This is a genomic window from Falsirhodobacter sp. 20TX0035 (genome assembly GCF_028307215.1).
Taxonomy (GTDB): domain Bacteria; phylum Pseudomonadota; class Alphaproteobacteria; order Rhodobacterales; family Rhodobacteraceae; genus Falsirhodobacter.
In genome coordinates, this window is sequence record NZ_JAQMHV010000009.1 from 1 (window position 1) to 111,495 (window position 111,495).

At 63.6% G+C, this 111,495-nt stretch carries 116 protein-coding genes and 1 pseudogene (1 of these 117 only partly in view); 64 read left to right on the forward strand and 53 right to left on the reverse strand.

From position 1 onward, the window contains the following. Positions 1–76: 76 nt before the first annotated feature. A pseudogene (locus PIJ50_RS10805) lies at positions 77–222 on the reverse strand (transposase); the annotation flags it as partial. A 138-nt stretch (positions 223–360) separates the two neighbouring features. Here PIJ50_RS10805 and PIJ50_RS10810 point away from each other — a divergent pair. The 6 genes from PIJ50_RS10810 to PIJ50_RS10835 all read left to right on the forward strand — a co-directional run bounded on the left by PIJ50_RS10810 (position 361) and on the right by PIJ50_RS10835 (position 2,544). After that, positions 361–630 carry a BrnT family toxin gene (locus PIJ50_RS10810; protein WP_271975173.1) on the forward strand — a complete coding sequence of 90 codons (270 nt, stop codon included), beginning with the start codon at positions 361–363 and terminating at the stop codon, positions 628–630. Continuing rightward, positions 608–862 (forward strand): BrnA antitoxin family protein, encoded by a 255-nt coding sequence (locus PIJ50_RS10815; protein ID WP_271975174.1) that lies wholly within the window; start codon positions 608–610, stop codon positions 860–862. Before PIJ50_RS10810 ends, PIJ50_RS10815 begins: the two co-directional genes overlap by 23 nt. Positions 863–1,164: 302 nt before the next feature. After that, positions 1,165–1,428: a hypothetical protein gene (locus PIJ50_RS10820; protein ID WP_271975176.1), complete on the forward strand. Its 264-nt coding sequence runs from the start codon at positions 1,165–1,167 to the stop codon at positions 1,426–1,428. Then, positions 1,419–1,580: a hypothetical protein gene (locus tag PIJ50_RS10825; RefSeq protein WP_271975178.1), complete on the forward strand. Its 162-nt coding sequence runs from the start codon at positions 1,419–1,421 to the stop codon at positions 1,578–1,580. Before PIJ50_RS10820 ends, PIJ50_RS10825 begins: the two co-directional genes overlap by 10 nt. Continuing rightward, on the forward strand, positions 1,577–2,101 hold the full coding sequence (locus PIJ50_RS10830; protein ID WP_271975180.1) for a thermonuclease family protein: 525 nt from the start codon (positions 1,577–1,579) through the stop codon (positions 2,099–2,101). The genes PIJ50_RS10825 and PIJ50_RS10830 overlap by 4 nt, the downstream gene beginning before the upstream one ends. Before the next feature lie 14 nt (positions 2,102–2,115). Continuing rightward, on the forward strand, positions 2,116–2,544 hold the full coding sequence (locus PIJ50_RS10835) for a GNAT family N-acetyltransferase (protein ID WP_271975182.1): 429 nt from the start codon (positions 2,116–2,118) through the stop codon (positions 2,542–2,544). Between the two features lie 122 nt (positions 2,545–2,666). Here PIJ50_RS10835 and PIJ50_RS10840 read toward each other — a convergent pair whose 3' ends face one another. Both PIJ50_RS10840 and PIJ50_RS10845 read right to left on the reverse strand, forming a co-directional pair. Continuing rightward, positions 2,667–3,626 (reverse strand): GntR family transcriptional regulator, encoded by a 960-nt coding sequence (locus PIJ50_RS10840; RefSeq protein WP_271975183.1) that lies wholly within the window; start codon positions 3,624–3,626, stop codon positions 2,667–2,669. 13 nt (positions 3,627–3,639) lie between these two features. Beyond that, positions 3,640–5,178, reverse strand: coding sequence for a D-arabinonate dehydratase (locus PIJ50_RS10845; RefSeq protein ID WP_271975185.1), 1,539 nt, complete (start codon positions 5,176–5,178; stop codon positions 3,640–3,642). A gap of 184 nt (positions 5,179–5,362) precedes the next feature. Between PIJ50_RS10845 and PIJ50_RS10850 the strand changes: the two genes are divergently transcribed. The 8 genes from PIJ50_RS10850 to PIJ50_RS10885 all read left to right on the forward strand — a co-directional run bounded on the left by PIJ50_RS10850 (position 5,363) and on the right by PIJ50_RS10885 (position 11,171). Then, positions 5,363–6,046 (forward strand): amino acid ABC transporter permease, encoded by a 684-nt coding sequence (locus PIJ50_RS10850; protein WP_271975187.1) that lies wholly within the window; start codon positions 5,363–5,365, stop codon positions 6,044–6,046. Positions 6,047–6,076: 30 nt separating this feature from the next. Further along, complete coding sequence (locus tag PIJ50_RS10855; RefSeq protein ID WP_271975188.1) at positions 6,077–6,721, forward strand: amino acid ABC transporter permease; 645 nt, start codon at positions 6,077–6,079, stop codon at positions 6,719–6,721. A 70-nt stretch (positions 6,722–6,791) separates the two neighbouring features. Then, entirely contained in the window at positions 6,792–7,511 is a 720-nt protein-coding gene (locus tag PIJ50_RS10860) for an amino acid ABC transporter ATP-binding protein (protein ID WP_271975362.1), read from the forward strand. 52 nt (positions 7,512–7,563) lie between these two features. After that, entirely contained in the window at positions 7,564–8,361 is a 798-nt protein-coding gene (locus tag PIJ50_RS10865; RefSeq protein WP_271975190.1) for a transporter substrate-binding domain-containing protein, read from the forward strand. Positions 8,362–8,419: 58 nt separating this feature from the next. Beyond that, positions 8,420–9,340, forward strand: coding sequence for a dihydrodipicolinate synthase family protein (locus tag PIJ50_RS10870; RefSeq protein ID WP_271975192.1), 921 nt, complete (start codon positions 8,420–8,422; stop codon positions 9,338–9,340). Between the two features lies 1 nt (position 9,341). After that, the gene (locus tag PIJ50_RS10875; protein WP_271975194.1) at positions 9,342–10,181 is read left to right on the forward strand and encodes a fumarylacetoacetate hydrolase family protein; all 840 of its coding nucleotides are present in this window, start codon (positions 9,342–9,344) and stop codon (positions 10,179–10,181) included. Further along, positions 10,174–10,323, forward strand: coding sequence for a hypothetical protein (locus PIJ50_RS10880; RefSeq protein WP_271975196.1), 150 nt, complete (start codon positions 10,174–10,176; stop codon positions 10,321–10,323). Before PIJ50_RS10875 ends, PIJ50_RS10880 begins: the two co-directional genes overlap by 8 nt. A 17-nt stretch (positions 10,324–10,340) precedes the next feature. After that, positions 10,341–11,171, forward strand: coding sequence for a shikimate dehydrogenase family protein (locus PIJ50_RS10885; RefSeq protein WP_271975197.1), 831 nt, complete (start codon positions 10,341–10,343; stop codon positions 11,169–11,171). Between the two features lie 404 nt (positions 11,172–11,575). On the opposite strand, the gene PIJ50_RS10895 is transcribed toward PIJ50_RS10885, so the two are convergent. Continuing rightward, the gene (locus PIJ50_RS10895; protein ID WP_271975363.1) at positions 11,576–12,451 is read right to left on the reverse strand and encodes a formylglycine-generating enzyme family protein; all 876 of its coding nucleotides are present in this window, start codon (positions 12,449–12,451) and stop codon (positions 11,576–11,578) included. A gap of 195 nt (positions 12,452–12,646) precedes the next feature. Between PIJ50_RS10895 and PIJ50_RS10900 the strand changes: the two genes are divergently transcribed. From PIJ50_RS10900 to PIJ50_RS10925, 6 genes are read left to right on the forward strand one after another with little or no spacing between them, the layout of a single operon-like run. Beyond that, on the forward strand, positions 12,647–13,462 hold the full coding sequence (locus PIJ50_RS10900) for a helix-turn-helix domain-containing protein (RefSeq protein WP_271975201.1): 816 nt from the start codon (positions 12,647–12,649) through the stop codon (positions 13,460–13,462). Between the two features lie 55 nt (positions 13,463–13,517). Next, complete coding sequence (locus PIJ50_RS10905; protein WP_271975202.1) at positions 13,518–14,795, forward strand: ABC transporter substrate-binding protein; 1,278 nt, start codon at positions 13,518–13,520, stop codon at positions 14,793–14,795. A 57-nt stretch (positions 14,796–14,852) separates the two neighbouring features. After that, the gene (locus PIJ50_RS10910; RefSeq protein ID WP_271975203.1) at positions 14,853–15,737 is read left to right on the forward strand and encodes a carbohydrate ABC transporter permease; all 885 of its coding nucleotides are present in this window, start codon (positions 14,853–14,855) and stop codon (positions 15,735–15,737) included. Beyond that, positions 15,730–16,560 (forward strand): carbohydrate ABC transporter permease, encoded by an 831-nt coding sequence (locus PIJ50_RS10915; protein ID WP_271975205.1) that lies wholly within the window; start codon positions 15,730–15,732, stop codon positions 16,558–16,560. Before PIJ50_RS10910 ends, PIJ50_RS10915 begins: the two co-directional genes overlap by 8 nt. Positions 16,561–16,563: 3 nt before the next feature. After that, positions 16,564–18,021: a sulfatase family protein gene (locus PIJ50_RS10920; protein ID WP_271975207.1), complete on the forward strand. Its 1,458-nt coding sequence runs from the start codon at positions 16,564–16,566 to the stop codon at positions 18,019–18,021. Then, positions 18,021–19,022 (forward strand): ABC transporter ATP-binding protein, encoded by a 1,002-nt coding sequence (locus tag PIJ50_RS10925; protein WP_271975365.1) that lies wholly within the window; start codon positions 18,021–18,023, stop codon positions 19,020–19,022. Before PIJ50_RS10920 ends, PIJ50_RS10925 begins: the two co-directional genes overlap by 1 nt. A gap of 118 nt (positions 19,023–19,140) precedes the next feature. On the opposite strand, the gene PIJ50_RS10930 is transcribed toward PIJ50_RS10925, so the two are convergent. The 11 genes from PIJ50_RS10930 to PIJ50_RS10980 all read right to left on the reverse strand — a co-directional run bounded on the left by PIJ50_RS10930 (position 19,141) and on the right by PIJ50_RS10980 (position 29,820). After that, on the reverse strand, positions 19,141–19,503 hold the full coding sequence (locus tag PIJ50_RS10930; protein WP_271975209.1) for a 5-carboxymethyl-2-hydroxymuconate Delta-isomerase: 363 nt from the start codon (positions 19,501–19,503) through the stop codon (positions 19,141–19,143). Between the two features lie 16 nt (positions 19,504–19,519). Next, positions 19,520–20,416 (reverse strand): methylisocitrate lyase, encoded by an 897-nt coding sequence (gene prpB, locus PIJ50_RS10935; protein ID WP_271975211.1) that lies wholly within the window; start codon positions 20,414–20,416, stop codon positions 19,520–19,522. 1 nt (position 20,417) lies between these two features. Further along, complete coding sequence (locus tag PIJ50_RS10940; protein WP_271975213.1) at positions 20,418–21,938, reverse strand: tripartite tricarboxylate transporter permease; 1,521 nt, start codon at positions 21,936–21,938, stop codon at positions 20,418–20,420. Further along, complete coding sequence (locus tag PIJ50_RS10945) at positions 21,938–22,378, reverse strand: tripartite tricarboxylate transporter TctB family protein (protein ID WP_271975214.1); 441 nt, start codon at positions 22,376–22,378, stop codon at positions 21,938–21,940. Before PIJ50_RS10945 ends, PIJ50_RS10940 begins: the two co-directional genes overlap by 1 nt. Positions 22,379–22,388: 10 nt before the next feature. After that, positions 22,389–23,378 (reverse strand): tripartite tricarboxylate transporter substrate binding protein, encoded by a 990-nt coding sequence (locus PIJ50_RS10950; protein WP_271975216.1) that lies wholly within the window; start codon positions 23,376–23,378, stop codon positions 22,389–22,391. A gap of 88 nt (positions 23,379–23,466) precedes the next feature. After that, positions 23,467–24,822: a sensor histidine kinase gene (locus PIJ50_RS10955; protein WP_271975218.1), complete on the reverse strand. Its 1,356-nt coding sequence runs from the start codon at positions 24,820–24,822 to the stop codon at positions 23,467–23,469. 65 nt (positions 24,823–24,887) lie between these two features. Beyond that, entirely contained in the window at positions 24,888–25,562 is a 675-nt protein-coding gene (locus PIJ50_RS10960; RefSeq protein ID WP_271975220.1) for a response regulator, read from the reverse strand. 187 nt (positions 25,563–25,749) lie between these two features. Further along, on the reverse strand, positions 25,750–27,045 hold the full coding sequence (locus PIJ50_RS10965) for an SLC13 family permease (RefSeq protein WP_271975222.1): 1,296 nt from the start codon (positions 27,043–27,045) through the stop codon (positions 25,750–25,752). Between the two features lie 21 nt (positions 27,046–27,066). After that, entirely contained in the window at positions 27,067–27,885 is an 819-nt protein-coding gene (locus PIJ50_RS10970; RefSeq protein WP_271975224.1) for an amidohydrolase family protein, read from the reverse strand. 82 nt (positions 27,886–27,967) lie between these two features. After that, positions 27,968–28,708 (reverse strand): GntR family transcriptional regulator, encoded by a 741-nt coding sequence (locus tag PIJ50_RS10975; protein WP_271975225.1) that lies wholly within the window; start codon positions 28,706–28,708, stop codon positions 27,968–27,970. Positions 28,709–28,941: 233 nt separating this feature from the next. After that, a complete protein-coding gene (locus PIJ50_RS10980; RefSeq protein WP_271975226.1) occupies positions 28,942–29,820 on the reverse strand; it encodes a tripartite tricarboxylate transporter permease in 879 nt (292 codons plus the stop codon). Here PIJ50_RS10980 and PIJ50_RS10985 point away from each other — a divergent pair. From PIJ50_RS10985 to PIJ50_RS11010, 6 genes are all read left to right on the forward strand, one after another. After that, positions 29,819–30,226 (forward strand): CpaF/VirB11 family protein, encoded by a 408-nt coding sequence (locus PIJ50_RS10985; RefSeq protein WP_271975227.1) that lies wholly within the window; start codon positions 29,819–29,821, stop codon positions 30,224–30,226. The two genes, PIJ50_RS10980 and PIJ50_RS10985, sit on opposite strands and share 2 nt — an antisense overlap. Positions 30,227–30,473: 247 nt before the next feature. Beyond that, positions 30,474–31,439 carry a Bug family tripartite tricarboxylate transporter substrate binding protein gene (locus PIJ50_RS10990; protein WP_271975229.1) on the forward strand — a complete coding sequence of 322 codons (966 nt, stop codon included), beginning with the start codon at positions 30,474–30,476 and terminating at the stop codon, positions 31,437–31,439. 67 nt (positions 31,440–31,506) lie between these two features. Then, positions 31,507–31,995 carry a tripartite tricarboxylate transporter TctB family protein gene (locus PIJ50_RS10995; RefSeq protein WP_271975231.1) on the forward strand — a complete coding sequence of 163 codons (489 nt, stop codon included), beginning with the start codon at positions 31,507–31,509 and terminating at the stop codon, positions 31,993–31,995. Then, positions 31,992–33,491 carry a tripartite tricarboxylate transporter permease gene (locus PIJ50_RS11000; protein ID WP_271975233.1) on the forward strand — a complete coding sequence of 500 codons (1,500 nt, stop codon included), beginning with the start codon at positions 31,992–31,994 and terminating at the stop codon, positions 33,489–33,491. The genes PIJ50_RS10995 and PIJ50_RS11000 overlap by 4 nt, the downstream gene beginning before the upstream one ends. Before the next feature lie 17 nt (positions 33,492–33,508). Beyond that, positions 33,509–34,444 (forward strand): NAD(P)-dependent oxidoreductase, encoded by a 936-nt coding sequence (locus PIJ50_RS11005; protein WP_271975234.1) that lies wholly within the window; start codon positions 33,509–33,511, stop codon positions 34,442–34,444. Positions 34,445–34,454: 10 nt separating this feature from the next. After that, on the forward strand, positions 34,455–35,489 hold the full coding sequence (locus PIJ50_RS11010; protein ID WP_271975236.1) for an Ldh family oxidoreductase: 1,035 nt from the start codon (positions 34,455–34,457) through the stop codon (positions 35,487–35,489). Positions 35,490–35,574: 85 nt separating this feature from the next. Here the strand turns inward: PIJ50_RS11010 and PIJ50_RS11015 are convergent. Next, positions 35,575–36,362, reverse strand: a protein-coding gene (locus PIJ50_RS11015) for an IS5 family transposase (RefSeq protein WP_271975237.1) whose coding sequence is annotated in 2 segments (ribosomal slippage) — positions 35,575–36,023 and positions 36,023–36,362 — 789 coding nt in all. Because the reading frame shifts where the segments join, the coding sequence is not laid out codon by codon here. Positions 36,363–36,621: 259 nt separating this feature from the next. On the opposite strand from PIJ50_RS11015, the gene PIJ50_RS11020 reads away from it, so the two are divergent. The 9 genes from PIJ50_RS11020 (at position 36,622) to PIJ50_RS11060 (ending at position 45,539) form a co-directional block, all read left to right on the forward strand. Further along, positions 36,622–38,139: an ABC transporter substrate-binding protein gene (locus PIJ50_RS11020; RefSeq protein ID WP_271975238.1), complete on the forward strand. Its 1,518-nt coding sequence runs from the start codon at positions 36,622–36,624 to the stop codon at positions 38,137–38,139. A gap of 3 nt (positions 38,140–38,142) precedes the next feature. Continuing rightward, entirely contained in the window at positions 38,143–39,093 is a 951-nt protein-coding gene (locus PIJ50_RS11025; RefSeq protein ID WP_271975239.1) for an ABC transporter permease, read from the forward strand. Next, positions 39,090–39,953 carry an ABC transporter permease gene (locus PIJ50_RS11030; protein WP_271975240.1) on the forward strand — a complete coding sequence of 288 codons (864 nt, stop codon included), beginning with the start codon at positions 39,090–39,092 and terminating at the stop codon, positions 39,951–39,953. Before PIJ50_RS11025 ends, PIJ50_RS11030 begins: the two co-directional genes overlap by 4 nt. Next, on the forward strand, positions 39,953–41,758 hold the full coding sequence (locus PIJ50_RS11035) for an ABC transporter ATP-binding protein (RefSeq protein ID WP_271975241.1): 1,806 nt from the start codon (positions 39,953–39,955) through the stop codon (positions 41,756–41,758). The genes PIJ50_RS11030 and PIJ50_RS11035 overlap by 1 nt, the downstream gene beginning before the upstream one ends. Further along, positions 41,748–43,151 (forward strand): dihydroorotase, encoded by a 1,404-nt coding sequence (locus tag PIJ50_RS11040; protein ID WP_271975242.1) that lies wholly within the window; start codon positions 41,748–41,750, stop codon positions 43,149–43,151. The genes PIJ50_RS11035 and PIJ50_RS11040 overlap by 11 nt, the downstream gene beginning before the upstream one ends. Before the next feature lie 24 nt (positions 43,152–43,175). Then, a complete protein-coding gene (locus PIJ50_RS11045; protein WP_271975367.1) occupies positions 43,176–44,093 on the forward strand; it encodes an N-carbamoyl-D-amino-acid hydrolase in 918 nt (305 codons plus the stop codon). A gap of 1 nt (position 44,094) precedes the next feature. After that, positions 44,095–44,388, forward strand: coding sequence for a LysR family transcriptional regulator (locus PIJ50_RS11050; protein ID WP_271975243.1), 294 nt, complete (start codon positions 44,095–44,097; stop codon positions 44,386–44,388). Continuing rightward, positions 44,385–45,053, forward strand: coding sequence for a LysR substrate-binding domain-containing protein (locus tag PIJ50_RS11055; protein ID WP_271975244.1), 669 nt, complete (start codon positions 44,385–44,387; stop codon positions 45,051–45,053). The genes PIJ50_RS11050 and PIJ50_RS11055 overlap by 4 nt, the downstream gene beginning before the upstream one ends. 72 nt (positions 45,054–45,125) lie before the next feature. Continuing rightward, positions 45,126–45,539 (forward strand): VOC family protein, encoded by a 414-nt coding sequence (locus tag PIJ50_RS11060; RefSeq protein WP_271975246.1) that lies wholly within the window; start codon positions 45,126–45,128, stop codon positions 45,537–45,539. Positions 45,540–45,683: 144 nt separating this feature from the next. Here PIJ50_RS11060 and PIJ50_RS11065 read toward each other — a convergent pair whose 3' ends face one another. Continuing rightward, positions 45,684–46,520 (reverse strand): hypothetical protein, encoded by an 837-nt coding sequence (locus PIJ50_RS11065; protein WP_271975248.1) that lies wholly within the window; start codon positions 46,518–46,520, stop codon positions 45,684–45,686. A gap of 243 nt (positions 46,521–46,763) precedes the next feature. Here PIJ50_RS11065 and PIJ50_RS11070 point away from each other — a divergent pair, with 243 nt between their 5' ends. The 4 genes from PIJ50_RS11070 to PIJ50_RS11085 all read left to right on the forward strand — a co-directional run bounded on the left by PIJ50_RS11070 (position 46,764) and on the right by PIJ50_RS11085 (position 50,960). Further along, complete coding sequence (locus PIJ50_RS11070; RefSeq protein WP_271975250.1) at positions 46,764–48,485, forward strand: Eco57I restriction-modification methylase domain-containing protein; 1,722 nt, start codon at positions 46,764–46,766, stop codon at positions 48,483–48,485. Further along, complete coding sequence (locus PIJ50_RS11075; protein ID WP_271975251.1) at positions 48,475–49,215, forward strand: PaeR7I family type II restriction endonuclease; 741 nt, start codon at positions 48,475–48,477, stop codon at positions 49,213–49,215. Before PIJ50_RS11070 ends, PIJ50_RS11075 begins: the two co-directional genes overlap by 11 nt. 85 nt (positions 49,216–49,300) lie before the next feature. After that, entirely contained in the window at positions 49,301–50,071 is a 771-nt protein-coding gene (locus PIJ50_RS11080) for a hypothetical protein (RefSeq protein WP_271975252.1), read from the forward strand. Then, positions 50,058–50,960: a ComEC/Rec2 family competence protein gene (locus PIJ50_RS11085; protein ID WP_271975253.1), complete on the forward strand. Its 903-nt coding sequence runs from the start codon at positions 50,058–50,060 to the stop codon at positions 50,958–50,960. The genes PIJ50_RS11080 and PIJ50_RS11085 overlap by 14 nt, the downstream gene beginning before the upstream one ends. 112 nt (positions 50,961–51,072) lie before the next feature. Here PIJ50_RS11085 and PIJ50_RS11090 read toward each other — a convergent pair whose 3' ends face one another. From PIJ50_RS11090 to PIJ50_RS11105, 4 genes are all read right to left on the reverse strand, one after another. Then, on the reverse strand, positions 51,073–51,639 hold the full coding sequence (locus PIJ50_RS11090) for a recombinase family protein (RefSeq protein ID WP_271975255.1): 567 nt from the start codon (positions 51,637–51,639) through the stop codon (positions 51,073–51,075). 131 nt (positions 51,640–51,770) lie between these two features. Beyond that, positions 51,771–52,913 (reverse strand): M24 family metallopeptidase, encoded by a 1,143-nt coding sequence (locus tag PIJ50_RS11095; protein ID WP_271975257.1) that lies wholly within the window; start codon positions 52,911–52,913, stop codon positions 51,771–51,773. Further along, complete coding sequence (locus PIJ50_RS11100; RefSeq protein ID WP_271975259.1) at positions 52,910–53,608, reverse strand: type 1 glutamine amidotransferase; 699 nt, start codon at positions 53,606–53,608, stop codon at positions 52,910–52,912. Before PIJ50_RS11100 ends, PIJ50_RS11095 begins: the two co-directional genes overlap by 4 nt. 15 nt (positions 53,609–53,623) lie before the next feature. Continuing rightward, positions 53,624–54,283: a GntR family transcriptional regulator gene (locus tag PIJ50_RS11105; protein WP_271975261.1), complete on the reverse strand. Its 660-nt coding sequence runs from the start codon at positions 54,281–54,283 to the stop codon at positions 53,624–53,626. 116 nt (positions 54,284–54,399) lie between these two features. Here PIJ50_RS11105 and PIJ50_RS11110 point away from each other — a divergent pair, with 116 nt between their 5' ends. From PIJ50_RS11110 to PIJ50_RS11140, 7 genes are read left to right on the forward strand one after another with little or no spacing between them, the layout of a single operon-like run. Further along, a complete protein-coding gene (locus PIJ50_RS11110; protein WP_271975262.1) occupies positions 54,400–55,578 on the forward strand; it encodes a M24 family metallopeptidase in 1,179 nt (392 codons plus the stop codon). Positions 55,579–55,597: 19 nt separating this feature from the next. After that, positions 55,598–57,136, forward strand: a complete 1,539-nt coding sequence (locus PIJ50_RS11115) for an ABC transporter substrate-binding protein (RefSeq protein WP_271975263.1) — start codon at positions 55,598–55,600, stop codon at positions 57,134–57,136. 4 nt (positions 57,137–57,140) lie between these two features. Beyond that, complete coding sequence (locus tag PIJ50_RS11120; RefSeq protein ID WP_271975265.1) at positions 57,141–58,091, forward strand: ABC transporter permease; 951 nt, start codon at positions 57,141–57,143, stop codon at positions 58,089–58,091. Further along, a complete protein-coding gene (locus PIJ50_RS11125; protein ID WP_271975267.1) occupies positions 58,084–58,902 on the forward strand; it encodes an ABC transporter permease in 819 nt (272 codons plus the stop codon). The genes PIJ50_RS11120 and PIJ50_RS11125 overlap by 8 nt, the downstream gene beginning before the upstream one ends. Further along, positions 58,902–60,521 carry a dipeptide ABC transporter ATP-binding protein gene (locus PIJ50_RS11130; protein WP_271975269.1) on the forward strand — a complete coding sequence of 540 codons (1,620 nt, stop codon included), beginning with the start codon at positions 58,902–58,904 and terminating at the stop codon, positions 60,519–60,521. The genes PIJ50_RS11125 and PIJ50_RS11130 overlap by 1 nt, the downstream gene beginning before the upstream one ends. After that, on the forward strand, positions 60,518–61,720 hold the full coding sequence (locus PIJ50_RS11135) for a M20 family metallopeptidase (protein WP_271975270.1): 1,203 nt from the start codon (positions 60,518–60,520) through the stop codon (positions 61,718–61,720). Before PIJ50_RS11130 ends, PIJ50_RS11135 begins: the two co-directional genes overlap by 4 nt. Next, complete coding sequence (locus PIJ50_RS11140) at positions 61,717–62,913, forward strand: M24 family metallopeptidase (protein WP_271975272.1); 1,197 nt, start codon at positions 61,717–61,719, stop codon at positions 62,911–62,913. Before PIJ50_RS11135 ends, PIJ50_RS11140 begins: the two co-directional genes overlap by 4 nt. 382 nt (positions 62,914–63,295) lie before the next feature. Here PIJ50_RS11140 and PIJ50_RS11145 read toward each other — a convergent pair whose 3' ends face one another. The 9 genes from PIJ50_RS11145 to PIJ50_RS11185 all read right to left on the reverse strand — a co-directional run bounded on the left by PIJ50_RS11145 (position 63,296) and on the right by PIJ50_RS11185 (position 71,332). Beyond that, the gene (locus tag PIJ50_RS11145) at positions 63,296–64,243 is read right to left on the reverse strand and encodes a 5-oxoprolinase subunit C family protein (protein ID WP_271975274.1); all 948 of its coding nucleotides are present in this window, start codon (positions 64,241–64,243) and stop codon (positions 63,296–63,298) included. Then, complete coding sequence (pxpB, locus tag PIJ50_RS11150) at positions 64,243–64,965, reverse strand: 5-oxoprolinase subunit PxpB (RefSeq protein ID WP_271975276.1); 723 nt, start codon at positions 64,963–64,965, stop codon at positions 64,243–64,245. The genes PIJ50_RS11145 and pxpB overlap by 1 nt, the downstream gene beginning before the upstream one ends. Beyond that, on the reverse strand, positions 64,962–66,182 hold the full coding sequence (locus PIJ50_RS11155) for a hydantoinase/carbamoylase family amidase (RefSeq protein ID WP_271975278.1): 1,221 nt from the start codon (positions 66,180–66,182) through the stop codon (positions 64,962–64,964). Before PIJ50_RS11155 ends, pxpB begins: the two co-directional genes overlap by 4 nt. Further along, positions 66,179–67,123 (reverse strand): NAD(P)-dependent oxidoreductase, encoded by a 945-nt coding sequence (locus PIJ50_RS11160; protein ID WP_271975280.1) that lies wholly within the window; start codon positions 67,121–67,123, stop codon positions 66,179–66,181. Before PIJ50_RS11160 ends, PIJ50_RS11155 begins: the two co-directional genes overlap by 4 nt. A 25-nt stretch (positions 67,124–67,148) precedes the next feature. Beyond that, the gene (locus PIJ50_RS11165; protein ID WP_271975282.1) at positions 67,149–67,775 is read right to left on the reverse strand and encodes a GntR family transcriptional regulator; all 627 of its coding nucleotides are present in this window, start codon (positions 67,773–67,775) and stop codon (positions 67,149–67,151) included. After that, entirely contained in the window at positions 67,772–68,422 is a 651-nt protein-coding gene (locus PIJ50_RS11170) for a GntR family transcriptional regulator (protein WP_271975284.1), read from the reverse strand. The genes PIJ50_RS11165 and PIJ50_RS11170 overlap by 4 nt, the downstream gene beginning before the upstream one ends. After that, a complete protein-coding gene (locus PIJ50_RS11175) occupies positions 68,422–69,723 on the reverse strand; it encodes a TRAP transporter large permease (protein ID WP_271975286.1) in 1,302 nt (433 codons plus the stop codon). The genes PIJ50_RS11170 and PIJ50_RS11175 overlap by 1 nt, the downstream gene beginning before the upstream one ends. 3 nt (positions 69,724–69,726) lie before the next feature. Beyond that, positions 69,727–70,281 (reverse strand): TRAP transporter small permease subunit, encoded by a 555-nt coding sequence (locus PIJ50_RS11180; RefSeq protein WP_271975289.1) that lies wholly within the window; start codon positions 70,279–70,281, stop codon positions 69,727–69,729. A 64-nt stretch (positions 70,282–70,345) separates the two neighbouring features. Further along, the gene (locus tag PIJ50_RS11185) at positions 70,346–71,332 is read right to left on the reverse strand and encodes a TRAP transporter substrate-binding protein (protein WP_271975291.1); all 987 of its coding nucleotides are present in this window, start codon (positions 71,330–71,332) and stop codon (positions 70,346–70,348) included. Between the two features lie 184 nt (positions 71,333–71,516). On the opposite strand from PIJ50_RS11185, the gene PIJ50_RS11190 reads away from it, so the two are divergent. The 4 genes from PIJ50_RS11190 (at position 71,517) to PIJ50_RS11205 (ending at position 75,569) form a co-directional block, all read left to right on the forward strand. Next, complete coding sequence (locus PIJ50_RS11190) at positions 71,517–72,293, forward strand: LamB/YcsF family protein (protein WP_271975293.1); 777 nt, start codon at positions 71,517–71,519, stop codon at positions 72,291–72,293. 33 nt (positions 72,294–72,326) lie between these two features. Further along, positions 72,327–73,772 carry a dihydroorotase gene (locus PIJ50_RS11195; RefSeq protein WP_271975295.1) on the forward strand — a complete coding sequence of 482 codons (1,446 nt, stop codon included), beginning with the start codon at positions 72,327–72,329 and terminating at the stop codon, positions 73,770–73,772. 775 nt (positions 73,773–74,547) lie between these two features. Continuing rightward, positions 74,548–75,258, forward strand: coding sequence for a hypothetical protein (locus PIJ50_RS11200; RefSeq protein ID WP_271975297.1), 711 nt, complete (start codon positions 74,548–74,550; stop codon positions 75,256–75,258). Positions 75,259–75,383: 125 nt separating this feature from the next. After that, entirely contained in the window at positions 75,384–75,569 is a 186-nt protein-coding gene (locus PIJ50_RS11205; protein WP_271975299.1) for a hypothetical protein, read from the forward strand. A gap of 42 nt (positions 75,570–75,611) precedes the next feature. Here the strand turns inward: PIJ50_RS11205 and PIJ50_RS11210 are convergent, their stop codons facing one another. Next, positions 75,612–76,508, reverse strand: a complete 897-nt coding sequence (locus PIJ50_RS11210; RefSeq protein WP_271975301.1) for a LysR substrate-binding domain-containing protein — start codon at positions 76,506–76,508, stop codon at positions 75,612–75,614. A 95-nt stretch (positions 76,509–76,603) separates the two neighbouring features. On the opposite strand from PIJ50_RS11210, the gene PIJ50_RS11215 reads away from it, so the two are divergent. The 5 genes from PIJ50_RS11215 to PIJ50_RS11235 are packed head-to-tail and all read left to right on the forward strand — an operon-like array spanning position 76,604 to position 81,674. After that, positions 76,604–77,764, forward strand: a complete 1,161-nt coding sequence (locus tag PIJ50_RS11215; RefSeq protein WP_271975303.1) for a trans-sulfuration enzyme family protein — start codon at positions 76,604–76,606, stop codon at positions 77,762–77,764. A gap of 28 nt (positions 77,765–77,792) precedes the next feature. Beyond that, a complete protein-coding gene (locus PIJ50_RS11220) occupies positions 77,793–78,800 on the forward strand; it encodes an amino acid ABC transporter substrate-binding protein (protein WP_271975305.1) in 1,008 nt (335 codons plus the stop codon). After that, positions 78,800–79,879 carry an amino acid ABC transporter permease gene (locus PIJ50_RS11225; RefSeq protein WP_271975306.1) on the forward strand — a complete coding sequence of 360 codons (1,080 nt, stop codon included), beginning with the start codon at positions 78,800–78,802 and terminating at the stop codon, positions 79,877–79,879. The genes PIJ50_RS11220 and PIJ50_RS11225 overlap by 1 nt, the downstream gene beginning before the upstream one ends. Then, positions 79,879–80,946 (forward strand): amino acid ABC transporter permease, encoded by a 1,068-nt coding sequence (locus PIJ50_RS11230; protein ID WP_271975308.1) that lies wholly within the window; start codon positions 79,879–79,881, stop codon positions 80,944–80,946. Before PIJ50_RS11225 ends, PIJ50_RS11230 begins: the two co-directional genes overlap by 1 nt. Further along, on the forward strand, positions 80,943–81,674 hold the full coding sequence (locus PIJ50_RS11235; protein WP_271975309.1) for an amino acid ABC transporter ATP-binding protein: 732 nt from the start codon (positions 80,943–80,945) through the stop codon (positions 81,672–81,674). Before PIJ50_RS11230 ends, PIJ50_RS11235 begins: the two co-directional genes overlap by 4 nt. Before the next feature lie 50 nt (positions 81,675–81,724). Here the strand turns inward: PIJ50_RS11235 and PIJ50_RS11240 are convergent, their stop codons facing one another. The 13 genes from PIJ50_RS11240 to PIJ50_RS11300 form a co-directional block, all read right to left on the reverse strand. Continuing rightward, the gene (locus tag PIJ50_RS11240) at positions 81,725–82,927 is read right to left on the reverse strand and encodes a CobW family GTP-binding protein (protein ID WP_271975311.1); all 1,203 of its coding nucleotides are present in this window, start codon (positions 82,925–82,927) and stop codon (positions 81,725–81,727) included. Then, positions 82,924–83,142: a hypothetical protein gene (locus PIJ50_RS11245; RefSeq protein ID WP_271975313.1), complete on the reverse strand. Its 219-nt coding sequence runs from the start codon at positions 83,140–83,142 to the stop codon at positions 82,924–82,926. The genes PIJ50_RS11240 and PIJ50_RS11245 overlap by 4 nt, the downstream gene beginning before the upstream one ends. After that, positions 83,139–83,834, reverse strand: coding sequence for a bifunctional diaminohydroxyphosphoribosylaminopyrimidine deaminase/5-amino-6-(5-phosphoribosylamino)uracil reductase RibD (gene ribD, locus PIJ50_RS11250; protein WP_334212725.1), 696 nt, complete (start codon positions 83,832–83,834; stop codon positions 83,139–83,141). Before ribD ends, PIJ50_RS11245 begins: the two co-directional genes overlap by 4 nt. Further along, positions 83,803–84,258, reverse strand: coding sequence for a phosphoribosyl-AMP cyclohydrolase (gene hisI, locus PIJ50_RS11255; protein ID WP_271975315.1), 456 nt, complete (start codon positions 84,256–84,258; stop codon positions 83,803–83,805). Before hisI ends, ribD begins: the two co-directional genes overlap by 32 nt. 129 nt (positions 84,259–84,387) lie before the next feature. Then, positions 84,388–85,113 (reverse strand): ZinT family metal-binding protein, encoded by a 726-nt coding sequence (locus PIJ50_RS11260; RefSeq protein ID WP_271975317.1) that lies wholly within the window; start codon positions 85,111–85,113, stop codon positions 84,388–84,390. A 212-nt stretch (positions 85,114–85,325) separates the two neighbouring features. After that, complete coding sequence (locus tag PIJ50_RS11265; protein ID WP_271975319.1) at positions 85,326–86,510, reverse strand: alpha-hydroxy acid oxidase; 1,185 nt, start codon at positions 86,508–86,510, stop codon at positions 85,326–85,328. A gap of 14 nt (positions 86,511–86,524) precedes the next feature. Next, positions 86,525–87,502 carry an MBL fold metallo-hydrolase gene (locus tag PIJ50_RS11270; protein WP_271975321.1) on the reverse strand — a complete coding sequence of 326 codons (978 nt, stop codon included), beginning with the start codon at positions 87,500–87,502 and terminating at the stop codon, positions 86,525–86,527. Then, positions 87,503–88,453 (reverse strand): amidohydrolase family protein, encoded by a 951-nt coding sequence (locus tag PIJ50_RS11275; protein ID WP_271975323.1) that lies wholly within the window; start codon positions 88,451–88,453, stop codon positions 87,503–87,505. It abuts the gene before it with no gap. Positions 88,454–88,517: 64 nt separating this feature from the next. After that, positions 88,518–90,026, reverse strand: a complete 1,509-nt coding sequence (locus PIJ50_RS11280; RefSeq protein WP_271975325.1) for a tripartite tricarboxylate transporter permease — start codon at positions 90,024–90,026, stop codon at positions 88,518–88,520. Continuing rightward, positions 90,023–90,490, reverse strand: coding sequence for a tripartite tricarboxylate transporter TctB family protein (locus tag PIJ50_RS11285; RefSeq protein ID WP_271975326.1), 468 nt, complete (start codon positions 90,488–90,490; stop codon positions 90,023–90,025). Before PIJ50_RS11285 ends, PIJ50_RS11280 begins: the two co-directional genes overlap by 4 nt. Continuing rightward, a complete protein-coding gene (locus PIJ50_RS11290; protein WP_271975327.1) occupies positions 90,490–91,443 on the reverse strand; it encodes a tripartite tricarboxylate transporter substrate binding protein in 954 nt (317 codons plus the stop codon). Before PIJ50_RS11290 ends, PIJ50_RS11285 begins: the two co-directional genes overlap by 1 nt. Positions 91,444–91,498: 55 nt before the next feature. Then, positions 91,499–92,173 (reverse strand): RraA family protein, encoded by a 675-nt coding sequence (locus PIJ50_RS11295; RefSeq protein ID WP_271975328.1) that lies wholly within the window; start codon positions 92,171–92,173, stop codon positions 91,499–91,501. A gap of 12 nt (positions 92,174–92,185) precedes the next feature. Further along, entirely contained in the window at positions 92,186–93,169 is a 984-nt protein-coding gene (locus tag PIJ50_RS11300; RefSeq protein WP_271975329.1) for a hydroxyacid dehydrogenase, read from the reverse strand. A 116-nt stretch (positions 93,170–93,285) separates the two neighbouring features. Here PIJ50_RS11300 and PIJ50_RS11305 point away from each other — a divergent pair, with 116 nt between their 5' ends. Together PIJ50_RS11305 and PIJ50_RS11310 are read left to right on the forward strand one after the other, a co-directional pair. Beyond that, positions 93,286–94,173 carry a LysR family transcriptional regulator gene (locus PIJ50_RS11305; protein WP_271975330.1) on the forward strand — a complete coding sequence of 296 codons (888 nt, stop codon included), beginning with the start codon at positions 93,286–93,288 and terminating at the stop codon, positions 94,171–94,173. A 337-nt stretch (positions 94,174–94,510) separates the two neighbouring features. After that, positions 94,511–96,121 (forward strand): FAD/NAD(P)-binding protein, encoded by a 1,611-nt coding sequence (locus PIJ50_RS11310; protein WP_271975331.1) that lies wholly within the window; start codon positions 94,511–94,513, stop codon positions 96,119–96,121. An 11-nt stretch (positions 96,122–96,132) separates the two neighbouring features. On the opposite strand, the gene PIJ50_RS11315 is transcribed toward PIJ50_RS11310, so the two are convergent. Next, on the reverse strand, positions 96,133–96,609 hold the full coding sequence (locus PIJ50_RS11315) for an NUDIX hydrolase (RefSeq protein ID WP_271975332.1): 477 nt from the start codon (positions 96,607–96,609) through the stop codon (positions 96,133–96,135). A gap of 294 nt (positions 96,610–96,903) precedes the next feature. On the opposite strand from PIJ50_RS11315, the gene PIJ50_RS11320 reads away from it, so the two are divergent. Continuing rightward, positions 96,904–97,266 (forward strand): DUF1284 domain-containing protein, encoded by a 363-nt coding sequence (locus tag PIJ50_RS11320; RefSeq protein WP_271975333.1) that lies wholly within the window; start codon positions 96,904–96,906, stop codon positions 97,264–97,266. Between the two features lie 283 nt (positions 97,267–97,549). Here PIJ50_RS11320 and PIJ50_RS11325 read toward each other — a convergent pair whose 3' ends face one another. After that, positions 97,550–97,990 carry an RrF2 family transcriptional regulator gene (locus tag PIJ50_RS11325; protein WP_271975334.1) on the reverse strand — a complete coding sequence of 147 codons (441 nt, stop codon included), beginning with the start codon at positions 97,988–97,990 and terminating at the stop codon, positions 97,550–97,552. Between the two features lie 145 nt (positions 97,991–98,135). On the opposite strand from PIJ50_RS11325, the gene PIJ50_RS11330 reads away from it, so the two are divergent. The 6 genes from PIJ50_RS11330 to proX all read left to right on the forward strand — a co-directional run bounded on the left by PIJ50_RS11330 (position 98,136) and on the right by proX (position 104,252). After that, entirely contained in the window at positions 98,136–99,062 is a 927-nt protein-coding gene (locus tag PIJ50_RS11330; RefSeq protein WP_271975335.1) for an NAD(P)/FAD-dependent oxidoreductase, read from the forward strand. Beyond that, complete coding sequence (locus PIJ50_RS11335) at positions 99,059–99,685, forward strand: class I SAM-dependent methyltransferase (protein ID WP_271975336.1); 627 nt, start codon at positions 99,059–99,061, stop codon at positions 99,683–99,685. The genes PIJ50_RS11330 and PIJ50_RS11335 overlap by 4 nt, the downstream gene beginning before the upstream one ends. Continuing rightward, the gene (locus tag PIJ50_RS11340) at positions 99,682–100,758 is read left to right on the forward strand and encodes an NADH:flavin oxidoreductase (protein ID WP_271975338.1); all 1,077 of its coding nucleotides are present in this window, start codon (positions 99,682–99,684) and stop codon (positions 100,756–100,758) included. Before PIJ50_RS11335 ends, PIJ50_RS11340 begins: the two co-directional genes overlap by 4 nt. Positions 100,759–101,029: 271 nt before the next feature. Continuing rightward, on the forward strand, positions 101,030–102,214 hold the full coding sequence (locus PIJ50_RS11345) for a quaternary amine ABC transporter ATP-binding protein (protein ID WP_271975339.1): 1,185 nt from the start codon (positions 101,030–101,032) through the stop codon (positions 102,212–102,214). An 82-nt stretch (positions 102,215–102,296) separates the two neighbouring features. Next, entirely contained in the window at positions 102,297–103,166 is an 870-nt protein-coding gene (locus PIJ50_RS11350) for an ABC transporter permease (protein WP_271975340.1), read from the forward strand. 87 nt (positions 103,167–103,253) lie between these two features. Beyond that, positions 103,254–104,252 carry a glycine betaine/L-proline ABC transporter substrate-binding protein ProX gene (proX, locus tag PIJ50_RS11355; protein WP_271975341.1) on the forward strand — a complete coding sequence of 333 codons (999 nt, stop codon included), beginning with the start codon at positions 103,254–103,256 and terminating at the stop codon, positions 104,250–104,252. Positions 104,253–104,406: 154 nt separating this feature from the next. On the opposite strand, the gene PIJ50_RS11360 is transcribed toward proX, so the two are convergent. The 7 genes from PIJ50_RS11360 to PIJ50_RS11390 form a co-directional block, all read right to left on the reverse strand. Beyond that, positions 104,407–105,333: an ABC transporter substrate-binding protein gene (locus tag PIJ50_RS11360; RefSeq protein WP_271975343.1), complete on the reverse strand. Its 927-nt coding sequence runs from the start codon at positions 105,331–105,333 to the stop codon at positions 104,407–104,409. A gap of 7 nt (positions 105,334–105,340) precedes the next feature. Beyond that, complete coding sequence (locus PIJ50_RS11365) at positions 105,341–106,342, reverse strand: FecCD family ABC transporter permease (RefSeq protein WP_271975345.1); 1,002 nt, start codon at positions 106,340–106,342, stop codon at positions 105,341–105,343. Further along, positions 106,339–107,316, reverse strand: a complete 978-nt coding sequence (locus PIJ50_RS11370) for a FecCD family ABC transporter permease (RefSeq protein ID WP_271975347.1) — start codon at positions 107,314–107,316, stop codon at positions 106,339–106,341. The genes PIJ50_RS11365 and PIJ50_RS11370 overlap by 4 nt, the downstream gene beginning before the upstream one ends. After that, positions 107,313–108,083: an ABC transporter ATP-binding protein gene (locus PIJ50_RS11375; RefSeq protein WP_271975349.1), complete on the reverse strand. Its 771-nt coding sequence runs from the start codon at positions 108,081–108,083 to the stop codon at positions 107,313–107,315. Before PIJ50_RS11375 ends, PIJ50_RS11370 begins: the two co-directional genes overlap by 4 nt. Continuing rightward, positions 108,083–110,368 (reverse strand): TonB-dependent siderophore receptor, encoded by a 2,286-nt coding sequence (locus PIJ50_RS11380; RefSeq protein WP_271975351.1) that lies wholly within the window; start codon positions 110,366–110,368, stop codon positions 108,083–108,085. The genes PIJ50_RS11375 and PIJ50_RS11380 overlap by 1 nt, the downstream gene beginning before the upstream one ends. Positions 110,369–110,450: 82 nt before the next feature. Beyond that, positions 110,451–111,314, reverse strand: a complete 864-nt coding sequence (locus PIJ50_RS11385) for a FecR family protein (protein ID WP_271975353.1) — start codon at positions 111,312–111,314, stop codon at positions 110,451–110,453. Further along, on the reverse strand, positions 111,311–111,495 hold the 3' portion of the coding sequence (locus PIJ50_RS11390) for an RNA polymerase sigma factor (RefSeq protein WP_271975355.1). It continues 280 nt past the right edge of the window; 185 of the gene's 465 nt are visible here — the last part of the coding sequence; its start codon lies off the right edge, out of view; the stop codon is at positions 111,311–111,313. Before PIJ50_RS11390 ends, PIJ50_RS11385 begins: the two co-directional genes overlap by 4 nt.

Genomic DNA, 111,495 nt, shown 5'->3' on the forward strand with positions numbered 1-111,495 from the left:
CCGACAAAACATCAGGGGGGTCAAAATTGGGCGCCGATACCCCCGTCTAAGGGGTCAAGATTGCATGCCGAAGCACATCGCACCAGCACAACCCGTTGCGATGACAAAGATTAGGCCGCTCAGAACCCGCCGATCATCGACGCGGGGCTTGCCATGGCTCTTGGGAAAGAACGGCTTCAGGCGCTCCATCTGGGCGTCGGTCAGCCAGTGAATATTGCTCATTGATCAGGTCGCCTTGCGGAGCCTGAATCACGCCAACAGCCTGGGATCAACGGGTTTGGAGCCTAACTCCCAACGTCGTCTCGTCCATTGTCGCCACGATCAGGTTGACGTCCAAGACAGCTAATCGTATATACAATCATGAAGATCGAGTTTGACCCCGAAAAGGACGCCATCAATCTTGCCAAGCATGGAGTCTCACTGGTTCGGGCGGCCGATCTCGACATCCTCGCTTTCATCGAGGATGACCGAAACGAGTACGGCGAAGTGCGATATCGCGCTTGGGGCCTGATCGAGGGCAGAGCACACTGTCTGGCCTTTACAGACAGGAACGGCACCCTGCGGGCCATCAGCCTCCGCCGTGCTCATAAGAAGGAGATGGATCGTTATGCCCCGCCCGACCGTGACTGACAGCGACAATCCGGAATGGACGTCCAACGACTTCGCAAGGGCAAAGCCCGTGAGTGAGCTACCTGCTCACATCCGCGCTGCGTTTCCGAGAACTCGGGGCTTGCAGAAGGCGACAACCAAAGTGCCTGTGTCCATCCGTCTCAGCGCGGACGTGGTGGAGCATTTTAAGGCCGGCGGGCCCGGCTGGCAGAGCCGGATCGACGAAGCCCTGCGGAAGGTAGCTGGCGTCTGATCGCCTGCGATGCGGCTGCGGAATGCCTCATGAGCGATGGACGGATAAGAATGACATATCCCGCCTGCGTTCCATGATCCGCCGTACCCTGTCAGGAACCGAAGCTGCCGCCGGGGATCAATAGACTTGGGCGAGCTTTCCGCGCCGGATCGCTCACCTTGGATACGAAGCCTTGAGCGAACTTCTGAACCGGGTGCGCCGCTTTTTGACCCGTCTTGGTCCGTCAAAAATTTCTGATCATCGGAAAAAATGACCGACCATACACTACAATCCAATATTTATCAGAGTCTTGTAATCCGGCGATGCCCGCTGAGAACAAGGCAGGGCAGGGCGCGCCGACACCCCCCACCCAGACACCACAATGCGGGATGGAGCATATCAGCCTGCCAATGACCCTGAACGCCGCCCCCGCCAAATGGCATGTGGGGATGGAGCTTTACGGGCGCGTCGACTGGATGACGTTCGTAAACGTGGGCTATAAACGGGCCATGGCCCTCGGGATCAACCCGTCCGCATGGGCACAGGCGCAAGCCGCGATCGGCAAGGTGGGGCCGCCTTGCTGGTGATGATCGCCGATGCCGACAGCAACGAGCGGGGCGGCAAGATCCGCAACGCCGGGGCATGGATGCGCCGCATGAGCGAGCGGGCCGAGCTGGGCAACGCGCAGCTGCATCGTTCCGTGTTCGGCCTTCTGCATGGGGAGGCTGCGGCCTGTTGAAACTGAATGGCCTGTCCCTTGCCGTGCTGGTGGCCGCGGGCGGCGCCTTGGCCGTGGCTTACAGCCAAGGCCGAATGACACCGCCCGAGATCGTTCAGGAATATGCGGGCAAAGCGCGCGTGGTGGACGGCGACACGCTGCACGTCGCCGGCGAACGCATCCGCCTGGTCGGACTGGACGCCTGCGAAATGGGCCAGCCTGCCACCCATGCGAACCGGCAGATCGACTGCGGGGCTTGGGCGACGGAACAGATGGAACTTCTGATCGGGGCGGGGCGGCAGGTGCACTGTGAAAGCGAAGGACGTGACCGCTACGACCGGCCCTTGGCCATCTGCTTCGCCGGCCAGCGGAACCTCAATCTGGCGATGCTTCGCGGGAGCTATGCCTTCCTCTATGGCGGAAGCCGCCAGCCCGACGACTACCGGCAAGCCGAGCAGGAAGCGCAAGATGCCAAGAGGGGGCTTTGGATTTTCACGGACGTGAGCGATCCATACGACTACCGGAAATCTGTTGGATCCTAGGGCGATGAGCGGCCATGATATGCAAATCCTACGAACGCCCCTCCATCATCGTCACGCCCTGCATTTTTGCGGATCATTCCGCCCTCAGAACCTTTGATGAGTTCATGGGAGATCGCCGGATCGACATGCAGCAGGGAACCCTCCTGGTCGCCGCGCGGGAGGATGAAGTGGTGGGATACGTGAAAGTGGCCCCTTCCAAGTTCATGGGATGGCCCCTGCTCTCGATCCTTTGTGTTGCCCCTGCCGTTCGAAGGCAAGGAGTGGGAAGGAAACTGGTGGAAAGCGCCGTGTCGGTTCCGCAATGGCTGCGCCTTTACACCTCCACCGAAGCCTCCAAAAACGTCATGCGCGCCTTGCTGCAAACCTGCGGCGCCCGCGAGGTCGGTTTCGCAGACGACCTAAACATGTCAGGCGAAAGAGAGATCCTGTTTCGGCTCAAATGACGTTCAGAGCCCATAGCCGTTAATCTGACGTCAGCCTGGCAGTGTGACGATGATCCCGCTGCGACGGGAGGTCCGTACTACACGACCGTCGCGGCTGTCCGTACCAAGGTACCCAACCATCATCAAAGCCGGTGGATATATGGCGGCGGTGCAGCTTGGATCTGTGCATGAAAGGCAGTCAGTCGCTCTGTGCTTTTCCGGGCCGAGGAGGTGAGATGACGTACGAGCGCCGCCTTTGCCTTGCGCGTGTCACCGGCTTTCGCTGCCTGAAGAATCTCCAGATGTTCGTCCATGAAGGGATCCGGCGAACGGCCAAGTGCCACTTGAATGTGCTTGCCAGAGACGAGGATGCAATGCGTTCGCTTTAGGGCCGCCGCGACCTCGGGGTTGGCGGTGAATTGAAGACAGTCCACGTGGAGGTCCGTCTCCAGTTGGTCGAAAGCCTGCTCCGCGACGGTGGGATAGCTGCGGGAGACACCGCGCAGCCTGTCCATCATGTGGTCCATCATGTCGGTCGGCATACGCGATATGGCGCTCTCGAGCGCAGCCGGTTCCAGCAGGATGCGCAGCTGATACAGATGCTGGAACCGCGCCTCGTCCAGTGGCACGATCCACCAATGCGCCCGTTCGCCCTTCTGCACGAGGCCCAGCTTCTCGGCCTGGATCAGAAGGTCGCGCGCCACGGTGCGGCCCACGTCCAAATGCCGCGCCAGCGCCAGTTCGTTCACGCGGAACCGTCCGAAGACCGAATGGAGGATGATCTCACGCTCGAAATCGTAATAGAAGGGGTGCCATGTGAAGGCCTTTGCAGGTGCCTCCTCGGTCAGGCCCAGCATGTCGGCGGTCAGCCGCAGGCGCACCGGATCCCCACCGCCCACCAACAGCCCGCGCCCGTCGAAGCGGGACAGCGTGCCCTCCTCCTCCAGCGTCGCGAGGGCCTGCTTCACCGGCGCGCGGCTGGATCCAAATAATGCGGCCAGCCCGCTTTCCAGCAGCACGGTGCCGCGCGGAAGCCGCCCATCCGCGATGGCGTCGCGCAGATGGGCAGTCATGGTGGCATAGACCGGCGTGCGATCGATCAAGGGGGGCCTCGCGTCAGGTTACGGCGCCGATCTGCCACGGGACGAACTCATTGTCACCGTAATCGAACTGCTCACTCAGCGTGCGCTCCCCCGAGGCGATGGCGATCACCTTCTCGAAGATCGCCTCGCCCGCCTGTTCGATCGTCTGGTCGCCGGTGACGATGCCGCCGCAGTTGATGTCCATATCCTCGTCCATGTGGTCATACATCGCGGTGTTGGTCGCGACCTTGATCGTGGGCGCGGGCTTGAAGCCGGAAACCGATCCGCGTCCCGTGGTGAAGACCAGCATGTTGCACCCGCCCGCAAGCTGCCCCGTCACGGCCACGGGGTCATAGCCGGGCGTGTCCATGAACACGAAGCCGGAACGGTCGATGATCTCGGCATATTCATAGACGGCCTCCAGCGGCATGGTGCCGCCCTTGGCCACGGCACCAAGTGATTTCTCCAGGATCGTCGTCAATCCGCCCGCCTTGTTCCCGTGCGAGGGGTTGTTGTTCAGCTCGGCGCCGTTGCGCTCGGTGTAGTCGCGCCACCAGTCGATGCGGTCCACCAGCTTTTGCGCGACGGCAGGGGTTACGGCACGTTCGGTCAAGAGATGTTCGGCCCCGTAGATCTCGGGCGTCTCGGACAGGACAGCGGTGCCACCGTGACGCACAAGCATATCCGCCGCCATGCCAAGCGCGGGATTGGCCGAGATGCCGGAATACCCGTCCGACCCGCCGCATTGCAGCGCAAGTTTCAGATGCGCCAACGGCTGGGTCGTTCGTTCGGCGGCGTTCGCGGCGGGCAACATCTCGCGAATGATCTCCGAGGCGACCTCCACCGTGCGGCGCGTGCCGCCCAGCTGCTGGATCGTCATGGTGCGCAGGAACGGCCCTTCAGACAGGCCAAACTTCTGGGTGATGAAGTCGATCTGGTTGCTCTCGCAGCCCAGACCGATCATCAGAATACCTGCAAAATTTGGGTTTCTTGCATATCCCGACAAGACCCGTGTCAGATACAGATACCCTTCGGTCTTCATGCTGATCGCGCAGCCCGTGCCATGGGTCAGCGCCACCACGCCGTCGACATTCGGGAATCCATCCAGCCCGCCACCGCGGTTGAACTTGTCGGCGATCGCCCGGGCAACGGTGGCCGAGCAGTTCACCGAGGTAATGATCCCGATATAATTGCGCGTGCCCACTTGGCCGTCAGCGCGCAGGTAGCCTTGAAAAGTCCGCCGCTCCGATTCGGGCAACAGGGGGGTGGCGCGTGCGTGTTCGGCGAAGTGATGCTCTACTGTGCTGTCCTGCATGGCAAGGTTATGCAGATGGACGTGATCACCCGGCGCGATGGGGGCGCTGGCGCTGCCGATGACCTGTCCATATTTCAGCACCGGCTGCCCGGAACCCACGGAGGCGATGGCGATCTTGTGCCCGCTGGGGATTTCGGCCGCGGCGGTGATCTTGCGGTTGTCGATGGCAAAGGCGGTGCCCGCAGGGATGGTGCGGCGGGCGACGGCAACGGTGTCGGAAGGGTTGAGCAGCAAGGCTGGAGCGATGTCTGACGTCATGGCGGCCACGTTTCTCCAAAATGGCTATTGCCTGCAATATCCGTTCATGCTAGCTAATCGTCAAGTCAAAACGTATCCGACTGTGGGGAGGCAGAAGCGATGCGAGACGATAGCCAGCCAAGGCCTGCGCTTGCGCATGGCAGACTGCAGCCGACCATCCCATCCCTGCCGCGTGGGGTGACGCATGGGCTATGATTTCGATTTCTCGTTCCTTGCCAGCTATGCCCCTGACCTGTGGCACGGCGTCTGGCTGACGTTAGGGATGACCTTCGTGTCGATCGTGCCGGGCTTCATCCTGGGCACTTCGGTGGCGCTGGCGCGGCTTTACGGCGGGCGGTGGCTGGCCGGTGCCGCGACCTGCTACGTGGAGGCGATCCGCAACACGCCGCTGATCATCCAGGTGTTCTGGCTCTTCTTCGGCCTGTCGGTCCTTCAGATCTATATAGGCTCGTTCCTTGCCGCAGTGATCGCGCTGACGATCAACGTCGGCGCCTATACCGCCGAGATCATGCGCGCCGGTTTCCAGAGCATCCCGAAAGGTCAGATCGAGGCTGCCGATTGCCTCGCCCTTGGTCCTGTGCAGACGGTGGTGTCGATCCAGCTGCCCCAGGCGGTGGAGCGGGTCTATCCCGCGCTGGTCAGCCAGTTCGTGCTGATGATGCTTGCGACCTCCATCATGTCGCAGGTTTCGGCCGAGGAGCTGACGGGCGTCGCCTACATGATCCAGTCGTTCACCTTCCGCGGGTTCGAGGTCTATCTCGTGATCGCGGTCATCTATCTTGCCATGGCCACGCTGCTGCGGCTGGTGCTGATGGGCGTGGCGCAGGTCAGCTTCCCCCGACGCAGGCGCCTTGGCACGCCGCTTTGATCTTCACCCCGGCAACTGGCGGAGGATGCCATGCTCGGACTGACCATCGAACAACTCTCCTACATGCTGCGGGGGACCGGCTGGACGATTGCGCTGTCATTGCTGGGTTTCGTTGGCGGCACGCTTCTGGGTCTGCCCCTGGCGCTGATGCGCAGTTCCGGCAGTCGGACGGCGCGCCTGCTGTCCTCGGCCTTTGTGCAGATCGTGCAGGGCATCCCGCTGCCGGTGATCATGTTCGTGGTCTATTTCGGCATCAGCATCGGCGGCTACAACGTGCCGGCGCTGGCGGCGGCGGGCCTGGCGATGACGCTCTATTCCTCGGCCTACTTGGGCGAGATTTGGAAGGGTTGCATCCAGGCCGTGCCGAAAACTCAGTGGGAGGCGGGCGAATGCCTTGCCCTGACCCCCACGCAGCGGTTCGTGAACATCATCCTGCCGCAGGCCATCCGCATCGCCATCCCGCCGACCGTGGGCTTCATGGTGCAGATCGTGAAGAACACCTCGTATTCGGTGGTGATCGGCTTCTTCGACCTGACCTATTCGGCCAAGGTGCTGAACAATTCCACCTTCATGCCCTTCACCGTCTTCACCATCGCGGCGGTGCTGTATTTCGCCATCTGCTTCCCAATGTCGATGATCGCGCGCCGGTTCGAGCGTCGCCTGCAGCGCACCTGAGGAGTATCCCATGACCTTCACCAGTCCCGTCCTGTCCCCCGCCGCCGCCCCCATTTTCCCGGCGGCGTCCATGGTCGCCTTCCGCGACGTGCGCAAAAGCTTTGGTGCATTCGAAGTGTTGAAAGGCATCGACCTCGATGTCGGGGCGGGGGAGGTGGTCGCGCTGATCGGCCGCTCCGGCTCAGGCAAAAGCACGGCGTTGCGCTGCGTGAACGGGCTGGAAGCGATCAACGGCGGCGAACTGACCGTCTGCGGACGCGCGCTGCATCAGGGCGGCACGGACCTGCGCGAATTGCGCAAGGAGGTCGGCATCGTCTTCCAAAGCTACAACCTGTTCCCGCATCTGACGGTCGAACAGAACGTCACATTGGCCCCGCGCAAGGTTCACCGGATCGGTGCGGCCGAGGCGCGCGAACTGGCCGCTGAGGTCTTGGCGCAGGTGGGCCTGTCAGAAAAGGCGCAGAACTATCCCGAACAGCTCTCGGGCGGGCAGCAGCAGCGCGTGGCGATCGCTCGTTCGCTGGCGATGCGCCCCAAGCTGATGCTGTTCGACGAGGTGACCTCGGCACTGGACCCGGAACTGACGGGCGAGGTCCTCCGCACGATCGAAGGTCTGGCCGCCAGCGGGATGACCATGATGCTGGTCACGCATGAGATGGCCTTCGCCAAATCGGTCGCCGACAAGATCGTGTTCATGCATCAGGGCCGGATTTGGGAAACGGGGGACGGGGGCATGCTCTCCTCACCCCAGACTGCGGAGTTGCAGCAATTCGTGGGCAACGGTCTTTGACCCGCGCCTGAAACACATCCGGCGGGGAAGCCGGAATTACAGGGAGGAACGCATGGAACTTCGTAAACGCTTGGGGGCGATTGCATTCGCCGTCGCCACATTCGCCGCGCTGCCCGCCGTGGCAGATACCTTGGCCGACATCAAGGAGCGCGGCACGATCATCGTCGCTGTCGATGTCAGCCATCCGCCCTACGGAATGCTTGACTCCTCGGCCAAGGAGACGGGATCGGACGTGGAAACGGCGCAGCTTCTGGCCGAGGATTTGGGCGTGCAACTGCAACTTGTGCCGGTGTCGGGTGCCAACCGCGTGCCGTTCCTGCTGGCGAACAAGGTTGATGTAGTCATCGCCTCCTTCTCCATCACGGAAGAACGCAAAAAGGTCATCGACTATTCTCGCCCATATGGCGTGATCCCGGTTGTGGTGTCGGCGCCCGAAGCCGAGGAGATCACGGAGGCGGGCGATCTGGCCGGCAAGGCCATCGCCGTGGCGCGCGGCACCACCGCGGATATCGAACTGACGCGCATCGTCAAGGACTCGGGTGCACGCGCGAACATCGTCCGCTACGAGGACGAGGCAACCGCCAATACCGCTGTCGCCACCGGACAGCAGAAACTGCTTGCAGCGGCACTGTCGACAGCAAACTCGGTGTCCGAGCAGAATCCCGGGCTGGGCCTTGAGGTGAAGATCGACATGGCCGCTTATCCGATGGCCGTAGGCCTGCGCAAGAACGATCCTGAACTGAAGGTCGCGCTGGACGAATGGGTTCTGGCCAACCTGCAGAACGGCAAGCTGAACACGATTTATGAGAAGTACTTCCACCAAGCACTGCCCGCCGACCTCGCCAACTGAAACGCGTTCCGGTCGCGTCCTGCGGCCGGACGTCCACTTGTTCCCATCAGGAGACGTCATGACCGCGACCCGCTACAAGGGCCTGTTTCCCGTCGCGCCAACACCCTTTCATGCCAATGGCGACATCGATCTGGATGGCCAGCGCCGCGTTATGGACTGCATGGTCGATCAGGGCGTCGACGGAATCTGCATACTTGCCAACTATTCCGAGCAGTTCCTGCTGACCGACGACGAACGCCGCACCCTGACCGAGACCTGCATCGAACAGGTGGCGGGACGTGTGCCGGTGATGGTGACCTGCAGCCACTTCGCCACCCATATCGCGGCTGCCCGCGCGGCCCACGCAGCCTCTGTCGGGGCAAGCCTGATCATGATCATGCCACCCTATCACGGGACAGGCATGCGGATCGACGAGGGCACCATCTTCGACCATTTCGCCCGCGTGGCCGAGGAAGGAAACCTGCCGGTCATGATCCAGGACGCACCGCTGTCCGGTACGCATCTATCCGTGCCCTTCCTGACTCGCGTAGCCCGCGAACTGCCGCTCGTACGTTACTTCAAGATCGAGGTGCCAGGCACTGCCGCCAAGCTGCGCGCGCTGATCGAAGCGGGGGGCGATCTCATCGAAGGCCCCTTCGACGGCGAAGAAGCGATCACCCTCATGGCCGATCTGGATGCGGGGGCCACCGGTGTGATGGCCTCGGCGCTGCTGCCCGATCTGATCCGTCCGGTGATCGACGCCCATGCCGCAGGCCACCGCGATCAGGCGGCGGAGCATTACCGTCGCATCCTGCCACTGATAAACTTCGAAAACCGCCAATGCGGGCTACGTGCCGCAAAGACGGTGCTGGCCGAAGGTGGGGTCATCGGCTGCGACACGGTGCGCCACCCGTTGGAGCCGCTGCATCCCGCAACGAAGGCCGGACTTCTGGAATTGGCGCGAGAGGTTCAACCCCTTGCCCTGACATGGGGGACATGAGATGAAACTTCTGCGTTATGGAGAGGCGGGTGCCGAACGGCCCGCGCTTTTGCACACCGACGGCACGATGCGCGATCTGTCGGCCCATGTGCCGGACATCGACGCCGCGACCCTGCCCGATCTGGACCGTCTTCGCGCGGTCGATCCCGACAGCCTGCCGAAGATCGACGGCACACCGCGCATCGGGCCGTGCATCGCGCGCGTCGGCAACTTCATCGCCGTCGGCCTGAACTATGCCGATCACGCGCGGGAATCCGGCATGGCGATCCCCGCCGAGCCGATCCTATTCAACAAGGCTCCATCGTCGCTTTCCGGACCCAACGATCCGATCCGTATCCCTAAGGGCTCCACCAAGCTGGACTGGGAAGTGGAGATTGCCATTGTCATCGGTCAGCCGCTTCATGCTGTGACCGAGGCAGAGGCGCTGAATGGCATCGCGGGCTACTGCATCTGCCATGATGTCTCGGAACGTGGCTGGCAGCAGGAGCGGGGCGGCCAGTGGACCAAGGGTAAGAGCGCACCGGGCTTCGGCCCCCTCGGCCCTTGGCTGGTAACGCCGGACGAGATCGCGGACGTGCAGGCGCTTGGCCTCAGCCTCGATGTGAACGGGGAGCGGATGCAGACCGGCAGCACCGCGACGATGATCTTCCCGGTGGCGCATCTCGTCTCCTACTGCTCCACCTTCATGCGGCTGGAGCCGGGGGATGTCATCACGACCGGTACCCCACCCGGCGTCGGCATGGGCATGACGCCGCAGCGCTTCCTGAAGGCGGGCGACGTCGTGCACCTAGCCATTGACGGGCTCGGACGCCAGCGCCAGACAGTCGTTGCCCATGGCTGAGGTTCTGCCCTTCGATGCTGCAATGACACCACTTGGCCGTTTGGGCGAACTGGCGAAAGTCGCGGATGCCGCCACCTCCGCCGAAGCAAGCTTTGTCATCGGCCAGACCATTGACGTGGCTTGCGATCTTTACAGGACTTGAACTCTCGGAGCAACGACATGCCGAACTCGTCCGCACCCGCCGTCAGTGTGACGGCTCGCACCCGGCTTTTCGCAATTCTTGCTGATCCGGTGGCGCATGTGAAGGCACCGATGGTCATGCACAGGGTCTTCGCTCATCACGGCGTAGACGGTGTACTCGTGCCGATGCACGTCGCCTCTGATGGACTGGCACGCGCCGTAGAAGGCTTGCGCCAGACGCAGAACTTCGGCGGTTTCATCGTCACCATGCCCCACAAGGAGGCGATGCTGCATCTCTGTGATGAGGTGACGGAGGAGGCGCAACATGTTGGCGCCGTCAACTGCGTACGTCGCGAGAGGGACGGCCGCATGATCGGCACCATGCTGGACGGGGCAGGCTTCTTGGAAGGGTTGCGCCGCGCAGGTCATGACCCCCAGGGGATGCGGGTCTTTCTGGCGGGCGCGGGTGGTGCGGCCTCCGCCATCGCTTTTGCGCTGGCCGATGCGGGCGCAACCGGGATCACGGTGGCCAATCGCACGGAGGCGCGGGCGCGTGCGCTTCTGGACCGCTTGGCCCGCCGTTACCCGGCGCTTGTCCTTGGCACGGATGCGGGCACGGTTGCGGATCATGACCTTGTGGTGAACGCGACTTCGCAGGGGATGCGCCCAGGCGATTCCCTGCCCCTCGACGTCACACGCCTGCACGGTCGCCAGATAGTGGCCGAGGCGATCATGGACCCGGAAGAAACGCCCCTGCTCGCGAAGGCCCGCGCCACCGGCTGTACCGTCCATCTTGGCCTGCCGATGCTAACCGCACAGATCGAGCTGATGGCCCGCCACATGGGAGCCATTGGTGGGTCCGCATCATGACCGCACTTTCGGACACGGCTTGGGATTACGTCATCGTGGGCGGCGGCACGTCAGGGTGTATCCTCGCCAACCGGCTGTCCGCCGATCCTTCCCGGCGCGCCCTCCTGTTGGAGGTGGGCTGCGCCCCTCTAACTCATGGATCGGCATCCCGGCGGGGTTCTACAAGCTGCTGACGAACCCCCGCTACAACTGGATGTTCCGGACAGAGCCGGGGGAGGCGGCCGGCAACCGCGTCATCGCCGTGCCATGCGGCACGGGCTCGGCGGCTTTCCCCTCATCAACGGCACCGGCCAGCCGCAGGACTAGCAACTATTCAAAAGCGAACGATTTTGAGCAGAAACAGGAAGCCAATCCCACTGCCCGCAACCGTCTTTCATCAGGCCGACAATGAGGGACTCGAGGAGTCAGTCACTGTCTCCAACCACCCTAAACCCGATGTGACTGGTCGTCATGTGGGGAGGATTGGCCATGCGGGCGGCGATCCGGAAACGGTGGCAGTAGCTTGCATGACACAGGTGCGAGCCGCCCTTGAGGATACGATTGCTCTCCTGCATCCCGGCCGTCCATTCCCAAACGTTGCCGCTCATGTTGTGGAGGCCAAAGCCATTGGCGGGGAAGGAGTTTGCAGGAGCAAGCCCGCGATAGCCGTCTAGTCCGAGATCATTGGTGGGGAACTGCCCTTGCCAGATGTTGCAGGGCTGAAAATTGTCATCGTCGGGTGCCCGATCCCCCCACGGATAGATCGGATCCATCAAACCGCCTCTTGCGGCATGTTCCCATTCGACCTCGGATGGCAATCTCAACCCGTGCCACCCGCAGAAGGCTTCCGCGTCGGCGCATGAAACATGAACGACAGGATCCTCGTCGTCGGCCTTGATGCCACGTCCATAGGGACATGTCCAATTCGCGCCAAATACCCGGTACCACCATGGCAGATCGATGACGCTCACGTCCTCGGGCGCGGCCCGATGATGGGACGCGAAGACGAAGCTCCACCCCCGGCGTTCGGCATCGGTGCGGTATCCGCTTTGCTCGGCGAAATGTGCAAATTCCCGTGTCGTGATGACGGTAGAAGACATGCGGAAAGGCGGGATCAGCAGCGCCTGCATCGGCCCTTCGCCGTCTTGGGGTATGAGGGGCCGATCTGTTCCACGTTGCGCCAAGCCGCCGGGAATACTCAGCAACTGTTGGTGGACGGCGTGGGAGGCGCGTGCCACTCGAGATGGTGCTGAAGTCACGACCCCAGCGTCGATCGTTGGGCCGCAGCATCCGGACGTCATCGGGGTTTCCGGGGTCCGCGCATGTAATGACGCTCGGGCCGATAGCCCGGTCGGCTTATCCACCGATCCCATGCGGTCCTAAGTTTTTTGATGAAGGCCACGCCGCCGCTCCGCAGAACTCGAATAGATACAAAGATTACCTAGCAAAGAATTCCGTGTAGGATATTGTAATATTCCATATACGGAAGATTCGCAATGACCAGCCCCTCCACTGATCGTATTCTTGATGTGCTCGAATACCTGATGAACGCCAGCCAAGGGCCGGTGAAGCAGGTCGATATGGCACGCGATCTGGGGGTCGCTCCGTCGACGCTGAACCGCATCGTGCGCATCCTGTCGGATCGAGGTTACCTGTTCCGCACGAGCGAGAAGTATCTTATCAAGAATTTTAGCCTCGAGCGGGTCGTGCCCATGTCGGCAGATTACGCCGAAGACCTTCAACGCACGCTGCAGAACCTGACAGGGCGCACGCAGGCGGCGGCAGAGGCGATCGTGATCGCGGGCCATGAACTGTTGTGGCATTCCCGAAGCGTCCACCCGAACCCGCAAGTGACCATCTGGGCACGCGAAGGGTTCCGGCGCAGCCTGTTTGAATTCGATGCCCTGTCCCGGCTGTATTTGTCCACGCTGGCCGAGGATCGATTGGATGAAGGCTTCTTCATCGGAGGCTTCTTCGACACCTCCAAGCAGGCGGGCAAGCGTCAGATTTCTTGGCTCGAGGCGAATGAGGTGGCCGACGCCGTCCGGGCCACGCGCGGCGAGACCTTCGCTTGCGATGCCGAGGGAAACCATTTCGGCATTCGCCGTTTCGCGACCGTGGTGCGCGATTCCAAGGGAATGGTCCTGCATCTGTTGTCCGTCGCGGAAAGCGCCGGCCTGTTAGACGTGGAACGAGAAGCTGTCATCCGAGCAGTACTCGAGGAGGAACGGTTGCGGCTCGAGTCGGTGCTGCGGCGCGAGGCGGCAACCGCGAACCTGACCAACATGCCTTACCTGAGGCTTGTGCGCTGACAGAGGCGGCGCATCGGACTGAGACATACCGGAGAAATAGGGAGGAGTATCCGAAATGTTCACCAAACGGCGCACCGTGCTGGCCGCAGCGCTCATGTTGGGAACGGCGCTTGCCGGGCCCGGTGCCTTCGCACAGCAGACGGAAGTCGACGTCCTGCTGTTTTCCATGCCGTCGACCCTGGGGTTGCAGAAGCTGGCCCCCGATTTCGAAGCCGAGACGGGTATCAAGACCAATATTGAGGTCGTGGGCCAGGACGTCTTTGAGAGCCGCATCACCCTGTCCTTCACGGGCGGGACGGGGGACATTGATGTCGTCCATACGCCCGCCATCCAGGTCCAGCGTTGGGTGGAGGCGGGCTGGCTCGCCCCTCTCACCCAAACATTGTCCGGCATGCCAGACCGTGACGACATCATTCCGGCCACGCTCGACTCTTTCAAGGTGGGGGACGATCATTGGGGCATCCCCTTCTTCGCCGAAACCGGCCTGCTGGCCTATCGCAAGGATCTGCTGGAGGCCGCTGGAAAACAGCCTCCCACCACGTGGGAGGAGATGCTGGACGTCGCCGCGGCCATCCACAGTCCGGATACAGCGGGCGTTGTGATGCGCGCGGCGCCGGGGCAGGGGTTCAACATGTTCGTCTTCCCGATGATCATGCGCGCCTATGGCGGAGAGTTCTTTGCCGACTACCCGGATGACCTGACGCCCACGTTCAACTCGCCCGAGACGCTGTCGGCGCTGGATGTCTACATCAAGCTTCTGGGCGAGTATGGCCCAAATGGCGTGAGCAGCTTCAACTTCCCCGAGGTGGTGGCTGCAATGCAGGCGGGGCAGGCGGCGATGACGGTGGACGGAACCTCCATCGTAAGCCAGGCCGTCGATCCGCAGAAGAGCCGGTTTGCCGATCAGATCGAGTTGGCACTGCCGCCTGCCGGTCCGGCCGAACGCGCGCCAGCGCTGGCCGTGCACGGGCTGGGTGTATCAGCCAGCGCGAAAGATCCCGAAGCCGCCGCCAAGTTCGTCGCTTGGGCCACGTCGAAAGAAACCATGACGAAGCTGGCCCTGAATGAAGCCTATCCTGACTTCACCCGCGCCTCCATCGCCGAGGATCCGGCGGTGAAGGAGAAATATGCAGGCATCCAAGCGGACTTCCTCGACCTGCGCATTGCGGCGCTGCAGGAGGCGCGCAGCGATTACCGGCCGTTGCTTCCCACCTGGCCCGAACTGGGCGCGGCCATGGGCGAGAATGTCAACGCCGCCCTGAACGGCATGATGGAGCCGCAGGAGGCCCTCGATGCCGCGAACGAAGAGATGGGCTACATCCTCGGACAGTGACCGGCGCGCCGACCGGGGTCCGGTCGGCATCCCTTTTCCTTCCTGATCGGAGGTCTCATGACATCGGTCCGCGCCTCGGCTGCCATGGACCGCAGCTATAAACTGATGCTGCTTCCGGCTTCGCTGGCCGTGGGCATCTTCGCGGTCGCCCCGCTGGTGGGGATGTTCGTTTTGTCCTTCACCGACTTTCACCTCATCCGAGGATGGAGTGGGAAGATCGGGCTTCAGAACTTCCTGCGTCTGGCAGGAGACGCACGGTTCCTGTCCTCGATCTATGTGATGGCCGCGCTCAGCTTCTTCGGCGTCGTCGCACAGGTTGTGATTGGCACGGCCATCGCCGTAGGGCTGGACCGGATCGTTAAGTCCTGGCGCTTCGCCCGCGGAATATTCGTGATTCCCTTCGCGGTGCCGCATATCGCAGTGGCGCTGATCTGGCTGTCGCTGTTCACGCCCACGCTGTCCCCGATCACCGCCTTCTTCGCCACCTTCGGGATCGAGGTGCCGGCGATGCTGACGTCGCAAACAGGGGCCATCGCGGCCATTGTCATCGCCGACACATGGGCCACGACGCCGTTCGTGATGCTCATCGTGCTGGCGGCGCTTCAGGGCATCTCACCGGACCTGGACGAGGCGGCGGCCATGGACGGCGCTACCCGCATCCGCAGCTTCTTCCTGATCACGCTGCCGCTTCTGTATCCGACGCTCCTGATGGTGGCCCTGTTCCGCTTCATCGAGACGTTGAAGCATTTCCCCCTGATCTTCGTGATGACCAGTGGCGGACCGGGGCGGGCAACGCAGGCGACCAACTACTACGCCTACGTGCAGACCTTCCAAAGCTCCAACGTGGCCTATGGCGCAGCCATCGCGGTGTTCCTTTTCATCTTTGCAGGGATCATCAGCTTCTACATCGCGCGCAGCAATGCGAGGCTTTCCGATGCGTGACCAATCCATCTCCTTTCGGGTGAAACGCGGGATCGGCATCGCGATGATGCTGGCGCTGCTGGCGTTTTCCCTCCTGCCGATCCTGTGGACGCTGATCTTGGCGCTGCGCCCCGCGACGCATCTGTTCGAGCCGATATGGTCCTCCCCTACCGCGCTGACGCTGGACAACATCGCCTCCATCGCTCGGTCGGACTTTCCGCGCGCGCTGCTGAACAGCTTCATCACGGCGGGAGCATCAACGCTGCTGGCGCTTCTTCTTGGGGTTCCGGGGGCTTTTGCCCTGTCGAAGCGACGCTTCTCCGGCAAGTTCATGGCGTCTTGGCTGCTACTGCTGCTGCGGATGGCGCCGCCGGTGGGCTTCGTGATCCCGCTGTTCCTGTTCTATGTTCAAGCGGGGCTGATCGACACGCATATCGGCCTGATCTTCGCCTACACCTCGCTGACGCTGCCCTTCGTGGTCTGGTCGATGTGGACCTCGTTCAACCAGATCCCGAACGAACTGGTGGAGGCGGGGCTGATGGATGGCGCTTCCCTGTGGCAGGTGCTGCGGCTGATCGTGCTGCCCGCCGCGCGGCCGGGATTGGTGGCCGCCGGCGTGCTGAGCTTCCTGTTGGCGTGGAACGACTTCTTCTTCGCGCTGGTCATCACGCGTTCGTCCACGACCACGGCACCGGTTGCGATCATGAACTTCGTCTCCTACGCCAGCGTGGACTGGGGGGCGATTGCGGTGGCCGCCATTGCCCTGACCCTCCCCACCGTCCCGATCATCATCATTGCGAACAAATACATCGTGCAATCGCTTGGCGGCGCGGTGAAAGGCTAACCCATGATCCAACACAAACGCCCGAACATCGTCTTCATCATCACCGACCAGCAGCGGCTCGACACGATCCGCGCGCTCGGATACCCGCACATGGACACGCCCGTTCTGGACCGGCTGGTCCATGAAGGAACGGTGTTCCGCAACATGTATGTCACGTCCCCTTCGTGCAGCCCGTCCCGCGCCTCACTGTTTTCGGGAACCTATCCGCATACCAACGGCGTCTTTCGCAACGACGAACCGTGGGTCTGGTCCTGGGTCGGCCTTCTGGCGGAGGCGGGCTATCGCTGCGTGAACGTGGGAAAGATGCACACGATGCCGGTCGAGGGTCCGTTCGGCTTCCACGAACGGCACGTGGTGGAGAACAAAGACCGCGACCATCCGAACCTGCCCTTCTACCTGGACAACTGGGACAAGGCGTTCTGGACGCGGGGCATCCGGAAACCCAGCCGTGTCAGCTATCGCGAACGCGAGGATTACGCAGAAAGCATGGGGTCGTTCGTATGGGAGGCGCCGGAGGACCTGCACCCCGACGTTTTTGTGCCCGGTCTCGCCTGCCTGTGGCTGGAGAGGTACAAGGGGACGGAGCCGTTCTTCCTGCAGATCGGCATCCCCGGCCCGCATCCTCCCTATGATCCGACGCAGGAGTTTCTGACCGGCTACGAAGGGCGGGACGATCTGCCCATGCCGATCACCTACGACTTCGACGCCGAACAGCCCGCCCCGATGCGCGAGCTGCGCCGCCATCACCACGGCGAGGATCACGACGCCATTGTTCATCTGGAGCATCCGACCGAGGCGCAGTTGCGACGCCAGCGCGCGCATTACTATGCCAACGTGTCGATGATCGATGCGCAAGTGGGTCGGATCATCGACGCGCTGAAGGAGCGCGGTGTGCTGGACAACACGATCATCGTCTTCACCTCGGACCACGGTGACTGCCTGAACGATCATGGACATTCCCAGAAGTGGAACATGTTCGAACCCACAGTGCATGTCCCTGCGCTGGCTTGGGGGCCCGGGGTGCCAAGCGGACGGTCCGTGGAGGATCTGGTCGCGCTGTTCGACTTCGGGCCGACGATCCTGGAATGGGCAGGCATCATCCCCCCAGCCTGGATGGAGGCGCGTTCGCTGCGACCGCTGATGTCAGACAACCGCGACGAGCCGGCCCGCGACCGGGTCTTTGCCGAACATGCGAACGACGCGATCCTTCAGGGGACCGAGTTCATGACGATGATCCGCAAGGGGAACTGGAAGCTCGTGCATTTCGTGGACAGTGTGGAAGGGCAGCTGTTCGACCTTTCGATTGACCCCGAGGAGCGGACGAACCTGTGGGACGCCCCCGCGCAGTTCGGGCACAAGCAGGACCTGCTGATGGACATCCTGCGCTGGCGCATTGAAAGCGACAGAAAAACGCAAGCCTTCCGCCGCGAACTGGCGGGCCTTTCCGAAAAGGACACGTGATGGGCAAGATCAGACTGAACGGCGTCAATAAGCGTTTCGGTGCGGCCGAGGTTATTCCCGCGCTGGATCTGGAGATCGAGGACGGAGAGTTCGTGGTGTTCGTTGGCCCCTCCGGCTGTGGCAAATCCACATTGCTGCGGCTGATCGCGGGGCTGGAGGACATGACGTCGGGGGCCATCGTCATCGACGGCAAGGACGTGTCGAACGCCGCACCGGGAGCACGGGGGCTTGCAATGGTGTTCCAGTCCTATGCGCTTTATCCGCACCTGACGGTGGCTGAAAACATGGCATTCCCCCTGCGCATGGCGGGCACGCCGACGGATTTGGCGCAGACGAAGATCGCCCGCGCGGCCGAAGTGCTGAACCTGTCGGGGTACATGGACCGCAAGCCGAGCCAGCTGTCTGGCGGCCAGCGGCAGCGAGTCGCGATCGGACGCGCCATCGTGCGGGAACCGGCCGCGTTCCTGTTCGACGAGCCGCTGTCGAACCTGGACGCCGCGCTGCGCGTTTCGATGCGGCAGGAAATCACCGAATTGCACCGCAAGCTCGCCACGACCATGATCTATGTCACCCATGACCAGGTTGAGGCGATGACGATGGCCGACAAGATTGTCGTGCTGAACGCTGGCCGGATCGAGCAGGTCGGCAGCCCAATAGAGCTTTACGACACGCCCCGCAACCTGTTCGTCGCAGGCTTCATCGGAAGCCCGAAGATGAACCTCATCGAAGGTCAGGAGGCGCAGGTCCGAGGTGCCAGTGTCATCGGCATCCGCCCCGAGCATCTGGACACCGTCGCGGAAGGTGGATGGGAGGGGCAGGTCATGCTGGCCGAGCATCTGGGCTCCGACACCTTTATGCAGGTGGAGACGCAGGCCGTCGGGATGTTGAACGTCAGGATGGATGGGGAAGTGAAGGCCCGTCATGGCGACAAGGTGCGGGTTGCCCCGAAAGTCGACAAGATGCACCGGTTTGACGCGGAAGGTTTACGGTTAGTGCATTAACAACGCTTGAAGGCTTTTCCTAATGTCCCAGCTCAATGCGGCATATACTATCACTTTCCCTTCTTCCTTCCCCTGTTCGAAACGGAACGGTTTTGTTTTACTCAGCGGTTAATGCTGGTCAGACTTGGCCATGGACGACCGCCACCGAGTCCATCATCTGAACTTCCACCGACACGGTCAGCGTGCGGTCGGGAACGGGTGCGGTGCTGGCAATCACGGCATCACGGGCCGTTTCGGAAATGGCCTTGAGGATTCGGTCCTCCCGACCCGAACGCGTGCGGATGAGGATCGTCACGAAGCCCTTCGCGGCATCGGTGTCGGTTCCCGCGTGCCAGATGGTGTGGCGGACGGCGCGTGTCTTCACGGACTCGGCGGTCAAGTGGCCGCAGGTGCACAAGGCGACATGCACGGCTTCCGCGATCCGCGCGGGATCCCCCCAGACCTCGATGTTGCCGGAACATTCGACGATCACGTGCGGCATGTGTTGTCCTTTGATGTCATGGCAGCACGCTGCGGCGGATGCCCGCGTCCAGATCCTCGAACGCGAAGTAGCCGAGGGTGTCGTAGAGCTCCTGCCGCGTCTGCATCGCGGGCAGCATCGCGTCGGTGCAGTCGTGATCGCGCAGCGCGGCGTAAAGGTTTTCCTGCGCCCGGTTCGCCACCCGCAGGGACGAGACGGGCCAGATCACCATCCGGTAGCCCAGATCCTCCAGTTCGGCGCCGGTCAGGCGGGGGGTGCGGCCGAACTCCGTCATGTTGGCAAGAAGCGGGATGCCCGGAAGCGCTTCGGCGAAGGTGCGCATCATCCCCACATCGGTCAGCGCCTCGGGGAAGATCGCGTCGGCCCCGGCCTCCAGATAAAGATGGGCGCGTGAGATCGCGGCGTCGATGCCTTCGTTGGCGACGGCGTCGGTGCGGGCGATGACGACCAGATCGCGGCGGGCGCGGCAGACCGCGGCGATCTTGGCGGCCATGTCGGCCGGCGTGGCCAGACGCTTGTCGGACAGATGACCGCACTTCTTCGGCAGGATCTGGTCTTCCAGATGGATCGCGGCGGCGCCCGCCTCCTCGAACCGGCGCACCATGACCATGGCGTTCAGCGCCTCGCCATAGCCGGTGTCGGCATCCACGAGCACCGGAAGTCCCGAAGCACCTGCCACCTGGCGGATGAAGAAGCATACGTCGTCAATTGTGATCAGGCCCAGATCGGGCAGGCCCATCGACGCGCTCATCGCAGCACCCGAAAGATATAGGCCTTCAAAACCCGCGCCGCGGGCCTGAAGCGCCGCTTGGCCGTTATGCGCACCGGGCAGACGGAAGATCGTCGGATCCGCAAGCCGGTCGTGAAAGCGCCGCCCAGCCGGGATGTTGTCGTGGTGTGTGAGGAACGTCATCTCAATCCTCCGACAAGCGGGCTTCGGGGGGAAGCAGGCGGCGCAGCACATGCGGAAGGACGAGAATGGCCACGGCTGCGGCCCACAGGACAATGGCGATCCAGCTGGACCACAGGATCTGCGCATCCCCGGCGGACAGCGACAGGGCGCGGCGCAGGTTCGTCTCAAGGATCCCGCCCAGCACGAAGCCGAGGATCAGAGGCGCCATCGGCACCTGCAGGCGACGCAACCAATAGGCGATCGCCCCTACCGCGACCATCAGGACCAGATCGAAGCTGGCCGACTTGCCGGAATAGACGCCAACGGCGGACACCACCACGATGAAGGGCACCAGCACCCATGCCGGAACCGTCAGCATCCGGGCGAACACCCCCACCAGCGGGATGTTCATGGCCAGCAGCATGATATTCCCGATGAACAACGAGGCGATCAGACCCCAGACCAGATCCGGCTGCGAGGTGAACAGCATCGGCCCCGGCGTCAGGTTGTAGAGGGTGAGCACGCCCAGCATGATCGCCGTCGTGCCCGAACTGGGAATGCCCAAGGTCAGCATCGGGATGAAGTTGGAGTTGGAGGCCGAGTTGTTCGCAGCCTCCACCGTGGCCAGCCCGCGCAGGTCGCCGTTGCCGAAGCGGTTCGTCTTCGCGGATCGTTCGGCCATCTTGCGTTCGGTGGAATAGGCAAGCGCGGAGCCGACGGTGCCGCCGGCGCCCGGCAGCAGCCCGATGAAGAAGCCGATCGCCGACCCGCGCAGCGCAGCGGGGAAGGTGAAGCGCAGTTCCGACAGGTTGAACAGCTTGCGCCCGCCCTTCGGGATCTGGACTGACTTCTCGCCGTGGTGGGTCTGCAGCAGGATCAGCAGCTCCGAAATCGCGAAAAGCCCGATCACGAGGGTGGAGAAGGCCAGCCCGTCGATCAGGTTCGGCATGTCGAAGGTGTAGCGCATCACGCCGGAGTTGGCGTCGATGCCGATGGTGGACAAGGCGAGGCCGATCCCGGCTGCCAGAAGCGCCTTCACCGGCTGATCCGCCAGAAGGCCCGTCAGGCAGGCGAAAGCAAACACCATCAGCGCCACGTATTCTACCGGCCCGAAGGCCAGCGCCCATTTCGACAGGATGGGCGCGAACAGCACGATCCCGATGGTGGCAAGGAGGGAGCCGATGAACGACGTAACCGCCGAAAGCGACAACGCCACACCTGCCAGACCCTGACGGGACAGCGGATACCCTTCCAGCGCGGTCATCACGGCCGACGCCTCGCCGGGCACGTTGATGAGGATCGCACTGATCCGCCCGCCATATTCCGAGCCGATATAGATGGCCGCCATCAGGATCATGGAGCTTTCGGGCGGCAGGCCGAGCGCGAAGACGACCGGCACGAGCATGGCCACGGCGTTGACTGGACCAAGGCCCGGAAGCACCCCCACCATGGTGCCGACGACGGCCCCCATCGCCGCCAGCCCGAGGTTCGTGGGCGTGGCCGCGACGGCAAAGCCGTGCATGAGAAACGCCAATGTTTCCATCACAGAAGATCCCCCAGAAGGCCGGTCGGAAGCACCACGTCGAGACCGTGGTCGAAAAGCAGGTAGGACCCGACCGACAGGACGACGGCCGAAAGGATGGCCTGATGCGGTTTGGCACCGAAGATCAGCGCGACGACCGTGCTCATCCCCAGGGTAGACAGGACATAGCCAAGACGTTCGAACAGGACGGCATAGATCAGCAGCGTCAAGCAAAGCATGATCAGCCCTATGAGGGTCTTGCGGTTGACCGGTTCCGCCTCGCCCCCGCCCTGAACCAGCAGGATCGCGCCGCAGATGCCGATCACAAGGGCGGTGATCATCGGAAAGGCCCGCGGCCCCACCGGTTCGTAGGCGAAGGGCGCGACGAGACCCCAGCCGAAGATCGCAAGAATGGCGGCCATGAGCAATGCCACGGCCCCGAGGGTTCTGTTGTTGCTCATGGCCCTGTCCTTACTGCCGGACCAGCTCGAACTCGGTGGCGAGCGTGCGGTAGTCGGCGACGGAGGTTTTCACGAAGGTGTCCAGTTCCTCACCGGTCATCGGCAGGGGCAGCAGATTGCGGCTTTGCAGAAGTGCGGCGTAGCCGGGAGCCTCCATCGCCGTCTTGAAGCTGTCGGCCCACCATTGGTAATCCTCGTCCGACACCTCGGGTCCGACGTAGAAGCCGCGCACGATGGGCCATTCGATGTCGAAGCCCTGCTCCTTCGCGGTGGGAACCTCCGCCAGCTTGCCCGGCAGGCGCTCATCGGCGAAAATGGCCAGAAGCTTCAGCGGGGCGCCGCCGTCGATGGCCGCTTGGCTATCGCCCACATCGTTCATGCAGGCCTGCACGTGGCCGCCCTGAAGCGCGGTGGCGCAGTCGCCGCCGCCCTCGAACGCGACGAAGCGCATGGATTTGTGGTCGATCCCCGCAGCGCGTGCCGTCAGGGCGGCCTTCATCCAGTCTTGGCTGCCGATCGTGCCGCCGGCGCCCAAGATGACCGAACCGGAATCGGCCTTGATCGCGTCCATCATTGCGGAAAGGGAATCGTATTCGCTGTCTGCGGGCACGACGACCGCGCCGTAATCCGTGCCGATCGACGCGACCCAACGCACGTCGTCCACGTCATGCGCGCCGAACTTGCCCTGGGCAAGGTTCAGGAGCGAACCTGCCGAAAAGGCGACGATCGTGCCTGGTTCGTCGTTGCGCTGGCCGACGACGGTGCTGAACGCCACCGCCCCGATGCCGCCTGGCATGTAGGACACGCGCATGGGCGAAGGCAGGATGTCCGCCTCCGTCATGGCGGCCTGCGCCAGCTTGCAGGTGATGTCGAAGCCGCCGCCCGGCTGAGCGGGCGCGATGCATTCGGGACGGTCCGGGGCGGCGGATGCCACCGTGACGGAGGCCGCGACTGCAGTTCCAGCCAGCATAGCAATGCGGCCAAGATTGGTATGAATCATGATCCCCTCCCAAGGATATCTGCAGAGTCTCCCAACTCTTCCATCCTTGCTACAGAGGGCTAGCTTTCAGTTAGCTTTCAGTTTGTGCTTATTTCGTATCGGGAATTCGCATTCCGGCGGAAAGGCCACCGTCCGGCATGTTCTTCAGGATCAGCTCCCCTCCAAGGGTTTTCATGATCTGCTGGACGATGGTCAGGCCCAGACCACTGCTGGTCGGTTCGCTTCGCTGTTCTTCGTTTATGTTGAACCTTTGGCCGGACCGAAGCTTGTGGAGCATGGTGTCGGACAGGCCGGTGCCGAAATCGCGCACATCGATAAAGGATGCAGTGCCCTGTCGATAGGCGGATAGAATGACCCGTCCATTCCGGGGGCTGGCGATGATGGCATTATCGACGAGATTGCTGATAGCCTCGAACAACAAGGCCTCCGGTGCGTTCATTGCGGGAATATCCGCCGCCACGTCCACCTCCAACAGGATACGGCGTTGCCGGGCCGGTCCCACATGCAGGCGCACCACGTCGTCGAGCAGTTTGGAGACGTCGATCGGACGGTCGGACCCGTCTCTCCACATCGCGTCGTTGCGGGCATGGGCCAAACTCAGCAGTTGACCGGTCAGCCGTGCGGAACGGGTGACGATTTCCCGCATGGCTGCATGGATTTCGTCCAGACGTTCCGGCTTTTCCGTTTGCGAGGCGAGATCGATCTGGGCCCGCAGGACGGCAAGCGGCGTCTTCAGCTGGTGAGAGGCATCTTCGATGAAGCGGCGCTGCGCCTCGGCCTGAAGACGGTGGCGATCCACCAGACGATTGACCGATCGCACAAGCGGCTGCACGTCCAGAGGCAGGCCGGTGGGATCGACCTGTCGCAAATCGTCCGAGCTGCGCTGGTCTAACCGGTCGCGAAGCGCGCGGAGGGGCTTCAAACCGGCATGCAGGCCCAAGGCCAGAAGCAATGTCACCGCCAGCAAAGCGGAAAAATCCCGCAGCATGGTCCGGCTCAGGACCGTGCGTAGAAATTCCTGACGCGAGCCTGTCGTCTCGGCCACTTCGATGATCAGGTTCTGACCCTGTTTCGCACCATATAACGGAGGATCGAGCGCTCGCATATAAGCCCCCACACGAATGGACCGTCCGAAATAGGTGGCATTGTAGAAGGTCACTTCGTTCGGCCGCAATTTGGCAGGCACTGGCAAAAGCGCGTCGCCGATCTGGACCAGCCCATCATCGGTTGACACGCGGAACAGCACTTCGCCGTCGGCGGTGGCTTGGAAACTTTCAAACAGCGGATAGGGAAGCTCGATGCCAAGACCGCCGCTTTCGGTGGAAATCCTCAGATCGATGGCACGAATGGCCCCGCTGAGGGAACGATCATAAGCGCTGTCCGCGACCTCTCGCAGGCTTTGGATCGTCAGAAGAAGCCCCGTCGACATCAGGACCACCAGCATTGGCAGCATCCACAAGGCCAATGTCTTCCATAGCGCCCTTCCGGAAACAGGGCGGGGCTTTCTGATCATGCGTCCGCTTCCGCTTCCAGCAGATAGCCCACGCCGCGCAAGGTGACGATCTGGACGCTTCCTTCGCCCAGTTTCTTGCGAAGGCGGTGCACGATGACCTCGATCGCTTCGGGGTTGAGGTCCTCTTCCATGGTCACGAGACGGTCGATGATCTGCTGCTTCGACAGCGGGTCGCCCTGTTTCTGGATCAGCAATCGCAGAACCGCGTGTTCTCTGGGTGAGAATGACAGATGCCGGCCCGTCAGGGTGAAGCTCTGGCTCGCTTGGTCAAAGCTCAGGGGCCCGCAGGTATAGATCCCTCTTGCCCGGCCATGGCTGCGCCGGATCAGCGCGTGAAGGCGGACCTCCAGTTCCTCTATGGCCAGCGGTTTGCCCATGAAGTCATCCGCACCATCGCGCAGCAAGGCCACTCGTTGTGCGAGAGTGTCGCGTGCCGTCATGACAAGCACGGGCGTCTCGTTTCCCCGGGCCTTGAGGCGCGCCAGAAGCTGCGATCCAGAAAGAAATGGCAGCCCGAGATCCAGAAGGATCACATCGAAATCCTCCGCAAGAGCACGCTGCTCCGCCATTCGGCCGTCATCGGCCCAATCGATGTGAAAACCACGCTGCACAAGGCCCTGCATGAGCCAGTCGGCAAGTTCGTGGTCATCTTCGACAAGCAGCAGGCGCATGACGTCAGTCCGATCAATACTGCGGTTTCGGATGATACCACCGCGTTTGCCCTCGCCACGTCGATGATCACGATGCAGCGAACGTGTGGCCTCAAAGATTTGCCGATCTTTGGTTCGGATCGGCAAACCCGTGCCTCTTATAAAGAGATTGATAGTGGCCCACACCTTATGCGGGCCGCTTGTCTGGTCACATCAGGAACGTCAAGACCAGGTTCATCAGCAGCGCGGCGACGAAGCCCACGGGTGCCGCCCGGAACAGCAGACGGCCGAACAGCGACTCGCGCGTGGGTTCATCCGGTGCAGAACCTAGGATAAGGCTCCCACCCGAGGAGAAAGGGGAAATCGACGTCGCCTGAGCGCCGACGACAATGGCCGTGAACAGCAGCGCCGGGCTGATCGCCATGTTCTCGGCCAGTGCCGGCACCAGCGGAAATAGCGTCGGCGTCACCACGCCCAGGGTGCTGGAGAACAGCGACATGATCGCCGCCACGACCCCGATGACTACAGGCAGAAGTGCCGGAGGGATGTTCGTGCCAAGCCAGCTTGCGAGGGCGTCGATGGTGCCGGCCTCGATAGCAACGGAGATCAGCATGCCCATCCCGCAGATCATGATCAGCGTCGACCACGGAACCGAGGCGATGGCCTTGCGCTCGTCCCCCAGCTTCAGCAGCAGGGCGATCACGGCGAAGATGCTGGCGATCAGGCCGATGTCGATCTTGGCGTTGATGAAGGCGATCGTGTCATTGGCGGGCATCATGAGGTGCAGGACCGGACCCGCGAGGACGAGGATCATCATCAGGAGCGTGAGGCCCAGCGTGACGCGCTGCTTGCCGTCCAGCGGTTCGGGACGTTCGGCATCAATGGCCGCTGCAAGGCCGCGATGGTTGCCGAACAGGAACATCACGACCGTGATGACGACAAAGGGAACGATCATCGTGGCCGCGAAGATGGCCGTGGCGTTGACGAAGGCCTGCGTGTGGTTGATCCCATTTTCCGTCATCAGTCCCCGGAAGATGATGCCCGACTGGCTGGACATGAAGTTCGCCCCGGCCAGAGCGCCATAGTTGGCCGCCATCCCGCCCAGGATCAGATCCAGCCCCGTTTTGCGGCAAAGAATCAGCGTTATGGGGGCCATGAAGGCCAGAACCGTATAATATCCTGCACCCATGCCTGCGATCAGCGTAGAGGTCAGGAAAATCGCATAGGGCAGAACCCACGGCATGTTGCGGCAACGATACAGCAGATGCTCGGCCAGTCGGGTCAGCGTGCCGTTGATCAGGGCGAAGCTGTAGAACAGGCACACCGCAAAGATCACGAAGAAGATCCTCAGTGGCCACATCCCGATGACGGCATTGGGGCTGAGCCCGAGGCCGAAACAGCCCAGAAGATAAGCGAAGGCGATGGCGAACAGGCCGATGTTGATCCGGGTCGTGTACCCTAGGATCACGGCCAGAACGATGGCCGCTACGATGACAAGGCTCATGGGTCCCCTCCCTCAGGTGACTTAGAAGCGGAAAAGCTTGGCTGGATTGGCGACAAGGATCCGGTCGCGCTCTGCCGCGTCGGGAACCAGCGCATGCAGCCGTGCGACCTGATCCGCGTAATCCGTCGCGGTCTCGTGTTGGGTATGGGGCCAATCGCTGCCCCAGACGAAGCGGTCTGTTCCGCCGCAGGCCTCGCGCAGCAGGCGGAAGCTCTGCCAGGCGATCTCCGGCGTCTGCGCGGAGCGGTACGGTGCCGACAGCTTCACCCACACCGAAGGCGTCCGCGCCAGCACGTCCAGAAAGGCCCGGTGCGCGGGGATTGCGGGATTGATGCCTCCCTGCGGCAGACCGAAATGGTCGATCATCACTGTGACGCCGGATGCCGCGATGACGGGCACGACCTCGGCCAGATCGTCGAAGCTGCGCTGGATCTCCACCTGCCAGCGGAATTTGGAAAGGCGCCCGAAGAAGTCCTGCCAGAGGGCGATTCCGAAATCGTCGATGTCCCGTCCGACGAGGTTGAGGCGCGCCCCCACGAAGCCGCAGGAGTCCAGCCGCTCCAGCTCGGCATCCGGAATGTCGGGGTCTATCACAGCGACGCCGCGCAGCCGGTCAGGAAAGGCGGTCAGCGCCGCCTCAATGAGGCTGTTGTCGGTGCCGAAGAAGCTGGGCTGGATCAGCACGCCATGCGACAGACCATGGGCGTCCTGATGCGCAAACCAGTCGGCAAGGGCGGCTTCGTAGGCAGGGCTGTATCGGCGTCCCTCGGCCATCGGCGCGTTGGGATGAAAGATGTGGGCATGCGTGTCGATGCCCGTGATGCGGGTTGGGCCAGTCAAGGCGTGTCCTTTCTGGTAAAAGCATCGGCCCCACCGCCTTGCGGGACCGGATCTCGCCATCCCGAAGGGCGGCGAGGTCGGATCAGGTCAGGCGGCTGCGGTATCGGAAGCGTTCCGCCGGCCCCTGCGCCACGCGCCATTCCACAGCCGTGCCATCCACCGTGAAGGCGGTCCGTTCGATCACGGCGGTCGGACCGCCGGGCGCGACGCCGAGGCGTCCGGCCACCGCGTCCGAGGCACGCGCGAAGCTGACATCGTCGACGGCGTTTGCGATGAAGACGCTGAACCGCTCAAGATACAGGGGATAGAGTAGGGGGCCGATCTCACCTTCCGCTAAGGTTTCGAGACCTTGGAAGCGATGGTGCGGGATCCAGATCTCCTCGCTCAGCAGCACCTGGTCGAAATGGCTGCGGACGCGATCGATGCGGATGCAGTCCTCCGTGCCCAATACACGCGATACCGCAGCTGGAGCCCCGATGCGTGTGCGGGCGATGAGCCGACTGGTCGGGATGATCGGCGTCCCATCCTCCGTCGTCACGGCGAAGAACCGGAACAACGACGTGTCGAAGGCGCGTTTGCTCAGGAATGTCCCGGCCCCTTGCCTGCGTTCCAGAAGACCTTCATCGACGAGCATCTGCATCGCCTTTCGTACGGTGCCAACCGACAGCCCCGTTTCGGCTGCGAGCTGGTTTTCGGATGGAAGGGTGACATCAGGTTTCCAGTCGCCACGCGCGATGCGGCCGGCAAGACCGTCCCGCAGCCGGATATAGGAAGGAAGTCGTTTGTCGACCTCCCCCGAAGTATCGAATTCGACCTGTCTCATGAATCATCTCTCCCTGAAGACACTCTTGCGAGGAGAGAGCGGCAAGTCAACAAGTTCTATATAGAACTATATGTGCGGGGCGCTCCTTCCGGATCTAACGGCAGGGGACGTCTGGAGGAGGGGCCACCGTAGCGCGCATGCTTTCTTCGCGTCGCATAAGTGTGGCGAGTTGAAGGACGAATGCTGAACAAGCTTCTCATTGTTTGTCCTGGTCGATCATGTTGTCCCTTGATTCAGTCCTCCTCGACAAAGATCTCCTCGCGGCGCCGACGGAGCTTGGGCGCGAAAGCGCTGAACAGTGCAATGGCGGCGATAGCGAGGATGACCGCGCTGATCGGGCGGCTGATGAAGACCGTCGCATCTCCGCGGGACAGAAGCATGGCGCGGCGGAAGTATTCTTCCATCATGGGACCAAGAACGAACCCAAGAAGAAGGGGCGCAGGCTCGCATTTCAGCTTAATCAGGATGTAGCCCAGCACCCCGAAGCCCGCCATCAGCATCACGTCGAAGGTGGAGTTCTGGAGGCTGTAAACCCCCATTGCGCTGAACACGAGAACCAGCGGAAACAGCGCCCAATACGGCGTGGTCAGCAGCCGCACCCAGATCCCCACCATCGGCAGGTTGAGGATCAGGAGCAGCAGGTTCCCGATCCACATCGACACGATCACGCCCCAAAACAGCTCAGGCTGTTCCGAAATAATCGCGGGTCCCGGCTGGATGCCCTGGATGATCAGGGCGCCGATCATCAGCGCCATCACGGGGTTCGACGGAATACCCAATGTTAGCATCGGGATATAGGATGTCTGGGCGCCGGCATTATTGGCCGATTCCGGTCCGGCCACGCCCTCGATGGCGCCCTTGCCGAACTGGTCGGGCGTTTTTGACACGCGCTTCTCGAGCGAGTAAGAGGCGAAGGACGACAACATCGCGCCACCGCCGGGCAGGATGCCCAACGCCGATCCAAGCATCGTGCCGCGCAGGATGGGTGCCGCCATCCGGCGGAAATCATCCTTGGAGGGCATCAGACGGGTAATCTTCTCGACCCTCGCATTCTGCGTGCCAGGGGTTGACTCCAGATTGCGGACGATCTCGCCCAGACCGAAGATGCCCATGGAGGATGCGCCGGAACTCCATCTGCCCCATCCGAACACGGTGGCGCTGGTGGCGGAGCGGCGGGCCGGATCGGAACGCTCCTCGGCCCTGTTGCTTGAATCCGCGCTGCGGATGCGGCCGGATCGGTTGATCCTCGGGGAAATCCGCGGTGTCGAAGCCCTGAACTTTCTGGAAGCGATCAACACAGGCCATCCGGGGTCCATCAGCACCATTCATGCCGACAGTCCGGTCCTTGCATTGGAGCGTTTGGCAATGATGGTCATACGGGCGGGGCTGAACCAGACGCGGCAGGACGTTCTGGATTACGCGCGCCAGACCATCGACCTCATCGTGCAGGTCGGCCGGCGCGGCGGAAAGCGGGGCGTCCTTCAGGTCTACATGCCGGCACTGGCAAAATGTGAGTGATCGTTCACCACGTTTATAGATGGCTCAGGTCTACATAGCCATGCATATGCCGGTGTCGACATAACAACTCGTAGAACTTGTAAAGTTGTCTCATCAAGTTAGTCATATAAATATAAGTGAAAACACGCTGTTAAACGTATACGTCTGCGTCACCGCATCATGCCTTGACAAGAAAGGCTCAAAGCATGACACTTGCCCTTAATGTTCTGGCGGGAGGGTCGGGACGTTTGGGAGGACTTACATGTCAATGCGAAACAGCGTCGTTGCACTGGCAGCGATTGGGACGGTTGTAGCTTTTTCTGCCAATGCCCAAAGCTATCCCGAGCAACCCATCGAGGTAATCGTGCCCTACGCCGCCGGCGGCGGCACAGACCTGTCGATGCGGGTCATGGCCGAAACTCTTCAAAAGAAGATCCCGGGCGCCACGGTGGTCATTCGCAATGTTCCCGGCGGTGGGGGTGGCATCGGCACCGGTGAGGCCTTAAAGGCAACACCCGATGGCTACACGCTTGGAACAGGCGCGCAGGGGCCGATCGCCCTTCTGCCGCACTACGGGGCGACCACATACAACATCGACGATGTGGACTTCCTGGCGCTGATGGCGCGCAACCTTCAGGTCGTTCTGGCCTGCAAGGACGCGCCCTTCACCAAGGTCGAGGAGTTTCTGGCCTATGCCAAGGAAAACCCTGGGATGATATTGATCGGCAACTCCGGCTCTGGCGGGGCAAATCACCTGTCGGTTGAGGCTTTCGGCCGGGCGTCCGGAACGGCGTTCGAGAATGTTCCGTTCAGCGGCGCTTCTGAAGCGTTGACGAACTGCGCGGGGGGGCACATCGACGCCGTCACCGCAACGCCGGCCGAAGCCCGTGCGCACATTGAATCCGGCGCCGTGACGCCCCTGTTTGTCATGGAGGCCGAGCGGATCGCGGAGTTCCCGGACGTGCCGACGGCCGTCGAAAGCGGCGTCGACTTCACCTGGTCGTCGTGGAAAGGGATCATTGCGCCGAAGGGCTTGCCCGAGGACGTGCGGACCACTCTTACGGCGGCACTGAAGGAAACGTTTGAGGATCCGGAGTTCATCGCCCGCATGAAGGAGATGGGGGAATTCGTCGATTACCGCGACAGCGACGGCTACGCCGAGCTGGCCCGCGCCGACAGCAAGATGGCCGAGGGCGTCATTCGTGAGCTCGGCATGTATGGGATGAACAAGTAATTCTGCCTCTTTGACCGGTGCCGTTCTGCGGCACCGATCGTTCGTTTTCACCTGCCAAAGGACCATCATGACGCGGGCCGAGATGATACTCCGGAACAGGGACGTTCTTTCCGGCCTGTTGTTCCTGCTGATTGCGGGCATCTTTGCCTACGGCGCCCACCACTTGCCGCTCGGCTCGACGCTGCGCATGGGGCCAGGATATTTCCCGCTGGTCCTGTGCGGGATCCTTACCGCGCTGGCCGTTGTGACTATTCTGAACGGCGTGCGCAAGGCGAGCCTGGAGACTGCGACGGCCCCACTGGCTTGGGGCCGCATGCTGGTCATCTGCGGCGCCGGCGTCTTCTTCGCCCTCGCACTGGTGCCGCTGGGATTGCCGCTCGCCGTGTTTGGGGCCGTCCTGACCGCGGCTGCGGCCAGCCGTGAATTCCGCCCATTGCCCGGTCTGGCCCTCGCAGTGCTGACCGCGCTTGGTGCCTGGCTCATCTTTGCCGAGGCGCTGGATCTTCCGTTCCGGTTCCTTGGCACCTGGCTGACGTTCCTGAAGGGGGCACCATGAACCTGCTTTCCGATCTGGGCCTTGGTTTCGCGACCGCGCTGACCTTCACCAATCTTTCCTATGGATTTCTTGGCGCGTTGGTCGGCACTCTTATCGGCGTGCTGCCGGGCCTTGGACCGGTCGCGACCATCGCCATGTTGTTGCCACTGACGTTCGGGCTGGATCCGGTCACCGCGCTGATTATGCTGGCCGGGATCTTCTATGGCGCCCAATATGGCAGCTCCACCACCGCGATCCTGATCAACCTGCCAGGGGAAGCGTCTTCGGTCGTGACGGCGCTGGACGGCTACAAAATGGCGCGGCAGGGCCGGGCCGGGGCGGCGCTGGCCACAGCGGCGCTCGGCTCCTTCTTTGCGGGGTCGGTGGCCACGCTGGTGATCGCGACGCTGGGACCGGTGCTGGCCGCAGCCGCTCTCAGCTTCGGTCCGGCGGATTACTTTTCCCTGATGGTGCTGGGACTGATCGCGTCGGTCACCATGGCCTCCGGTTCCATTGTAAAGGCGCTGGCGATGATCGTAATCGGCGTGATGTTGGGACTGGTGGGTCAGGACATCTACACCGGGGCCGCCCGCATGACCTTTGGCCAGCCGCAGCTGCTGGACGGACTGGAATTCGTGGCCATCGCCATGGGTCTCTTCGGTCTGGCCGAGATCTGCCAGAACCTCGAAGATGAATCCTCGCGCGCGACCTCGGTCAAGAGTGTAGGCTCCCTGATGCTCAGCCGTGCGGATTTCAAGGCGATCATCCGCCCTGTGCTGCGAGGAACGGGCATCGGTTCCATCCTCGGTGTTCTGCCAGGCGGCGGCGCCACGATCGGGGCTTTCGCGGCCTATGTCACGGAAAAGAAGCTGTCCCGCACGCCGGAACGCTTCGGCCAAGGCGCAATCGAGGGTGTCGCCGCGCCGGAAAGCGCGAACAACGCGGGGGCGCAAACTTCGTTCATTCCGCTACTGACCTTGGGCATCCCCGCCAATGCGACCATGGCCATGATGATGGGCGCACTGATCCTGCACGGTGTGACGCCGGGGCCCAACATCATCACGAACGAACCTGTGCTGTTCTGGGGGCTCATCGCCTCCATGTGGCTGGGCAACCTGATGCTGGTGATCCTGAACCTGCCGTTGATCGGTATCTGGGTGAAGCTTCTTTCGGTGCCCTACCGTTTCCTGTTTCCGATCATCGTCGCGCTGTGCTGCGTCGGCGTATACACCGTCAGCAACAGCACGTTCGACGTCCTGCTGATGGTGGGGTTCGGGGTGCTTGGCTATGTCTTCATGAAGCTGGGCTGCGAACCGACGCCTCTTCTTCTGGGCCTCGTCCTGGGTCCCATGCTCGAAGAGAACCTGCGCCGCGCCCTCCTAACCGGGCGGGGTGACCCCACGGTGTTCCTGACGCGCCCGATTTCGGCAACACTGCTGGCGATCGCGGCCCTGTGCCTGATCCTGATGATTCTGCCCTCCATTCGCAAGAAGCGCGTCGACGCTTTCGAAGAATAAGCCACCACGAGGTTCCCATGGTGAAGATCGTTACGACATCCCCCGGCTTTGGCACCGCACCGCGTGTGGCCGCACGGCTGGACGAACTGGGTTGGACCCTTGTGCGCTGCGCAGACGCCGTCACGCTGGCCGAGCAGATTGAAGATGCCGACTTCTTTGTCGTCGGGCTGATCGGTCCCAGCCCAGAGGTGCTGGATCGGGCGACACGGCTGAAAGGCGTGCTGAAGCATGGCGTGGGTGTTGACAACATCGACATCCCGGCCTGTTCCGCCCGCACCCTGCCTGTCGCGAACACGCCGGGCGCGAACGCGGACGCGGTGGCAGAGCTTGCGATCGGGATGATGTTCGCGATGGCGCGGCAGATCCCGCAAGGCCACGTCTCCGTCACCTCGGGCGGATGGGACCGAAAGGCAGGAGTGCAGCTGGGCGGCAAGACGCTGGGCGTCGTCGGTCTGGGCAATATCGGACGCAAGCTGGCACTGCTGGCCTTGGGTCTGGGCATGATGGTGGTGGCGACGGACCCCTACGCGGATGCGGCATTTGCCCAGCAGCACGGGATCGAACTGTTGGATCTGGACAGCGTGCTGGCCCGCAGCGATTACCTTTCCCTGCACGTGTTCGGCGGGGCGGACAACGCCGCCCTGATCAACGCCGAGCGCTTGGGCCGCATGAAGCCGGGGGCACGGCTGCTCAACCTCGCCCGGGGGGAAGTGGTGGATCTGGACGCGGTGCACGAGGCGCTGGTCGGCGGTCATCTCGCGGGCGCCGCCATCGACGCCTATGCGGTAGAGCCGCCGGACACCTCCCACCCCATCTTCTCCCACCCGAACGCGATCTTCATGCCCCATTCCGGCGCCGACACCGTAGAAGCGCTGGAGAATGTCGGGCTTATGAACATCGCCGACATGCAGGACCTGCTGGACGGCCGTCGGCCCTCCCGCGTTTTGAACTGAAGGAAGAGCCATGCACCCTGTGTCTTCGTTGAGGCTGTTCGCCGCCGATCTCTTCCTCGCCGCTGGACTGGACGCCGAGAAGGCGGAGGCTGTCGCCCATTATCTGGTTGAAGCGGACATGATGGGACATTCCACCCACGGTCTCGCCCTTGCCCCGTGGTATCTGCAAAGCATCGACGACGGCGTCATGACCAAGAGCGGCGATCATGATGTCCGGTCCGACCGTGGTGCTGCCATCCTGTGGAACGGCCGCCGCCTGCCGGGGGCCTGGCTGGTGTCGCGGGCGGTGCGGGTGGCGTGCGACCGGGCACGGCAGCACGGCACCTGCACCCTGACAATCGCCGACAGTCACCACATCGGCGCGCTGGCCGCCTATCTGGGAGAGGCGACGGATCAGGGGCTGATGATCTCCATCGCGTCGTCTTCGCCGTCGGGGGCGCAGGTGGCGCCGTTCGGCGGGCTGAAAGGCGTGTTTACGCCGAACCCCGTGGCCTATGGCATCCCGACACCGGGCGACCCCATCCTGATCGACATCTCCGCCTCCATCACCACGGTCAACATGGCGCAGCGCATGATCCGCGAAGGTCATGTGTACGATCATCCTTGGATCATGGACGCGGAGGGGCGGACCACCACCGACCCCGCAGTGGTGACGCAGGGCGGAACCCTTCTTCCGACAGGCGGGCTGGATCACGGGCAGAAGGGTTACGGAATGGCCTTGTCCGTCGAAGCCTTGACCCAAGGGCTCGCCGGCTATGGGCGGGCGGATGATCCCAAAGGCACAAACTGCGCCGTCACCATCACTGTTCATGATCCGGAGGCTTTTGGCGGGCGCGAGGCGTTCCTGCGCCAGACAGGCTGGCTGGTGGAAAGCTGTCTTGCCTCGCCCCCCAGAGACCCCGGCAAACCGGTGCGTCTGCCAGGGCAGGCAGCCCTGCTGCGAGCGCGTCGCGCAGCCACGGAGGGGGTGGCACTTCACCCCACCATCTGGCCCGCGCTGGTGGTAGAAGCCCAAAAATGCGGCGTGCGAGTCCCAACCGTTTAACGGGTATTCCTTTCCGTGGTTAAGGGGATGCGGACATGGAATTCTCTTGTAGCGTAAGCTGAGATACAGTCGCCAGCGCACTAGGTCATGTTGACAAATGGCGGATCCATAGGCGGATCGACGTGATGTCGATGAAGCCAAGGAAGCTTTCCGCCGTCTTGTCGTAGCGGGTCGCGACACGCCTGGCGTTCTTGAGTTTGTTGAAGCAGCGTTCGACCAGATTACGCAGGTGATACAGCGAACGATCGACACCAATCCGCTTCTTGCGAGACTTGCGCATCGGTATCACGGGCAGGACGTTGCGCGCCTCCATGCCCTCCCTGATCTTGTCTGCATCGTAGCCGCAATCCGCGAGCAGCACGCTTGGGCGGGGCAGATTATCTGCCATCACCAGATCGAAGCCGAGATAGTCCGACGTCTGGCCAGGCGTGATCTCTGTCCTCATGGACAGCCCGTGTGTATTGACGACGAGGTGGATCTTGGTCGTGAAGCCACCTCGAGAACGGCCGAAACCCTGTGGCGGAGTCCCCCTTTAGCGCCCGCTGCCTGATGGTGGGCGCGGATCACGGTGCTGTCGATCATTTGCAGGGCGCTTGGCACGGCCCCGCTCTGGTTCAGGGCCTCCATGATGTCCTCCCAGAGCCCGGGCAATGTCCACCGCCGGAATTGCCGATAGACGCTCGACCATTTGCCGAACTCCCCCGGCAAATCGCGCCATGGAGCCCCGGTGCGTGCGATCCAGAATACGTCATCAAGAACGAGGCGGTGGTTGGCGGGTTTGCGCCCGTTCGGGGCGCGGACGGCGAGGATGAAGCGCTCAAAGAATGCCCATTCACCGTCCGACATAAGGTCTCGTGCCAAGCTGGTCTCCATCGCAGATGCCAGCTTGAATCATGCTCAAAGCCTGATGTGAATCCCTTTTGTCAACACGACCTAAAGTTCACCGGCATCTATATTTGCTTAATTAAAAATCGTTTGAACAAATTTTCGGAAACATAATAGGCAAACATCAATATATAAAATAAATTTATATAATTAACAAGATCATAAGTTCACTCTCTTATTGCTCTATTGGAAAGGACCTTATCCCTCTCATCGGCATGCCGCTAAACGAGATGACAGGGTAAACCTCATGATCGGATTTTTGACGACCAGCGCTTGTGCCGTGGCGCTGCTGATTGGGACCGCCGCCTTTGCGGCTCCGCCTGCCGGATCCAAACTGACGGTGGCCACGATCGGCGAGCCGGCCACGCTGGACGTGCAGCTTTCGCCCGTGATCCTTGTGCAGGAAATCACCCAGCACATTTTCGAGACGCTGTTCGCGCTGGATACGTCGGGCGTGGCGAAACCCCTGCTGGCCGCCGCGATGCCCGAGGTGTCTGCGGACGGCCTGACCTACGTCATCCCCCTGCGGCAGGACGTGACGTTCCATAACGACGCACCGATGACGGCGCAGGACGTGACCGCCTCACTCATGCGCTGGACGAAGATCAACTCCAAGGGCAAGGCCGCCGCTGCCTATATCGACACGATCGAGGCGACGGGCGATCACGAGGTCACCATCCGCCTGAAGGAGCGTTTCGCACCCCTAGTCGCGATGCTCAGCCAGTATTCCGTCATCATGCCGGAAAGCACGCTGGCCGATCCGCTGGTCGAATTCGTGGGCACCGGCCCCTTCCGTCTGGAGGAGCGCCGCCCCGACCAGTATATCGACCTGCGCGCCTTCGAAGGCTACACCCCGCCCGCGGGCGAGGCCGACGGCTATGCAGGCGCGCGCGAGGCGATGGTGGAGCAACTGGTCTTCACCCCTGTCCCCGACGCCAACACCCGCGTCGAGGGTGTTCTGGCCGGTCAATACGACTATGCCGACAGCCTGCCCATCAGCGCCTTCGACCGGCTGGAAGCCTCGGACGTGGCCGAACCGGTGGTCCTGAAGGACTCGGGCTGGATGTCGCTGAACATGAACATGAAGGAAGGCGTGCTGACCGACGTGCGCCTGCGGCAGGCCGTGGCCAACGCCCTGAACTCGAACGATCTGATGGCCGCGGCTTTCGACGATCCCGGCTTCTTCACCGTGAACGGCGCGTTGTTCCCCGAATCCAGCACATGGTATTCCACGGCGGGTATGGACATCCCCGCCGAGGGCGACATGGAGCATGCGCAGGAACTTCTGAAAGAGGCGGGCTATGATGGCACGCCGCTGCGGATCCTGACGACGCGGCAATACGAGTTCAACTACAAGATGGCGCAGGTGGCCGAGGTCTATCTGGAGATGGCGGGCTTCGACGTCGATCTGCAGGTGTCGGACTGGGCCACGCTGACCTCGCGGCGCGGCGATCTGGCGGCTTGGGACATCTTCATCACGAACTCGGTCTTCCCGCCGGACCCGTCGATGCACAACACCTTCACCGCCTCCTATCCCGGCTGGTACGAGACGCCGGGCAAGGACGCCGCTCTCGCCTCCTATCTTTCGGCCGTGGGTGAAGACGCGCAGAAGGACGCCGCCGACGCGCTGCAGACGCAGTTCTTCACCGACATGCCGATCTTCAAGGTGGGCGACTTCAACAGCCTGTCGGCCGCCAGCAAGAAGCTGCAGAATCTGGAGCCGGCCGTGTGGCCGTTCTTCTGGAACGTCTCGGTCGGGAACTGATCCATGGGCTCGGTGACATCCGTCATTCTTCGCCGCCTGGGCGGTATGCTGGTGGTGATGCTCGCGATTGTCACCGTGACTTTCGTGATCGTCCGGCTGACGCCGGGCGATCCTGCGGCGATGATCCTCGGCGATCAGGCGACGGTGCAGGACATCGCCGACCTGCGCGAACGCATGGGCCTCGATCGTCCCATCCTCGAACAATACGCAACCTATGTCCTTGATGCCGCGCAGGGCGATCTGGGCCAGTCGCTGTTTCTTGGCGTGCCGGTGCTGGACGCCATCGCGGGCAGTGCCGAGACGACTATCTTCCTCACGCTGTTCGCCATCCTGATCGCCGTGGCCATCGCGCTGCCGGTGGGGATCATTTCGGCCTACAAGCGCGGATCGGTGATCGATCAGATCGCGGTGGCGGTGTCGATGCTGGCCTCCTCGGTTCCCAGCTTCTGGCTGGGGCTGATCCTGATCCAGACCTTCGCCGTGTCGCTGGGGTGGTTTCCCACTTCGGGCTATGGCGGTCCGGGGGCGGGGTTCGCCACCCGGATGGGGCATCTGCTGCTGCCCGCCGTGGCGCTTGGGGTGGTCAACTCCGCGCTGATCCTGCGTTTCACCCGCGCGGCCATGCTCGATGTGCTGTCCGAGGATTACATCCGCACCGCCCGCGCCAAGGGCATGGTCGAAAAGCGTGTCGTGATGCGCCACGCGCTGAAGAACGCGCTGATCCCGATCATCACGGTAGTGGGCCTGTCGGTGGCGCTCCTGATCTCGGGCGCGGTGGTGACGGAGACGGTGTTCGGCCTTCCCGGCATCGGCAACCTGACCGTCAACGCGGTGATGCGCCGCGATTATCCCGTCATCCAAGGCACACTTCTGGTCGTGGCTGGTGTCTATGTTTTGATCAACTTCCTGGTGGACATGCTCTATATCCTCGTCGATCCGCGGGTGCGCCTGTGACCGCCGTCATCCAAACGCCCCCCACCCGCCTTGACGTGCTGCGCCGCCTGTTCCGCAACCGGACCGTGCTGATTGCCGCCCTGGTGCTGTCCGTCATCGCGCTGCTGGCGATCTTCGCCCCCTTGGTCGCGCCCTATGATCCCGACGCGCTGTCCATCGTGAACCGCTTCCAGAGCCCCAGCCTTGCCCACCCCTTCGGCACCGACGAGTTTGGGCGCGACGTGCTGTCGCGTGCCATCTATGCGGGCCGCGTGTCGCTGCTGGTCAGCGCCGCCGTGGTGGTGTTCGCCGGGATCGCGGGGGTCGTCATGGGCATCCTCGCGGGTTATTTCCGCAGGCTCGACGCCGTGATCTCGCGGTTTCTGGACGCGATGATGGCGTTTCCGGACATTCTGCTGGCCATTTCGCTGGTTGCGGCGCTTGGCGGATCGCTGACGAACGTGATCCTTGCGCTTGGCATCACCTATACGCCGCGGCTGGCGCGGGTGGTGCGTGGCACGACGCTGGTGCTGCGCGAACTGCCCTATATCGAGGCTGCGAAGTCGATGGGCGTGCCCACATGGCGCATCCTTGGCGGGCATGTGCTGGTGAACCTCGCCTCGCCCATCCTCGTGCAGGCGACGTTCATCTTCGCCAGTGCCATGCTGGCCGAGGCGTCGCTGTCCTTCCTTGGCGTGGGCGCCTCCCCGGACGTGCCGACATGGGGCACGATGCTGTCGACGGGGCGCGAATACATCTCCTCGGCCCCCTGGCTCATGTATTTCCCCGGCCTTGCGATCGTGTTCGCGGTGCTGTCGCTGCAGATCCTCGGCGACGGGCTGCGCGATCTGGTCGATCCCCGTCTGGCAAAGGACCTGTGATGCAACCGATCCTATCCATCCGCGACCTGACGGTAAGCTTCAAGGCGCGCGGCGGCTGGAACCCCACCGTCCGCAACGTGAACCTCGACGTGATGCCGGGCGAGACGGTGGCCATCGTCGGCGAAAGCGGCTCGGGCAAAAGCGTGACGGCGCTGTCGATCCTGCAACTGCACCAGCCCGGCCGCACCCGGCTGGAGGGGGAGATCCTGCTGAACGGGCGCAACCTTCTGGGCCTGAAACCGGCCGAGATGACGGCCATTCGCGGCAACGAGATCGGCATGATCTTTCAGGAGCCGATGACCAGCCTTAACCCCGTGCTGACCATCGGCGAGCAACTGTCCGAGGTGCTGATCCGCCACCGCGGCATGACGCGCGCCGAGGCGCTGGCCGAATCCGTGCGCCTGCTGGAACGCGTCCGCATCCCCTCGGCGCAGGGGCGGCTGGCAGAGTATCCCCACAAGCTTTCGGGCGGGATGCGCCAGCGGGTGATGATCGCGATGGCGCTGGCCTGCAAGCCGAAGCTGCTGATCGCGGACGAGCCGACGACCGCGCTGGATGTGACCATCCAGGCCCAGATCCTGGAGATCATCCGCGAGCTGCAGGCCGAGGAGAACATGGCCGTCCTCTTCATCACGCATGACATGGGCGTGGTGGCCGAGATCGCGGACCGCACCGTCGTCATGTTCCGCGGCGACGTGGTGGAGACGGAGGAGACCGGCAAGCTTTTCACCGCACCCGCGCATCCCTATTCGCGCGCATTGCTGGCGGCGATCCCGAAGCTTGGCGCGCTGAAGGGCACGTCGCTGCCCGGCCGGTTCGCGGTGATCGACCCCGCCACCGGCATCCCCGCGCCCCAGCCCGCGATGCGCGACACGGTGCAGCCGAAGCGGCCGATCCTCGACGTGTGCAACCTCGTCACGCGGTTCGACATCCTCGGAGGCTTCGGCCGCGTCGCCCGCCGCGTCCACGCGGTGGAGGATGTGAGCTTCCGCCTCCACCCCGGCGAAACCCTCAGCCTTGTCGGTGAATCCGGCTGCGGCAAGTCCACCACCGGGCGGTCGATCATGCGGCTGACCGAGGCGACCAGCGGGTCCGTCTTCGTGGACGGGGCCGACGTGCTCGCGGCGGGCAGCCGCACCCGAAGCAGCCACCGCGACGTGCAGATGATCTTTCAGGACCCGTTCGCCAGCCTCAACCCCCGCCGCAGCATCGGCGCGGCCATCGCCGAGCCCCTGCTGGTTCACGGCATGGCCACCCGCAGCGAAGTGGGCGACCGCGTGGCCGACCTTCTGACCAAGGTGGGCCTGCCGCCCGAGGTGGCGACCCGCTTCCCGCACGAATTCTCGGGCGGGCAACGTCAGCGCATCTCCATCGCGCGCGCGATGGCGCTGGAACCCAAGGTCATCATCGCCGACGAGGCGGTGTCGGCGCTGGACGCCTCGATCAAGGCGCAGGTGTCGAACCTGATGCTGGACCTGCAGGATCAGCTTGGCGTGGCCTATCTCTTCATCAGCCACGACATGGCCGTGGTCGAACGGATGAGCCATCGCGTCGCCGTCATGTACCTGGGCGAGATCGTGGAGATCGGCCCGAGGGCTGCGGTGTTCGACAACCCCCAGCACCCCTATACGCAGCGCCTGATCGCCGCCGTGCCCCAGCCCGACCCCTCGCGGCGTGGGCAGATGACGCCGCCCGCCGGTGAAATCCGCAGCGCCGTCCGCGACGCCGATTACATCCCGCCGAAACGCGCGTGGCGCGAGGTGGCGCCCGACCATCTGGTCATGGAGGACAGCCATGCCGCATGACGTGATCCTGCGGGGTGGCCATGTCACCGACCCCGTGAACGGACGCGAGGGCATCTGCGACATCGCGATGGAGGGGGGGCGGATCGCGGCCCTCGGCCACGACCTCGGCCCCGCGCGGGAGGAGATCGACATCGCGGGGCTGCATGTCCTGCCCGGCATTATCGACAGCCATGTCCACCTGTCCTCATGGCTGGGTGGCGCCGTCGGACACCGCATGCTGGCCCGCGCCGGCGTGACGACCGCCTTCGATGTCGCGGGTCCGGTGGACAGCGTGATGCAGCTTGCGGCCCGGCACGGCACGGGCCTGACGCTGGCCTGCATCGATTATGTCCGTCCGGGCCATACGGTGGACACCGCGAACCCGCATACCGACGAACTGCGCGACCATCTTGCGCGGGCACGGGCAAGCGGCGCGATCGGGCTGAAGGTGCTGGGCGGGCATTTCCCCCTGACGCCCGAGGCGACGGCCCGCACCATCGCCCTGTGTGCCGTGGAAGGCGCGCATGTCGCCTTCCACGCCGGCACCCTCGACACGCCGCAGGACATGCGCGGCCTGCGGCAAGCGCTGGAGCTGGCGGCGGGCCATCCCCTGCACCTGCCCCATGTGAACGCCTATGTCCGCGGCACGCAGGACCACATCCTTGCCGAGACGCTGGAAACGGTCCGCTTGCTGGAGGCGCATCCCAACATCTGGTCCGAAAGCTACCTCGCGCCCTTCAACGGCAATTCGGCGAAATGCGCCAATGGCATCCCCGAAAGCGTCGCCACGCAGCGCAACCTGAAGACGGGCGGTTTCACCCCCGACGCGCAAGGGATGGAGGCCGCGATCCTTGCCGGTTGGGCGCATGTGCACATGCTGGTCGACGGCGAGAACATCCTCGCCACGGGTGAGCCTGCGGCGGCCGAGTGGCGTGCGGCCGATTCCGACATCGGATGCAGCTTCCACGTCAACCCGCCCGAGGCGCGGATCAACCTTGCGGTGATGAAACGCGCGAACGGCCGCTTTGCCATCGACGCGCTGGCCACCGATGGCGGGGGCATCCCGCGCAATGACCTGTGCGACCGCGGCCTTGCCCTCGTCGCCCTGAATGCGCTCACGCTGGCGGAGTTCGTGGTGAAAACCTCGGCGGAGCCCGCGCGGATGATGGGTCTGCCCGGCAAGGGGCATCTGGGCGTCGGCGCGGATGCCGACATCACGGTGATCGATCTGGAACGACGCCGCGCGGTCAGCAGCTTCGGCGGCGGGCGCGCGATCCTGCGCGACGGCGTGGTGGTGGGGCAGGGGGCCACGATCCTCTGCCCGCCCGAGGCCGAGGCCGGGCTTCGGGCCATGGGCCTTGCGACCGTGCCCACCCCTCCCTTCCAGTTCCGGCCTCTTCAGCCGTTCCTCTGAAACCAGGAAAGAAAAACCATGAACATGATCGTTGGCGGCGCCCAGATCGGCGGCATCCAGAAGGACGAGGGGCGCGAGGCCGTAGTCGCGCGCATGATGGCGCTGATGCAGGAAGCGCATGACAGGGGCGTGGAATTTCTCGTCTATCCCGAGATGACGCTGACCACTTTCTTCCCCCGCTTCTACGTGGAGGATCGGGCCGAGTTCGACCACTGGTTCGAGACGGAGATGCCCAATGCCGCGACGCAACCGCTGTTCGACATGGCGAAGGGCTTCGGCATGGGCTTCACCTTCGGATACTGCGAACTGACGCCGGAGGGTCTGCATTACAACACCTCCATCCTCGTCTCGCCCGAGGGGGAGATCGTGTTGACCTATCGTAAGACCCACCTACCCGGACACGCGGAATACGAGGCGGAGCGTACGCACCAGCATCTGGAAAAGCGCTATTTTTTGGCCGGTGACACGGGCTTCAACGTGGTCCGCAACCAAGGCGCGATCATGGGCATGGCCATCTGCAACGACCGCCGCTGGCCGGAAACGTGGCGCAGTCTTGGCCTGCAAGGCGTGGAACTTGTCACGATCGGCTACAACACGCCGTCGCAGAACAACCTCTCCGCCGAGGAGGGGATCGAGCGCCGCGTCTATCACCACGAGCTTTCCGTCTGCGCGGGCGCCTACCAGAACTCCACCTATGCCGTGGCCGTGGCGAAATGCGGGATGGAGGATGGCAACCACATGTTCGCGGGTTCGATCATCGTCGATCCCGACGGCTTCGTGATCGCCCGGGCGCAGGGTGAGGGCGACGAGTTGATCGTGGCGGAATGCGACTTCGACAAATGCGCCTTCGGCAAATCCACCGTCTTCAATTTCGACGCGCACCGCCGTATCGAGCATTACGACCGGATCACGGAGCAGACCGGCGTCAAGATCGAGGTTTGAGATGAGCGATGCGGGGCCGGATCCTGAAATTTCCCTGCGTCTTCTCGAAATCTTTGCCGCCATGATGCGGTCGTCCACGACGACCGAGGCGGCGAAGATCCTCCACATCTCGCAGCCTGCCGTGTCGGCGGGCCTGCGACAGCTTGAGGCCAATCTGGGCCTCCGGCTCTTCGAACGGCGGTCACGGCGATTGGACCCTACGAACGACGCGCATACCTTGTACAAGGAAATCTCCCCTCTGTTCGGGCGATGCGCGGGGTTGCGCAGCGCACGCGGGAAATGCGGATGGGCATGATCGGGCGTCTGCGCGTCCTGTCCACGCACCCATTGGGGAACTCGGTCGTGCCGCTGGCGCTCAGCCGGTTTCTGACCGCCCGACCCGACATCTCCATCAGCTATGACGTGCGCAATCTGGCGCATGTGATCGAAGCGGTGCAGGGGGGCACTGCCGATCTGGGGCTGGCTGTCCTGAATGCCGGTCTGGAACAGGTGAACGTGGAGCCGTTGATGCAGTCCCGGATGGTGGCGCTGGTTCCGGCAGATGATCCGCTGGCCGCGCATGACGTGATTACGGCGGAAGACATGCGGGACAAGACCATTCTGGGGATCGAGGAGGACTCGCAACTCGGCGGGATGATCCGCGATGGATTCAGCCAGCAGGGGGTGCCGTATCATCCGCGGGTGGAATCGCGCCTGTGTCAGACGGCGGCGCTTCTGGCCGCGCATGGTCTGGGATGCGCGATCGTGGATCCGTGGTCGGCGCGGGTCTTTCCCATGCCGGGGATGGTGGTCCGCCCGTGGCACCCCGAACAGACGGTGCGCGCCGTCATGCTGACCCGCAAGGGTGTGCCGCATTCCGAGCTACTAAAGCAATTCGTCTCCGAGGTTCAGGGGACCCTCAGGATAAAGGGCGCATCTGGAAGTTCGGCCCAATCGAAACCGCGCGCCCGCATCAGATAGCGAAGGGCTTTCCTTTCCGTATCTGACGTCCGCGCCCCGCCTATCACCAATGCAATCGACGGAGGGAAATCGATGCAATCACTGTTCCACCTCGCTATCCATGTGACGGATCTTGACGAAACGCGCGCGTTTTACGGCGACGTTCTGGGTTGTACCGAAGGGCGGTCGACCGACACATGGGTCGATTTCAACTTCTTCGGCCATCAGCTTTCGTTCCATCTGGGCACGCCGTTCACGACCACGCGCACCGGCAAGGTCGGCGATCACATGGTGATGATGCCGCATATGGGCGTCGTGCTGCGTCTGGACGACTGGCTGGCCCTGTCGGAAAGGCTGGCGCAGAAGGGTATCACTTTCGATATTCCGCCCGTCATCCGCTTCGAGGGTGAGCCGGGCGAACAGCGAACCATGTTTTTCTTCGATCCGTCGGGCAATCCGATCGAAGTAAAGGGTTTTGCCGACTTCGACGGTCTGTTTGCTCGTTGAATGATCGCGGTGAGGTTCAGCCCCGCCGCCACTCATCAAGTCAAGATTGCCTTCAGTTCAGCTTCATATTCATCACATAAGGCCGATTATCTCAATTGGACGCCGTCTCGACGGCTGACATCTCCGGCGGCCCCGGTCAGCAACCTAGAGGTTGGGCTCCTGTTCGACGAGGTATGGCTTAATTTGCGCGATGAGGTAGAGGACGTACTCGGCAAGAAAGATTGCATTGAGACTGCTGATTTCGTTGTTGTAATCCACAAGCCCGTGTATTGCCGCGTTTCTGTTTGGGATCAGGTTGTTCTCGAAAAGCTCTATAGACTCGGGGCTGACTACCTGGGCATACAGATGCTTGTGAACGATCTGGATCAAGTCGTAGGAGGCTAGATCCTTGAAGGCAACGCCGATCGGAACCTTCATCATCGCAGTTCTCAAATCTCTAAGGCTTGCTTGTCCCTTGGGTTCACGCTTGAACGCTTGTCGATACTCGCTCTCTAGAACGGGAAACAACGTGAGGACGGCGGATCGGTAAAGCTTGTTGCGATGGCAAGCGAGCGCGTCGGCGAACGCATCCTTTGCGACATCGCTGACGTCAAATTCGCGAACGCTGGATAGGAGATCAATTTCGACCTCTGCCCACTTCTGGCGGTAGTGTTCCAAGACGTTTTCAGTGAATTTCTCGGGGCTTTCTTCGTCGAACAGAGGCCATGGAATAGTGCGGCTTGGCATGATCTGAGATTGTGCAAGGAGCTTTTTCGCTTCTCGGTATCTGTTCAGCGCGCTGAAGAATTCCGGTAGCGGACCCAGCACGGGTTGGATTGCACGCGCCACGGAAGCGAAAAGGTCCATCATCGCTTTCGCGCTGACCTGAAGTTGCTGAACTTGCTGCGCTAACCGCTCCCTCGTAACTTGATCGATTTCGAGCCCTTCCCGAATTTTGGCAAGGGCCACCCGTCGTGCTTCGATCGTTTTTTCGTCTTCCATCTCAACTACCGCTCTGCCTCGCCGCTCGAAACTTTGTAAGGCAAGCTGGGGCGAGACAACGACCGAATGAGATCCGGGATCCTGCCAGTATCGGTGGCACAGCACGTCAACCCTCCGTGTGGCTCACCACGAAGAACGCTCCTAGGAGGTCCTGCAGCGTCAGAACTTCACAAAGATCGGCCCTCTTGCGCACAGCCAGCCTACTTTTGTTCCCTTCTGCCAGTGTCCTTGGTAAATAAGCATATGAACATCGAAACCCTCGCCATCCAGCCTTCTTTTCCAGCGCTCTGTCCAGTGACAGACGCTCTGCGCACGCTTGCTTCGGCGAGTGCTGCGGACAGGGCTGCAGTCTTCACACGACGCGAGGTCGTTGACTTCATGCTCGATCTCATCGGTTATCACGCAAGCGAGCCGCTCCATCAGAGGCGAGCGCTCGAACCTTCGTTCGGAGAAGGTGACTTCCTGATCCCTATGATCGAGCGGTTGCTCGACGCCTGGAAGGTTGGGAGCGGTTCTATAGCCGAACTTTCCCAAGCTTTACGTGGTGTGGAACTGCACCACGCATCGTTCCAGTCTACTCGTGATCGCGTCGTCGCTTGCCTGTCTTCTGCCGGGCTTCGCAATTCCGATATCAATACTATCATCGACGAATGGCTGATCCATAACGACTACCTTCTAGCTGAGATTGATACCGGCTTTGACTTCGTGATCGGCAATCCGCCTTACATTCGGCAGGAGATGATCGCGGACGTGCTCATGGTCGAGTACCGCTCCCGATACAAGACGATTTACGATCGGGCTGATATCTACATCCCGTTCATAGAGCGATCGCTCAAATTGCTGAACAAAGGTGGGCACCTCTGTTTTATATGTGCTGACCGTTGGATGAAGAACCGCTACGGCGGCCCGCTGCGGGCGCTCGTCTCCCGAGATTTCCATTTGAAATCCTACGTGGACATGGTCGACACACCTGCATTTCACTCTGAAGTCGTCGCCTATCCTGCCATCACAGTGATCGCGCGTGAGAAAGGCAACGTCACGCGGATGGCCTCTCGACCCGTCATCGAGCAAACGGTCTTGACGGCTCTTGCGGACCGCCTCCGATCTCAGTCGCAGCCCATCGCGGGTTCAGAAGTGCGCGAAGCCGTCGGCGTGGCCTCAGGAAGCGAACCATGGATACTGGACTCATCCGATCAGCTCGCCTTGCTTAGGCGTCTCGAAGAGACATATCCAGCCCTCGAAGACGCGGGTTGCAAAGTTGGCATCGGAGTCGCTACCGGCGCGGACAGAGCCTTCATTGATCGGTTCGAAGATCTTGATGTCGAAGAAGACCGCAAGATCCCCATCGCAATGACACGAGATATTCAGTCTGGCCAGGTGAACTGGCGCGGCTACGGCGTCATCAATCCGTTCGGAGATGATGGTAAGCTCGTGCCTCTCACTCAATACCCAAGGCTCGCGCGTTATCTGGAAGCACGACGTGAGCAAATCGAACGGCGCCACATCGCTCAGAAGGCTCCCACCCGCTGGTATCGTACGATCGACCGCATTTATCCGGAACTGGCGACTGAGCCGAAGCTGCTTATTCCTGACATCAAGGGCGAAGCTCACATCGTCTATGAGGGTGGCACCCTCTACCCGCATCACAATCTATACTACATCACGTCTACCGACTGGGACCTACATGCTTTGCAGGCAGTCCTGAAATCGGGCATCGCTCGCCTCTTCGTAGCGACATATTCCACAAAGATGCGAGGTGGCTATCTGAGGTTCCAAGCCCAGTATCTGCGCCGCATCAGACTTCCGTACTGGAATACCATTCCCGTAGCGCTCAAAGATAAGCTGATCCGCGGTGCGATCTCTGGCGATCTCATCGCCAGTAATGAAGCCGCGTTCGATGTCTATGGCTTGACCGCCGAAGAGCGGGCAATACTCGGGGGAGTGGATACTACTAATGGCGCTTGATCTTGCGAACTACGAAATACAGGCGCGTGAGGCCGTCATGGCCTTTTGGGGCAATCGCGAGAAAGCGCGGCAAAAGCAGATCGAGGCCGGCACTGTTGATCAGGGTGAGCGTGCTGGCGTCACGGGCGGCAAGAACATGGATGGGTTCATCGCGCTTGTCATCGACCTTGTTCGCAACAACGGTCTGGGCCATGCCCGCATCCTTCAGAAGCGTGCTGTGCTTACTCTCCCTGGATACTTTCGTCCTACGAAGCTCTGGGATTTGCTTGTTATCAATGAGGGAAGGCTCGTCGCAGCCATCGAACTCAAGAGTCAAGTTGGTCCGTCCTTTGGCAACAATTTCAACAATCGCACAGAAGAAGCCATTGGTACCGCTCACGACTTCTGGACGGCATATCGCGAAGATGCGTTTGGAAAGCACCTGCGTCCATTCGCTGGCTGGCTGATGATGGTTGAGGACGCGCCCGGTTCACGCTCCCCTGTCCGCGACAGTTCGCCAAATTTCCCGGTGTTTCCGGAGTTTCAGGGTGCATCCTATCTCAAGCGCTACGACGTGCTTTGCCAACGCCTTATGCAAGAGCAGCTCTATACATCGGCCGCCATCATGGCATCTCCGCGTACTGCTACGACTACCGGCGAATATGGTGACATGTCAGAAATGACCAGCCTGAAGACCTTCGTCACGTCTTTCGCAGCCCATATCGCAGGTGAAGCAGCAAGGACCAGCTGACCGTCAGTCAGCGAACATAAAGATAATCAGCGCACGCTGTATGAAAATGTTATATAGGCTAGACAGGACAGCGAGATAACTAAGAATGTTAGAGGTCTTCAAGCAATTTGATACCTACAGCCTTAAAGCAAGAGCCTTCCCCGCTTTGATAGCAGGCTTACCAGCGCTAGCCTTTATTTTTATTATAGTACCGTGGGATCGGCTAGGTCTACCTCAAGCCATTGCAGTCTCGATGGGGGCAATACTGCTTTATGCTTTTTCAGACATGGCTAGGCAGCGGGGAAAGATAGTACAAGCCAAACTAGAAATCGGCGAGACCCCTGATCAATGGCTTCGAGGCAACACTGATATTCCAGAGATATCAAAAGATAGGTTTCGCGCATACATTTCCTCAAAACTAAAACAAGAAGCCCCATCAGCTGAAGATGAAAAATATAATCGACAGCAGGCTAATGACTTTTATAGAAGTGCGGGAACCTGGCTTCGGGATAATACTCGTGATACGAGCCTTTTCTCCCTTTTATTTGCAGAAAATGTTACATACGGTTTTCGCCGCAACTTGTTAGGCCTCAAGCCTATTTCCTTGTTTTTCAACCTAGTCGTATTCTTGACTTGCTCATTAATAATTTACTTAAAACCTCCTTATTTCTCCGCCCAAGAACAAATCGTGGAGAAGCTGATTATCACCATGGCCGCGGCTTTTCTTCATTCTGCATACATGGTTTTTGCTGTTAACAAAGATTCTGTCCGGGACGCTTCAAAAGCTTACGGCAGGCAACTTATCCTCAGCTGCGACACGTTGATGAGGATGCAAACAGATAATTCGAAACAGGGAAATAAAGATGGCAATGATTAGGTCATTCACCGTTGGAAACGGTGATATGTTTTACATCAAGCATAATTCTGACAACTTCACGATCATTGATTGCCAGCTGTTTGGAGATCACAAAGAATGGTTGGTTGATGAACTCAAGAAGGAATCCAAAGATAAGGGGATCACGCGATTTATCTCCACACACCCCGATGAGGATCATATTCAAGGTTTAGAATATCTTGACGAAAAGCTACCCATCGCCAACTTTTACGTCGTCAAGAACAAAGCCACCAAGCCGGATGAAAGCGATTCATTCAAGCACTACTGCAAGCTTCGCGATGGCGACAAAGCCTTCCATGTCACAAAGAACTGCCAGCGACGTTGGATGAACCAGGCGAGTGATGAGAGGAAAAGTTCCGGGATCAACATCCTTTGGCCTGATACTTCCAATGAGCATTTCAAGAATGCTCTAAAGGAAGCTGCTGATGGCGTGGCCTTCAACAACATTTCACTCGTCGCTAGGTACAGCATCCAAGATAGTGCAAGCTTCATGTGGATCGGTGACTTAGAAACAGATTTCATGGAAGATATTTTTGAAGATATCGATCTTCCAGAAACTACAGTAGTATTTGCTCCGCATCACGGTCGGAAGTCCGGCAAGCTTCCTGATAAATGGCTCGATAAGCTTAAGCCGAAAGTCATCGTCATCGGCGAAGCTCCCTCCCGGCACATTCACTATTACTCGGGATATAACAAGATTACCCAGACACGCGCTGGTGACATCACCTTTATCCCAGACAATAAAAAGCTGCATTGTTATGCTTCTTATAAGTCATATGGACTGAGAGACTGGCTTGACGATGAAAATAAGCCAGATGAAGAGTTTGGAGTTAGAGATACCGATTACTACATTGGAACCCTGAATTTCTGAATTCAATCGTATGCTTTCAAATAGCGGCGCCGTGCCCCATCTGTGGGTCAGAAACTGCATGGTGAGGTTTTGCGCTGCTTCTTCCAGGATCAGGCGGGCTTGTATGAAGCGCTTATCTACAGCGAGCTATCGTCATGCGGCTGCACCCATACCGGCGCACCAGATCCGAAACGGTCACACCTGCCTCAAGTTCAGCCCGGATACTCTGCTTCTGAAGCTCTGATAGCGTAGACGGGCGGCCAATGATTTTCCCTTGCGATCGGGCGCGAGCCATACCGGCATGGGTCCGCTCGATCAGCAACTCCCGCTCAAACTGTGCGACGGCGTTCAGGATCGTCATGGTGAATTGTCCGGCGGGACTTGTCAGGTCGCTGCCGCCCAGGGCAAGACAGTGGACGCGCACCTGCATCCCAGCCAGCAGGTTCACGGTCTGCGCCACGTCCATGGCATCGCGCCCGAGCCGGTCCATCTTCGTGACCACCAGCACATCCAGCTCTTCCAGCCGATCGATCAGGCGGGCGAACATTGGCCTCTGCTGCGCGGGCACGCTGCCCGAGATCGTTTCGGAAACAATCCGACGCTTGGGAATGACGAAGCCAGCCGTCTCCAGTTCCTGCACCTGGTTCTCGATGGTCTGCTGGATGGTGGAGACGCGGACATAGGCGAAAGTGCGGGACATGGGGCAAAAACCGTTCAAAAGGGTCGGTCAGATGTTAGTTGCTCACAACCCCTGCACAAGACCCGTTTTGAGCACCCTTCCCTGCCCCTGTTCAAAACCGTTCCATTTCGATTGACGAAAGCGAACGCCTGTCAGCTTGCGGAGACGAAAAGTTGGCGCGGGAACGTCGTCAGGCGCTCCACCCCCGTATTGCTGACCACGATGGTCTCGGACATGCCGAACCCTTGGGCGAGCACATAGGTATGTAAGACCATGCCCGGCTGAAACGACCATTCGGAGCCGGGATGCGCTTCCAGCGGCTCTCCTCCATTTGGTTGCAGCATCAGGCCGACGGAGTAGAAGGTCTTGTTGGTGTACGTTTCGCGTAGGCCTGCCGACAGCACCCCTTCGCGATAGATCGCGTCGGGCACCGTCGCCGGAACCCCCGGCGCCACGGCGGCAAGCGCGCGGTCCTGGATGTCGATCAGCGCCTCGGCCAGCCGGTGGTCGGCGTCGGAGGCCTCGGCCACGCGGATCGGGCGCATGAAGCGCGCGTGGTAGTGGCGGACGTTCGGCGTCGTCTCGATCTGCACGATGTCGCCCCGGGCCAGCACCCGGTCCGAGTAGCCGCCATGGAGGTGATAGGCCCGCTCGCCCGAGGACATGACCCCCGGCCCCGGCAGGTCCGAGCCCGCGCGGATCATCGCGGCGCAGATCTCGGCGGCCATCTCGCGCTCGGTGGCACCGGGCAGTGCCGTGTCGATGGCGGCCTGCATTCCGGCCTCGGCGGCACGGGCGGCCTTCCGCTGCCATGCGATTTCGGCCGGGGACTTGATCAGCTTCATCGTGCCGACCATGTCCGTGCAATCCACAAGGCGCACCCCCGGAAGGGCCGCACGGATCGCCTCCCACCGGGCGGCGTTCAGCACCCATGCGCCCATCTCCACCCCGATCGCGGCGGCACGCCCCACGCGCGAGGTGATGGCATCCACCGCAACCTGCACCCGGTCGTCGCTGTCGGTCCACAGCACGCGGTCGGGAAAGACGCAGGTCGCGTCGAGGTAATACTCCTCCACGTCGCGCGCAAAGAGCGTGGGCGCACCCTCGGCTGGGATGATCGCGAACTGGAAGGTGCCATAGGCGCGGGTGAAGTAGCCCGTCACCCAGGTCACCGTCTCGGGCAGGAAGGCCAGCATCGCGTCAAGGCCCTGCGCGCGCAGTTCCGCCTGCACGCGGGAAAGGCGCGCCTCGTATTCGGCACGCGCAAACCACGGCTCGTAGATCATCGGGGTCATGCCATCACCAGCTTCGCGAAATTGGTCAGGGCGGTCTTGGCCTCCAGCGCGGGGTGGCTTTCGGCGATCAGCGCGTCGATATCGCCGCCGTCCTTAGTCATCCGCTCGCGGTTGTCCGAAAACCAGGCCGGCCCCTGTTCGGACGTCACCTCGGGGTGCCCTTGGATGCCCCAGGCGCGCGCGGTGCGGTGGCGCCAGACCTGGTTCGGGCAATCGTCCGAGGAGGCGATGACGACCATGTCGGGGTGGTCGTGGCGCACTTCGTCGTTGTGCCAGACGAACATGCGCACGGCGCCCTCCCAGTCCCCCATCACCGGATCGCCCTTGGCCGCCGCCGTCACCGGCAGGTCCTTGTAGCCGATCTCGCAATACGGGCGGCGGAACACCTGGTCGCGCCCGCACAGAGCCGAGGCGAGGATCTGGCTGCCAAAGCAGATGCCCAGCATCGGGATGTCACGCGCCGCCGCGTCGCGGATCAGCTCGTGCTCGCGGTGGATGAAGGGGATGTCCTCGTAGGATCCGTGCGGGCTGCCCGACAGGAAGATGCCATCATACCCGTCGAGGCTGTCGGGAAAGTCGCCGCCGAACGCCCAGAAGCGGTCCACGTCCAAGCCCCAGTCTTCGAACCGGTCGTCGAGCTGCGCGACCGATTGCAGCTTGCGGCCATTTCCCAGATACAGAAGGCGCTTGCCCATGATGATCTCCTTGGTTCAGCGCCGGGACAGGCGCTGGATGATGCTGTCGCGCACGCGGCCCAGATGGGCGGCCATCTCGCGGGCGGCGCGGTCGCCGTCGCCGTCGCGGACCGCGGCGACGATGGCCAAGTGCTCGTGGCAGGTGTCATCGACACGTTCGGGCACGGATCTCAGGTCGAACATCAGCGTCTGGCGGCGCAGGTTACGGATGATCTGCGCCATTTGCGGGTTGCCCGCCGCCTCGGCCAGCGCGCCGTGCAGCGCCTCGTCCGCGTCGCGCACAAGGCCGCGATCCACAAGCGAGGCCCCGCCCCCCGCCTGCGCCAAGATGTCGTTCAGCTGGTCCGTGATCGCGGTGATGACGTCGGGCGCAAGGCGGCCGGCGGCGAGGCGCGCCACCTCCGGCTCCAGCAGCAGGCGGACCTGCAGCGCGTCCATGTAATCCTCGATCCGCATCTGCTTGACCTGAAGTCCGATGCGGCCCTGCCGCAGCAGCAGGCCCTCCGCCTCCAGCATCAAGAGCGCGTCACGGACCGGTGTGCGCGACATGTTCAGGACTTCGGCCAGCCGACGCTCGTTCAGCAATTCGCCGGGTTGGATGCGCGCGCCCAGAACCTCGTCGAGGATCTGCTCGTAGGCCTGGAGAGCCAGCCGCTTGTCCGGCACGTTCAACATTCTGCACCCTGAAGTTTTCAAGCTGCGGAAATAAAATGCAACTCGTATGCCCGTGGTTGACGCCCGGTATACCAGATGTCTAGCGTCGTGCAACACTCCGACGACAGGTCCTCCACGTGCTGCCACCCGCCGCCTCCATGCTTCCCTTTCCCCACGCCGAGCATATGGCGCGGCAGGCCCGCCTGCGCGCCGCCCTGCGCGGTCGCGGAGTGGACGCCATGCTCGTCTTCTCGCAGGAAAGCCTGTTCTGGCTGACGGGCTATGACAGCGGCGGCTTCGTGTTCTTCCAGTGCGCGGTGGTCACGGCCGACGACCGGCCCATCGTCCTGCTGACCCGCCGCCCGGACCTCTTGCAGGCGCGCCAGACCTCCACGATCGAGGATATCCGCATCTGGTGGGACGCCGACGACGCCAATCCAGCCGCCGACCTGCAGTTGATCCTTTCCGAATTGGGCCTGAAATCGGCCCGCGTCGCGATCGAGTTGAACACCCACGGCCTGACCGGCTGGAACCTGTGGCGCTGCCAGCAGACCTTCGGCGACTGGTGCCGGCTGGAGGATGACGGCCACCTGATCCGGCGCCTGCGCGTTGTGAAATCGGCCGGAGAGATCGGGCTGATGCGCGAGGCGGGCCGCATCTGCGACCGCGCGCTGGACCGCGTGATCGCCTTCGCCCGTCCCGGCATTCTCGACAGCGAGTTGAAGGCCGAATACCTCGCCTCCATCCTTGGCGACGGGGCAGACATGCCGCCGAACGCGCCGCTGTTCAACTCGGGTCCCCGCGCCGTCTATGGCCGCGGCGTGGCGACGCCCAGACGGCTGGAGGCGCAGGACCAGATCCTTGTCGAATATCCCGTGCCCTTCCGCCATTACAACGTGAAGACGGAATGGACGATCCTCTTCGGCCGAGTGCCTGACAGGCAGCGCCACATGTACGATGTGGGCCGCGAGACGCTGGCGCGGATGACCGACCTCGCCCGCCCCGGCACCACGCTGGGAGAGATCTTCGACGCCTATGCCGACGGCCTCGACGAGGGCGGCTACCGCGCCTCGCGCTATGGCGCGACGGGGTATTCGGTGGGGATCGGCTTCGCGCCCACCTCGATGGACGTGCCGCCGATGATCTATTCCGGCTGCGCCACGGTGTGCGCGCCAGGAATGACGCTCTTTTATCACGTCATGAACGGCGACGGCGATACGGGGTATGCGGTGGGCGTCGGCCACACCCTTCTGGTCACCGAAGGCGCGCCGGAGCTGCTGACCAACCTGCCCGACGACCTGACCGTCATAACATAAACCCAACAGGAGCCTCCCCATGTCCTTTCTGACCATGAAGCGCCGCCATGTCCTGATGGGCATGATGGCCGCCACCGCCCTGCCCCGCATCGGCTTCGCGCAAGGCGCCGCGCCCAAGGCGGGCGGCACGCTGCGGATCAGCCACTCCACCCGGATTGCGACGCTGAACGTGCTGTCGCTGTCGGGTCCGGCCGAGTACCCGGTGATCGACATGATCTATTCGGGCCTCACGCGCATCGGCGCCGACAGCGTGGCCCATCCCGATCTGGCGGAAAGCTGGGACGCCTCGGCCGACGCCACCGAATTCACGTTCCACCTGCGCCAAGGCGTCACCTTCCACGACGGCAGCCCCTTCACCGCCGCCGACGTGGTCGCGACCTACACGCTGATCCTGAACCCCGACATTCCGGCCGCCGCCCGCTCCTCGGTGAACATGATCGACCGGGTGGAGGCGGTGGACGACCACACCGTCAAGTTCACGCTGAAGACGCCCTTCGCGGATTTTCCGGTCTCCACGGCGCATGCCAACGCGCGCATCATCTCCAAGGCTGCGGCGGAAGGACCGATCACCGATCTCGACACCAAGGCCAACGGCACCGGCCCGTTCAAGCTGGACGTGTATGACAGCGCCTCGATGGTGCGGCTGGCCAAGAACGAGAGTTACTACGTCGCGGGCAAGCCCTATCTCGACGCGGTGGAGATGATGCTGTTCCCCGACCTGACGGCGGAAACCGCGAACTTCCTGTCGGGCACCACCGACGTGATGCTGACGGTGCAGCAGGCCGATTTCGCCCGCATCGCGGCCTCGCAGGGGATCGAGGCAAAGCGCGTCGCCTCTGGCCGTTACGCCTGCGTCGTCATGCGGCAGGACGCCGCCCCGTGGAACGACGTGCGCGTCCGAAAGGCGCTTGCCCTCGCCACCGATCGCCAGCTGCTGGTGGAGATCATCCTCGAAGGCCTCGGCCGCCCGGCCTATGACAGCATCGTGGCCCCCGAACTGCCCTTCGCCACCGAGAAGCCCGAGATTGCCTACGACCCCGAGGCCGCGAAGACACTGCTGGCCGAAGCCGGCTATCCCGACGGGCTGGACGTGAGGCTGGTGGCATCGGACCGTCCGGCGATCCGCGTGCAGACGGCCATCGCGCTGCAGCAGACCGCCGCCGCCGCAGGCTTCCGCATCACGCTGGAGACGATGCCCCACGACACCTATCTGGCCGAGGAGTGGATGAAGGGCGACTTCTACATCGGCTATTGGGGAATGCAGCCCACGGTCGACCAGACCTACAAGCTGCTGCTGACCTCCGACGGGTCCTATCAGGACACCGAATGGAAGAACGCCGACTTCGACGCCCTGATCGCGGAAGGCCGCGCCACCACCGACGAAGGTCGGCGCGCCGAGATCTACACCGAGGCGCAGGCGCTGGAACTGCGCGACACGCCCTATATCGTGCCCTTCTTCGAGGATGTGCTGACCGCGAACCGCGCTACCACCGAGGCGTGGGAAGTGGCGCCGATCAGCCGCTACTTCCACATCGAGAACGTCTGGCTGGACAAGTAAGCGCGTGAGCCTCGCCTACTTCCTCCGCCGCATCGGCGCGATCGTGATCGTGCTGTTCATCGTCACCTTGGCGGTGTTCGCGATCACCATGATCCTGCCCGGCAACGCCGCGCTGATGATCCTGGGCGAGAACGCGTCGCCCGACAACCTTGCCGCGATGGAGCGGCAGCTAGGGCTGGACCGGCCCCTGCCGGTGCAATACCTGCACTGGCTGTGGGGGGTGCTGCAGGGCGATTTCGGCACCTCGCTGCGCCTGCAGCAGCCGGTGTCGCAGGTGGTGGGCGTGGCGTTCTGGAACTCCGCGTCCCTTGCCGTCACCGCGCTGGTCGTGGTGACGGTGGTCGCGATCCCTATGGGCGCCTTCGCCGCGATGAAGCGCGGAACGCCCGTGGATGCCGTGATCGGCTTCTTCTCCTATATCGGCACCGCGATGCCGGAATTCGTGACGGCGACGCTGCTTCTGGTGCTGTTCGCCGCCCCCGAACGGCCCTTCTTCCCCGCAGGCGGTTTCGTCGCCCCATGGGATGATCTGGCAGGGTTCGCCCAGCATGTCGTGCTGCCGGCCGCCACGCTGGGGCTGATCCTGATGGCCCACATCTCGCGTCAGGTCCGGTCCGAGATGTCCGAGGTGCTGTCGTCGGATTTCATCCGCGCCGCGCGGCTGAAGGGCCTGTCCGAAAGCCGCGTCATGCGCCGCCACGCACTGCCGAACTCGCTGGCGCCCGCCGTCGCCGTCATCTCGCTCGACATCGGATACCTTCTGGGCGGCATCATCGTGGTGGAGGAGATCTTCGCCTGGCCGGGCCTTGGCCGCACGCTGATCTATGCGCTGCAGAACCGCGACCTGCCGGTCATACAGGCGGTGACGCTTCTGCTGGCGGTCGTCTATGCCGTCTCGAACCTGATCGCCGACCTCGTGATCGCCCTTCTCGACCCGAGGGTCCGGTATGCGTAGGATCCTCCGCTCCCCCACCGGGCTGATCGGGTCGATCCTGCTGGCCATCGTGACCGTTGCCGCCCTGCTCGGCCCGTGGATCGCGCCGTACGATCCGCAGGCGTTCGACGTCACCGCCCGCCTTCAGGGGCCGAGCCTGACGCACCTTCTGGGCACGGACCAATACGGGCGCGACCTCATGTCCCGCATCCTGAACGGCGCGCCGACCACGATCCTGTTCGGCGTCTTCGCCACCGCGCTTGGCGTCGGCGTGGGGTCGGTGATCGGCGTGATCGCGGGCGTTGCGGGGGGCCGCACCGACGGGATCATCATGCGCATCCTCGACGGGATGCTGGCCATGCCGGAGCTGCTGTTCACGCTGCTGATCGTCACCTTCCTTGGTGGCGGATCCACGCAAGCAATGCTGGCTGTGGCTGTCACCTTCGCGCCTGGCATGGCGCGGATCGCGCGGTCGTCCGTCCTGTCCGTCCGCACGCGCGAATACGTGCTCGCGGCCACCGCACGCGGTGAATCCCGCGCGTGGATCGTGGGGCGCGAGGTGCTGCCGAACGCCCTCGGCCCGATCATCGTCGAAAGCACCATTCGCGTCAGCTTCGCCATCATGATCGGCGCGACACTCGGCTTTCTTGGCCTCGGGGCGCAACCACCCAGCACAGAATGGGGTCTGATGGTGGCAGAGGCCCGTCAGTTCATGTTCCGCAACCCTTGGTGCGTCATCGCCCCCGGCGCGGTCATCGCCATCACGGCCATGGGTTTCAATCTATTCGGCGACGCCCTTCGCGACGCCTTCGACCCGAAAAGGAGCCGCTAATGCGCCCCATACTCGAGGTCCACAAGTATTCGATGGACTACCTTACCGACGAGGGCCGCGTGCAGGCTTTGCGTGAGGTGTCGCTGTCCATCGCCAAGGGGGAAACCCACGCGCTGGTCGGCGAAAGCGGTTCGGGCAAATCGACACTGGCTTGGTCCATCATGCGTTACCTCGCGCCTAACGCCGAGGAGACGGGTGGTGCAATCCTCGTCTCCGGTGAAGACATGATTGGCAAGTCTGCCGCCCAAATCCGCAAGATGCGCGGCAACCGCATCGCGATGGTGTTTCAGGACCCGTCCACCTCTCTCAATCCCACCATGCGAATGGGAGAGCAACTGGTCGAGGTGTTGATGCGACACCGTGGCCTGAACCGGAAGGCGGCCTGGGCCGAAGGCAAGGCCGGGCTGGCCCGCACCGGCATCGCGAAACCGGCCGAGATGATGCTCCGCTTCCCGCACGAGGCCTCGGGCGGGGAAAAGCAGCGCGTGGGCATCGCCACCGCCTTTGCCTGCGATCCGGAACTCATCATATTCGACGAACCTACCACTGCGCTCGACATCCTGACCGCGAACCAGATCCTTGATCTGTTCGTGACACTGCGGAATGAGACGGGGGTCGCCGCACTATACATCTCACACGACCTTGGTCTCGTGTCGCGGATCGCCCATACGGTCTCGGTGATCCATCGTGGCCGTATCGTGGAACAGGGTACCGTGGATCAAGTGTTCCGCGCACCCGCCCACGATTACACTCGCGGCCTGATGGCTGCCGTTCCGAAACCTTTGGAGCGGATAGCCGTCCCCGGTCCAACGACAACGACATCCCTGATTCAATTGGAAGGTGTGACCGTCCGATACGGCGATCCGGGTTGGCTAACACGGATGCTAAACCCCCAGGCCATCGGCCATACCGGCGCTGAAAGCGTGACGCTCGATGTCCGTCCGGGAGAACTTCTGGGCATCGTGGGCGAAAGCGGATCCGGCAAGTCCACGATCGCCAAAGTCGCCTCGGGACTCAACGCGTTCACGGGCACGATCCATTTCGACGGACGAGCGTTCACCAGCCGCGACGCGCTGGACCACGCCTATCGCCGTGACGTGCAGATTGTGTTTCAGCACCCCGACAGCAGCCTGAATCCGCGCCAGACCATCGGCACGATCCTGTCGCGACCCCTGAAGCTGTACGGCATCGTTCCGGCCGACCAAGTGCAGGCGCGTGTGCGCGAACTGCTGGAGATGGTCCTGCTGCCCGCCGACTTCGCCACCCGCTACCCCCACCAGCTGTCGGGCGGGCAAAAGCAGCGCGTGGCCATCGCCCGCGCCTTTGCCGCCGAACCAAAGCTCGTGATCTGCGACGAGGTAACGGCCGCGCTGGACGTGTCGGTGCAGGCCGCCGTGGCGCGGCTGCTGGTGGACCTTCAGGCGCGGTCGGGCGCGGCCTGCCTGTTCATCACTCACGACCTGAACCTGATCCGCCAACTGGCTCACCGCATCGCCGTGATGCAGCGCGGCCGGCTCGTGGACCTATTCGACGTGGCCGACGCCGACGGCCCCGGCCGCCATCCCTACACCCGCGCCCTGCTGGACGCGGTTCCTGTCCTCGAAAGCCCTGCCCCATGATCGAGATCGACCGCGACACCTGCCTTGCCACCCTGGCCGACATGGTCCGCAACAAAAGCTATTCCCAGACCGAGGGCGAACGCGTCCTTGCCGCCCACATGGTCGGGATCATGGAAGCGATGGGGCTGGAGGCCTATCTGATGCCGGTGGAAGGCGACCGCGTGAACGCCATCGGCGTCTGGCGCGGCACCGGTGGCGGGCCGTCGCTGATGTTCAACGGCCACCTCGACACCAACCCCGCGACCGAGGGCTGGACGGTGAACCCGTGGGGCGGCGTCATCGACGACGCCTTCATCTATGGCATCGGGGTGTCGAACATGAAGGCGGGGGATGCCGCCTACCTGTGCGCCGTCCGCGAACTGATCCGCCACGGCGTCCGCCTGAAGGGGGACGTGATCCTGACCTTCGTGATCGGCGAATTGCAGGGCGGGATCGGCACCAAGGCCATCGTGGACGCCGGCCTGCGCGCGGACTTTTTCATAAATTCCGAACCCACCGACCTGCAGGCCGTGACGATGCACGCCGCCGCCTTCACCTTCGTGATGGAGCTTCAGGGCATCACCCGCCACCTGTCCAAGCGCGAGGCGGCCGTTGACGCCATCCTTGCCGCCTGCGACGTGATCCCGGAACTGACTGCCCTCACCTTCTCGGACGCACCAAGTGAGGAGCATCGGTCGATCAACCGCGTGCATGTCGGCGTGGTGCACGGGGCCCTGGGCCGCGACCTGCACGAATGGCGTCCGCCGCAGGTGGCCGATTTCGTGCGCCTGAAAGGCTCTGGCCGCTATGGTCCGGGCCAGACCGAGGACAACGCGCTGGCCGACCTGCGCCGCGTGCTGGACGGGTTGGAGCGGCGATGGCCGGGCCTTCAGGCCAGCGTCCGCACCGAAAAAGCCGAAGGGCGTCCCACCATGCCCGCCTTCGAGGTACCGCGCGACAGCCGCATCGTCACCGCGATCAACGCCGCTTACCTGTCGGTGCGGGGCGAGGCGCAGCCCACAGGCGCGATCACGCCCCCCGGTTTCTTCGGCACCGATGCCGGACACTTGTACGAAGCCGCGGGAATGGAGGGCATCGTCTGCGGTCCCGGCGGCCGCTACAACACCATGCCCGACGAGAGAGTCGACATCGTGGATTATCTCGACATGATCCGCATCTATGCCGCCACCGCCTGCGACATCTGCGGGGTGGCGGAATGATCGACCTCGCCCGCGAATACCCTGGCACCGCATCGGGCCGCGCCGTCACCCTGCGCTTCCCCGAGGCCGAGCACCGCGCCCGCCTAGCCGCCACCCGCCGCGAACTGGCGGCGCGCGGCCTCGACGCGCTTCTCGTCTTCGCACAGGAAAGCCACTACTACCTGACCGGGTTCGACACGGCGGGCTACGTGTTTTTCCAGGTCGGCATCGTCACCGCCGACGATCGCCCGACCGTGCTGCTGACCCGCACCCCCGACAAGCGGCAGGCCGAGGTGGCATCGCTGTATGATGACGTGCGCATCTGGCTGAATGCGGAAGGCGCGAACCCTGCGCTGGACCTGCGCGCGATCCTCGATGAGATCGGCCTGAAGCGTGTCGGGATTGAGTTCGCGACCTATGGCCTGACCGCCGCCAACGGACGGATGGTCGAAGCCGCGCTGAACGGCATCGGGATCGAGGACACCTCCGACCTGGTGCGCCGCCAGCGCCTCGTGAAATCGCCTGCCGAACTAGAACTGACCCGTGCCGCAGGGCAACTGGCCGACGCCGCCGTGATCGCCGCGATCGACGCCACGAAGCCCGGCGTGTTCGACACCGCCCTGTCGGGTGCCGCCGTGACGGCGATGCTGGCGGGGGGCGCGGACATGCCCTCGGGCGGGCCGCTCGTGAACTCCGGGCCTCGCGCGCTCTTTGGACGCGGCATTGGCGGCCCCCGTCGGATCGAAGCGCAGGACCAGGTGCTGGTCGAGCTCGCAGGTTCCGCCTGCCGCTACCACGTCGTGATCGAGCACACGATGGCCGTCGGCACCCCCGATCCGCGGCAGGTCAGCCAGATGGGCGTCGCGATCGAGGCGCTGGAGCGGATCAAGGAGGCCGCCGTTCCGGGTGAGCGTCTTGGCAAGCTGGACGACATCCACCGCCGCGTGCTGGACGATGCAGGCTTCGCCCATGCCCGCTACGCCGCCTGCGGGTATTCCCTTGGCTGCACGTTCAAGCCGACCTGGATGGATGCACCGCCGATGATCTATTCCGGCAACCCGCTGGTGCTGGAGCCGGGTATGGTCTTCTTTGTGCACATCATGATTCCCGACGCCACCACCGGTCTTGTCGCGGGCGTGGGACAGACCTTCGCCATCGGTGAGCGAGGCGTAGAAACCTTCAGCGCCCTGCCTTTGAAGCTCTGGACGCTATGACCGGACAGGGTAACACGCAACAGGTTCGGACCTGATTGCACAGAACAGTCGTTCCTGCCTTGTGAGAGTTGATGATCGCTTCCGCTGCCCGTCCCGCCAACGGTGATGCCAAGAGGGGCGGTCCACGAACATCCGGATCGACGTCGGTTTCTTTCGACGCCAGCTACGGTGCCAAGCGTGCCACTTGACCTCTTTCCTCTTGTTCGATTTGCAGGTGCGCCGGGTGAGCGGCAAACGATCTTCGTTTTCAACCGGCCCAGCGATCTGACCAAGATCTGGGATGTTGCGGACTTCAAAGGCCGCTTCACGGTCCAGGGCGACCATTGTTCAAGTGGCTGGCCTGGTGCTGCGGGTCCTTGGTCGCGAGGCGTGGGCGTGCCTTTCAAGCACGCCAGCGCCTGGCGATGGTGACGCTCAGTCGCAAACGGGCACGGCGTTCGGCGGAGTGCTGGGCGATCCAGATGTCTTCGGCCGTGTCGCGGGGGACGGGGCGGAAGCGGAATGCCGCTCCGCTCGGCATCTGGGCCAGCCGGGGCAGATCAGCCCCGATGACGGTCGCTATCTTTGGATACCCGCCGGTGGTTTGCGCTTCCGCCATCAGAACGATCGGACAACCGGATCCAGGTATCTGGATCGAGCCTGCCACCGTGCCGTCGGAGACGATGTCATGCCCACGCTGCGCCGGGATCTGCGGGCCGTCGAGGATCATCGCCATCCGGTCGCGCCGCGTCGTGACCGTGAAGCGAGCCGAGGCGAAACGCTCCAGAACCTCCGCCGAAAAGGCATCCTGCTGCGGGCCGAGGACCACGCGAATATCCCGTGGCGCCAGAGTTTCCGCGTGGGGGCGGCGGCAAGCAAGTGCCGGGCCCCGTGGATCAAAGGCCCCAAGCGGCAGCCGGGCCCCCGCCTCCACCACGCGGCCAAGGCCGGAACGCAGATGCGCCGCCCGCGAGCCCATCAGGATCGGCGTCTCGATCCCGCCCGACACAGCAAGATAGCCCCAGACCGCGTCCGCCATGGCGCCGATGCGGATGGTCTGGCCAGCCATGACGCGATGCGCCTCCCATGCAGGACGCGGCTCCCCTTCGATGACCACTTCGGCCGTTCCGCCGGTGACGGCGATGCGGCAGGGGGCATGGGCGCGGAAGATCCCGCCCAGATGCGCGAATTCCAAGGCCGCCGCCTCGGCCGTGTTGCCCACCAGCGCGTTTGCCATGGCGAAGGCCGGTCCGTCCATAGGGCCTGCCGCCGATACCCCCGCATGGCGCCATCCGAAGCGCCCGCGATCCTGGACCGTCAGCATCGGCCCTGCCCGAAGAACTTCCAGCATCACGCCACCTCCGGACCAATGACGGGGCGGCCGGCGGCGGCCAAGGCTGCAAGCCGCGTGAACGTGCCGCGGTCCACCGGCTCGAACATGATACGGTCACCGGCGGCGAGCAGGATCGCCGGATCGCGCGCGGGATCGAACAGGCGCACGGGCGTGCCCCCGATGAAGCGCCAGCCCGACGGACCTGCGACGGAGTTGATGCTGGCTTGCTGGCCGCCCATTCCCACCGCACCGGCTGGAATCATCTGGCGCGGGATGGCGAGGCGCGGGGTGTGCAGGCGCGGGTTCAGGCCGCCAAGATAGGCAAAACCCGGCGCAAACCCGATCATGAAGACGCGATACTCCGTCCCGCAATGCAGCGCGACCAGTTCTTCCGGCGACATCTTCTTTTCCCGTGCCAGATCCTCCAGATCAAGGCCGGCGGGCCCGCCGTAAAGCACTGGAACCCGCCAAAGGCGCGCGGGCGCATTTTCCACGTCCAGTTCCTCCAGAAGGCGAAGCAACCGCTCCTCCAGCCGCCGCCCACGAATGACCGTCGGATCGTACCGCACGAGGAGGGAACGATAGGTCGGCACCCGGTCCGTGATGCCTGCGATGCCCGCACGGTCCAGCGCATCGGCAAGGGCGATGACACGGGCGTTGACCGCGGCATCGATGTCTTCGGACAGCTGCACCACCAGCGCCTGGTCCCCGGCGGGAAGGAGGATCGGCGCGCTTGTCATGCCAGAAGGGTCCGGCGCAGGGTTTCGACGGCCGCCGCAAGGTCGGCCGGATCCATCCCTTCCTCGGGACAGTGGCTGCCGTTCCAGTTGCGCACGAAGATCATCGTGCTGTCCCATCCGGCAGCGGCGAAGGCGGCGGCATCGTGCCCGCCCCCCGACAGCATCCGGCGCAGCGGGACCGCCGTTGTCAGCCGGTCGCTCCATGTGGTCGACAGCTCCATCGGTTTCGATCGGCTTTGCGGTCCAAGCTCGAAACGGATGCCGGGACGCGCCGCCTCGATCCGGGCGATGTGGGTTTGCAGACGCCGGTCCGCCGCCTCCAGCACCGTCTCGCTGCTCGATCGAAGATCAAGGCAGAACCCCGCCTGCCCCGGCACCTTGGCCATCGCGTGCAGCGGACCGGACGCGTCGATGATGCCGAAGGTCACGGCCAGATCGTCCCCGGCCGCTAGGACGTCTGCCCAGTTGGCGTCCATCGCGTAGATCAGATCGGCCAGTGCGAACACCGCATCGGCCCGCAAATCACGCGGCGCGCCGCCTGAATGGGCCCAGACTCCGTGCACCTGTGCCGTCCGGTAGCGCAGCCCCCCGCGCACCCCCGTCACGATGGCATGGCTTTCTCCGGCCTCGTGCAGGACCGGCCCCTGCTCGATATGGATCTCCACGAAGCTGGCGCGGTTCGGCGGAGGGACCTGAAGGGCCGCTTCCGGGTCCAGACCTTGGTCCCGCATGTGGTCGGCCAGCGTGCGGCCGGTATCGGCGCGACGCACCTCCAGATCCGCCCGCGTCAACCGCCCCAGTGCCCCGCGCGACCCTATGTAAGAGGCGGGAAACCAGACGCTTTCTTCCGCCCGCGTGACCGTCACCACGATGTCGACCGGCGGCGTCTGTCTGGATTCGACCAGCGACGCCACCAGCGCCAGCGCCCCGGCAACCCCGGCCTGCCCGTCATACGCCCCGCCCTGTGCCACCGTATCGAGGTGGGAGCCGACATGGACCGCGGGCGCCGTCCGGTCGCGGCCCGGCAGGCGGGCGAACAGATTGCCGGCCGCATCCCGTGTGACGGAAAGGCCAAGGGCGTTCGCCTCGTCCGCCACCACCGCATGGGCCTCCGTTTCAAGGTCGGAATAGGAAGGGCGGGTCCAGCCGTCCCCGTCCCGCCCGATGGCGTTGATCCGTTTCAGAACCCGGTCGATGGTGCTGCGGATCACGGTCATGCCATCGCGTCCAGAAGGTCGGCATTGACAGTGGTGGCCGGGCGCCGTCCCGACAGCGCCTCGATCACATGGGTGGCGGCGCGTTCGGCCACCCGGATTAGTGCGGCCTCGGTCGTGGCGCCCAGATGCGGGGTGAAGACCACCGGCAGATCACCCAGTGGGCCCGTCGGCGCGTCATGCTCGTAGACGTCCAGTCCTGCGCCTGCCAGCTGACCCGTGGTCAGCGCCGCCGCCAGCGCAGCCTCGTCCACCAGCCCCTCGCGCGCGGTGTTCACAAGGATCGCCCCGGGCTTCATGTGGGCAAAGCGGGCCGCGTTCATCATGTGGCGTGATTCCGGCCGCATCGGTGTGTGGAGAGAGACGAGATCCGCCTCGGCCAGACCCTCCTCCAGACCCACCCGGACGTATCTGCCCACATCGGTGGCGTGGGGCGAATGCACAAGAACGCGCATCCCGAAGGCCACGTCCAGCATCCGCCCAAGCTCCCGCCCGATGGCGCCCCAGCCGACGATCAGCGCCGTGCGGCCCTGAAGCTCAGTGAAGGTGGCGCTCTCTCGGAAGCCGGAACGGCCCGACCGTTCCGCCGCATCGCCGGCTGCGATCCCGCGCGCCACCGCCAGCGCCAGCCCAAGCGCCAGTTCCGCCACCGAGCGGGCATTCGCCCCCGGAACATTGCAGACCGGGATACCGCGTGCGCTGGCAGCCGTCTTGTCCACCGCGTTATGGCCAGTCCCGTGCACCGAGATCACCTTCAGGCTTGGCGCCGCGGCAATGGCTGCCGCTGAAAAGCCGGCATTGCGGGTAATCACCGCGTCGCATGGGCCCGCCAGTTGCGCAACCGTGTTCATGTCAGAAGCGGGACTGACCACCGGCTCGATTCCGTGGGCACGCAGCAGAGCCAGCCCGTCGGCGTGGATAGGTTGAACGATCAAGCATTTCATGGGCGGAACATTCGTTGCTGGAAGATTATCGTTGAAGGTTATGCAGAAAGCGGGCGCGCATGCAGTCGAAATGATGATGGGCGGCGGCGGCAGCCCCGGCGGGGTCGCCGCGGCGGATGGCGTCGATGACCGCCAGATGCTCGTGCCCCTGGTCGGTGAACACGTCCAGCCGGCGGACGATGGTGCTGCGCCGCGCGACGGCGCGTTGTTCGTCCAGGATCGCTGGCAGCAGCGACAACCCGGCCGCCCGCACGACGGCGGTGTGGAAGCGGTCATCCATGGCCCAGAAGGTATCGAAATCCATGGCCTCGCCTGAGGCGCAACGTTGCATTTCCTTGGCCGAGGCCTCCAGTGCGTCGGTCATCACGGCGCGGGCGGCAGCGGCCCCTTCCAGCACCCGGCGCAAGGCAAGGACGTCAAGAAACTGCTCGGCCGACACGGGACGCACGGTCAGCGCGCCGTTTGACAGCCGTCCCACGACGCCCTCCCGCTCCAGCCGGGAAAGCGCCGCCCGCAGGGGCGTCCGCGAGATGTGCGTTCGTTCCGCAAGGACACGCTCGCTGAGGATGGTCCCTCCGGGAATGCCACCGTTCAGGATGTCCTGTTTGATGTTGTCATAGGCACGCTGCGCCAGCGTCTCGCGGTCCGTCACGTCTCACTCCCGACGGAGGGATCGGACAGGCGCTGCAGGATCGCGTCCCGCGCATGGGCAAGGTGGACCGCCATGGAGGCGGCCGCCCCCTCCCCGTCGCCGGTCCGCAACGCCACAACGATCGCAAGATGCTCCTCGCAGCCGCGCATGTAGCGTTCGGGCACCTGACCGGCATCGAACACGCTTGTCCTGCGACGCAGGCCCTGCACCACCTCTCGCATCGCGACGCTGTTCGCGGCGATCAGCATCATGTCGTGGAAATCGTCATCCACCGTCCACAGATCCTCGGTCGAGCGGCCGGCGACCAGCGCCTCGACCCGTGCCTCCATGGCGGACAGCTTGTACTCCGGCAAGGCCACCGCTGCCCGCGTGGCGCGAGGTTCCAGTTGAAGGCGGAGGAAGAAGATTTCCTCCACTTCGGCGGCGCTCGGCTTGCGCACCCGGGTGAAACGACCATCCCGGACGGCCAGCCCTTCGCTTTCGATCCGCTTGATCGCCTCGCGCACGGGGGTGCGGGACATACCCAGTTCCTGCCCCAGACTGGCCTCCTGCAACAGCGCGCCGGACGCCAGCCGTCCGTCGAAGATCCTGGCGACAATCTGCCGGCGCGCCTGCGCCGCGAGGCCGGGGCCTTGGGTCATCTTCATCAGCCGCCTGCCATAAGCGCCGGCAGGATGTCGATGATGCCGGGGAAGACGGCGATCAGGGCAACGAAACCGGCAAGGATCAGGAAGAACGGCACCGTAGCGCGGGTGATCGCGCCAAGGCTGTCGCCCGTCAGCCGCTGGATGACGTTGAGGTTGAAGCCTACGGGAGGGGAGATCTGCGCCATCTCGATCACGATGACCAGGAAGATGCCGAACCAGACCTTGGAATATCCCGCCGCCTCCACCAGCGGCAGGGTGATCGGCAATGTCATCACGATGATGCCCAGACCTTCCATGACGGTGCCCAGCAGGATGTAGAAGACCAGAAGCACCAGGATCAGCATCAACGGCGAAAGCCCCCAGCCGTCGATGGTCGCCGCGATGTAGCGCGGCAGCCCCAGATAACCGATGGCAGTCGACAGGAACATCGCCCCCAGCATGATGAGGCCGATCATCGCGCAGTTGTTCGCCGCCGAACGCGCCGCGGCCAGCAGCCCCCTCAGGTTCAGCGTGCGCTGCCAGAAGCCGATGGCGACGGCGCCCGCCACGCCCACCGCCGCAGCCTCGGTCGGGGAGGCGATCCCCCCGTACATGGAGCCGATGACCACAAGGATCAGCGCCAGCAGCGGGCCCAGATCCTTCAGCGCGACCAGCTTCTGCACGAACGTTGTGCGGGGCGGCGCCTCCCCCACCAGGGATGGGTTCAGAAGCGCGCGGATAGCGATGTAGCCCGAATAGGCCCCCGCGATCAGAAGGCCCGGAACGATCCCCGCGATGAACAGCTGCAGGACCGATTCCTCGGCCATGACGCCATAGATGATCATGACGGTGGAAGGCGGGATCAGGAAGCCTAGGGTGCCTGCCCCTGCCAGCGACCCCGTCACCAGCGCCCGGTCATAGCCGCGGTCCAGAAGCTCCTTCGCGGTGATACGTCCCACGGTGGCCGTGGTCGCCGCCGAGGATCCGCAGACCGAGGCAAAGAGCGTGCAGCCCACCACCGTCAGGTGCCCCAGACGTCCCGGCACCCGCCGCAGCCACGGCGCGAGACCCGAGAACAACGCCTCGGAGATCTTCGTGCGGAACAGCAGTTCCGCCATCAGGATGAACAGCGGCAGCGCCAGAAGTTCCGGAGAGACGAGCGTGTTAAACGTCTGCTGCGCCAAAAGCTTCTCGAACGGCATCGACGGCCGGAACATAGCCAGAAGCCCGACGCCGGTGCCGACGAGGCCAAGGCCGATCCAGACGCCCGCGCCCAGAAGCAGCGTCATCAGACCTAGAAGGGAAAGGGAGACAGCACTCATGATTCACTCCAGCCCTTCGCCGCGGGCGAGCACTCCGCCCCCGATCACCCGCAACAGCTGCGCAAGGATCTGAAGGCACAGCAGGATTGCCCCTGCGGCCAGCGCCGCCTGCGGCCAGACCAGCGGTATCCGTACCGCCGCAGCGGACGTCGATCCGCGCTCGAAGGAAAGCCACGCCATCTCGCACAGTGCCCAGGCAAGGGCCGCCGCCGTTGCCAGGCCGACAAGGGTCGCGACAAGGTCCAGCATCCGCGCGGTGCGCGGCCGGACGGCATCCACAAGCCCCGTGACCCGCACATGCGCCCCTTCTTTCAGTGCGCTGGCTGCCGCGAACATGAAGCAGCCGCCCATGAGATAGGCCGCCACGTCCCACGAGAACGAGATGGAGTAGCCCAGAAGGTTGCGGGCCAGAATCTCGGCCGCCACAAGAAGGAAGATGCCCAGGAGACACAGGGCGGACAGGACGTTGCCCGTGTCGGTGATCCGATCGATGGGGCGCAGGATGCGTGCGAAAGGCACTCCGCCCGCAGGGATCCGGTCGAGGGTGAGGTCGTGCATCGGCAGTCTCCGCTGACAGGGGATGCGGGACGTCCCGGCAGGCAGCCTACCAGGACGGGCGGGGTCAGTTGTCGCGGGCGGCCAGATAGGCGTCGATCACCGGAGCGGCGTCAGGCACACGCGCCTTGAAGTCGTCCCAAAGGGGCTTTGATTTCTCCAGAAGTGCGGCCTTCAGCTCTGGCGAGGGGTTGGTCACGTTCATCCCGTGCTCCTTCAAAGTGGCGATCCGCCCGGCGTCTTCAGCGCGGGAGTTGAGCCAGAACTGCCCTTCCATGTCGGCGGCCGCCGCCTCGATGGCGGCCTGAGCCTCGGGCTCCAGATCGTTCCACGCGTCGAAATTCACCGTCACGATGTTCGACGAGGCCTGCCAGTTGAAGGTGTTCATCTCCGACATGAACTCCCAGAAGGCGCCATCGACCCCGGAGGAGGACGAGGTCGTGACCGCGTTGATGGTTCCAGCGGCCAGCGACGGCACCACCTCGCCCCAAGGCATCTGCACGGGCGTGGCGCCAAGCGCTCCGAAGAAGTTGTGACCGTTGGCGTCAACAACGCGGATCGTCATGCCCGCCATGTCCTCGATCTTTGCGATCGGGGTCTTGGAGAAGACGGCCTGTCCCGGCCAAGGCGTCATGTAGAGCAGCTTCTGGTTCATCCCGGCGGCGATCTCCTCGATCTTGGGACGGTAGAACTTGTGCAGCAACGCCAGGTCCTGCGACGTCGGTGCAAGGAAGGGCAGCGCCTCGACGCCAAGGGCTGGGTTCTCCCCAACCTGCTGGCTCATCAGGATGTCGGCGATGGGAACGATGCCGTCGCGAACCGCCGCCATGCCCTCCGGCCCCTTGATCCCAAGGGCGCCACCGGAATGCACGGTGATCGTCACCTCCCCGTCAGTGACCTCTGCCACGCGGTCGGCGAAGGCCTGCGCGTTCTTGGTGTGGAAGTTTCCTTCCGGCCAGACGACGGACATGTCCCAACTGGTCTGGGCCAGGGCAGGCATGGCGGTGGTCATCCCAAGGAGTGCCGCGAAGGCGGCCTTGCGCAGGTCGATCATGAAATTCCCTATCGGTTATCGCTGTTCATGGCGCGCTTTTTGCGGGCCTTGTCTTTGTCGTATCGTGGTCCTAAGCCGGATGGCGACCGTCAGGGATACCAACTGGTATACCGAAAACGAAGACGCCTGCATTCAGGGCGCGCAATAGCGGCACTGCCAACAAAACCATCAGGATGAGGACGGAATGAAGACGATCGATCTGAATTGCGACATGGGGGAAAGCTTCGGCGCGTGGACGATAGGAGATGATTCCGCGATGCTGGATATCATTTCCAGCGCCAACATCGCGTGCGGCTTTCACGCGGGGGATCCGTCCGTCATGCGCCGCACGCTGCGCATGGCACGGGAAAAGGGCGTTTCGGTGGGCGCGCACCCCTCCTTCGCCGATCTTTACGGATTTGGCCGCCGTCGCATCTCTGGCGAACGGCCCGAGGATTTGGAGGCGCAGCTAATCTACCAGATCGTCGCCCTGCGTGGCATGGCCGAGATCGAAGGCCACCCGATGACGCATGTGAAGACCCACGGGGCATTGGGCAACATGGCGGCGGTGGATCCGGATCTGGCCGCGTTGTGCGTGCGCGCCGTCAAGGCGGTGGACCCCGGACTTGTCTATGTGTCCCTGCCCTATTCTGAAACCTTCGCGGCTGCGGAACGCGCCGGACTGACGGTCGCCTGCGAGGTCTATGCCGATCGCACCTATACGGACGCAGGTGAATTGACACCGCGCACCGAGCACGGGGCCGTTATTCACGATCCATCTCAGAGCCTGGCTCAGGTGCTGGAAATGGTGCTTGAGGGCCATATCCCGACCACCGGGGGCCGACGTCTTCCGGTGGAGGCCGCGACCATCTGCGTTCATGGGGATACGCCCGGTGCCGTGACGATGGCCCGCACCCTGCGCGACGCGCTGGCCGGTGAAGGAATCGCGATCGCACCGTTTGCAGGATCCCGGCAAGGCTGAGGCCTTGCCCGCGCTTGATGAAGGAGATTTGGGATGCCGTATGATGTGCTCCTGCGGAACGGGCATCTGACCGATCCCGTGAACAATCGTGACGAGGTCTGCGATGTCGCGATCGAAAATGGCCGCGTCGCTGCGGTCGGCCAAGATCTTGGCCCCGCGCGCGAGGAAATGGACGTGGCCGGCCTGCATGTTCTACCGGGCCTGATCGACACGCATGTGCATCTGTCGTCGTGGCTGGGCGGTGCGGCGGGCCACCGGATGCTGGCGCTGGCCGGCGTGACGACGGCCTTCGACATGGCCGGCCCCGTGGACAGCGTGATGGAGCTGGCCGCCACCCATGGCACCGGCCTGACGATCGCCTGCATCGACTATGTCCGTCCCGGCCACACCGTTGGCACCACGAACCCGCACATGGACGAACTGCGCGATCATCTGGTCCGCGCCCGTCGATCCGGCGCGGTCGGATTGAAAGTGCTGGGCGGACATTTTCCGCTGACGGCAGAGGCGACGGCCCGCACCATCGCGCTTTGTGCGGCCGAAGGCGCGCATGTGGCCCTTCACGCCGGCACCTTGGACACACCGCAGGACATGCGCGGCATGCGCGAGGCGATCGAACTGGCCGAGGGTCATCCCCTGCACCTGCCCCATGTGAACGCCTACGTCCGGGGGACACAAGATCATATCCTGATGGAAACACTGGAAGCCGTCCGCCTTCTGGAAGCCGCACCGAACGTCTGGTCCGAAAGCTATCTGGCACCGTTCAACGGCAATTCGGCGAAATGCGCAAACGGTGTTCCCGAAAGCGTGGCCACGCAGCGCAACCTTCTGAAGGGCGGATTTGAACCGACACTGTCGGGCATGGAAGCGTCCATCCTGGCCGGTTGGGCCCATGTTCACATGGCCGTGGACGGTCAAAACGTTCTCGCGACCGGAGAGGCCGCCCGCCTCGCCTGGAAGGAGGCCGAAACCGACATCGGTTGCAGCTTCCACGTCAACCCGCCCGAGGCGCGGATCAACCTTGCTGTGACGAAGCGGGCGAACGGTCGCTTTGCGGTGGACGCGCTCGCCACCGACGGGGGCGGCATTCCCAGGAACGACCTGTGCGACCGTGGGTTGGCGCTAGTGGCTCTGAATGCTCTCACCTTGAGCGAATTTGTCGTGAAGACCTCAGCGGAGCCCGCGAGGATGATGGCCCTTCCTTCCAAGGGTCATCTAGGCATCGGAGCCGATGCCGATATCACGATCATCGACCTGTGTCGGCGCCGGGCGGTTTCGTCCTTCGGTGGCGGCCGGCCTATCCTGCGGGACGGTCGGGTCATAGGTCGGGGCGCGACCGTGTTATCCTCCCGCGAGGCGCATCCCCGTCTAAACGCGATGGGCCTTGATGTCGTCTTTGTGGAGCCGTTCCAGTTTCGACCGTGCCATGGGCCAACTTGGCAGAACGACACGAAGGGTGAAGCTACCCTCCAGACTCGTTAATTTTCAGAGCCAGAAGATGACAATTACTGCGAGGACGACGGTCGATAGGATGACATAGGCCGCCGGCTGGCGGGACTTCGCCCCTTCCAGTTCCCCGTCGGCATCCGGGGCAGATGGCGGCACGAAGCCCTGTCCCCTTGCGAATTCTTGTCAATCGGCGACACCATCGGCTGTTTCCATTTCGATCTATGGTCAGGGAATGACGATTGCCGCGCAGCAGGATCCTAGATCAGGCGTGAGTCGCATCAGCCGCACGGGACTCTGCTTACCCGCCACCGAAGGGCTGTCCCCTTACCTGAAGCCATTGCATCGGCTGGATCAATATTGAGAACGATGCAGATCATAAGCTACACCGCGCTAGCATGAAGATAACTGATTGTTATTATCTTATAAACTAGCACGTTCCCCTGTTCAAAACCGTTCGGTTGTGAGCAGGGGACTATAGGTTAAGCGCCAAGACAATCTTACACCTAGTCATCATGTCATACATTGCCCAAGAAGCCCGAGCATTAGCATCTTCTGCTAAGCCTCTGGGAAAACTAGTTAAGACAAACATTGCGGCGCTAAATAATACTATAGCAACACCGCCACCTCCACTGCTATGCCGAATCTACCGCAGCCCTATCGAAACGAGTGATACAACTTAACGTTGTTATGAATATCTGTAGAGCAATGACATTATAGAATCAGATCCGATGTCTCCCACTGCGCGCTGAAATAATATGCAACGTCATCCGTAGCAACGATGAAGTTGAATGCCCGAAAGGGACCTAACATGCACAGACCGCCAGCACTTACTGCAACACTTTTATTTTTCGCCACAGCAAGCCTAGGCCAAGCGGACATAAACAGTTCCGCAATCAATGGTGAACCGTTGACCAACCACAATCTCTTATCTCTACCAAGAGCTGATATCCTACTGGATTACACAGTAGCGTGGATGAAGCTGTCTTCTGCCTATGTGAACCCACCTCTCTCGCGCGAGCAACTCAAAGCCGCACAGTCATCTTTGACCTCATACAATGAGTTACCACCCGAGCAAAAAGACCAATACGCCCCACGCAGCCTAAATCCCGATACCGCATTTGAGAAAACGATTCCGTTCAATTTCGCTTTTAATTTAGAAACTTTGTTACCTCACCCCGTTAACCTGCTGGAAGATCCGTCTCTTGTTTTTCAACTGGAAAACGGAAGATTAGATTATGTGGTTAACTTTTTCCTCCATTGGCCATATGTGGATGGCATCGAAGAGTCTTCCTATGGGCAGATCTTCCGCGACTTAAAGGTCAATGAGGCCAGTAATCGAAAAAACTGGCCAGAGAGACGCATCGAAGTTGCAGATACACAAACAGTAACGGGTCTGAATAATTACATTATTTACTCAGATGATGGCGATTTGGGCTATTACATAAGATGCATGCCTTGGCTAGGAAATAGCAGCCCCCCCCAATCCGCTCTGCACCGGCCGAGTTATATTAAGAAGTGAAAGTTTAGGGATTTATATAAGATACCCTAGCAGCGGCTCTCACCCTGATGTTCTCGAATTCAATTATAAAGTAATCGAAGCAACAATAGACCTAGCCAAATCTTGGAAGCTTGCGGAACAATAGAATGTATGCCATTGAAAAACCCATCCTAGACAAGGTTGACCAGTATTTGGAATCAGGATCCAAATACTACGAGGCCTATGAACTGATTGCAAAAGAGCTGCCTCGATTTTCGGATCACAAGCGGCGACAGGTGTTGTCCGAACGCCCAAAACGGGAAGCCAAGATGCTCACCACGAAGAGCGGGTGACGGGCAAGGCATGACGTGTGGCTGCAAACGGCCATGCTCCCGCTAGTGCGGGACGATTACCGAATTCCGAGCATGAAACAGGTGTTCGGAGAACTCCCGCACAAGGCGGGCCCTTTGACTGTCGGGTCGGAACAGCAGATAGGACCTGAACGAGATCTTCGGGGCGAACGGTCGCAGGATCAGACCTCGCTCCGTGAAACCTCCGGTCGCGAGCGGATTGACCAGCCCGACGGCATCCCCGCTCATGGCGAGGGCGCACACGGTGGAGGAGTTGGCCGTTTCCACGATGTAGCTCGGAGCAACGCCCGCATCCGCCATGGCCTGATCGAAGCGGTGCCGGGCGCGGTCCTCCGGTGTCAGACCGATGAGGGGAACATCGGCAAGATCCGTCGGCCCCACACCGGTCTTGCGCGTCAAGGGATGATCGGGGGCCATGGCGATCACACCGGGAAAACTCGCGAACATCTGCGCGTCTACGCCCGCCCTGTCGATCTCGTCGGCCGCCAGACCGAGATCGAGCTGACCGTCGGCGATCAGGTTGCGGATCGTCGCAGAGCCCGCGACCTGAAGCGTGATGCGGATCTTGGGATGCTGGATCCGGAACCCCTGCACGGCGCGCGGCACCAGGGTGGCCGCCAGTGCCGACAACGTCCCGATCCGCACGATCCCCGAACCGTATTCCCGGATCGATGCCGCCGCCGAGCGCAGGCGGTCGAGCCCCTTGTAGCTCTCGTTCACCTCCCGAAAGAACATCTGCCCTTCCGGCGTGGGGACGAGGCGCCCGCGAACGCGGTCGAACAGGGCAAAGCCGAGGCTCGCCTCCAGATCGGCGATGCTGCGGCTGATGGCGGGCTGCGTGACTTGCAGCAGCTCCGCCGCGCGCACGGTGGAGCCGGAGATCATGACAGTGTGGAAGGCTTCGAGAATACGGAAGTTCATCCCATTACCTTAGCGCATAGACCTATGTGTCTGCATCAGTTGTTTTACCATATCGGATGGCGTCAGTGTCATCGAACACAAGACAGGACGAACCGATGCGCGACGCGACCCTCTGCACCATCCACCCCACCATATCGGAGGAAGGTTATACCGCCCTGACCGTTCCCACGCACCGCGCCTCGACCATCGTGTTTCCCGACGCGGCGGCCTATGCCACCCGGGGGCAGCGCGATCTGGACGGGTTCTCCTATGGCCTGCACGGCACCCCGACGAACCGGGTGCTGGAAGCACAACTGACGGCGCTGGAAGGCGGCAGGCACACCGTGCTCGTTCCCTCGGGACAGACCGCGATCGCCGTGATCTTCCTTGCGATGCTGAAGCCCGGGGACACGGTGCTGATTCCCGACAGCGCCTATCCTCCGGTCACGGGATTCTGCCGCAACTTCCTCGCCCCGCTGGGGATCGGGCATCGGGTGTATCGTCCCGACGCATCGGATCTCGAGGCGCAGATCGACTCCTCGGTGAAGCTGATCTGGATGGAAGCCCCCGGCTCCACCACGATGGAGGTGCAGGACGTGCCGGCCATCGTCGCACTGGCGAAGCGGCACGGCATCCTGACGGGCATCGACAACACCTGGGCGACGCCGCTTCTGTTCAAGCCGCTGGCGCATGGCGTCGATTTCTCCATGCAGGCGCTGACGAAATATGTCGGCGGGCATTCGGACCTGCTGATGGGATCGGTCAGCGTGAACGACAGCGAGTTGCGCCGCCGCCTGCGTGACCAGATGCGGATGCTGGGCCTTGGCGTGCCACCCGACGCAGTGTCTCTAGCCCTGCGCGGGATCGAGACAATGGCGGTCCGCATGGCCCATCAGGGCCGCGTGGCACTGGAGCTGGCGCGGGAGCTGGCCGACCGCGGCGTGGGCGAGGTTCTTCATCCCGCCCTGCCCTCCTGCCCCGGTCACGAGATCTTCAAACGAGATTTTGCAGGCGCCAGCGGCGTGTTCAGCATCGTGCTGCCGGAGGCCGCGCGCCTGAATCCCGCGCTGGATGCGCTGCGTGTTTTTGCCATCGGGGCCAGCTGGGGCGGAACGCGAAGCCTGATGGCCCCGATGACCATCACCCGTGAGAACGCCCATCCGCGCAACGACAAGACCATCCTGCGGCTTCAGATCGGGCTGGAAGATCCCGCCGATCTGCGTGCCGATCTGGAAGCCTTCTTCGACATCCTCACGACCGAACAAGCGGACGCCTGAACGTCCCGACCCCAACAGGAAGATCATCATGAAACACATCGCACTCGCCGCCTTCACCCTCGCCCTGCCCGCCGCCGCCCATGGCGCGACTACGCTGGAAACCGTGAAGGATCGCGGCCGGCTCATCTGCGGGGCCAGTCAGGGCACCGTCGGCTTCGGCGCGCCGGACAGTGACGGCACATGGCGGGGCCTGGACATCGACACCTGCCGCGCCGTGGCCGTGGCGGTCTTTGGCGACAAGGACACCGTCGATTTCGTGCCTCTGTCGGGCCAGCAGCGCATTCCGGCCCTCCAAACCGGTGAGATCGACATCCTGCCCCGCACCCTGACCTGGACCCTGCAGCGCGACGCCAACGGCATCGACTTCACAAGCCCCAACTACTACGAGTTCACGGGCTTCATGCTGCCGAAGGCAATGGGAATCGAACGGGTCGAGGACATGGCCGGAGCCGCCGTCTGCGTGCAGACCGGATCCACAACCGAGGTCGTGGTGGCCGACGTGTCGGACAAGCTGGATCTGGACCTGCAGCCGGTCGTATTCGACAACACGTCCGCCACGCGTCAGGCCTTCTTCTCGGGACGCTGCGACGCGTTGATCACCGATGCGGCGGCGCTGGCTTCCGTCCGCGCGACCCAGGCCGAAAACCCCGACGACTACGTCATCTTTCCGGCCACCGACTACATGGACGCCCTGACCCCCGCGGTGCGCCACGGCGACAACCAGTGGAAGGACATCGTCACCTGGTCGATCGAAGCGATGAAATCTGCTGAATTGCTGGGCATCACGTCCCAGAACATCGATACCTTCGAGGGCAGCACCGATCCGCGCATCCGCCGCTTCCTAGGTATCGATCCGGGCAACGGCACCGCGCTTGGCCTGCAGGACGATTTTGCGGCGAACATCATCCGCGAGGTCGGCAATTATGCCGAAGTCTTCGACCGCAACGTGGGCAAGGACAGCTCCCTGAAACTCGAACGCGGGGCGAACGCGCTTTACAAGGACGGCGGGCTGATGTTCCCGCTGACCTTCCAGTAATGCGGCTTCTTCGCGATGCACGCGTGCGGGGCGGTCTGATCCAGATCGCCTTGCTGGCCGCTGTGGCGGGCGTGATCCTGTGGATCGCGCACAACACCAGCCAGAACCTGTCCGAACGGGGCATCCGCACAGGATGGGACTTCCTGGACCGCCCCGCGCGGTTCCCGATCTCGGAGAGCGTGCTTCCCTACGATCCGCAGGACACCTTCCTCTGGGCCTATGTCGTGGGACTGGGCAACACGCTCTGGATCTCGGCTCTGGCGATCCTCGGCGCCACGATCCTCGGGCTGGGTATCGGATTGGCCGGTCGTTCGGCGAACCCGCTCCTGGCGGGTCTCGGCACGGGGTATGTCACCGTCATGCGGAACCTGCCGCTGATCGTGCAGCTGCTGTTCTGGTATGCACTGGCGACGGCGGCCTTTCCCGCGCCCCGTGCCGCGTGGGAACCGCTTCCGGGGGTGTTCCTGACCCAGCGGGGCATCTTCCTGCCCGCATTGCCCGCCGCGCAACTGGCCTTGGCGGTTGCCCTCGGTCTGGCGGCGGCCCTCCTGCTGCGCCGATGGCGCGGCACGGCCGGGGTCGCAGTGTTCGCCGCGACGCTGATCCTCACGAGGGCCACGGTGGAAATGCCGGAACTGCGCGGCTTCACCTTCACCGGCGGCATCGCCCTTTCGCCCGAATTCGCGGCCTTGATGCTGGGGATCATCCTCTACACCGCCGCCTTCGTGGGCGAGATCATCCGGGGCGGCATCGACGCGGTGGCGCGAGGGCAATGGGAGGCGGGACGCGCCCTCGGCCTGCCGGACCGTGCCACCCTGCGCCGGATCATCCTGCCGCAGGCTTTGCGCGTCATCATCCCGCCGATGACCTCGCAATACCTGTCCACGGTGAAGAACACGACCCTGGCGCTGGCCGTCGGCTATCCCGAACTTGGGCTGGTGGTGAACACCGTCATCAACCAGACGGGACAGGCGATCGAAAGCCTGCTGATCCTGCTGGGCGTCTTTCTCACCATCTCGCTTTCGGTGTCGCTGTTGATGAACTGGTATAACGCCCGCATGGCGATCGTGGTGCGCTGATGGATTACATCGCCGCGCGTCCCGCACCCGCCAAATCACCCGCGCCGATCCTGCGCATCCTGTTCGGGGATGCGGTGGCGGCCCTGATCACCGTTGGCGTCATCGGGTTGATCGTGCTGATGCTGCCCGTGCTCGAATGGGCAGTGTTCGATGCCGTATGGCACGGCGATGCCGCCGCCTGTCGCGCGGGTGGCGCCTGCTGGGCCTATATCCACGACAAGGCCCGGTTGATCCTGTTCGGCATCTATCCCCCCGACCAGCAATGGCGGCCTGTGATCGTGATCGGGCTGATCCTCGCCATGGTGATGGCGTCCCTGTCGCCACGTTTCTGGAACGCGCGGCTTGCGCTTCTTTGGGGAGGGGCGATCCTCGTGATGCTCGTCCTGATGAAGGGCGGCGTGTTCGGCATGGCCGACGTCCCGACCGCGAAATGGGGCGGTCTGCCGGTCACGCTGCTGCTAGCGGTGCTGTCGCTGGGCATGGGGTTTCCGTTGGCAGTCCTGCTGGCCCTTGGGCGGCAGTCGAAACTGCCGGTGGTCAAGGCCGTGTCAGTCTGCGTGATCGAACTGGTGCGAGGGCTGCCGCTGATCGGCCTGCTGTTCGTGGCGGCGATCCTGCTGCCGCTGCTGCTGCCCTCGGACTGGACGATCGACAAGTTGGGCCGCACCGTCGCCGCGCTGACCGTCTTCGCCGCCGCCTATCTGGCCGAGGTGCTGCGGGGCGGACTGCAGGGTCTGGGAAAGGGTCAGGCCGAGGCCGCGCAAGCGCTCGGCATCTCCTACTGGAAGATGATCTGGCACATCGTCCTGCCGCAGGCCATCCAGAAGGTCATCCCGCCTTTGACCAACACCGCCATCGTCATGGTCAAGAACACCTCGCTCGTGATGATCGTGGGCGTGTTCGACATGCTGGGCGCGGGGCGTGCCGCCGCGGGCGATCCGGCCTGGCCCGCCCCCTTCACCGAAACCTACCTGTTCGTCGCCGCCGTTTATTTCGCGATCTGCTTCGGCATTTCGATCTATGCGCGCTGGCTGGAACGGGGCGTCAAACGAAAGAGCCACGCATGACCGCCATCACCGTCACCGACCTGAACAAGTGGTATGGCACCTACCATGCCCTGCGTGACGTTAACCTGACCGTGGCCGAGGGGGAGCGGATCGTGATCTGCGGCCCCTCGGGATCGGGAAAGTCCACGCTGATCCGCTGCATGAACCGTCTGGAGGAGCATCAGTCTGGCATCATCAGCGTGGGCGGGGTCGAACTGAACGACGACGTGAAGAACCTCGACGCGGTGCGGCGGGAGGTCGGGATGGTGTTTCAGTCCTTCAACCTGTTCCCGCACCTGACGGTTCTGGAGAACTGCGCCCTGCCGCAGATCCTTGCCCGCAAGACACCCCGCGCACAGGCGGAGGAGCAGGCCCGCGCCCTTCTGGAGCGCGTTCGCATTCCTGAACAGGCCAAGAAATACCCCGGACAGTTGTCGGGCGGCCAGCAGCAACGTGTCGCGATCGCGCGGGCCCTGTGCATGAAGCCGCGGATCATGCTGTTCGACGAACCCACCAGTGCCCTTGATCCCGAAATGATCGGCGAAGTGCTGGACACGATGATCCATCTGGCCGAGGAAGGCATGACCATGGTCGTCGTCACCCACGAGATGGGCTTCGCCCGCCGTGTGGCCGACCGTGTGATCTTCATGGCCGAAGGGCAGATCGTCGAGGAGGCACCGCCGGAGACGTTCTTCACCGCGCCTGCCAATTCCCGCACGCAGGAGTTTCTGCGCCAGATTGTGCATTGATGAGCGGTCGAATGGCGCTGGCGGTGGAGGTCTGAGAGATCCTATCCTGCCTAGCCTGCCAAGACGGCATTGGTGGCAGGCCATGGATCGTCGAAAGGTTTTCCCGCCTTCCATGCCATAATTTCCTCTTCGGTGCAGAAACATTCCTTCAGGCGAGCGGCAAAACGCTCCGGTCCGTCACCCTCGCCGATGATGGTCAGGCGGCAGCGACGGTCGCCGAAGATGGGCGACATGTCATGCAGGCGGTTCTCCATCGCGCGCCGTTCCGCAGGCATCAGGTTCAGGCTCTCATCCTCGAGCGCGCTGATCTTCCAGTAGTTGATGATCTCCAACCTTATGCTGCCCGCTGTCTGATTCCACAGGAGCTGGAGGGTGTCACGCGAGGGCAGCCAGAAGAAGCCCTTGCTCCGATGGATGCTCGCGTCCAGCTCACGGGTGTAGGTGTCATGGAGGCGGCGGGGATGGAATGGCCGGGGGTCCGACAGCACGGTGCCGGTCAGTCGATAGGCTTCCGGGCCGGACATCGAGGACGCTCTGTAGCTGCGATCCCAATCCGCCAGCTCGGCACCCAGCAGAGCCACGCGTGAATGGTCGTAGGGTGGCATGGCCAGCACGTGGTCGAGCCGCACATTGCCCCATTGCATGCCCATGATGTCGGCCTGCCGGTTCAGGGGGTGGATCGCTTCGGCCACCTCGCGCAAGGTTCGGGCGCCGACACGGTCCATCTTGCTCAGGAGGATGCGGCTGGCGAACATGATCTGCTCGGCCAGAAGGTTCGCGATGCCGCGTTTTCCCTCGGCCAGACCGGCCTGCGCCTGCGGCAGGATCGCCCGCCCCATGTCGTGGTCTTGCGCCAGCGTCACCGTGTCCACCACGGACAGGAAGCCGTGGAGGCGCAACATCGGATGTCCCTCCGCCGCCTGGATCAGGGGCCAGGGATGGGTGCTGCCCGATGTCTCGATTAGGACATGCGTTGCGCCGGCCCCGACGATGCGGTCCACCGCCGCCGCGAACTCGGCCAGACCGGCGGGGCCGCTGATGCTGCCAGCCGGGATCGTCGCGAAGCGGGCGTCCTTGCGCGAGATCGCCTCGCTCAGATCGAGGATCGCGCCGTCCACGTCCAGTTCGCTCATCTCGTTGACGATGACACCGAGGCGGACATCCGGCCTACGCCGCGCCTGCCCCAGCAGGCTCTGCATGAGGGTGGTCTTTCCTGCGCCGAGGAAGCCGTTCAGGATCGTCACCGGGATCATGCCGCACCCTGGTGCCGCAGCGCCTCACGGAACCAACCCAAGGTGCGCTCGTGATGCGCCCGGCCCCACCGTTCGACGAAGCGCCGGGTGTGATCGTCGCGCGGATCCTCCAGCGCGTCGATGCGGGCGCGAATATATGCGGGCGTCAGAGGAATGCCGCAGGCGACGGTGATGCAGTGACGCCAGTCAGCGTATGTCTGCGGGACGAGGGTCATGTCGCAGTTCCTTGAGGAAAATGAAGGAGGGCGGCGAGGGGATCGTTCCTCCACACCGCGACCGTCGTCAGCCCAAGATCGCCGAGTGCCCGCAGGATCTCGGGGTGGTCGGGGATCGCCTCCGGGCCGTCGCGCAGAAGAAGAACGGGCGCGCCGTCACGTGTTTCGAGCAGCGCATCGGCGCCCGCCGGAACACCGGATGACGGATCGTCTAGCAGACGGAGCCGTGGCTTCCCCGTCTCTACTCTGTGCAGGAAGCCCGACATGATGCGGCTGGCCTCGCGCCCACCGATCCCGACCGTGACCGCGAGGCCCGCGTCACGAAGCCGACGGAAGCCGCCGCCGTTCACCCGAGGATCAGGATCCTGCATGGCCGCCACGACCCGTGTGACCCCAGCCTCGATGATCGCGTCGGCGCAAGGTGGGGTCCGACCCCAGTGGCAACACGGCTCCAAGGTCACATACATCGTCGCGCCGCGCGCCTGCTCACCGGCGACCAGCAGGGCCACCCTTTCAGCATGCGGACGTCCGCCATCCTGCGTCGTCCCGGTCGCGATCACCGTCCGATCCCGGACGAGCACGGCCCCGACTGGTGGGTTCGGCCACACCATCCCCTTGCGTGATCGGGCAAGCCGCAGGGCCCGCCAAATCATACGTTCGTCAAAGCTGAGTGGGATTAGGCGCATCGCCATAGACCTCGACCGGATCGAAGACCTTCGACGACTCGGTGAACACGAGCTCGCCTGCTCCAGCGACGGGCACGGCGCGGTAGAAGCAGGAGCGATAGCCGACGTGGCAGCTTGCGCCGCCTGCAACATCGACCCGCAACCACACCGCGTCCTGGTCGTCATAGATGCGGATTTCGACGATGTTCTGGACGAGTCCGCTAGTGGCGCCCATGTGCCAGAGGCACTGCCGCGAGCGGCTCCAGTGATGCGCTTCACCGGTCTTGATGCACTTCCGCAGCGCCTCCGCGTTGAGGACCCCCATCATGAGAACTTCACCGGAGGCGGAGTCGGTCGTCACGACAGGCATCAGGCCGTCCGTATCGAACCTCGGGGCAAGCTCACCCCCCTCCTCTACCTGCTCGACGGAGGTTCTTTTCGACCACGCCATACCACATTCCTTTCCGCCTTGCAGGCACCTGCATGCCTTGGGGGCGCATTCGCCCGGAGTTTACCCTAGACGAACGCGGTTGGTGAGAACGGCCAGATTGTTCCGGAAGCCGCCGCTCTGGACAGGACGTCAGTGCGCCAGCATCTCTTCGGCAACCTCTTCGTCGCTCATCGCGGACGGATAGTAGGTCGGCCAGTTCGTGACCTCCTCGAGCAACGCCGCGCGATCGTCACCCCAGAAGAGGTGGAAGTGCCCGGAACGCTCGTCCCTGATGCCATGGTCGCTGAACTGGATGAAATCGGGCGCGGCGTCATCGCCGGAAACCTTCCGGAAGATGTATCGCACTCCCCGATTGCCCGCCTTGTAGACCAAGGTCTCGTGGCCGTCGTCCTCATACGTTCCCTGCGAGACCTTGTCGCCCTCATGGAAAGCAACGTCGTTCCCGTCGATGACGATCCGGTCGACATTCGTGCGATAGCCGGTCTCATATTCCGACTTGTAGTCCTCGATCGTCTTCGACCCTGTCTCGGCCTTGTGCGCCATCACCCCGTCGAGGGTGCCATCGAGCAGCAAGGGATAGACCGATTGCCAGTCCCCTTCCCAATTCGAAAGAGGACGGGACTGGATCTGTCCGTCAAGGAAAAGCCCCCGCTGGATGTTTTGCGACACGGGATCCTGAGCATGGCTGTGGCTGTGCCCGTGGGCATGGTCGTGGTCGTGATGGTGCTCATGGCCATGGTCATGAGCAGCTTCCTCGCCTTCATGTGCCGCATGGGCGTGCACGAGCCCGGTGCCGACCAACAGCAATCCCGTCATTGCAAGAGCACCGACCCGCGCAGCGAATTTCGTTTCCATCTTCATCTCCTCGTCGAAGTCGTTCGAACTTGCGCGTTTGTTACGTGATACTATCACGTCATGCAAGTGTGCGCTTGGGACCGGGAAAGTTCATCCTGGCGCGGCGCGGGCCGTCTCGAGCCCGCTCGATCAGTGTTGGCACCGAAGAAACGAGACTGATCTGGGGATCCTGATCTTTGACGGGGCGCCTTCGGGCGCCCCTTCTTTTCAGTTCACTCCGGTTGCGGCACGGTCCGCAGGACGAACGTCTCGTCCAGCTCATCCAAGGACCGGATGCCGAGAAGCGCCATGTTGCGGTGGATCTCCTCCATCATGATGGCAAGGGCGCGGTCGTTGCCTGCCTCACCGCCGACAGCAGCGGCATAGAGTATGGGCCGCCCCACCAGCACCGCATCCGCCCCGAGCGCCAGCGCCTTCAGCACGTCGCTGCCGCGCCGGACGCCTCCGTCCAGCAGAAGTGCCGCCCGACCGCCCACGGCGTCGCGGATCGCGGGCAGCATGCGCAGCGGTGCGGCGGTTCCATCCAGTTGCCGCCCCCCGTGGTTCGAGACGACGATGCCCTGCGCCCCTTCAAGGACTGCTCTTTCGGCATCGGCGGGACTGACCAGTCCTTTGATGACAAGGTTTCCCTTCCATCTTTCGCGGATCAGCGCGAAATGCGACCAGTCGAGGTGATCCTTCTTGCGGAAGTCCCGCATCACGCTGCGCGACAGGATCGGGGCGCCGCGCTCGGCGAAGGAGTTTTCGAAGTGCGGCATCCCGTGGCGCAGGATCGTCCGCAGGAATGTGCCAAGTGTCCAGACGGGATGCGTCATGCCCTGCATCGCCAGCCGCGGCCCCGGGCGAAGCGGGGTGGAGAAGCCTGCCCGCACGTTGTTCTCGCGGTTGGCAAGCGTTGCCGTATCCACCGTGATCACGAGTGTCCCGATCCCGGCGGCAGCCACGCGATCAACAAGGGCCAAGATGCGTTCCGGCTCGCCGGGCAGGTAAGCCTGGAACCACATGTCGGGGTTTTCTACCGCGACATCCTCAAGGCGGATCAGGGAGGATCCGCTCATGATCATCGGGAGGTTCGCGGAACGCGCGGCGCGGGCCATCGCGATGTCGCCACGATAGGCCATCAGCGCGCTGAGGCCCATCGGCGCGATACCGATCGGAGCGGCATAGGATTGCCCCATCAGCGTTGCGGTCGCGTTGCGCCCCGAGACGTTGTTCATCACCCGTGGCACAAACCCCCAGTCTTGAAAAGACCGGAGGTTGCCGCGGAGCGAAGCGTTGGTCTCAGACCCGCCACGGATGTATTCGAACAATGGGTGCGGCAGGTGCCGACGCGCCAGCGGCTCGAAATCATCGAGGGACAGGCACCGATCGATGCGCCTTGTGCTTATTGGTGGCACGTCCTGGGCGGCCGTCAATCTTTAGCCCGGATCGCCCCGGCCTCCACGGCGTCGAGATAGGCGGCGGTGCAGAGGTCGAGAAGTTGAAGGTTCGCCGTCGATTGTTCGGGTGTCATGAGGAAGGAGTTCGGCGCATCCGGCACCAGCATGTCGTCGATCAGGCGCGAGATCGTGGCGTCCCCCCAGCTATGGGTATTCAACGGAACGAAAGAGCCCAAAGCCTCGGATTCTTCAGCGAACAGCCGGACAGAGGCCAGCATCTGCTGCATCCGCTCGACATTCGGCCGCATGCCCTTGCCGCCCCAGAAGGCCGCCACCTGAGGCTTGCCGTCGACGGTCACGGGCGCGAAGACCGACAGGGTGCCGGGCGTGTGTCCGGGCGTTGGCAGCAGGACGAACTCGCTGTTCCCGACGGAGAGGGTCGTGCGCTCGGTGATCTCGCGGTCGAAGGGGCCAAGACGCTCCGCCTCGCCCTCGTCCCAGACGGCATCGGCGCTGGCAAGGATTTGCGCTTCAGGGGCGAACGCGCGAATTGGAGGAAGCCCTCCGTAATGGTCCTCGTGTTCATGGGTGAGGATGACCCACCGCAGATCCGAAGGTTCGTATCCCATTTCCTGCATCCATCCGACGATCCGTTGCCCGTCCTCCTCGGTGTTGCCCGCGTCGATCAGGACCAGCCCGTCAGAGGTCTCGATGGCATAGACGGCGAGGTTCAGGTAGCCGAGATAGAAGACATCGTCGAGAATCCGCGTGCCGAACAGAAAGTCGGTTTGGTCACTGACCTTCGGGCGGAAGGAAGCAGGCTCGGGATCGACATAGTAGCAGTGATAGGTCCGCATGATCTTCGAAAGCCGGTCGTCCCCGGCGATGCGGTCGGCCTCGGTCAGCTTGACCAGCGCAGCTTGGGGCAGGGCGGTGCCTTGGGCCATGGCCGCAGTGATTGGGAAAGCCGACAGGACCGTCGCGGCAAGAAGTTTGGAAAGTGCCATCATCTATGCTCCGAAGCCGTAAAGCTGTTCCGGGTTGTCGACGAGCACGCGGCTTCTCATGGCTTCGTCCGGCACCCATTCGGCAAGAAGATCGATCAGGGTCGCATCGTCCGGATAAGGCTGCTGCCCGCGGTGCGGCCAGTCGCTTCCCCAGACCATCCGCTCCGGCGCCGCGGCCGCCAGTGCCGTGGCGATGCGCGTGGCGTCGGCATAGCGCGGCGCGCCCTCTGCGGTGTTGAGGTAGGCGCCCGACAACTTCACCCAGATGTTTCCGGCGTCCAGAAGCGTGCGCATCGTGCGGAAGGCCGGATGGTCCGGTCCCTCTGCGGGGGGAAGGCGGCCGAGGTGGTCGATGACCAGCGGGACGGGGAGGTCGCTAAGCGTGTCCTCCATCGCGATGATCTGGTCCCCGGTGGCATAGATCTGCACATGCCAGCCAAGGGGCGCGATGCGTCGGCACGTCTCGCGCAGGCGCTCCACCGTGGTTTCTCCCCATGACTGCGGCGAGACGAAGTTGACGCGGACGCCGACGGCGCCCTTGGCTGCCATCTCCCTCAGTTCCGCATCCGTGATGTTCGTATCGACGACAACGACCGCCCGGGCGGCCTCGCCCATGCTGGCCGCAGCCTCCAGGGTGCAACGGTTGTCGGTGCCGTAGGTGGATGGGTTCACGATCACCGTTCGGCTCGTGCCGATCCTGGCCTGCAGCTCGCGATAGGCGGACACGGTCGCATTCTCGACAGGTTGTCCGGTCCAGTGCGGCGAGGCGGGGAAACGCGTGTCGAAGATGTGGATATGCGCGTCACAGGAATTCGGCGGGACGCGAAGCGCCGGGGCGGCATCGCCCGAAGAGAAGGGGGCGGATTGGGCATGCGCCTTAAGGCCGAACATAAGGCCGGCCGCGGCCAATCCCGCACCACGCATCAGGGCGCGGCGGGTCAGTCTGTTCATCATCGTCGGGTTCCTCCCAAAACCTTTCGGTATGTAAGACGGGCCGGGGAAACCCCGGCCCGCATCGTCAGCTTTCTTCTTCCTGGAACGCCTCCTCGCGCGTTTTTCGGAATGAAGGCAGGATCATCAGCGCCAGCAGCACCACGGTTGCCAGCAGCATCACGAGGCTGATTGGCCGTTCCACGAAGATGGCAGGGTCGCCCTGCTCGATCAGAAGCGTGCGGCGCAGGTTGGCCTCCAGCAGGGGGCCGAGCACGAAGCCCAGAAGCAGCGGGCCAGGTTCGCACTTCGCCTTGCGGAAGGCGTAGCCCAAAAGGCCAAAGCCTGCCGCCAGCATCACGTCGAAGATGCGGTTGTTCATCGAGTAGACGCCGATGCAGCAGAACAGTAGGATCGCCGGATAAAGCAGTCGGTAGGGCACCGTCAGCAGCTTCACCCACAGCCCGATCATCGGCAGGTTGATGACCACGAGCAGCGCGTTGCCGATCCACATGGAGGCGACCAGGCCCCAGAAGATCTCCGGCTGGGTGGTCAGCACGGTCGGCCCCGGCGTGATGCCGTGAATCATGAAGGCCGACAGCATCATCGCCATCATGTTGTTGGACGGGATGCCCAGCGTCAGCAGCGGAATGAACGAAGATTGAGCAGCGGCGTTGTTGGCGGCCTCGGGGGCCGCCACGCCTTCCACCACGCCGGTCCCGAAGGCGCGCGGTGTCTTCGACACCTTCTTTTCCAGCGAGTAGGCACTAAAGGACGCGAGCGTTGCCCCGCCTCCCGGCAAGAGACCAAGGAAGGTGCCGACTCCCGTGCCGCGCAGAACCGCTTTCCACGAGCGGCGGAAATCGTCACGCGTGGGCCAGAGACGGGTGAGGGGTGCCAGTTTCACGCCCTCGGAACCGGAGCGTTCGAGGTTGGTGATGATTTCGGCAAAGCCGAACACGCCGATGGCGATCACGATGAAGTCGATGCCGTCGAACAACTCCAGCGCGCCCATCGTCAGACGTTCGGATCCCGTTTCCGCATCCGTGCCGACCATGCCTAGAAGCAAACCGATCAGGATCATGCCGATGGCCTTCAGCACCGGTCCGCTGGCGAGGATCGTGGCCGCCAGAAGCCCGAATACCATCAACGAGACGTATTCGGCGGGCCCGAAGGACAGCGCGAAACGCGACAGCATCGGTCCGGCAATGGCGATCGCAAAGGTCGCCACCGTGCCCGCAAAGAACGAGCCGAGCGCAGCCACCGCCAAGGCCGCGCCCGCGCGGCCCTGCTGCGCCATCTGATAGCCGTCGAGCGTGGTGACCACGGCCGACGCCTCGCCCGGCAGGTTGACCAGAACGGCGGTGGTCGATCCGCCATATTGCGCGCCGTAGTAGATGCCCGCCAGCATGATGATCCCGGCCAGCGGCGGCAGGAAGAAGGTGATGGGCAACAGCACGGCGATGGTGGCGGTCGGCCCGATGCCGGGCAGCACCCCGATCAGCGTGCCCAGAAGGGCGCCAAGCAGACAGAAGCCGAGGTTGGTCGGAGTCAGGGCTTCGGAAAAGCCCAGCATGAGAAGATCGAAGACGTTCATGTCCCCTCCGTCAGGAATGCGGGCCAGAGCGGCACCTGCACGCCCAGACCGTAGACGAAGACCAGTGCCCCGAAGATGGTGAGCCCCACCGCAAGCAGACCAACCGTGCGCCAGCGCCCGCCCGGATCGGCCAGCGAGCCGAGGACAATCAGCAGCAGCGAGGCGAGCACGAACCCCAGATGCGTCGCGGCATAGGCGAACACGATCACGGAGATGGTGATGACCAGCACCGGACGCGGGCTGATCCGCTCGATCCCGGCGAATGGACGGCGCAGGGCGGGAAGGCCCACCGCAAGCCCCAGCACGATCAGAAGCGTCCCGACAGCACGCGGCAGGTAGCCGGGGCCCATCTGCGAAAGGCTGCCTGCCGGGAGCTCTCGCCCAAGAAACAGCGCGAGCACCCCAAAGCCGATGAAGATCGCAGCCGAAAGGATGTCGGGCTGGTCACCCTTGCGCGCCGCCATCACTGCCCCGCGTCAATCAGCTTGAAGATTTCGGTGTAACGCTCAAGCCGCGAGGGCATGTCCGCCTGCCAGTCAGCGCCGCTCTTGAATGCGAGGGGCAGGGCCTGTTGGCGCGCACGTTCCTGGAACTCTGGCGAGGCGAGCGCGGTATCGACCGCCGCCGCCAGCTGGGCGCGGATCTCCTCCGGCACGTCGCAGCGCGCGGCGAGCCCGCGTTCCGAGGACATGATGACGTCGAACCCTTGCTCACCTGCCGTGGGCAGGTCGGGCAACAGGAGCGAACGTTCCTCGGAGAACTGTGCCAGCGCGCGGAACGCGTCGTGATCGGCCGTGGAGTATTCGCCGGCGTTCAGGCCGATCATGGTGACGTGGCCACCCAGAAGTGCAGTCTTCGCCTCGTTCGCGCCGGCGAAGGGCACTGCGGTCAGCTTCACGCCCGCCGCCTGCTCCAGCTGGATCATGGCTAGATGCTCGTCTGTGCCGCGACCGGTGGTTGCAACGGACACGGCGCCGGGATTTTCCTTGGCATAGGCGACGACGTCAGCAAGGCTCTGGAATTCGGATCCCGCCTGCACGACGAAGGTGCCGGGGTCCTCGACGATGCGGGCGATCGGGCAGATTTCCGTCGGATCGAAACGCAGCTTGCGGTCGATCCGCATGGTCAGAAAGCCCGGCGTGTTCAGCGACGAGACGGTGTAGCCATCGGGGCGGGCCTGCGACAGTGCAGTATAAGTGATCTCACCCGAGGCACCTGGTCGGTTGAGGACGGGAAATTGCGTGTCCAGCTCCTCCTCAAGGAATGGCGCGAGAGTGCGGAGCATGATGTCGGTGCCGCCGCCCGGTGCGAAGGCCACGATCATTTCGATCGGGCGGTCAGTCGGCCATTCGGCATGGGCCGCGCCCGTGGCTGCGGCAAGGATCGTAGCGGCAAGGGCCACTGTCTTCATGGTCATCTCGGGTTCCTCCCAATAAGTAGTGTCGCACCGGCCTCCCAACCGGCGCGTGTCGTCAGACGCCCTCGCAGCCGAGCCGCTTCAGCGCGGCATCGACCCAGGAGCGGTCGTTGGTTCCGGCCTCGATCGCGGCCATCTGCTTGGTTTCGGCGTCCTGCTTGGCTTGCGTGCGTTTCAGCACATCCTCGGCGTCCTCGAACGGAACGGCCAGCACGCCGTCGCTGTCACCCAGCACCAGATCGCCGGGGTGGATCACCATGCCATCGATAGCGATTGGGACGTTGATTTCCCCCGGCCCGTCCTTGTAAGGGCCGCGATGGCTGATGCCTGCGGCGAAGATCGGCAGGTTCACCCGGAACAGCTCGTCCGCATCGCGGATCGCACCGTTCAGCACGAAGCCCGCCACGCCGCGTTTGATGGCATGGGCCAGCATCAGCTCACCCATCAGAGAGTTCGTCAGGTCGCCGCCTGCATCCATCACGATGACGTCGCCGGGGACGGCCATGTCGATCGCCTTGTGTAGCATCAGGTTGTCGCCGGGACGGGCCTTCACGGTCAAGGCGGGACCGGCAAGGACGCCCTCGCGATGCATGGGGCGCAGGCGGGGGCCCGCAGCAGCCATCCGGTGCATGCTGTCGCTGACGTTGGCGACGGGCAGCTTGGCGAAGGCAGTGACGAGGTCGGCGGAAACGGCGCGGTGGCGCGGCAGGATGCGGAATCCGATGGGCATGGTCTGGTCCTTTCAGGCGTGGGCGAGGGCCGCGCGGTTCACGATGCGCGCGGGCGGCAGGGGCTTGCCCGCCAGAAGATCGACGATGCCCTGCGCAGCCTCGGTGCCAACGCGGGCATTCGCGGCAGCGGTGACGCCGCCGATATGCGGGGTCATGACGAGGCGCGGCTCCGTCCAGAATGGGTGGTCGGGGGCAGGCGGTTCGGTTGCGAAAGTGTCCAGGCCTGCGCCGAAAATCCGTCCCTCGGCCAGAGCGGCAGACAGAGCTGGTTCGTCAATCAGGCCGCCGCGGGCGGTGTTTACGATGATCGCGCCCGGCTTCATGCGGGTCAGCCGCTCGGCGTTGATCATGTTGCGTGTGTCAGGTGTCAGCGGAGAGTGGAGGCTGATCACGTCCGACATCTGCAGCAGCGCATCGAGATCATCCACTTGCCGCACGCCTTCGGCGGCAAAGGTTTCCGCAGGGCAGAACGGATCGAAGGCAACGACATCCATTCCGAATGCCTTGGCGAAGCGCGCCGTCTGGCGCGCGATGGCGCCGAAGGCGACGAGGCCCAGCGTCTCGCCGGCCAGCTCGCGTCCCTTGAAGCCGGGCTTCTCCCAGCGGCCCGCGCGCAGGCCGTGATCCAGCGGCAGAAGGGTTTTGGCCACGGCGAACATCAGCGCGATGGCATGTTCGGCAACGGAGACGGCGTTTGCGCCTGTTGCTACCAGAACCGGCACTCCGCGTGCGGCCGCTTCGGCCACGTCGATGTTGTCGGTGCCGACGCCGTGCTTCGAGATGACGCGCAAGCCGGGCGCCGCGTCGAGGGCTGGCGCGTCGATCCGACCCATGCGGGAAATGATCCCCACCGGTTGGGCACGGCGAATGGCCTCCACCAGCCCCTCACCTGCGGTGTAAGCTGGAACATATACTGGTTCGAGGCCTGCCTGCTTCAGGACATCGACGGCAGCGGGCGCCAGATCGGGCCCGGTGATCAGAACAGAATTCGTCATAGTCTCCCCTTGGGGCGGATCCCGCCCCCTCCTGAGGCACATCTTTGCAAAAGATTGACATCAAGGAAAACGCGTAACATTGATGACTATGTGAAGTAAAACTTACGGAAAGACTTTTGGACACTCGGCAGCTCACCACGCTCGTCGCGATTGCGGAGCACGGAACCTTCGCCCGGGCGGCTGAAGTCGTCCACATCACACCTTCAGCCGTCAGCCAGCAGGTCGCCGCGCTGGAAGCTGAGGTGGGCGTCGCGCTGTTCAACCGCGAGACGCGCCCGCCGAGCCTGAACATGCAGGGCCTTCAGCTTGTCGAGACGGCGCGGCACGTGCTTCGGATGATGCAGGACACGCGGAGCGTGCTGCAGGGCAAGAGGGTGGCCGGAAACCTCAGCATTGGGGCAGTGCGCACCAGCGCGATCGGCCTGCTTCCCCGGGCCATCGTCGCGCTGCGCGACGTTTATCCCGAACTAAGGATCAGTCTGCGGGTCGGCCTGTCCGCTGCGCTGATCGCCGACGTTCTGGCGGATCGGCTAGATATGGCGGTTGTCGCCGAGCATGTTGGCGTGCCCCAATCGCTTTCCTGGGCCCCCTTCATCCGCGAGCCGCTGGTCCTGATCGCGCCGCCGGGCACGCCGGGAACTGTGGACGAGATCGTGCGCACCATGCCCTATGTCCGCTTTCGCGCGAACGTGCCGCTGGCTCATCTGATCGATACCGAATTGGCCCGCCTCGGCCTCACGCCCGAGAATACTGCGGAGATCGACACCATCTCGGCAATCGTGGAATGCGTTTCAGCGGGTTTGGGCGTCAGTGTCGTGCCGGACATCGCGCTTCGTGAAATGGGTGCCGCCTTCGTTCGCCTGCCCTTCGGAGAGCCTCAGATCTTCCGCCAGATCGGCATCGTGCGATCTGCTTTGTCACCCAAGGATGCGCTATTCAACGACATGCACCGAAAGCTTGCGCAAATGGCAGGCATTCACGGCATTCCGCCCCGGTCAGCCTGAGGGGATGGACTTGGCACTGAGAGCGCGGAAAGCCTGCTCACGTTTGCTCCACTGACGCGGGACGTGGTTCTACCTGCTATCTGCAGCTGATCCCGAACGTCTGCAAAGGGCTCTGAGCGCCGATGCTGCTCGGCCGCGCTTGGCACCGGCCGTGCAGTAGAGGATGGGACAGAGCGGTCATTCAGCCTGCATCAAGCGTCGAGCCTATTAACGCCGTGACTAATTGCTCCCTGCTGCTTAAAGCCCACAAAGGATATTTCCCTGGGGCCATCTTGGCCGAGCTTGTTTTTTCCGCGTTCGGTAACACCTTCGATCACAGCAAACGTCCGGGATGAACATGTCAGGTCACATCGCAATCGTCGGCACGGGTCCGACAGGCATCTACACCTTCCAGCGCCTGATCGAACATCCTGATCCCCTCACGATCTCGCTGTTCGAATCCGGACCACAGGCTGGCATCGGCATGCCCTACAGTTCCGCCGCCTGCCGCAAGTCCATGCTTGCCAACATCGCCAGCATCGAGATCCCGGACCTTCCGCAAAGCTACCTGAAATGGATGACCACGCTGCCGAAGGCCGTCCTGCGCGGCTTCGGGGTCGATCCGGACACGCTCGACGATCGCCAGTTCACGCCGCGCCTGCTGCTTGGCCAGTATTTCCGCGCCCAGTTCATCGAACTGCTGCGGGACGCCGAGGCGCGGGGCCACGTTGTCCACATCCACGAGGAGACCGAGATAGTCGACATCCTGCCGGGGGATGACGGCGTCCGGGTGGCGGATGTCGCGGCGGAGCGGCAGGAGGTCTTCGACCGCCTGATCCTCGCGACGGGGCATGTCTGGCCCGAAGAGGAGGAGACAGGCCGAAGCTACTACCCCAGTCCGTGGACCGGCCTGTTCGATACGGACATCCCGCCGGTGCGGATCGGGGTGATGGGCACCTCGCTCAGTTCGATCGATGCGGCGATGGCGGTCGCGGCACAGCACGGCACCTTTGCGCGTGAGGCCGACGGGCATCTCATCTTCCGTCTCGCAGACGAGAGCAGAGATCTGAAGATCACGCTCATGTCGCGCACCGGCATCCTCCCCGAGGCCGACTTCTATTGCCCCATCCCCTATGAGCCCCTGCGCGTGATGACGGACGCGGCGCTGGAGGCAGCGTCGGAGGCCGGCGAGGACGGGTTGCTCGACCGGGTGTTCGCGCTGTTCGTCGCGGAGATCGAGGCCGAGGACCCCGTCTGGGCCGAGGCATCCGGACTGGCCTCCGCCACCGCCGACAGCATCGCAGATGCGTATTTCTCGGACCGCCTGAAACGCGATCCGTTTCGCTGGGCCGCCTCCAATCTGGCCGAGGTCGAACGCAACAAGACCGACAGGCGCGTGGTCCGTTGGCGTTACGCCATCCTGCGCATGCACGAGAAGATGGAAGCCCTGCTCGCCAACTTCTCGACGGTCGATCGCGAACGCTTCGATGCCGGGTTGAAGCGCGTGTTCATCGACAACTATGCGGCCGTGCCGTCCGAATCCATCAGGCGGCTTCTGGCGTTGCGGGATGCGGGCGTGCTGAACCTCAGCGCGCTCGGTCGGGATTACGACCGGGAAACGAATGAGTTCGGCACGACGATCGTCGCGAATGGGACCACCCACGTGTTCGACATCTTCATCGATGCTCGAGGGCAGCGTGCCATGACCAGCAAAGATCTTCCGTTTCCCAAGCTTCGGGATATGCTGCTTGATGCCGGATGCGACCTGCCGGTGATCGCGGACGACTATTCCCTCATCGCCCCCGGAGTTGGTCCAGGGCGCATCGCGATGGGGGCGATCCCCTATCTGATGCATGATCGACCTTTTGTGCAAGGCATCACCGCTGCGGCGGAAATCGGTCGAGCCATCGGCGCGGTCGAGGTGAAGACCCGATACCGTAGGCGAGCTACGGTCTGGATGGCAGCGTAGTCCGATAAAGGTTAGACAAAGGACGCGATCAGAACGCTCAAGCTGCGATTGTCGACGAGGCGGGCAGCATCCTCTGGAGTGGTCCACAATCTGTCGCGCTGTCCATATTCGGGGAAGTCATTCCGTTCTTCGAACACCTGCAAGGGGAAGACGGTAACGTCCACCTCCACGGCCGAGGGGCTGCCCGAACGCTTCACATATCGGTAGCAGCCTATCGAGGCAGGGTTCGGCGTCCCTCTGACGCCCGCCTCCTCCCATGCCTCCTGCTCGGCCGCCTGCAGCAGCGTCTTGCCTTTCATGGGCCAACCTTTCGGAATGATCCAGCGACCGGCCTCGCGGCTGGTGATCAGCAGCACGTCCTTGCAGACATCATTCTGCCGCCAGCACAGTGCGCCGCATTGGGATAGCGGCCTCCGGTCTGGTTCCTGCAAGAACGGACCGGTGGCGGAACCAACGAAACCGGCAGCCTTTGCGCAGAAATGCCACATGTTATCATCCTACCAAACGAAGAGTACGGGATCAGCTTATTCAAGATGTTGCAAGCCTTTGCATTGCGCACAATAGCGTCAGGGAGATCGAATGCCGCGCCCGACTCTAGAGCTTCAGGACAACGTTCATCATGCAATTGTAAAGCTGAGACCTGATCTCGACGGATGACGGCTTTGGGCTCTACGCTACCCCCGTTATGGTCCGACCCATACTGACACGGCATTGTTGACACGCAATTAAGACCCAGCGACACGACAGCGGCCCGCATGACACATACTGCAACGGTTCCGCCGATGACGATCCGACTGCGCCCTCACCACCTCCTCTGCCTGCTGACTTATGTAGGCAGAGGATACACCCCCGCTTTCGTGGAAAACTATGATTGCATTGCGGCGCGATTGTCTGGGGGAGAGGACATTCTCGTCGTCGCGGGCCCGGACGACATCTGCGCGCCCCTGGTCGCCGGGGAGAATGCTCATTGTCATCGGACCAGCGTGCTGGACCGGGATCGCAAAGCCGCCGAAGGCATAGGTCGCCTTCTTGGGTTGGTTGTTTCCCAAGGCACGCGCATCGCGAACACTCCCGCGCTGCTTCAGCGGATGAGGTCGGATTACGCGGCCAGAGCGATCCGTTCCGCTTGCATTGGTTGCGAATAGTCCGGTCTCTGCACATATGTTGCGGAGGCAGGATACAAGGAGGTCCGCGTCCGAAGGTAGTAAAATGACCGCAAAGGACCTTGGACGCCAATGCTGCTCGGCCATGCATGGTATCGACCGCGTCACGAAGGACGGGGCGAAACTGCTCTTCCAGGCACGTAAGCCATGGCTTTCAGCACGGTTCACGATGCTGCTCGCCCAGATTACTTGCCCGCACGCAGGCCCTCATCGCAGCTCGCACGATAGCTAGTTGTCCAATAGAACTGCGAGATCGGACAGCACGTCAGGTTGGCCCCGACCCTGCGCTGCAGGACGTGCCTCGCTCCGTTGTCTTCAGCTGTTGCTCGAAATCCTCTGCCACGTCTTCCACTGTGATGGTGTCGAACTGTGCGAGCAGGCGCGTTTCGGCGTCCTTTAGCGTCGTATCAAGCCGCCGGTCCACGGCCTGTTCGACAAGGCAGAAGGAAAGTTCCGCTTCGGGACCGATATTGAACAGCGGTGGAGCGCCAACCCCTTCGTAGACGTCACGCAGGCTGATCTTGTCCAAGCTACGTGTCAGCTGCCATCCGCCGCCGTGGCCCTTCTCCGACATCACGACCCCCCGGTCGCGCATCCCGGCCATCATCCGGCGGACCACCACCGGATTGGTCGCGATCATGCGCGAGATCTGCTCAGACGTCGCGCGTTCGACATGCCGGTCCATGTGGATCAGCACATGCAGCATGCGGGACAAACGGAGATCACGGGGCATGGCGGTCCTCTGAAAGCAGTGCATCCCAATAGCATGTTTCATGCAACAAGCAAAGTTTCATGTCTTGCGTCTTGATAGGGAATCACGCAACATTGGGTGATACATGAAAGGTATCATCATGACGTATGATGTCATCATCCTCGGGGGAAGCTTCGCCGGTCTTTCCGCCGCCATGCAGCTTGCTCGCGCCCGAAGGTCGGTGGCGGTCGTGGACAACGGGCGGCCGCGCAACCGCTTCGCGGCCACTTCACACGGTTTTCCGGGGCAGGATGGGCGCTCGCCTGTGGCGATCCGAAGCGACCTTCCCGCTGAACTGGCGGCTTACTCCACCGCCTCCCTCCTTGACGGTGCGGCCACTCGTATCGTGCGAGAGGATGAGCACTTCCGCATCACGCTCGGGGATGGCACAGAACATGCCGCGCAGCGCGTGGTGCTGGCCTACGGCATGCGCGACGATCTTCCGGACCTGCCTGGTCTGGTGGAACGATGGGGCGTCAGCGTCCTGCATTGCCCTTACTGCCATGGCCACGAACTGTGCCAGCAGCCGGTGGGTGTTCTGGGACGGGATGCGGGCTCGTTCCACCAGGCGATGCTGCTGCCGGACTGGGGTCCGACCACGCTGTTCACCCAGGGGTTCTTTGAGCTTCCCACTGATCATGTCGAAGCGCTGACCGCACGCGGCGTCACCATTGAATGCGAGCCCGTGGTGGCGCTCGTCGGCGATGCGCCGGCGCTTCGGGCGGTGGAACTGCGCGACGGACGCCGTGTCGCGCTTGCGGGCCTGTTCCTTGCGACCCGGACCGCACCTGCCTGCGATCTGGCCGAGCGATTGGGATGTGTCCTGCAGGATGGCCCAACGGGACCGTTCGTGACGGTCGATGCGATGCAGGCCACGTCGGTTCCGGGGGTCTTCGCCGCGGGCGATCTGGCCAGCCCTGTGCCAAATGCAGTCCGCGCCGCCGCGGCGGGGGTGATGGCCGGCAGCGCCGCGCACCGTTCACTGATCTTCGACCCCCATCTTTCCGGCGGGAGGAATGCGGGATGACCCATCAGGAGTTCTGGAACGACCTCTATCGCAAGGCATCCCCCGCCTCCTCCGGCGCGCCGGGCCTCGCGCTGGCCCAGTTCACCGGGCCGCTCGCGGCAGGGCACGCACTGGAACTGGGCTGTGCGCGAGGTGACGATGCCGTCTGGTTGGCACGGCAGGGATGGACGGTGACCGCGACCGACATCTCGACCGTTGCCCTCGGCTATGCCGAGGAAAATGCGCGTCGGGCCGGCGTTGCCCATCGCCTAAGTTTCGAGGCGCATGACCTTGCCGTCTCCTTCCCCAAGGGGCGCTGCGATCTGGTCACTGCCAGTTTCCTTCACTCACCGCAGGACTGGCCGAGGGCCAAGGTCCTGGCGCAGGCGGCCGAGGCCGTAAGCGACGCCGGGCACCTGCTGATCGTGGAGCATGCTTCGCGTGCCCCATGGTCATGGGCGCCGGAGACCACGCGCTATCCGACGGCCGAAGACACGCTGGCGTCGCTGCGCCTGCCCGACGATATGTGGCAGCGGCTCTGCGTCTGCCAGATCGCGCGACGCGCTTCCGGTCCGGACGGTCAGGAGGCTACCGTCACCGACAACATCATCTTCCTGCAACGCTTGGCCGGAGCGGAAACATGACCAACGGCGACCTGCTCTTCAGCCCCCTCCGCCTGCCGCGCGGACCCAAGATCGCGAACAGGTTTGTCCTTGCCCCCCTTACCAATGGCCAGAGTGTAGAGGACGGCGTCCTGTCCGATGACGAATACCGCTGGCTGACGCTTCGCGCCAAGGGCGGCTTCGGGCTGAAGACCACCTGTGCCAGCCATGTTCTGCCCGAGGGAAAGGGCTTTGCAGGGCAGCTCGGATGTTTCAGCGATGAGCATCTTCCCGGGCTGCGGCGGCTCGCCGCCGGCCTTCGCGACAACGGCGCGGTGTCCGCGCTGCAACTGCATCATGCCGGAAGCCGTGCGCTGCCCGAGGTCGGCAACAGGGTCGGCCCGAGCGCCGACATGAATGGCACCCGCGCCATGACCGAGGATGACATCGAGATCGCCGTTGCAAGCTTTGCACAAGCCGCACGCCGTGTCGAATTGGCGGGGTTCGATGGCGTCCAGATCCACGCCGGGCACGGCTATCTGATCGCTCAGTTCCTTTCTCCCGAACTGAACCGCAGGACAGACCGTTGGGGCGGCGCGCCCGAGAACCGAGCCCGATTCCTCTTCGACATCCTGCATCGCATCCGCGCCACCTGCGGGCCCCGGTTCCAAGTCGGCATCCGGTTGTCCACCGAGCGGTTCGGCCTGATTTTGCCGGAGATGATCGAGCTGGCCCGGATGCTTTTTTCGGATGGAGGTATGGATTATCTCGACCTGTCGCTTTGGGACGTCCGCAAGGCGCCGAAAGACGCATGTTACGCTGGGCGCAGCCTGATGTCACTGTTCACGGACCTCGATCGTGGCAGGGCGGCACTCGGTGTCGCGGGCAGGATCATGAACGCTCAGGTCGCGCGGGACGTTCTTTCAGCAGGCGCGGACTATGCCGCCATAGGCAAGGCGGGCATTCTGGCGCATGACTTCCCTCAGCGCGTCCGGCAGGATCCTGCATTCGTGTCACGCCCCCTGCCGGTCTCCGCACATGACCTGAAGGAGGAAGGCATTGGTGAGCGGTTCATCGACTATTTGCTTGGTCAGCGCGGCTTTATCACACCGTGACGAGTATGTCGTAACTTTGCCCGCCTTGACGGTCCAGCCATGCCCGCATGAACCGTTCTCACATCCCGAAACGCAGCGTTCGGCGCGCTGAATCGCGACCTCAGACCGTCGCTCCATTCCACCTCCGTGCCGGCCGCGCTCCGTGCCGAACTCGCCTTCGATATTGAAAAGTCATCATCTAGATCAGTGCCTTATGCCTTCAATGCCGAGCTTTGGGTGGCCCTTCGGCGGGATTTCGCTATAACCCTGCCCCATGACAAGCAAATTGTGCGTGACAAACGCGATGAAGTTCTTCGGCGACAGGACGTCCGAAGCGCTTGAGCGGCTTTCGCTTGGCGAAGGCAAGGCAGAAATCTACGAGGCCACGGGCGTCACCGTCGGCGTTCACGACGTGAACTTCGAGGTCGAACAGGGCGAGATCTTCGTGATCATGGGCCTGTCGGGGTCGGGCAAGTCGACTCTGGTGCGGATGCTGAACGGGCTCGTGCCCCCCACGTCCGGCAAGATCCGGATCGACGGCACCGACATCGCGTCCTGCACGCCCGACGTGCTGCGCGACGTGCGCCGCCGGAAGATCGCAATGGTGTTCCAGCACTTCGCGCTCTTCCCGCACCGCACGATCCTGGAAAACGTGGCCTACGGGCTGAAGGTCAAGGGGATCGGCACGAACGAACGCCTGACAAAGGCCCGCGCGGCGTTGGAGCAGGTGGGCCTTGGCGCGCAGGCGGACAGCTTCCCGGCCCAGTTGTCCGGGGGCATGCAGCAGCGCGTGGGCATCGCGCGCGGTCTGGCCACGGATGCCGAGATCATCCTGATGGACGAGCCTTTCGGCGCCCTCGACCCGCTGATCCGTCGCGAGATGCAGGAAGAACTCCTGGAGTTGCAACGCAAGCTTCGCAAGACCATCGTCTTCATCACCCACGACCTGAACGAGGCGATGCTTCTGGGCAACCGCATCGCGATCATGAAGGACGGGCGCTTCGTGCAGGTCGGCACCCCGCAAGAGATCGTGGCCCAGCCAGCCGACGACTATGTCGCGGCCTTCATGGCCGACATCGACCGCGGGCGCGTCTTCACCGCGGGCGACGTGGCGCAGCCGGCAGTGATCGTGAACGCCGGCAGCGCGCCGGCCACAGCACTTGCGCAACTGGATCGGGCCGATGCCGATGCCGTCCACGTGATCGGGGCGGGAGGCCTCGAAGGGGTAGCCACCTATCGCGACATCGCCCGCGCGGTGCGGGACGACGGCGCACTGTCCGACGCGGTGCAGAACGACATGCCCGTCACGGGTCCGGACACGCCGCTTCACCAGCTTTACGAGGCGGCGAGCTCGGGCCTTCCCGTGGCCGTGACGGATGGCGAGGGCCGCCTGACAGGCGTGGTGGAGCCGAAGGTCGTGCTCGCCCATCTGTCGGGCGTCGTCCCGGAACCGGAGCCGGAGAAGCCGGCGGCTTGATCCGCCGCACTCTGCAGTCCCACCAGCATATCAGGCAGCCATGACACCTTCCGAAATTCTGATGATTCCGATCAATGATTGGGTGAACGACTTCGTTCGCGGTTTTCTCGTTCCGAACTTCCGCCCCTTCTTCCGCGCCATGCAGGTTCCGGTCGCGGGCCTTCTCAACGCGCTGGACGCCCTGTTCGCCTTCATTCCCATGCTCGTCATGACCGCGCTGTTCGCCGTCGCCTCGTGGCGGGCGGTGGGACGCGGAATGGCGCTCTTCACCGTGATCGGCCTGTGCTTCATCGACATGATCGGCCTTTGGGCCGAAACGATGACGACGCTGTCGATGATCGTGACCTCCGTCCTGTTCTGCGCCGTGATCGGCATCCCCGCGGGGATCCTCGCCGCGCGCAGCGACACGACCTGGCGCATCATGCGTCCGATCCTCGACATCATGCAGACGGTGCCCTCCTTCGTCTATCTGGTGCCGATCGTGATGCTGTTCGGCGTCGGCATGCCCCCCGGCATCATCGCCACGGTGATCTTCGCCCTGCCCCCGATCATCCGCATGACCAACCTCGGCCTGCGCGGCGTGCGCGCCGACCTGGTCGAAGCGGCGGAGTCCTTCGGCTCCACCCGCTGGCAGATGCTGTGGGACGTGCAGTTCCCGCTGGCCCTGCGCACCATCATGGCAGGCCTGAACCAGACGCTGATGCTGGCGCTGTCGATGGTCGTGATCGCGGCCCTGATCGGCGGCGGCGGGCTTGGCCTTGTCGTCAACACGGGCCTTGGTCGTCTGGACGTGGGCGGCGCGACGGCGGGCGGGATCGGGATCGTGATCCTCGCGATCATCCTCGACCGCATCAGCCAGGGCCTGGCCGAGCGCGGGTCCGACCGGACCTCCCTGCTGTCCGTTCTCAAGGGATACGTCCGGCCGCAGCGACCTGCGACCCGGACGGCCTGACATCTCGTTCCCCGCGGGCCGTTCGGCCTGCCTTCACCGCGGCCGCCCCGCCCGGGCACGGCCATGCCTTCACGCAAAGGATACACGATGAAGACCCCTACCCTGATCCTCGCCGCCCTTCTTTCCACCGCCGCGCCCGTTCTGGCACAGGACCTGCCGGGCGACGGCAAGACAGTGAACCTCGCCCGCCCGACATGGGATACCAGCTGGTTTCATACCGAGATCTACAAGCAGCTGCTGAAAGAACTCGGATACACCGTCAATGGCCCGCAGACGCTGGACAATCCGCCCTTCTATCAGGCCGTGGCCTACGGCGACGTGGACATGTGGCTGGACGGCTGGTTCCCGCTGCACGACACCTATCGCCCGATCTTCGAGGAATCGGCCGAAGTGGTGGGCGCCGTCGCCCCCGGAGGCGCAATGGAAGGCTACCTGGTCGACAAGGCCGCGGCCGACGAACTCGGCATCACCAGCCTCGACGACTTCAAGCGTCCGGAAGTGCGCGAGGCTTTCGATCGCAACGGCGACGGCAAGGCCGACATGGTGGCGTGCCCTCCGGGCTGGGGCTGCGAAGTCGGCATCAGCGAGCATATTGAGGGATATGAACTGGGCGACGACATCAACCTGATCAAGGCGGGCTACGCTGCTGCCATGGCGGATGCGGTTGCAGCGTATCAGGGTGGTGAGCATATCCTGTTTTACACATGGACGCCGAACTGGACCCTCAACGAGCTGGTTCCCGGCGAGGATGTGGTCTGGATCCAAGTGCCCGACCGCGAGGTGGATCTGAACCTTGCCCCGGCCGAACCGATCGCCGACATCGACGGTTGCGTTGCCAACCCGTGCCGTCTCGGTTACCCGGCCAGCGACATCTCCGCCGTCGTCAACACGAACTTTCTGGAAGACAACCCGGCGATCCGCGAATTGCTCGAAGCAGCGGAGATTCCGGTCAAGGACATCTACACCCAGAACGCCGCGATGAACGCGGGCGACGACGACATCGAGGCTCAGGCCGCCGACTGGATCGAGAAGAACCGAGATACAGTCGACGGTTGGATCAAGGCGGCCGTCGACGCAAAATCCTGACGTCTTCAGGGCTTCGCGGGGAATCTCACGTCTCCTCCCGCGAAGCCTCGATGTCGGGGCCTTGCACTCGGTTGCGTCGACTTCGACCGTCGAGGAGCGATACCCCGTCGTGATGCGGGAGTGACCTGCTTCGACGATCGATCATGCCAATCGCTCAGCGGGGCTCTGCACAGGCGATATCGGCAGGAAGCGCGCGCATCACCTCGGCGGCACCTTGGAAACTGATGGGATAGGCCCGCTCACGTTCCACCGCCATGACATGCCCTCCGAAGCCCTGGAGAAAGCCGGGTGCCGCGCGGTCGAACGCGTTGCGCGGGGTGTCCGGCGTCTCTTCCCGGCTGGACAGGTAGGTCAGGACCAGCACATCCGCCCGGAGCGCGCCCGCCATCTCGGCGCTGACCACAGTGCGGGACTGGCTTTCAGGCACCATCCCCGCCGCATCGGCCAGCGTCAGGCCGAGCGTGTCCAGCGCCATCGTTACTCCACCATAGTGGCGGAGGATCGTCAGCGTTCCGTCACGGTCGTTCGCCAGTACCGGCAGGTACGTGCAGGCGGAAAGGTCCCGCCCGCCGGCCACGCCCTGCGCATCGGCCTGGAAGGCCGCCAGCTTTGCCTCGAACAGCTCACTCCGGTTCACCCAGCCCGCAAAGGCGCGGTAAAGATCCAGCGGGTCGCGCCCCCCTTCCGGGTCCATGATGATGGTCGGCGCGACAAGAGCCAGCTGGTCGCGCTGATCCAGCGTGTCGCCGAGGTTGCCGATGATGAGGTCGGGTCGCAGCGCGGCCACCTGCTCAGGATCCGTCTGCCCGTGAATCGAGGCGAGGGGCACCTCTGGCACCGTCATGCCGAACAGCTCCTCCGCCGAACGGACGTAGAGGCTGCCGTCGGATCGCAGTCGGGCAGAGGTTCCGGCCAGCGGCACTCCGAGCTCCGCCGCCATGACGGTGGTGATCCAGTCGTGCAGCGACACCACCCGCTGCGGATCGTCCGGGATGGTGACGGTGAAGCCCGCATCATCGGTAATGTCCTTTGCCAGCAACGGCAGGGGAAGCAGAAGGGCGGCAAGCACAAGGCGGATCATGGTGTCCCTAACGGTTCAGGCGGCGGTCTGCCGCGATGGCAAGCAGAAAGACGACGACCCCCGCAACCGAGGTCATGAGCCCGGCCGGCACCACCAGCGGGGCAAGGGCGGCGCGACCTGCCGTGTCGGCCAGCAGCAGGATGCCGCCGCCCAGGATCATGCCGGTGACCAGCACCTCCGTCGGGGCATCGCCGACCAGCCGCCGCGCGACGTAGCCTGCTATTAGCCCGAGGAACGAGATGGGACCGCAGACCACCACCACCGGCGCCGACAGCGCCGCCGCCAGCAGCACCAGCGCAGGCAGCAGGCGGCGGGTGTCCACCCCCACTCCGCGAGCGGCGTCATGCCCCAGTAGCAGCGGTGCCAGATGCCGCGACAGCGCCAGCAGCAGCGGCACTGTGACCAGAGCCCAGACCGCGATCAGGCGCAGGTCGCCCGCCGACACGCCGGCAAGGCTGCCCCGTGACCACACGGCCAGTCGGGCAAACCGCGTGGCGTCGCCCGAGGTCATCACGATCTCGGTGACCGATCCCAGCACGATGTTGACGGCAAGGCCGACCAGCACGATCCCGCCCCCCGCCAGCGTTCCGCGCCCGAGGCCCAGGACCAGCACAGACACCGCCAATGCGCCCCCCAGCCCGACCCAGACCAGCGCCCCCGATCCAAGTCCGAACACGAGCCCGCCGATCAGGATCGCCACGACCGATCCCTGAGACAGGCCCAAAAGGCCCGGATCGGCGAGCCCGTTGCGCGACACGGTCTGAAGGATGATCCCCGAGGCCGCCGTCATCGCCCCGCCCAGCAAGGCGACAAGGATGCGGGGGCGGCGCAGGTCCCCGATCAGCCCCTCGCCGCGCAGGGCGGACAGGCGTTCGGTGGCGGTGGTGGGCGTGGCACCCGCGCCTATGGCGATCCAGACCAGCGCCGCAACCGCCGCCAGAAGTACCGGCAGTGCCCACAGGAACCGGCGTGACACCTGCGCCGAGAAGGGTCCGGTCCGGAGGATCATGCGCGCCCCCTGCGCACCAGCGCCAGCACCATCACAAGGAAGATCGCCCCGCCCGACAGGCCCATGACCGTGCCCACATGCAGCACGCGCGGGGCCAGCGCCACCCGTGCCAGAATGTCGGCCAGCATCAGCAGGCACGGCCCCGTCAGCGCGACGGCGACCAACGTCGCGCGGCCCGTTTCGCCCATCGCAAGCTTCACCAGATGCGGCACGACAAGCCCGATGAACCCGATCGGTCCGACCACGACCACCGCCGCCACCGCCAGCAGCACCGCCAGCGCCAGCGCCAATCCCTGCAACAGCGCGGTGTTAACTCCCAGCAGACGGGCCTGATCTTCGCCCGTGGTCAGCAGGTCGAGCTGTGGGCACAGGATCAGGGCGATTGCCAGCGCCACTGCCACGACCGGCAACACCACCGGCAGGGCCAGATAGTCGAAGTTCCCGATATCGCCCACCAGCCACCCCATCAGATCGCCGAACAGATCGGGATCCAGCGAAATGACGAAGGTGGACACCGAACTGCACAGGATCCCGATCATCGAGCCTGCGAGCACCAGATCCAGCCGCCTGTCGCCCTGCCCCGCGATCAGCCGCGAGGCCAGCAGCGTCGCTCCCATTGCCGCCGTGCCGCCGATCAGCGCGGGGAACAGGAGCGTGCCGCCCGACATCCCGAAGAACATCGCCAGCACCACCGCCACCGTCGCCCCCGCGTTGATCCCGAGGGTGGAGGGGGAGACGAGGACATTCTGCATCACCTTCTGGAGCACCAGCCCCGCCACCGCCAGCGCCGCGCCCACGGTGCAGGCTACGGCGACGCGCGGCAGACGCTGTTGCAGGATGATCGTGTCGGTGAAGTCCCGCGGCGGCCCGGTCAGCGCCTCCAGCACCCGTGCGGGCGGGATCCACAGCGCCCCGAACGCCACCTGAATCAGCGCGAGCACAGCCAGCAGAACGACCAGAACACCCAGCCTCATCGGTCCACCGGCAAGTGGATCACCGCGCCCTGTATTCTGACGCCGTGGGTGCGCACGCCGAAGACGCGGTGGATCGCGGCTTCGGTCAGCACCCCAGCCGGAGTGCCAACCCCCACCATCCGCCCGTCCTGCATCAGCGCGATCCGGTCGGCATAGATCGAGGCTTGCGTGAAATCATGCAGCACCGCCACCACCGCCCGCCCGTCGCGTGCCGCTCGCTTCGCCCGCCGCAGCAGCCCGTATTGGTGGCGCAGGTCGAGAAAGGTCGTCGGCTCGTCCAGCAGCAGCACCTCGCCGCCCTGCGCCAGCACCATCGCCATCCGCATGCGCTGCACCTGCCCGCCCGACAGCTCCCCCATCCGGCGAAGGGCGAGGTCGGCGACCTCCATCTCGGCCAGCGCGGCATCGATGACGTCGTCGTCGGCGGCGCTGCGGCGGTTCAGGAACCCCTGATGACAGTGCCGCCCCATCGCCACCATGTCGCGCGCCACCATCGCCTGCGGCACGCCGGACCCTTGCGTCAGCAGCGCGACATGCCGTGCGAAGCGGCGGCGGGAGAAGGTCGCGATATCCCGCCCCATCACCCGCACCGTGCCGGAGGCGGGGCGCTCCAGTCCCGCCATCAGCCGCATGAGGGTGCTCTTCCCGCTGCCGTTCGGGCCGACGACGGCCACGAACTCCCCCGCGGCGACGGACAGCGACACCCCGTGCAACACGGGCCTTGCGCCATAGCCGAAGCTGGCCGAACATACCTCCAACGGGTGCATCAGAAACGATAGTCCAGCTTGGCCATCACCGAACGCGGTGCGCCGGGATCGTTCTCGTTCTCGCCCGCCGTGGTGGCGATGTAGTCCTCGTCCGTCACGTTGCGGATCATGACCGAAATTTCCGCCCGGTCCGACACTGGAAAGGCGGCCATCGTGTCCAGACGGGTGTAACTTTCCACCTCGAAACTGTTGTCGAGATCGCCCTTCCGGTCGCCCACATGCACGATGCCCGCGCCCAGCGTGATGTCCGACGGCAGCGTGTAGGTCGTCCAGAGGCTGGCGGTGACATTCGCTACGCCCGCCAGCCGGTTGCCCTCGATCTCCGTCTCGTCCCGGGTCACCTCGCTGTGCAGCACGCCCGCTGAAGCGCGGATCGCCCATGCGTCGGTGACATTGCCGATCAGGTCCGCCTCGATCCCCCGCACCCGCTGTTCGCCGGTCAGGATGCTGAAATCGCTGTCGAAGGGATCGCTCGTCGCCACGTTCGTCTTGGTGATCTGATAGGCCGAAATCGTCGCGGTCAGGTCCGGGCGGATGTCCCATTTCGCGCCGATCTCGAATTGCTCGCCCTCCTCGGCGTCCAGCGGGTCCCGGTTGCGGTCCGTGCCCGATTGCGGCTGGAAGCTCTGCGCCCAGCTTGCATAGAGCGACAGGTCATCACGCGGCTGCCAGACAAGGCCCACGCGGCCCGTCACCGCCTCTTCGCCGACCTTCGTCAGCTCGTCGTCGAAATGGTTGGCGTTCGTCGTATCATAGGTGTCGTAGCGCAGCCCCACCAGCGCCTTCCATTGCGGCGAGAAGGTGATCTGGTCCTGCACATAGGCCGACCGCGCCAGCACCCGTTCGTCGTAGCTGGCGTTCGGGGTGACGGGCGGACGGGCCGCGCCGTGGACGGGATCGTAGACATCGATGGGTGCGATGTTGGCGCGGCCGCTGTCGAATTCCATCCGCCCGTCCGTGAACTCCACCCCCGTCAGGACGGTGTGGTCGACGGTGCCCGTGGCAAAGCGCAACTCCGCCTCCAGCCGCGCGTCGAGGTTGCTCGTATCCTCCGTCCGGTCGGTGTAGCGGCGCGACAGGGTCGTGCCCTCCACCCCGCGATTGTCGATGCCGGTGTCATGCACGAAGGCGTTGTCATAGGACAGCCAGCCGCGCAGCGTGACGGCGGCGTTCAGGTCGTGTTCGGCCCCCAGGGTGGCGCGGGTCTTGCGGGCGTCGATCATCGACCACTCCTCGCCCAGCCACGTGTCATAGGGTTCCAGCACCTCGCCGTCGGGCATCAGCGGCACGCCCCGGTCGAAGGGCTGCTTCATGTGGGTGTAATCGAGGCCGAAGGTCAGGCGCGTTGTGTCCGTCGGCTCCCAAGCGAGAGAGCCGCCCGCGAATTGCCGTTCGCTTTTCGGGCGCCCGTTGAGGAAGCCGTCCTCGGTCTGTGCCGCCCCCGTGATGCGGCCCGACAGGGTTCCGGCGGCGTTCAGCGCGCCCGTCGCCGTCCCCTCGGCCCGAGCGAAACCGTAGCTGCCGCCTTGCAGCGTGACCGACCCGCCCGGCACCGGATCGGGCTGGCGGGTCACGAGGTTGATGATCCCGCCGGGACTGCCCCGCCCGTAAAGCACCGAGGCGGGGCCTTTCAGGACCTCCACGCGTTCAACGCTGGCAAGATCCGCCATCACTTCGGGCCGGTCGCTAGCGGCGTTGGCGACGGTGCCGTCGATGGCATAGGCGTCCGCCTCGAACCCGCGCAGAAGATAGCTTTCGCCGCGATTGGCGGAGGTCGACTGCTCCGTCAGGCTCGGCACGCCTTCCAGCGCGGCGGTCAGGCTCGTGACCTGCCGCTGCTCGATCTCCTCTCGGCCCACGACGGCCACGGTCTGTGGGATGTCGCGCAGAGGCGTGTCGGTGCGCGTGGCGGTCATGGCACCCGTGGCGCGCAGGCCCGTCGCACCTTGGACGATGATGGGATCAAGAACGGTCACGTCACCGGTTTCCGCTCTCTGATCCGGCCGCACGATGGCATAGCTGCCCGGACCAACCATCCGCCATGTCAGGCCCGTGCCGGACAGTGCGGCGGCCAGCGCCGCCTCCACATCCGCAAGCCCGGAGGCGCCCGCCGTCTGCTGCCCCGCAACCAAGGTCGAGGGCGCGATGATCTGCACTCCGGCCTGTCCTCCGATCGCCGTCAGCGCCGGACCGAGGGCACCTGCGGGCACGCTCAGCGCCTGTGCCTGAACCGGACCGGCAAAGGCGGTGGCCAGCGCGCCGGCGGCCATCAGATGTCGGATCATTGTCGTCTCCATGTCCCTTTTTGAAGAAGACGTGCGGGGGCGATGATCCCTCACCCCCCAAAGCGATAATTTTTGTCGGGTATCAGGTGGACAGAACCGTCAGCCACGGCAGGTCGTGGCGGGTGATCGGCAGCGCGGCGACCAGCGCGTCCAGCGCCGCCTCGGGCCGGGTCGCATCGAAGGTGCCCGTGACCGCCATGTCGCGATGGTCGCCGCGCAGGATGATCCGCCCACCGCGCCAGCGTTCGAGGTCCGCCACCACCTGCCGCAGCGGGCGGTCGTGGAACACCAGCCGGTCGGACGTCCACGCCGTCTCCGTCTCGCTGAGGGGGGCGACATGCAGGGCGTCGTCCAGCGACACCTCCTGCCCCGCCGCCAGCGCGATCGTCGAGCGTTGCAGAGGATGCAGGCGCACCTCTCCGGCATGGCAGGCGACGGTGGCTTGACCGTCCCACAGATGGATCGTCACCTCCGCCGCGCGGGCGGCGATGCGGCAGCGTGGGGCGATGATCTGGTATTCGGTGGCCCCCACGCGCAGGCGGGCGCGTCCGGCGCGGACATGGACGTGGCGCACGGGCGCATCCAGGTTGGCGCGGCTCGCGGCATCCAGCAGCAGGTCCGCGCCGTCCGGCAGGGGCAGGCGGGCTAAGCGGGCCGCGGGCGTCGCGAAATCCGATCGCGGCCAGACCAATGCCGCCCCCGCCGAGGCCGCGACGAGCCCGCCGCCGCCCATGGCAAGGACGCGGCGGCGGGACAGACGCGCGGGTCCGACGGCGGCGACATCGCGCAGATCGCCAAGCTCTCCCCACATCTCCTCGACCGCGCGAAAGGCGGCGGCATGGCCGGGGTCGGCCAGCCAGCGGCAATGGGCCTCCCGCTCCGCCCCGGTGCAGTGGGGGGAGCGGAGGCGCACGAACCGGGCGCAGGCGTCGTCGCGCAGGCTCACGCGTCGTCCTCGACGGCGGCGCGGCAGCGGATCAGGGCCTTTACCAGCAGCTTTTCCACCGCGCTGATGCTGATGCCCATGCGGAGGGCGATTTCGGCATGGCCGAGGTTCTCGAACCGCGCCAGCACGAAGGCCTCACGCTGGCGAGCGGGCAAGGTTTCCACAGCTGCGCGCAGAAGGC

Bases quoted from the DNA above. Each gene is read 5' to 3' on its own strand.
- PIJ50_RS10980 (WP_271975226.1), bottom strand. From the start codon at position 29,820: ATGGGCATCTTCGGTCTGGGCGAGATCGTCCGCAATCTGGAGTCAACC.
- PIJ50_RS11010 (WP_271975236.1), top strand. From the start codon at position 34,455: ATGCACCCTGTGTCTTCGTTGAGGCTGTTCGCCGCCGATCTCTTCCTC.
- PIJ50_RS11365 (WP_271975345.1), bottom strand. From the start codon at position 106,342: ATGATCCTCCGGACCGGACCCTTCTCGGCGCAGGTGTCACGCCGGTTC.
- PIJ50_RS10975 (WP_271975225.1), bottom strand. From the start codon at position 28,708: ATGAGACAGGTCGAATTCGATACTTCGGGGGAGGTCGACAAACGACTT.
- PIJ50_RS11360 (WP_271975343.1), bottom strand. From the start codon at position 105,333: ATGATCCGCCTTGTGCTTGCCGCCCTTCTGCTTCCCCTGCCGTTGCTG.
- PIJ50_RS11280 (WP_271975325.1), bottom strand. From the start codon at position 90,026: ATGAACGTCTTCGATCTTCTCATGCTGGGCTTTTCCGAAGCCCTGACT.
- ribD (WP_334212725.1), bottom strand. From the start codon at position 83,834: ATGGCGATGCGCCTAATCCCACTCAGCTTTGACGAACGTATGATTTGG.
- PIJ50_RS10955 (WP_271975218.1), bottom strand. From the start codon at position 24,822: ATGCTGGTGGTCCTGATGTCGACGGGGCTTCTTCTGACGATCCAAAGC.
- PIJ50_RS10985 (WP_271975227.1), top strand. From the start codon at position 29,819: ATGGAGGATGCGCCGGAACTCCATCTGCCCCATCCGAACACGGTGGCG.
- PIJ50_RS11035 (WP_271975241.1), top strand. From the start codon at position 39,953: ATGCAACCGATCCTATCCATCCGCGACCTGACGGTAAGCTTCAAGGCG.
- PIJ50_RS10885 (WP_271975197.1), top strand. From the start codon at position 10,341: ATGCCGAACTCGTCCGCACCCGCCGTCAGTGTGACGGCTCGCACCCGG.
- PIJ50_RS11185 (WP_271975291.1), bottom strand. From the start codon at position 71,332: ATGATCGACCTGCGCAAGGCCGCCTTCGCGGCACTCCTTGGGATGACC.
- PIJ50_RS11000 (WP_271975233.1), top strand. From the start codon at position 31,992: ATGAACCTGCTTTCCGATCTGGGCCTTGGTTTCGCGACCGCGCTGACC.
- PIJ50_RS11085 (WP_271975253.1), top strand. From the start codon at position 50,058: ATGGCAATGATTAGGTCATTCACCGTTGGAAACGGTGATATGTTTTAC.
- PIJ50_RS11050 (WP_271975243.1), top strand. From the start codon at position 44,095: ATGAGCGATGCGGGGCCGGATCCTGAAATTTCCCTGCGTCTTCTCGAA.
- PIJ50_RS10945 (WP_271975214.1), bottom strand. From the start codon at position 22,378: ATGAGCAACAACAGAACCCTCGGGGCCGTGGCATTGCTCATGGCCGCC.
- PIJ50_RS11245 (WP_271975313.1), bottom strand. From the start codon at position 83,142: ATGACCCTCGTCCCGCAGACATACGCTGACTGGCGTCACTGCATCACC.
- PIJ50_RS11005 (WP_271975234.1), top strand. From the start codon at position 33,509: ATGGTGAAGATCGTTACGACATCCCCCGGCTTTGGCACCGCACCGCGT.
- PIJ50_RS11125 (WP_271975267.1), top strand. From the start codon at position 58,084: ATGCGTAGGATCCTCCGCTCCCCCACCGGGCTGATCGGGTCGATCCTG.
- PIJ50_RS11040 (WP_271975242.1), top strand. From the start codon at position 41,748: ATGCCGCATGACGTGATCCTGCGGGGTGGCCATGTCACCGACCCCGTG.
- PIJ50_RS10950 (WP_271975216.1), bottom strand. From the start codon at position 23,378: ATGATTCATACCAATCTTGGCCGCATTGCTATGCTGGCTGGAACTGCA.
- PIJ50_RS11025 (WP_271975239.1), top strand. From the start codon at position 38,143: ATGGGCTCGGTGACATCCGTCATTCTTCGCCGCCTGGGCGGTATGCTG.
- PIJ50_RS10855 (WP_271975188.1), top strand. From the start codon at position 6,077: ATGCTCGGACTGACCATCGAACAACTCTCCTACATGCTGCGGGGGACC.
- PIJ50_RS11240 (WP_271975311.1), bottom strand. From the start codon at position 82,927: ATGATCCCGGTGACGATCCTGAACGGCTTCCTCGGCGCAGGAAAGACC.
- PIJ50_RS10810 (WP_271975173.1), top strand. From the start codon at position 361: ATGAAGATCGAGTTTGACCCCGAAAAGGACGCCATCAATCTTGCCAAG.
- pxpB (WP_271975276.1), bottom strand. From the start codon at position 64,965: ATGACAAGCGCGCCGATCCTCCTTCCCGCCGGGGACCAGGCGCTGGTG.
- PIJ50_RS10850 (WP_271975187.1), top strand. From the start codon at position 5,363: ATGGGCTATGATTTCGATTTCTCGTTCCTTGCCAGCTATGCCCCTGAC.
- PIJ50_RS11060 (WP_271975246.1), top strand. From the start codon at position 45,126: ATGCAATCACTGTTCCACCTCGCTATCCATGTGACGGATCTTGACGAA.
- PIJ50_RS10915 (WP_271975205.1), top strand. From the start codon at position 15,730: ATGCGTGACCAATCCATCTCCTTTCGGGTGAAACGCGGGATCGGCATC.
- PIJ50_RS10870 (WP_271975192.1), top strand. From the start codon at position 8,420: ATGACCGCGACCCGCTACAAGGGCCTGTTTCCCGTCGCGCCAACACCC.
- PIJ50_RS10990 (WP_271975229.1), top strand. From the start codon at position 30,474: ATGCGAAACAGCGTCGTTGCACTGGCAGCGATTGGGACGGTTGTAGCT.
- PIJ50_RS10845 (WP_271975185.1), bottom strand. From the start codon at position 5,178: ATGACGTCAGACATCGCTCCAGCCTTGCTGCTCAACCCTTCCGACACC.
- PIJ50_RS11090 (WP_271975255.1), bottom strand. From the start codon at position 51,639: ATGTCCCGCACTTTCGCCTATGTCCGCGTCTCCACCATCCAGCAGACC.
- PIJ50_RS11220 (WP_271975305.1), top strand. From the start codon at position 77,793: ATGAAACACATCGCACTCGCCGCCTTCACCCTCGCCCTGCCCGCCGCC.
- PIJ50_RS11315 (WP_271975332.1), bottom strand. From the start codon at position 96,609: ATGTGGCATTTCTGCGCAAAGGCTGCCGGTTTCGTTGGTTCCGCCACC.
- PIJ50_RS11295 (WP_271975328.1), bottom strand. From the start codon at position 92,173: ATGCCCATCGGATTCCGCATCCTGCCGCGCCACCGCGCCGTTTCCGCC.
- PIJ50_RS11160 (WP_271975280.1), bottom strand. From the start codon at position 67,123: ATGAAATGCTTGATCGTTCAACCTATCCACGCCGACGGGCTGGCTCTG.
- PIJ50_RS11285 (WP_271975326.1), bottom strand. From the start codon at position 90,490: ATGGCGGCGCGCAAGGGTGACCAGCCCGACATCCTTTCGGCTGCGATC.
- PIJ50_RS11205 (WP_271975299.1), top strand. From the start codon at position 75,384: ATGTATGCCATTGAAAAACCCATCCTAGACAAGGTTGACCAGTATTTG.
- PIJ50_RS10995 (WP_271975231.1), top strand. From the start codon at position 31,507: ATGACGCGGGCCGAGATGATACTCCGGAACAGGGACGTTCTTTCCGGC.
- PIJ50_RS11380 (WP_271975351.1), bottom strand. From the start codon at position 110,368: ATGATCCGACATCTGATGGCCGCCGGCGCGCTGGCCACCGCCTTTGCC.
- PIJ50_RS11070 (WP_271975250.1), top strand. From the start codon at position 46,764: ATGAACATCGAAACCCTCGCCATCCAGCCTTCTTTTCCAGCGCTCTGT.
- PIJ50_RS10880 (WP_271975196.1), top strand. From the start codon at position 10,174: ATGGCTGAGGTTCTGCCCTTCGATGCTGCAATGACACCACTTGGCCGT.
- hisI (WP_271975315.1), bottom strand. From the start codon at position 84,258: ATGGCGTGGTCGAAAAGAACCTCCGTCGAGCAGGTAGAGGAGGGGGGT.
- PIJ50_RS11020 (WP_271975238.1), top strand. From the start codon at position 36,622: ATGATCGGATTTTTGACGACCAGCGCTTGTGCCGTGGCGCTGCTGATT.
- PIJ50_RS11335 (WP_271975336.1), top strand. From the start codon at position 99,059: ATGACCCATCAGGAGTTCTGGAACGACCTCTATCGCAAGGCATCCCCC.
- PIJ50_RS11055 (WP_271975244.1), top strand. From the start codon at position 44,385: ATGATCGGGCGTCTGCGCGTCCTGTCCACGCACCCATTGGGGAACTCG.
- PIJ50_RS11100 (WP_271975259.1), bottom strand. From the start codon at position 53,608: ATGGGCAAGCGCCTTCTGTATCTGGGAAATGGCCGCAAGCTGCAATCG.
- PIJ50_RS10865 (WP_271975190.1), top strand. From the start codon at position 7,564: ATGGAACTTCGTAAACGCTTGGGGGCGATTGCATTCGCCGTCGCCACA.
- PIJ50_RS11080 (WP_271975252.1), top strand. From the start codon at position 49,301: ATGTTAGAGGTCTTCAAGCAATTTGATACCTACAGCCTTAAAGCAAGA.
- PIJ50_RS11195 (WP_271975295.1), top strand. From the start codon at position 72,327: ATGCCGTATGATGTGCTCCTGCGGAACGGGCATCTGACCGATCCCGTG.
- PIJ50_RS11290 (WP_271975327.1), bottom strand. From the start codon at position 91,443: ATGACCATGAAGACAGTGGCCCTTGCCGCTACGATCCTTGCCGCAGCC.
- PIJ50_RS11175 (WP_271975286.1), bottom strand. From the start codon at position 69,723: ATGAGTGCTGTCTCCCTTTCCCTTCTAGGTCTGATGACGCTGCTTCTG.
- PIJ50_RS11155 (WP_271975278.1), bottom strand. From the start codon at position 66,182: ATGACCGTGATCCGCAGCACCATCGACCGGGTTCTGAAACGGATCAAC.
- PIJ50_RS10900 (WP_271975201.1), top strand. From the start codon at position 12,647: ATGACCAGCCCCTCCACTGATCGTATTCTTGATGTGCTCGAATACCTG.
- PIJ50_RS10905 (WP_271975202.1), top strand. From the start codon at position 13,518: ATGTTCACCAAACGGCGCACCGTGCTGGCCGCAGCGCTCATGTTGGGA.
- proX (WP_271975341.1), top strand. From the start codon at position 103,254: ATGAAGACCCCTACCCTGATCCTCGCCGCCCTTCTTTCCACCGCCGCG.
- PIJ50_RS11140 (WP_271975272.1), top strand. From the start codon at position 61,717: ATGATCGACCTCGCCCGCGAATACCCTGGCACCGCATCGGGCCGCGCC.
- PIJ50_RS10860 (WP_271975362.1), top strand. From the start codon at position 6,792: ATGGTCGCCTTCCGCGACGTGCGCAAAAGCTTTGGTGCATTCGAAGTG.
- PIJ50_RS11135 (WP_271975270.1), top strand. From the start codon at position 60,518: ATGATCGAGATCGACCGCGACACCTGCCTTGCCACCCTGGCCGACATG.
- PIJ50_RS11095 (WP_271975257.1), bottom strand. From the start codon at position 52,913: ATGACCCCGATGATCTACGAGCCGTGGTTTGCGCGTGCCGAATACGAG.
- PIJ50_RS11325 (WP_271975334.1), bottom strand. From the start codon at position 97,990: ATGCTGCATGTGCTGATCCACATGGACCGGCATGTCGAACGCGCGACG.
- PIJ50_RS11170 (WP_271975284.1), bottom strand. From the start codon at position 68,422: ATGAAGATGACCCAAGGCCCCGGCCTCGCGGCGCAGGCGCGCCGGCAG.
- PIJ50_RS11065 (WP_271975248.1), bottom strand. From the start codon at position 46,520: ATGGAAGACGAAAAAACGATCGAAGCACGACGGGTGGCCCTTGCCAAA.
- PIJ50_RS10940 (WP_271975213.1), bottom strand. From the start codon at position 21,938: ATGGAAACATTGGCGTTTCTCATGCACGGCTTTGCCGTCGCGGCCACG.
- PIJ50_RS11130 (WP_271975269.1), top strand. From the start codon at position 58,902: ATGCGCCCCATACTCGAGGTCCACAAGTATTCGATGGACTACCTTACC.
- PIJ50_RS11145 (WP_271975274.1), bottom strand. From the start codon at position 64,243: ATGCTGGAAGTTCTTCGGGCAGGGCCGATGCTGACGGTCCAGGATCGC.
- PIJ50_RS11105 (WP_271975261.1), bottom strand. From the start codon at position 54,283: ATGTTGAACGTGCCGGACAAGCGGCTGGCTCTCCAGGCCTACGAGCAG.
- PIJ50_RS10925 (WP_271975365.1), top strand. From the start codon at position 18,021: ATGGGCAAGATCAGACTGAACGGCGTCAATAAGCGTTTCGGTGCGGCC.
- PIJ50_RS10820 (WP_271975176.1), top strand. From the start codon at position 1,165: ATGCCCGCTGAGAACAAGGCAGGGCAGGGCGCGCCGACACCCCCCACC.
- PIJ50_RS10875 (WP_271975194.1), top strand. From the start codon at position 9,342: ATGAAACTTCTGCGTTATGGAGAGGCGGGTGCCGAACGGCCCGCGCTT.
- PIJ50_RS11210 (WP_271975301.1), bottom strand. From the start codon at position 76,508: ATGAACTTCCGTATTCTCGAAGCCTTCCACACTGTCATGATCTCCGGC.
- PIJ50_RS11375 (WP_271975349.1), bottom strand. From the start codon at position 108,083: ATGCACCCGTTGGAGGTATGTTCGGCCAGCTTCGGCTATGGCGCAAGG.
- PIJ50_RS11340 (WP_271975338.1), top strand. From the start codon at position 99,682: ATGACCAACGGCGACCTGCTCTTCAGCCCCCTCCGCCTGCCGCGCGGA.
- PIJ50_RS11275 (WP_271975323.1), bottom strand. From the start codon at position 88,453: ATGATGAACAGACTGACCCGCCGCGCCCTGATGCGTGGTGCGGGATTG.
- PIJ50_RS11370 (WP_271975347.1), bottom strand. From the start codon at position 107,316: ATGAGGCTGGGTGTTCTGGTCGTTCTGCTGGCTGTGCTCGCGCTGATT.
- PIJ50_RS11180 (WP_271975289.1), bottom strand. From the start codon at position 70,281: ATGCACGACCTCACCCTCGACCGGATCCCTGCGGGCGGAGTGCCTTTC.
- PIJ50_RS11115 (WP_271975263.1), top strand. From the start codon at position 55,598: ATGTCCTTTCTGACCATGAAGCGCCGCCATGTCCTGATGGGCATGATG.
- PIJ50_RS10815 (WP_271975174.1), top strand. From the start codon at position 608: ATGCCCCGCCCGACCGTGACTGACAGCGACAATCCGGAATGGACGTCC.
- PIJ50_RS10835 (WP_271975182.1), top strand. From the start codon at position 2,116: ATGATATGCAAATCCTACGAACGCCCCTCCATCATCGTCACGCCCTGC.
- PIJ50_RS11320 (WP_271975333.1), top strand. From the start codon at position 96,904: ATGACGATCCGACTGCGCCCTCACCACCTCCTCTGCCTGCTGACTTAT.
- PIJ50_RS10965 (WP_271975222.1), bottom strand. From the start codon at position 27,045: ATGAGCCTTGTCATCGTAGCGGCCATCGTTCTGGCCGTGATCCTAGGG.
- PIJ50_RS11075 (WP_271975251.1), top strand. From the start codon at position 48,475: ATGGCGCTTGATCTTGCGAACTACGAAATACAGGCGCGTGAGGCCGTC.
- PIJ50_RS11200 (WP_271975297.1), top strand. From the start codon at position 74,548: ATGCACAGACCGCCAGCACTTACTGCAACACTTTTATTTTTCGCCACA.
- PIJ50_RS11310 (WP_271975331.1), top strand. From the start codon at position 94,511: ATGTCAGGTCACATCGCAATCGTCGGCACGGGTCCGACAGGCATCTAC.
- PIJ50_RS10930 (WP_271975209.1), bottom strand. From the start codon at position 19,503: ATGCCGCACGTGATCGTCGAATGTTCCGGCAACATCGAGGTCTGGGGG.
- PIJ50_RS11300 (WP_271975329.1), bottom strand. From the start codon at position 93,169: ATGACGAATTCTGTTCTGATCACCGGGCCCGATCTGGCGCCCGCTGCC.
- PIJ50_RS11270 (WP_271975321.1), bottom strand. From the start codon at position 87,502: ATGATGGCACTTTCCAAACTTCTTGCCGCGACGGTCCTGTCGGCTTTC.
- PIJ50_RS11215 (WP_271975303.1), top strand. From the start codon at position 76,604: ATGCGCGACGCGACCCTCTGCACCATCCACCCCACCATATCGGAGGAA.
- PIJ50_RS11225 (WP_271975306.1), top strand. From the start codon at position 78,800: ATGCGGCTTCTTCGCGATGCACGCGTGCGGGGCGGTCTGATCCAGATC.
- PIJ50_RS11045 (WP_271975367.1), top strand. From the start codon at position 43,176: ATGATCGTTGGCGGCGCCCAGATCGGCGGCATCCAGAAGGACGAGGGG.
- PIJ50_RS10895 (WP_271975363.1), bottom strand. From the start codon at position 12,451: ATGACGTCCGGATGCTGCGGCCCAACGATCGACGCTGGGGTCGTGACT.
- PIJ50_RS11330 (WP_271975335.1), top strand. From the start codon at position 98,136: ATGACGTATGATGTCATCATCCTCGGGGGAAGCTTCGCCGGTCTTTCC.
- PIJ50_RS10920 (WP_271975207.1), top strand. From the start codon at position 16,564: ATGATCCAACACAAACGCCCGAACATCGTCTTCATCATCACCGACCAG.
- PIJ50_RS10910 (WP_271975203.1), top strand. From the start codon at position 14,853: ATGACATCGGTCCGCGCCTCGGCTGCCATGGACCGCAGCTATAAACTG.
- PIJ50_RS11260 (WP_271975317.1), bottom strand. From the start codon at position 85,113: ATGGAAACGAAATTCGCTGCGCGGGTCGGTGCTCTTGCAATGACGGGA.
- PIJ50_RS11235 (WP_271975309.1), top strand. From the start codon at position 80,943: ATGACCGCCATCACCGTCACCGACCTGAACAAGTGGTATGGCACCTAC.
- PIJ50_RS10960 (WP_271975220.1), bottom strand. From the start codon at position 25,562: ATGCGCCTGCTGCTTGTCGAAGATGACCACGAACTTGCCGACTGGCTC.
- prpB (WP_271975211.1), bottom strand. From the start codon at position 20,416: ATGACGTTCCTCACACACCACGACAACATCCCGGCTGGGCGGCGCTTT.
- PIJ50_RS11190 (WP_271975293.1), top strand. From the start codon at position 71,517: ATGAAGACGATCGATCTGAATTGCGACATGGGGGAAAGCTTCGGCGCG.
- PIJ50_RS11230 (WP_271975308.1), top strand. From the start codon at position 79,879: ATGGATTACATCGCCGCGCGTCCCGCACCCGCCAAATCACCCGCGCCG.